Source organism: Nocardia sp. NPDC052001 (genome assembly GCF_040680615.1).
Lineage (GTDB): Bacteria > Actinomycetota > Actinomycetes > Mycobacteriales > Mycobacteriaceae > Nocardia.
The window spans coordinates 115,344-230,686 of the sequence record NZ_JBFAXC010000002.1 but is presented as its reverse complement, the minus strand read 5'-3'; the positions used below and the strand labels follow the sequence as shown (position 1 = coordinate 230,686).

Annotated in this window: 96 protein-coding genes, 1 tRNA gene, 1 pseudogene and 2 riboswitches (2 of these 100 cut by a window edge); of the genes and pseudogenes, 35 read left to right on the top strand and 63 right to left on the bottom strand. The window is 66.7% G+C overall.

Annotated elements, in window-relative coordinates; genetic code table 11:
* Together AB0L82_RS09400 and AB0L82_RS09395 are read right to left on the bottom strand one after the other, a co-directional pair.
* Nucleotides 1-531 carry the 5' portion of a GNAT family N-acetyltransferase gene (locus AB0L82_RS09400; protein WP_364633232.1) on the bottom strand. The gene continues 105 nt to the left of window position 1, outside the view, so only the first 531 of its 636 coding nucleotides appear in the window; its start codon is at nucleotides 529-531; its stop codon lies beyond the left edge, outside the window.
* A gap of 30 nt (nucleotides 532-561) precedes the next feature.
* The gene (locus AB0L82_RS09395; protein WP_364633230.1) at nucleotides 562-2,067 is read right to left on the bottom strand and encodes a cytochrome P450; all 1,506 of its coding nucleotides are present in this window, start codon (nucleotides 2,065-2,067) and stop codon (nucleotides 562-564) included.
* A gap of 178 nt (nucleotides 2,068-2,245) precedes the next feature.
* Here AB0L82_RS09395 and AB0L82_RS09390 point away from each other — a divergent pair, with 178 nt between their 5' ends.
* Both AB0L82_RS09390 and AB0L82_RS09385 read left to right on the top strand, forming a co-directional pair.
* Nucleotides 2,246-2,614, top strand: a complete 369-nt coding sequence (locus tag AB0L82_RS09390; RefSeq protein WP_364633228.1) for an SH3 domain-containing protein — start codon at nucleotides 2,246-2,248, stop codon at nucleotides 2,612-2,614.
* A 167-nt stretch (nucleotides 2,615-2,781) separates the two neighbouring features.
* Complete coding sequence (locus AB0L82_RS09385; RefSeq protein ID WP_364633226.1) at nucleotides 2,782-4,953, top strand: MMPL family transporter; 2,172 nt, start codon at nucleotides 2,782-2,784, stop codon at nucleotides 4,951-4,953.
* Here AB0L82_RS09385 and AB0L82_RS09380 read toward each other — a convergent pair.
* From AB0L82_RS09380 to AB0L82_RS09370, 3 genes are read right to left on the bottom strand one after another with little or no spacing between them, the layout of a single operon-like run.
* Nucleotides 4,929-6,899 (bottom strand): acetoacetate--CoA ligase, encoded by a 1,971-nt coding sequence (locus AB0L82_RS09380; RefSeq protein ID WP_364633224.1) that lies wholly within the window; start codon nucleotides 6,897-6,899, stop codon nucleotides 4,929-4,931. The two genes, AB0L82_RS09385 and AB0L82_RS09380, sit on opposite strands and share 25 nt — an antisense overlap.
* Nucleotides 6,896-7,645 (bottom strand): 3-hydroxybutyrate dehydrogenase, encoded by a 750-nt coding sequence (locus AB0L82_RS09375; RefSeq protein ID WP_364633222.1) that lies wholly within the window; start codon nucleotides 7,643-7,645, stop codon nucleotides 6,896-6,898. The genes AB0L82_RS09380 and AB0L82_RS09375 overlap by 4 nt, the downstream gene beginning before the upstream one ends.
* Entirely contained in the window at nucleotides 7,642-9,012 is a 1,371-nt protein-coding gene (locus AB0L82_RS09370; protein WP_364633220.1) for an MFS transporter, read from the bottom strand. The genes AB0L82_RS09375 and AB0L82_RS09370 overlap by 4 nt, the downstream gene beginning before the upstream one ends.
* A 138-nt stretch (nucleotides 9,013-9,150) precedes the next feature.
* Between AB0L82_RS09370 and AB0L82_RS09365 the strand changes: the two genes are divergently transcribed.
* Nucleotides 9,151-10,128, top strand: coding sequence for a LysR family transcriptional regulator (locus tag AB0L82_RS09365; protein ID WP_364633219.1), 978 nt, complete (start codon nucleotides 9,151-9,153; stop codon nucleotides 10,126-10,128).
* On the opposite strand, the gene AB0L82_RS09360 is transcribed toward AB0L82_RS09365, so the two are convergent.
* Nucleotides 10,125-11,204 (bottom strand): Gfo/Idh/MocA family oxidoreductase, encoded by a 1,080-nt coding sequence (locus AB0L82_RS09360; protein ID WP_364633217.1) that lies wholly within the window; start codon nucleotides 11,202-11,204, stop codon nucleotides 10,125-10,127. The genes AB0L82_RS09365 and AB0L82_RS09360 overlap by 4 nt on opposite strands.
* Before the next feature lie 115 nt (nucleotides 11,205-11,319).
* On the opposite strand from AB0L82_RS09360, the gene AB0L82_RS09355 reads away from it, so the two are divergent.
* Nucleotides 11,320-11,907, top strand: a complete 588-nt coding sequence (locus tag AB0L82_RS09355) for a TetR/AcrR family transcriptional regulator (protein ID WP_364633215.1) — start codon at nucleotides 11,320-11,322, stop codon at nucleotides 11,905-11,907.
* A gap of 58 nt (nucleotides 11,908-11,965) precedes the next feature.
* On the opposite strand, the gene AB0L82_RS09350 is transcribed toward AB0L82_RS09355, so the two are convergent.
* The 5 genes from AB0L82_RS09350 to AB0L82_RS09330 all read right to left on the bottom strand — a co-directional run bounded on the left by AB0L82_RS09350 (nucleotide 11,966) and on the right by AB0L82_RS09330 (nucleotide 17,669).
* Nucleotides 11,966-13,027 (bottom strand): hypothetical protein, encoded by a 1,062-nt coding sequence (locus AB0L82_RS09350; protein WP_364633214.1) that lies wholly within the window; start codon nucleotides 13,025-13,027, stop codon nucleotides 11,966-11,968.
* A gap of 124 nt (nucleotides 13,028-13,151) precedes the next feature.
* Nucleotides 13,152-14,021 carry a hypothetical protein gene (locus AB0L82_RS09345; RefSeq protein WP_364633212.1) on the bottom strand — a complete coding sequence of 290 codons (870 nt, stop codon included), beginning with the start codon at nucleotides 14,019-14,021 and terminating at the stop codon, nucleotides 13,152-13,154.
* Nucleotides 14,018-15,049: a hypothetical protein gene (locus tag AB0L82_RS09340; RefSeq protein WP_364633210.1), complete on the bottom strand. Its 1,032-nt coding sequence runs from the start codon at nucleotides 15,047-15,049 to the stop codon at nucleotides 14,018-14,020. Before AB0L82_RS09340 ends, AB0L82_RS09345 begins: the two co-directional genes overlap by 4 nt.
* Entirely contained in the window at nucleotides 15,046-16,038 is a 993-nt protein-coding gene (locus AB0L82_RS09335; protein ID WP_364633208.1) for a hypothetical protein, read from the bottom strand. Before AB0L82_RS09335 ends, AB0L82_RS09340 begins: the two co-directional genes overlap by 4 nt.
* Nucleotides 16,039-16,184: 146 nt before the next feature.
* A complete protein-coding gene (locus AB0L82_RS09330) occupies nucleotides 16,185-17,669 on the bottom strand; it encodes a DUF4419 domain-containing protein (RefSeq protein ID WP_364633207.1) in 1,485 nt (494 codons plus the stop codon).
* Nucleotides 17,670-17,780: 111 nt separating this feature from the next.
* Here AB0L82_RS09330 and AB0L82_RS09325 point away from each other — a divergent pair, with 111 nt between their 5' ends.
* Nucleotides 17,781-17,999 (top strand): CsbD family protein, encoded by a 219-nt coding sequence (locus AB0L82_RS09325; RefSeq protein ID WP_364633205.1) that lies wholly within the window; start codon nucleotides 17,781-17,783, stop codon nucleotides 17,997-17,999.
* A gap of 14 nt (nucleotides 18,000-18,013) precedes the next feature.
* Nucleotides 18,014-18,493: a universal stress protein gene (locus AB0L82_RS09320; protein WP_364633203.1), complete on the top strand. Its 480-nt coding sequence runs from the start codon at nucleotides 18,014-18,016 to the stop codon at nucleotides 18,491-18,493.
* A gap of 29 nt (nucleotides 18,494-18,522) precedes the next feature.
* Here AB0L82_RS09320 and AB0L82_RS09315 read toward each other — a convergent pair whose 3' ends face one another.
* Both AB0L82_RS09315 and AB0L82_RS09310 read right to left on the bottom strand, forming a co-directional pair.
* Complete coding sequence (locus AB0L82_RS09315) at nucleotides 18,523-19,479, bottom strand: alpha/beta hydrolase (RefSeq protein ID WP_364633201.1); 957 nt, start codon at nucleotides 19,477-19,479, stop codon at nucleotides 18,523-18,525.
* Between the two features lie 125 nt (nucleotides 19,480-19,604).
* The gene (locus tag AB0L82_RS09310; RefSeq protein ID WP_364633199.1) at nucleotides 19,605-21,626 is read right to left on the bottom strand and encodes a TerD family protein; all 2,022 of its coding nucleotides are present in this window, start codon (nucleotides 21,624-21,626) and stop codon (nucleotides 19,605-19,607) included.
* A 244-nt stretch (nucleotides 21,627-21,870) separates the two neighbouring features.
* Between AB0L82_RS09310 and AB0L82_RS09305 the strand changes: the two genes are divergently transcribed.
* Nucleotides 21,871-23,331: a protein kinase gene (locus AB0L82_RS09305; RefSeq protein ID WP_364633197.1), complete on the top strand. Its 1,461-nt coding sequence runs from the start codon at nucleotides 21,871-21,873 to the stop codon at nucleotides 23,329-23,331.
* Nucleotides 23,332-23,422: 91 nt separating this feature from the next.
* On the opposite strand, the gene AB0L82_RS09300 is transcribed toward AB0L82_RS09305, so the two are convergent.
* A complete protein-coding gene (locus AB0L82_RS09300; protein WP_364633196.1) occupies nucleotides 23,423-23,959 on the bottom strand; it encodes a hypothetical protein in 537 nt (178 codons plus the stop codon).
* Nucleotides 23,960-24,116: 157 nt separating this feature from the next.
* Nucleotides 24,117-25,646 carry a hypothetical protein gene (locus tag AB0L82_RS09295; RefSeq protein ID WP_364633194.1) on the bottom strand — a complete coding sequence of 510 codons (1,530 nt, stop codon included), beginning with the start codon at nucleotides 25,644-25,646 and terminating at the stop codon, nucleotides 24,117-24,119.
* Nucleotides 25,647-25,868: 222 nt separating this feature from the next.
* On the opposite strand from AB0L82_RS09295, the gene AB0L82_RS09290 reads away from it, so the two are divergent.
* Nucleotides 25,869-26,762, top strand: coding sequence for a PaaX family transcriptional regulator C-terminal domain-containing protein (locus AB0L82_RS09290; protein WP_364633192.1), 894 nt, complete (start codon nucleotides 25,869-25,871; stop codon nucleotides 26,760-26,762).
* On the opposite strand, the gene AB0L82_RS09285 is transcribed toward AB0L82_RS09290, so the two are convergent.
* Complete coding sequence (locus AB0L82_RS09285) at nucleotides 26,751-27,185, bottom strand: hypothetical protein (RefSeq protein WP_364633190.1); 435 nt, start codon at nucleotides 27,183-27,185, stop codon at nucleotides 26,751-26,753. The two genes, AB0L82_RS09290 and AB0L82_RS09285, sit on opposite strands and share 12 nt — an antisense overlap.
* Nucleotides 27,186-27,261: 76 nt before the next feature.
* Between AB0L82_RS09285 and AB0L82_RS09280 the strand changes: the two genes are divergently transcribed.
* The 3 genes from AB0L82_RS09280 (at nucleotide 27,262) to AB0L82_RS09270 (ending at nucleotide 30,243) form a co-directional block, all read left to right on the top strand.
* Nucleotides 27,262-28,488: a saccharopine dehydrogenase NADP-binding domain-containing protein gene (locus AB0L82_RS09280; RefSeq protein ID WP_364635938.1), complete on the top strand. Its 1,227-nt coding sequence runs from the start codon at nucleotides 27,262-27,264 to the stop codon at nucleotides 28,486-28,488.
* Nucleotides 28,489-28,502: 14 nt separating this feature from the next.
* A complete protein-coding gene (locus tag AB0L82_RS09275) occupies nucleotides 28,503-28,751 on the top strand; it encodes a hypothetical protein (protein ID WP_364633188.1) in 249 nt (82 codons plus the stop codon).
* A gap of 187 nt (nucleotides 28,752-28,938) precedes the next feature.
* Nucleotides 28,939-30,243 carry a family 1 glycosylhydrolase gene (locus AB0L82_RS09270; protein WP_364633186.1) on the top strand — a complete coding sequence of 435 codons (1,305 nt, stop codon included), beginning with the start codon at nucleotides 28,939-28,941 and terminating at the stop codon, nucleotides 30,241-30,243.
* A 24-nt stretch (nucleotides 30,244-30,267) separates the two neighbouring features.
* Here the strand turns inward: AB0L82_RS09270 and AB0L82_RS09265 are convergent, their stop codons facing one another.
* The gene (locus tag AB0L82_RS09265) at nucleotides 30,268-30,861 is read right to left on the bottom strand and encodes a TetR/AcrR family transcriptional regulator (protein ID WP_364633184.1); all 594 of its coding nucleotides are present in this window, start codon (nucleotides 30,859-30,861) and stop codon (nucleotides 30,268-30,270) included.
* A 45-nt stretch (nucleotides 30,862-30,906) separates the two neighbouring features.
* Here AB0L82_RS09265 and AB0L82_RS09260 point away from each other — a divergent pair, with 45 nt between their 5' ends.
* From AB0L82_RS09260 to AB0L82_RS09250, 3 genes are all read left to right on the top strand, one after another.
* Entirely contained in the window at nucleotides 30,907-31,248 is a 342-nt protein-coding gene (locus AB0L82_RS09260; protein ID WP_364633182.1) for a cytoplasmic protein, read from the top strand.
* A 65-nt stretch (nucleotides 31,249-31,313) separates the two neighbouring features.
* Nucleotides 31,314-31,775, top strand: a complete 462-nt coding sequence (locus tag AB0L82_RS09255; RefSeq protein WP_364633180.1) for an SRPBCC family protein — start codon at nucleotides 31,314-31,316, stop codon at nucleotides 31,773-31,775.
* Between the two features lie 133 nt (nucleotides 31,776-31,908).
* Nucleotides 31,909-33,129: a serine hydrolase domain-containing protein gene (locus AB0L82_RS09250; protein ID WP_364633178.1), complete on the top strand. Its 1,221-nt coding sequence runs from the start codon at nucleotides 31,909-31,911 to the stop codon at nucleotides 33,127-33,129.
* Nucleotides 33,130-33,202: 73 nt separating this feature from the next.
* Here AB0L82_RS09250 and AB0L82_RS09245 read toward each other — a convergent pair whose 3' ends face one another.
* On the bottom strand, nucleotides 33,203-34,174 hold the full coding sequence (locus AB0L82_RS09245; RefSeq protein ID WP_364633176.1) for a hypothetical protein: 972 nt from the start codon (nucleotides 34,172-34,174) through the stop codon (nucleotides 33,203-33,205).
* 288 nt (nucleotides 34,175-34,462) lie between these two features.
* On the opposite strand from AB0L82_RS09245, the gene AB0L82_RS09240 reads away from it, so the two are divergent.
* Nucleotides 34,463-36,052 (top strand): FUSC family protein, encoded by a 1,590-nt coding sequence (locus tag AB0L82_RS09240; protein ID WP_364633174.1) that lies wholly within the window; start codon nucleotides 34,463-34,465, stop codon nucleotides 36,050-36,052.
* Here the strand turns inward: AB0L82_RS09240 and AB0L82_RS09235 are convergent.
* From AB0L82_RS09235 to AB0L82_RS09180, 12 genes are read right to left on the bottom strand one after another with little or no spacing between them, the layout of a single operon-like run.
* Entirely contained in the window at nucleotides 35,987-36,862 is an 876-nt protein-coding gene (locus tag AB0L82_RS09235) for a hypothetical protein (RefSeq protein WP_364633172.1), read from the bottom strand. The genes AB0L82_RS09240 and AB0L82_RS09235 overlap by 66 nt on opposite strands.
* Nucleotides 36,859-37,479 (bottom strand): hypothetical protein, encoded by a 621-nt coding sequence (locus AB0L82_RS09230; protein ID WP_364633170.1) that lies wholly within the window; start codon nucleotides 37,477-37,479, stop codon nucleotides 36,859-36,861. The genes AB0L82_RS09235 and AB0L82_RS09230 overlap by 4 nt, the downstream gene beginning before the upstream one ends.
* Nucleotides 37,479-40,172 carry a phosphoenolpyruvate synthase gene (locus tag AB0L82_RS09225; protein ID WP_364633168.1) on the bottom strand — a complete coding sequence of 898 codons (2,694 nt, stop codon included), beginning with the start codon at nucleotides 40,170-40,172 and terminating at the stop codon, nucleotides 37,479-37,481. The genes AB0L82_RS09230 and AB0L82_RS09225 overlap by 1 nt, the downstream gene beginning before the upstream one ends.
* Nucleotides 40,172-42,652, bottom strand: a complete 2,481-nt coding sequence (locus tag AB0L82_RS09220) for an FtsX-like permease family protein (RefSeq protein ID WP_364633166.1) — start codon at nucleotides 42,650-42,652, stop codon at nucleotides 40,172-40,174. The genes AB0L82_RS09225 and AB0L82_RS09220 overlap by 1 nt, the downstream gene beginning before the upstream one ends.
* Nucleotides 42,652-43,341, bottom strand: a complete 690-nt coding sequence (locus tag AB0L82_RS09215; RefSeq protein WP_364633164.1) for an ABC transporter ATP-binding protein — start codon at nucleotides 43,339-43,341, stop codon at nucleotides 42,652-42,654. Before AB0L82_RS09215 ends, AB0L82_RS09220 begins: the two co-directional genes overlap by 1 nt.
* Nucleotides 43,329-44,423: an SDR family oxidoreductase gene (locus AB0L82_RS09210; protein ID WP_364633162.1), complete on the bottom strand. Its 1,095-nt coding sequence runs from the start codon at nucleotides 44,421-44,423 to the stop codon at nucleotides 43,329-43,331. Before AB0L82_RS09210 ends, AB0L82_RS09215 begins: the two co-directional genes overlap by 13 nt.
* Nucleotides 44,416-44,691 carry an acyl carrier protein gene (locus AB0L82_RS09205; protein ID WP_364635935.1) on the bottom strand — a complete coding sequence of 92 codons (276 nt, stop codon included), beginning with the start codon at nucleotides 44,689-44,691 and terminating at the stop codon, nucleotides 44,416-44,418. The genes AB0L82_RS09210 and AB0L82_RS09205 overlap by 8 nt, the downstream gene beginning before the upstream one ends.
* A gap of 2 nt (nucleotides 44,692-44,693) precedes the next feature.
* Nucleotides 44,694-48,224, bottom strand: a complete 3,531-nt coding sequence (locus tag AB0L82_RS09200) for an AMP-binding protein (protein WP_364633161.1) — start codon at nucleotides 48,222-48,224, stop codon at nucleotides 44,694-44,696.
* 6 nt (nucleotides 48,225-48,230) lie between these two features.
* Entirely contained in the window at nucleotides 48,231-51,245 is a 3,015-nt protein-coding gene (locus tag AB0L82_RS09195) for an amino acid adenylation domain-containing protein (protein WP_364633160.1), read from the bottom strand.
* Complete coding sequence (locus AB0L82_RS09190; RefSeq protein ID WP_364633158.1) at nucleotides 51,242-54,145, bottom strand: beta-ketoacyl synthase N-terminal-like domain-containing protein; 2,904 nt, start codon at nucleotides 54,143-54,145, stop codon at nucleotides 51,242-51,244. Before AB0L82_RS09190 ends, AB0L82_RS09195 begins: the two co-directional genes overlap by 4 nt.
* Before the next feature lie 9 nt (nucleotides 54,146-54,154).
* On the bottom strand, nucleotides 54,155-55,123 hold the full coding sequence (locus AB0L82_RS09185; RefSeq protein WP_364633157.1) for a hypothetical protein: 969 nt from the start codon (nucleotides 55,121-55,123) through the stop codon (nucleotides 54,155-54,157).
* The gene (locus tag AB0L82_RS09180; protein ID WP_364633155.1) at nucleotides 55,120-57,519 is read right to left on the bottom strand and encodes a hypothetical protein; all 2,400 of its coding nucleotides are present in this window, start codon (nucleotides 57,517-57,519) and stop codon (nucleotides 55,120-55,122) included. The genes AB0L82_RS09185 and AB0L82_RS09180 overlap by 4 nt, the downstream gene beginning before the upstream one ends.
* 423 nt (nucleotides 57,520-57,942) lie before the next feature.
* Here AB0L82_RS09180 and AB0L82_RS09175 point away from each other — a divergent pair, with 423 nt between their 5' ends.
* On the top strand, nucleotides 57,943-59,205 hold the full coding sequence (locus AB0L82_RS09175) for a helix-turn-helix domain-containing protein (protein WP_364633153.1): 1,263 nt from the start codon (nucleotides 57,943-57,945) through the stop codon (nucleotides 59,203-59,205).
* Between the two features lie 154 nt (nucleotides 59,206-59,359).
* Complete coding sequence (locus AB0L82_RS09170) at nucleotides 59,360-59,896, top strand: LLM class flavin-dependent oxidoreductase (protein ID WP_364633151.1); 537 nt, start codon at nucleotides 59,360-59,362, stop codon at nucleotides 59,894-59,896.
* Between the two features lie 22 nt (nucleotides 59,897-59,918).
* Here AB0L82_RS09170 and AB0L82_RS09165 read toward each other — a convergent pair whose 3' ends face one another.
* On the bottom strand, nucleotides 59,919-61,202 hold the full coding sequence (locus AB0L82_RS09165; protein ID WP_364635932.1) for a lipase family protein: 1,284 nt from the start codon (nucleotides 61,200-61,202) through the stop codon (nucleotides 59,919-59,921).
* A 265-nt stretch (nucleotides 61,203-61,467) separates the two neighbouring features.
* On the opposite strand from AB0L82_RS09165, the gene AB0L82_RS09160 reads away from it, so the two are divergent.
* The 5 genes from AB0L82_RS09160 to AB0L82_RS09140 all read left to right on the top strand — a co-directional run bounded on the left by AB0L82_RS09160 (nucleotide 61,468) and on the right by AB0L82_RS09140 (nucleotide 66,192).
* A complete protein-coding gene (locus tag AB0L82_RS09160) occupies nucleotides 61,468-62,400 on the top strand; it encodes a TauD/TfdA family dioxygenase (RefSeq protein WP_364633149.1) in 933 nt (310 codons plus the stop codon).
* A 144-nt stretch (nucleotides 62,401-62,544) separates the two neighbouring features.
* Nucleotides 62,545-63,189 (top strand): ABC transporter permease, encoded by a 645-nt coding sequence (locus tag AB0L82_RS09155; RefSeq protein WP_364633148.1) that lies wholly within the window; start codon nucleotides 62,545-62,547, stop codon nucleotides 63,187-63,189.
* Nucleotides 63,186-64,490 (top strand): ATP-binding cassette domain-containing protein, encoded by a 1,305-nt coding sequence (locus AB0L82_RS09150; RefSeq protein WP_364633146.1) that lies wholly within the window; start codon nucleotides 63,186-63,188, stop codon nucleotides 64,488-64,490. The genes AB0L82_RS09155 and AB0L82_RS09150 overlap by 4 nt, the downstream gene beginning before the upstream one ends.
* Complete coding sequence (locus tag AB0L82_RS09145) at nucleotides 64,487-65,224, top strand: ABC transporter permease (RefSeq protein ID WP_364633144.1); 738 nt, start codon at nucleotides 64,487-64,489, stop codon at nucleotides 65,222-65,224. Before AB0L82_RS09150 ends, AB0L82_RS09145 begins: the two co-directional genes overlap by 4 nt.
* Nucleotides 65,221-66,192, top strand: coding sequence for a glycine betaine ABC transporter substrate-binding protein (locus tag AB0L82_RS09140; protein WP_364633142.1), 972 nt, complete (start codon nucleotides 65,221-65,223; stop codon nucleotides 66,190-66,192). Before AB0L82_RS09145 ends, AB0L82_RS09140 begins: the two co-directional genes overlap by 4 nt.
* Nucleotides 66,193-66,198: 6 nt before the next feature.
* On the opposite strand, the gene AB0L82_RS09135 is transcribed toward AB0L82_RS09140, so the two are convergent.
* Complete coding sequence (locus AB0L82_RS09135; RefSeq protein WP_364633140.1) at nucleotides 66,199-66,483, bottom strand: hypothetical protein; 285 nt, start codon at nucleotides 66,481-66,483, stop codon at nucleotides 66,199-66,201.
* Between the two features lie 133 nt (nucleotides 66,484-66,616).
* Between AB0L82_RS09135 and AB0L82_RS09130 the strand changes: the two genes are divergently transcribed.
* The 3 genes from AB0L82_RS09130 to atzF are packed head-to-tail and all read left to right on the top strand — an operon-like array spanning nucleotide 66,617 to nucleotide 72,672.
* Nucleotides 66,617-67,330 carry a GntR family transcriptional regulator gene (locus tag AB0L82_RS09130; protein WP_364633139.1) on the top strand — a complete coding sequence of 238 codons (714 nt, stop codon included), beginning with the start codon at nucleotides 66,617-66,619 and terminating at the stop codon, nucleotides 67,328-67,330.
* Between the two features lie 3 nt (nucleotides 67,331-67,333).
* Nucleotides 67,334-70,951: an urea carboxylase gene (gene uca, locus AB0L82_RS09125; protein WP_364633137.1), complete on the top strand. Its 3,618-nt coding sequence runs from the start codon at nucleotides 67,334-67,336 to the stop codon at nucleotides 70,949-70,951.
* Complete coding sequence (gene atzF, locus AB0L82_RS09120; RefSeq protein ID WP_364633135.1) at nucleotides 70,948-72,672, top strand: allophanate hydrolase; 1,725 nt, start codon at nucleotides 70,948-70,950, stop codon at nucleotides 72,670-72,672. Before uca ends, atzF begins: the two co-directional genes overlap by 4 nt.
* A gap of 29 nt (nucleotides 72,673-72,701) precedes the next feature.
* Here atzF and AB0L82_RS09115 read toward each other — a convergent pair.
* The 5 genes and pseudogenes from AB0L82_RS09115 to AB0L82_RS09095 form a co-directional block, all read right to left on the bottom strand.
* Nucleotides 72,702-72,944, bottom strand: a pseudogene (locus AB0L82_RS09115) (serine hydroxymethyltransferase); the annotation flags it as partial.
* Nucleotides 72,906-73,061: riboswitch (cobalamin riboswitch) on the bottom strand. (Overlaps the previous pseudogene by 39 nt.)
* A 25-nt stretch (nucleotides 73,062-73,086) precedes the next feature.
* Complete coding sequence (locus tag AB0L82_RS09110) at nucleotides 73,087-73,848, bottom strand: ABC transporter ATP-binding protein (RefSeq protein WP_364633133.1); 762 nt, start codon at nucleotides 73,846-73,848, stop codon at nucleotides 73,087-73,089.
* Entirely contained in the window at nucleotides 73,845-74,867 is a 1,023-nt protein-coding gene (locus AB0L82_RS09105) for an iron chelate uptake ABC transporter family permease subunit (protein WP_364633131.1), read from the bottom strand. Before AB0L82_RS09105 ends, AB0L82_RS09110 begins: the two co-directional genes overlap by 4 nt.
* On the bottom strand, nucleotides 74,864-75,916 hold the full coding sequence (locus AB0L82_RS09100; RefSeq protein WP_364633129.1) for an ABC transporter substrate-binding protein: 1,053 nt from the start codon (nucleotides 75,914-75,916) through the stop codon (nucleotides 74,864-74,866). Before AB0L82_RS09100 ends, AB0L82_RS09105 begins: the two co-directional genes overlap by 4 nt.
* Nucleotides 75,917-76,005: 89 nt before the next feature.
* Entirely contained in the window at nucleotides 76,006-76,953 is a 948-nt protein-coding gene (locus tag AB0L82_RS09095) for a methylenetetrahydrofolate reductase (RefSeq protein WP_364633127.1), read from the bottom strand.
* Nucleotides 76,954-77,089: 136 nt separating this feature from the next.
* Nucleotides 77,090-77,326: riboswitch (cobalamin riboswitch) on the bottom strand.
* Nucleotides 77,327-77,493: 167 nt separating this feature from the next.
* Between AB0L82_RS09095 and AB0L82_RS09090 the strand changes: the two genes are divergently transcribed.
* The gene (locus tag AB0L82_RS09090) at nucleotides 77,494-78,117 is read left to right on the top strand and encodes a carbonic anhydrase (RefSeq protein ID WP_364633125.1); all 624 of its coding nucleotides are present in this window, start codon (nucleotides 77,494-77,496) and stop codon (nucleotides 78,115-78,117) included.
* A gap of 5 nt (nucleotides 78,118-78,122) precedes the next feature.
* Here the strand turns inward: AB0L82_RS09090 and AB0L82_RS09085 are convergent, their stop codons facing one another.
* The 11 genes from AB0L82_RS09085 to AB0L82_RS09035 all read right to left on the bottom strand — a co-directional run bounded on the left by AB0L82_RS09085 (nucleotide 78,123) and on the right by AB0L82_RS09035 (nucleotide 88,000).
* Entirely contained in the window at nucleotides 78,123-78,887 is a 765-nt protein-coding gene (locus AB0L82_RS09085) for a hypothetical protein (RefSeq protein ID WP_364633124.1), read from the bottom strand.
* Nucleotides 78,888-79,185: 298 nt separating this feature from the next.
* On the bottom strand, nucleotides 79,186-79,413 hold the full coding sequence (locus AB0L82_RS09080; protein WP_364633122.1) for an acyl carrier protein: 228 nt from the start codon (nucleotides 79,411-79,413) through the stop codon (nucleotides 79,186-79,188).
* 125 nt (nucleotides 79,414-79,538) lie between these two features.
* On the bottom strand, nucleotides 79,539-80,129 hold the full coding sequence (locus AB0L82_RS09075; protein WP_364633121.1) for a hypothetical protein: 591 nt from the start codon (nucleotides 80,127-80,129) through the stop codon (nucleotides 79,539-79,541).
* A 23-nt stretch (nucleotides 80,130-80,152) separates the two neighbouring features.
* Entirely contained in the window at nucleotides 80,153-81,112 is a 960-nt protein-coding gene (locus AB0L82_RS09070) for an MlaD family protein (protein WP_364633119.1), read from the bottom strand.
* A complete protein-coding gene (locus AB0L82_RS09065; protein WP_364633117.1) occupies nucleotides 81,109-82,188 on the bottom strand; it encodes an MlaD family protein in 1,080 nt (359 codons plus the stop codon). Before AB0L82_RS09065 ends, AB0L82_RS09070 begins: the two co-directional genes overlap by 4 nt.
* Nucleotides 82,185-83,288: an MlaD family protein gene (locus AB0L82_RS09060; RefSeq protein WP_364633116.1), complete on the bottom strand. Its 1,104-nt coding sequence runs from the start codon at nucleotides 83,286-83,288 to the stop codon at nucleotides 82,185-82,187. Before AB0L82_RS09060 ends, AB0L82_RS09065 begins: the two co-directional genes overlap by 4 nt.
* Nucleotides 83,288-84,331: an MlaD family protein gene (locus AB0L82_RS09055; protein WP_364633114.1), complete on the bottom strand. Its 1,044-nt coding sequence runs from the start codon at nucleotides 84,329-84,331 to the stop codon at nucleotides 83,288-83,290. Before AB0L82_RS09055 ends, AB0L82_RS09060 begins: the two co-directional genes overlap by 1 nt.
* Nucleotides 84,319-85,326 (bottom strand): MCE family protein, encoded by a 1,008-nt coding sequence (locus AB0L82_RS09050; protein ID WP_364633112.1) that lies wholly within the window; start codon nucleotides 85,324-85,326, stop codon nucleotides 84,319-84,321. The genes AB0L82_RS09055 and AB0L82_RS09050 overlap by 13 nt, the downstream gene beginning before the upstream one ends.
* Complete coding sequence (locus AB0L82_RS09045) at nucleotides 85,323-86,369, bottom strand: MlaD family protein (protein ID WP_364633110.1); 1,047 nt, start codon at nucleotides 86,367-86,369, stop codon at nucleotides 85,323-85,325. Before AB0L82_RS09045 ends, AB0L82_RS09050 begins: the two co-directional genes overlap by 4 nt.
* 3 nt (nucleotides 86,370-86,372) lie before the next feature.
* Nucleotides 86,373-87,239: an ABC transporter permease gene (locus AB0L82_RS09040; RefSeq protein ID WP_364633108.1), complete on the bottom strand. Its 867-nt coding sequence runs from the start codon at nucleotides 87,237-87,239 to the stop codon at nucleotides 86,373-86,375.
* Complete coding sequence (locus AB0L82_RS09035; RefSeq protein WP_364635929.1) at nucleotides 87,239-88,000, bottom strand: ABC transporter permease; 762 nt, start codon at nucleotides 87,998-88,000, stop codon at nucleotides 87,239-87,241. The genes AB0L82_RS09040 and AB0L82_RS09035 overlap by 1 nt, the downstream gene beginning before the upstream one ends.
* 358 nt (nucleotides 88,001-88,358) lie before the next feature.
* Here AB0L82_RS09035 and AB0L82_RS09030 point away from each other — a divergent pair, with 358 nt between their 5' ends.
* Nucleotides 88,359-89,699 carry a lipase family protein gene (locus AB0L82_RS09030; protein ID WP_364633106.1) on the top strand — a complete coding sequence of 447 codons (1,341 nt, stop codon included), beginning with the start codon at nucleotides 88,359-88,361 and terminating at the stop codon, nucleotides 89,697-89,699.
* Nucleotides 89,700-89,742: 43 nt separating this feature from the next.
* Here the strand turns inward: AB0L82_RS09030 and AB0L82_RS09025 are convergent, their stop codons facing one another.
* The gene (locus AB0L82_RS09025; protein WP_364633104.1) at nucleotides 89,743-91,014 is read right to left on the bottom strand and encodes a helix-turn-helix domain-containing protein; all 1,272 of its coding nucleotides are present in this window, start codon (nucleotides 91,012-91,014) and stop codon (nucleotides 89,743-89,745) included.
* Between the two features lie 250 nt (nucleotides 91,015-91,264).
* Here AB0L82_RS09025 and AB0L82_RS09020 point away from each other — a divergent pair, with 250 nt between their 5' ends.
* On the top strand, nucleotides 91,265-91,930 hold the full coding sequence (locus tag AB0L82_RS09020) for a helix-turn-helix domain-containing protein (protein WP_364633102.1): 666 nt from the start codon (nucleotides 91,265-91,267) through the stop codon (nucleotides 91,928-91,930).
* Nucleotides 91,931-91,999: 69 nt separating this feature from the next.
* Here AB0L82_RS09020 and AB0L82_RS09015 read toward each other — a convergent pair whose 3' ends face one another.
* The 4 genes from AB0L82_RS09015 to AB0L82_RS09000 all read right to left on the bottom strand — a co-directional run bounded on the left by AB0L82_RS09015 (nucleotide 92,000) and on the right by AB0L82_RS09000 (nucleotide 94,499).
* Nucleotides 92,000-92,719: a hypothetical protein gene (locus tag AB0L82_RS09015; RefSeq protein ID WP_364633101.1), complete on the bottom strand. Its 720-nt coding sequence runs from the start codon at nucleotides 92,717-92,719 to the stop codon at nucleotides 92,000-92,002.
* 133 nt (nucleotides 92,720-92,852) lie between these two features.
* Nucleotides 92,853-93,275 carry a helix-turn-helix domain-containing protein gene (locus AB0L82_RS09010; RefSeq protein WP_364635926.1) on the bottom strand — a complete coding sequence of 141 codons (423 nt, stop codon included), beginning with the start codon at nucleotides 93,273-93,275 and terminating at the stop codon, nucleotides 92,853-92,855.
* A 127-nt stretch (nucleotides 93,276-93,402) separates the two neighbouring features.
* A complete protein-coding gene (locus tag AB0L82_RS09005; protein WP_364633100.1) occupies nucleotides 93,403-94,116 on the bottom strand; it encodes a hypothetical protein in 714 nt (237 codons plus the stop codon).
* Entirely contained in the window at nucleotides 94,113-94,499 is a 387-nt protein-coding gene (locus AB0L82_RS09000) for a hypothetical protein (protein WP_364633098.1), read from the bottom strand. The genes AB0L82_RS09005 and AB0L82_RS09000 overlap by 4 nt, the downstream gene beginning before the upstream one ends.
* A 677-nt stretch (nucleotides 94,500-95,176) precedes the next feature.
* On the opposite strand from AB0L82_RS09000, the gene AB0L82_RS08995 reads away from it, so the two are divergent.
* Nucleotides 95,177-95,797 (top strand): hypothetical protein, encoded by a 621-nt coding sequence (locus AB0L82_RS08995; protein WP_364633096.1) that lies wholly within the window; start codon nucleotides 95,177-95,179, stop codon nucleotides 95,795-95,797.
* A 163-nt stretch (nucleotides 95,798-95,960) separates the two neighbouring features.
* Nucleotides 95,961-96,449: a MarR family transcriptional regulator gene (locus AB0L82_RS08990; RefSeq protein ID WP_364633094.1), complete on the top strand. Its 489-nt coding sequence runs from the start codon at nucleotides 95,961-95,963 to the stop codon at nucleotides 96,447-96,449.
* A gap of 12 nt (nucleotides 96,450-96,461) precedes the next feature.
* On the opposite strand, the gene AB0L82_RS08985 is transcribed toward AB0L82_RS08990, so the two are convergent.
* A complete protein-coding gene (locus AB0L82_RS08985) occupies nucleotides 96,462-97,625 on the bottom strand; it encodes a hypothetical protein (protein WP_364633092.1) in 1,164 nt (387 codons plus the stop codon).
* A gap of 133 nt (nucleotides 97,626-97,758) precedes the next feature.
* Between AB0L82_RS08985 and AB0L82_RS08980 the strand changes: the two genes are divergently transcribed.
* Nucleotides 97,759-99,120 carry an FAD-dependent oxidoreductase gene (locus tag AB0L82_RS08980; RefSeq protein WP_364633090.1) on the top strand — a complete coding sequence of 454 codons (1,362 nt, stop codon included), beginning with the start codon at nucleotides 97,759-97,761 and terminating at the stop codon, nucleotides 99,118-99,120.
* 6 nt (nucleotides 99,121-99,126) lie between these two features.
* Here AB0L82_RS08980 and AB0L82_RS08975 read toward each other — a convergent pair whose 3' ends face one another.
* From AB0L82_RS08975 to AB0L82_RS08955, 5 genes are read right to left on the bottom strand one after another with little or no spacing between them, the layout of a single operon-like run.
* Nucleotides 99,127-99,297 (bottom strand): hypothetical protein, encoded by a 171-nt coding sequence (locus tag AB0L82_RS08975; protein ID WP_364633088.1) that lies wholly within the window; start codon nucleotides 99,295-99,297, stop codon nucleotides 99,127-99,129.
* Nucleotides 99,294-101,285 (bottom strand): AMP-binding protein, encoded by a 1,992-nt coding sequence (locus AB0L82_RS08970; protein ID WP_364633086.1) that lies wholly within the window; start codon nucleotides 101,283-101,285, stop codon nucleotides 99,294-99,296. Before AB0L82_RS08970 ends, AB0L82_RS08975 begins: the two co-directional genes overlap by 4 nt.
* 27 nt (nucleotides 101,286-101,312) lie before the next feature.
* Nucleotides 101,313-102,629 carry an FAD-dependent oxidoreductase gene (locus tag AB0L82_RS08965; RefSeq protein ID WP_364633084.1) on the bottom strand — a complete coding sequence of 439 codons (1,317 nt, stop codon included), beginning with the start codon at nucleotides 102,627-102,629 and terminating at the stop codon, nucleotides 101,313-101,315.
* Between the two features lie 21 nt (nucleotides 102,630-102,650).
* Nucleotides 102,651-103,616, bottom strand: coding sequence for an AfsA-related hotdog domain-containing protein (locus AB0L82_RS08960; RefSeq protein ID WP_364633083.1), 966 nt, complete (start codon nucleotides 103,614-103,616; stop codon nucleotides 102,651-102,653).
* Nucleotides 103,613-107,017, bottom strand: coding sequence for a beta-ketoacyl synthase N-terminal-like domain-containing protein (locus tag AB0L82_RS08955; RefSeq protein ID WP_364633081.1), 3,405 nt, complete (start codon nucleotides 107,015-107,017; stop codon nucleotides 103,613-103,615). Before AB0L82_RS08955 ends, AB0L82_RS08960 begins: the two co-directional genes overlap by 4 nt.
* A 301-nt stretch (nucleotides 107,018-107,318) precedes the next feature.
* Here AB0L82_RS08955 and AB0L82_RS08950 point away from each other — a divergent pair, with 301 nt between their 5' ends.
* A complete protein-coding gene (locus AB0L82_RS08950; protein ID WP_364633079.1) occupies nucleotides 107,319-108,899 on the top strand; it encodes a long-chain-fatty-acid--CoA ligase in 1,581 nt (526 codons plus the stop codon).
* Nucleotides 108,900-109,144: 245 nt separating this feature from the next.
* Nucleotides 109,145-109,954, top strand: coding sequence for an AfsR/SARP family transcriptional regulator (locus AB0L82_RS08945; RefSeq protein ID WP_364633077.1), 810 nt, complete (start codon nucleotides 109,145-109,147; stop codon nucleotides 109,952-109,954).
* Here AB0L82_RS08945 and AB0L82_RS08940 read toward each other — a convergent pair.
* Complete coding sequence (locus tag AB0L82_RS08940) at nucleotides 109,913-111,493, bottom strand: succinic semialdehyde dehydrogenase (RefSeq protein ID WP_364633075.1); 1,581 nt, start codon at nucleotides 111,491-111,493, stop codon at nucleotides 109,913-109,915. The two genes, AB0L82_RS08945 and AB0L82_RS08940, sit on opposite strands and share 42 nt — an antisense overlap.
* 210 nt (nucleotides 111,494-111,703) lie before the next feature.
* On the opposite strand from AB0L82_RS08940, the gene AB0L82_RS08935 reads away from it, so the two are divergent.
* On the top strand, nucleotides 111,704-112,552 hold the full coding sequence (locus AB0L82_RS08935; RefSeq protein WP_364633074.1) for an SDR family oxidoreductase: 849 nt from the start codon (nucleotides 111,704-111,706) through the stop codon (nucleotides 112,550-112,552).
* Nucleotides 112,539-113,780, top strand: coding sequence for a class I SAM-dependent methyltransferase (locus tag AB0L82_RS08930; protein WP_364633072.1), 1,242 nt, complete (start codon nucleotides 112,539-112,541; stop codon nucleotides 113,778-113,780). Before AB0L82_RS08935 ends, AB0L82_RS08930 begins: the two co-directional genes overlap by 14 nt.
* Nucleotides 113,781-113,784: 4 nt before the next feature.
* Here AB0L82_RS08930 and AB0L82_RS08925 read toward each other — a convergent pair whose 3' ends face one another.
* The 3 genes from AB0L82_RS08925 to AB0L82_RS08915 form a co-directional block, all read right to left on the bottom strand.
* Nucleotides 113,785-114,426 (bottom strand): TMEM175 family protein, encoded by a 642-nt coding sequence (locus tag AB0L82_RS08925; protein ID WP_364633071.1) that lies wholly within the window; start codon nucleotides 114,424-114,426, stop codon nucleotides 113,785-113,787.
* Nucleotides 114,427-114,722: 296 nt separating this feature from the next.
* A tRNA-Pro gene (locus tag AB0L82_RS08920) sits at nucleotides 114,723-114,796 on the bottom strand.
* A gap of 133 nt (nucleotides 114,797-114,929) precedes the next feature.
* Nucleotides 114,930-115,343: the final stretch of a GAF domain-containing sensor histidine kinase gene (locus tag AB0L82_RS08915; protein ID WP_364633070.1), read on the bottom strand. The gene runs 1,203 nt beyond the window's last position; only the last 414 of its 1,617 coding nucleotides appear in the window; its start codon lies off the right edge, out of view — the gene reads right to left on this strand; its stop codon occupies nucleotides 114,930-114,932.

Sequence of the window (115,343 nt, the reverse complement as noted above, 5' to 3'; positions counted from 1 at the left end):
GTAGAAGCCGACATTCTCGTCCTTGCACAGGCCCAGCAGCGGGACCGCGGCCTGTTCCACCTCGGTCAGGCAGAACAGCGAAAGCGCCTTGCCCACACCGGTGTTCTGGAACCACGGGTCCACCCCGAGCGTGACGCCGAAGTAATGCGGCAGTCCCGGAGCGATTTTCGCGATGGTGGCGTCCATGGACAGCACGCGCGGGCCGTCGGAACCCATGGCCCACACGAACTCCGGGATCGAGGCCAGATAGCGCAGCGCGCCGAAATGGTAGTTCGCCGGCTGCCACAGCATCGCGCCGACGATCCGGCCGTCCACGGTGGCCACGTGCGCACCGCCCGCGGGCAGGTACTGGTGCCGGATCATGGCGCGAGTCAGGCGCGGCTGGGATTTGGCGCGCTTGGCCGGATTGGGGAACATGTACTCCCCGAACGGATCATCGACGCTGAAGGCCCGGTCCAGCACCGCGGTCATGGCGGGGATATCCCGCTTGGTCGCGGGGCGAATGGCGATGTGCTGCAATGTTTTCGGCAAGTAGTACACCTTCGGGAGAGCGGCGGGCGGTCAATCGCGCGGGACGGCCCGCATCATGAGCGGGTGTTCCGGTGCGCCGATGAAGGACATCTGGCGGCGAATCGGACCGTCGACGGCCAGGTCGAGATCGAAGCGCTGGGCAATGGTGGCCAGCGCGAGCACCACCTCCATGGTGGCGAAACCCTGTGCCATGCAGATTCTTTTGCCCGCGCTGAAGGCGAGCGAGGCCTGCCGGTGTTCGGCGGTCATATTCTCCGGCAGATAGCGAGTCGGATCGAACTCACTCGGCCGGTCCCAGACGCGCTCGTTGTAGTGCACGCCGTGCAGGCTCACCACCACGGTGGTTCCGGCCTTCACGTGATAGCCCGCGAGCACGTCATCGTGTTTGGCGACCCGGGTGAGGCCGATGACCGGCGGATAGATGCGCATGGCCTCGAGGAAGATGGCCCGGCACCACACCAGTTTGTCGACATCGTCGGCGGTCGGGGTGCGACCGGCCAGCACGCTGTCCAGCTCCTCGTGCAGTTTCGCCCGCACCTGCGGATGTTCGGCCAGCAGCTTCCACATCCAGGTCAGTGCGGTCGCGGAGGTTTCCATGCCCGCGCCGATGAAAGTCATGAGCTCGTCATGGATTTCGGCATCGCTGTAGCCGTAGCCGGTTTCCGGATCGCGCGATTCCATCAGCAGGGCCAGGAGATTGTCCTTGCGGGCGATGCGGCCGCTGCGATGATCGGCGATCAGGGAGTCGACGGCCTTCTCGATACCGCGCAGCTCGAGCATGATGTGCGGGGCGGACATCCACGTCAGTGCGCGCATGGCGCGAATGGGCAGCCGCGAACCCGCTTGCCGCTCAGGGGTTTCGGTGTGCCGGACCACCCAGGTCGAGAGTTTGCGCAGTGGGCGGCTCACGCCCGAGGCGAAGCCGACGCCGAAGAATTTCAGCAGGTTGGTGAGGTTGATCTGGGAGATCGGCCCGGACAGATCGGTGCCGAACATGGTGCGCGCCACCACATCCAGCATGAGTCGGTTCATCTCCGCACCGATATCGACCGGCCGACCAGCTGCCCCTGCGCTGGCGATGCACTCGAGGGTGTCGCGCGCGGCATCGGTCATCGGACCGGCGAACTGATCGATGGCGCTGCGCGCGAAGATGGGCCGCACCACGCGCTGATTGCGCTGGTAGCGCTGCTCATCCATATCGGTGACCAGACCCTGGCCGAAAGTCACCGCCATCATGTCGTATTCGGCGCTCTTGGCATAGTTGTCCTGATGCGCGACCAGAATGTGCCGGGCCAGTTCCGGACTGCGCACCACCACATATTTCAGCAGTGGCATGCGCGCCACGAGAATATCGTCCTGACCCGGTAATTCGGCGGCGATGTAATGCACGACGGTGCGGTCCCGCCAGCGCGGTATCAGCGCCGCGGCCAACCGCCACGACCGCCCCCACGACACTTCGGTCCGATGCCACCGAAAAGGCGCAGGCAGCCATTTCGGCGGATAAAGCTCGGTGCCGCCCCGGGTAGATGACGTCATTCGCCACCTCTCCACGCTCGAAAGTTCAACTCCCCGAATGGGTTCGGTCGGACACTACCGAACAGTAGCGACCCCCGCAGTGCCCCTGAGCTGGCGTTTAGAAAAGGTTTAGACGATGACCCTAGGTTCTCCTCCACCAAGCAACTGCTCGCTTGGCGTTGCGACGAAAGGCATTTCAATGAAAGCGCGAGTTTTTCTGGCGGCTGCGGTCACCCTCGGCTCGACCGGCGTATCGGTTCTCATCGGTGCCCCCGCCGCCAATGCGCAGCAGGCCTGTGGCTGGAGCGTGAACACGGGAACCCAGGTGCCGTCCAACGCGACCATGGACGGCCCCTACAACAGTTACAACCTCTACTCCGGAAACTCCTCGAGCTGCGCCAAAACCGGAGCCACCGTATTGGAGGGGTCGGCGGTCCGGGTCTACTGCCACGAAAACAACAATGCCGGAAACTCCTGGCTCTACGTCTCGCCCTACGGGAGCATTCGGGGATGGGTTTCCCGCGCGAACGTAAGTTCCTATTGGCCATCCGTTCCCAACTGTTCCTAGCCTGACCCATGGCTCCGGCTGGTCCACGAACCCCGGAGTGAATCGGTATTGCGGGAAAGAGGCGAAATGGGGAGTTCGGGCATTGCTCGGGCTCCCCTTCTTGCTAGTGTCGATCTTGCTTTGTGATGTCCCGGGCGCTGGGTTCGACCTCGGAGAAAAGGACCATCATGGCGCGATATCTCTATGCTCTGGGCCGGTTCGCCGCACGTCGGCGGTGGTGGGTGCTGGGGATCTGGATCGTTCTGCTGGCGGCCACCGTGACGGTGTCGATCACTTCGGGCGGCAAGCTCAATAACGATTTCACGGTGCCAGGTACCGAATCGCAGGACGTTGTCACCGTGCTCAACGAGAAGTTGCCCGCGCAGGGCGGGGCGTCGACGCAGGTGGTGTTCGCGACGCACGGGAGTGCGAAGGTGACCGATCCCGATGTCATGGCGGCGATCGCCGGTACCGTCACCGCGTTCAAGGGCGTTCCGCAGGTCGCGGAGGTGATCGATCCGTACCAGGCGAAAACCATTGCGCCCGACGGGCAGGTGGCATTGAGCGGCGTGCAATACACCGCACAGGCCGGGCAGGTGGAGGAAAGCACGCTCGACGCGCTGCGGGCCGCGGCGCGCACGGCCGAACAGGCCGGGGTCGAGGTCGAATACGGCGGTGCGGTTTATCCCGGGCTGCAAATGACCATTCCCGAGAGCCCGGAGATCTTCGGCCTGCTCGCGGCGTTCCTCATTCTGCTGATCACCTTCGGTGCGCTGGTGGCGGCCGGACTGCCCATTGTGACCGCGCTGATCGGCGTCGCCATCGGGGTCACCGGTATCACCGCACTGGCCGCACTGGTCGATGTGCCGACGGTGGCGACCTCACTGGCGCTCATGCTCGGATTGTCCTGCGGTATCGATTACGCATTGTTCATCCTGTCCCGGCATCGCAATAATCTGATGCAGCGCATGCCGATCGAGGAATCCATCGGCGTCGCGCTCGGAACTGCGGGCAGCGCAGTCGTTTTCGCGGCTGTGACGGTGATCGTGGCACTGTGCGGGCTGGCGGTCGTCGGCATTCCCTTCCTGACCGTCATGGGCCTGACCGCCGCCGGGGCGGTGCTGATCGCCATGCTGGTGGCGCTCACCCTGTTGCCCGCACTGCTCGGATTCGCCGGGCACACCGTCACCCGATTCCTGCCCACTCCACTGCGTCCCGGCCATAACGAGAAGGTCGCCCGCACCGCCGCGATCGCGCCCAGGTACACCGGCGGCCACGCGTGGGGCCGGTTCGTCACCCGCTTCCGGGTGCCGCTGCTCATCGGTGGCGTCGTCCTGCTCGGCGTCGCGGCCATGCCGGTGGCGACCATGGAATTCGGCCTGCCCAGCGGCGGTTCACTGCCCACCTCGAGTACCGCGCGCCGCGCCTACGATCTCATCAGCCATTCCTTCGGCCCCGGCTACAACGGCCCGCTCATCGCGGTCATCGACACCTCGCACGCGACGCCCGATGCGGTGCAGACGATTGCCATGGGCATCCAGGGCGAACTGGATGTCGCCACCGTCGTGCCCGCCGCGCAGGCCAACGACACGGTGCTGTTGCAGATCATTCCGGGCAGCGGGCCGAACGATTCGGAGACCGCGTCACTGGTGCAGGCGATTCGCGATCACCGCGAATCCATCGAGGGCAGTACCGGTGCGACCTTCCTGATCGGCGGTGCGACCGCCGCCAATATCGACACCTCACAGCGGCTCGGTGACGCGCTGCCGCTCTTCCTGGCGGTGGTGGTCGGCTTGGCGATGGTCCTGCTGACGCTGGCCTTCCGCACCATTTTGGTGCCGATCACCTCGATCATCGGATTCGTCGGATCGGTGTTCGCCGCCTTGGGGATTCAGGTCGCGGTCTTCCAATGGGGCTGGGGCGCGGACCTGCTCGGCGTGGTGCCGGGCGAGACACTGAGCTTTCTGCCGATCATCGTGCTGGCCATTATCTTCGGGCTCTCCAGCGACTATCAGATCTTCGTGGTCTCGCGCATCAAGGAGGAGCACACCGGCACCGGTGACGCCCGCCTGGCGGTGGAGAACGGGATAGCCCTGTCCGCCCGCGTGGTCACCGCCGCCGCGCTCATCATGTTCGGAGTGTTCGCGGCATTCATCACCGTGGACAACCCGATTCTCAAACCGCTCGCGTTCACGCTGGCGATCGGTGTGCTGCTGGACGCGTTCGTCGTGCGGCTGACATTGATTCCGGCGGTCATGGCGGTGATCGGCAATCGAATCTGGTACCACCCCAAGTGGTTCGACCGGTATGTGCCCGACTTCGATGTCGAGGGGAATCAGCTCGTCACAACGGGGCGCTGAGCGGCGTACCAGGACAGCAGTTCCGGGTCGTCGACGGCGCTGGGGTCCACGACCTTCGCCGAATCACGGCCCTGGAGTATCCGTTTGAGCGGGACCTCCAGTTTCTTGCCGGTGCGGGTGTGTGGAATACCCGGGGCACGGTGGATTTCATCGGGTACGTGTCGCGGCGAGAGCCGGGTGCCGATGGTGGCGGTGATGCGCTGCCGCAGTTCGGAAGTCAGCTCCAGATCGTCACGCAGCACCACGAACAAGGGCATCCAATAGCCGCCGTCCGCCAGTTCGATACCGAGCACCAGGGATTCCAGCACCTCCGGGAGCGCTTCGACCGCCTGATAGATCTCGGCGCTGCCCATTCGGATGCCATTGCGGTTCAACGTGGAATCGGAGCGGCCGTGCACGGTGACGCTGCCGTGCGAGTTGACGGTGATCCAGTCACCGTGCCGCCAGACACCGGGGTAGGTGTCGAAATAGGCGTCCCGGTAGCGGGAGCCGTCCGGGTCGTTCCAGAAGCGCAGCGGCATGGACGGCATGGGGGCGGTGATGACGAGTTCACCGACCTCGCCATGGATTCCGGTCCCGGATTCGTCCCAAGCTTGCAGGGCCACACCCAGATACGGCGCGGAGAGTTCACCCGGCCAGACCGGGACGGTCGGTACGCCGCCCATGAAGGCGGAGACGATATCGGTGCCGCCGCTGATGGATGAGACCGGGATATCGCCGATGTGATCGCGCAGCCATAGCGAGGAGGCGGCGGGCAGAGCCGCGCCCGTGACGCCGATCTGGCGCAGAGTGCTCAGATCATGCGCGCGTGCGGGATCCACACCCGCTTTCTCGCAGGACAGGACGTATCCGGGGCTCGTCCCCAGCACTGTGGTCCCGGTGCGAGCGGCCAAGTCCCACAGGGCATCCGGCGACCCGTAGGCGGGACTGCCGTCGTAGCAGACGATGGTCGCACCGGTCAGCAGTCCGGCGACCTGGAAGTTCCACATCATCCAGCTGGGGCTGGTGTACCAGAAGAAGGTGTCGTCCGGTCCGATATCCGATTGCAGGGCAACCGCTTTGAGATGCTCGAGCAGCACGCCGCCGTGGCCGTGCACGATTCCCTTCGGCTTACCGGTGGTGCCCGAGGAATACAGCACCCAGAGGGGGTGCGCGAAATCGACGGGAACGGTGTCGATGTCCGTCGCAGACCAGCCTTCGACGGCCGGATCGACGGTGGCGTCGTTCCAGTCGTACGCGCCCTCGAGACCATGACCGAACCGGTTGAGCAGGACCGTCCCCCGCAGACTGGGCAGACCCGCACGGAGAGTGACGATCTCGGCGCGCTTGTCATGCGCTCTGCCGCCGTAGCGGTAGCCGTCGGCGGTGATCAGCACCGTCGGTTCGAGTTGGCCCAACCGGTCCAGAGCGGCCCGGGCGGTGTAGTCCTGGCCGCAGGCGCTCCAGACGGCTCCCAGGCTCGCGGTGGCGAGGAAGGCGATCACGGCCTCGGGGATATTGGGCAGATAACCCGCCACCCGATCGCCGGGCCGGACGCCCAGATCACGCAGTGTTCGCGCCAGAACAGCTGTGCGGGATAGCATTTCCGCCCACGACACTTCCCGATCCGGGGTGTCTTCGCTGAGCGCGATAATGGCGGGCCGATCGGTGCGCGCCTGGCGGAGCACCTGATCGACATAGTTCAGCCGCGTGCCCGGAAACCATTCCGCTGCCGGCATCCTCGATTCGGTGAGAACCGGTCCGGGACGATCCCCGAGGTCGAAGTAGTCCCACAGCGCGCCCCAGAAACCGGGGATATCGTCCACGGACCACTGCCACAGCGCGCGGTAGTCCGCGGCCGAGACGCCGCGCTCCCCCACGAATCTCGTGAAGTCGGTAATCCGCGCGCCAGCAATTGTTTCCGCGTTCGGTACCCACTGCGGCCGCGCCTGCTCCTCCACTGTCATCGCGCGCTCCACCCGCCGTCCATGGTGTAGGTCGCCCCGGTCACCATGCGGGCGGCATCGGAGGCGAGCCAGCCGACCAGCGCCGCCACCTCATCCGGCTCCACCAGTCGCTTGATGGCGTTCTCGGTCAACATGATCCGCTCCACCACCTCCTGTTCGGCGATACCGTGTGCGACCGCCTGATCGGCGATCTGGGCATCCACCAACGGGGTTCGCACATAGCCGGGGCTGACGCAATTGCTGGTGACCCCGTGCGGTCCGCCTTCCAGCGCGGTCACCTTGGACAGACCCTCCAGCGCGTGCTTGGCGGTGACGTACGCCGACTTGTAAGCCGAGGCCCGGATGCCGTGCACCGAGGAGATATTCACGATCCGGCCGAATCCGCGCTCGTACATATGCGGCAGTGCCGCGCGCACCAGCAGGAACGGCGCTTCGACCATGAGCGCCAGCATCATTCGGAACTGCTCGGGCGGGAATTCGGTGATCGGGTGGATGCGCTGCACCCCGGCGTTGTTCACCAGGATGTCCACCTCGAGGCGCAATTCCTCGAGCGCGGTGACATCGAGCAGATCCACCTCCCAGGCGTGACCGCCGATCTCCGCGGCGACCTGTTTCGCGCCCGGGCCGTCGATATCGGCGACGATGACCGTCGCCCCCTGTCCGGCAAGCTCTTTGGCGCAGGCCGCGCCGATCCCGCTCGCACCGCCCGTGACCAGGGCGGTGCGGCCGAGTAGATCGCCTGTCATGCGGGCACCTTCCGATTGCTCTGCGCGGCCAGGCTTTCCGCGTCCGCGAGGTCGATGGCGGCCAGATCCGCGCCATTGGTCTCGCGGGCGAAGAGCACCGCGATGACGGTGACGGCGGCCGCACCGGCGAGATACCAGGCGATCGGCGTCGAGGACTTATAGGTATTGAGCAGTCGTACCGCGATGATCGGCGCGAGCGATCCGGCGACGATCGAGGTCACCTGATAACCCAGGGAGACACCGGAATACCGCATCCGGGTGGGGAACATCTCGGCCATGATGGCGGGCTGCGCGGCGTACATGAAGGCGTGGAAGACCAGGCCGATGATGATCGCGGACAGGATCACGAAGTTGTGCTTGCTGTCCATCATGGGGAAGGCGAAGAAGCCCCAGGTGCTCGCCGCGAGCGCGCCGATCAGGTAGATCGGGCGGCGGCCGAAACGGTCGCTGAGTCGTCCCGCGAGCGGGATCACCGCGAAATGTACTGCGTGCGCGGCCAATAGCCACCACAGGATGACCTTCGTGTTGGCCCCGACGTGCACCTTCAGATAGGTGATGCTGAACGTGACCACGAGGTAGTACAGGATGTTCTCGCCGAAACGCAGGCCCATGGCCGTGAAAACCCCACGCGGATAACGCTTGAGCACCTCGACGGCGCTGAACGAAGCCGCCTTCTCCTGTTCGGCCACCTGCTGGGCAGCCAGGAAGATGGGCGCGTCGGTGATCTTGGTGCGCACGTAGTAGCCGATCAGCACCACCACCGCGGACAGCCAGAACGCCACTCGCCAGCCCCAGGACAGGAACGAGGCATCGGACAGGCTCGAGGTCAGGATCAGCAGTACGACCGTCGCGAGCATATTGCCGACCGGCACCGCCGCCTGCGGCCAGGACGCCCAGAACGCGCGGCTCTTGCTCGGACTGTGTTCCGCGACAAGCAGAACCGCGCCGCCCCACTCACCGCCGACCGCGAAGCCCTGCAGGAAGCGCAGCACCACCAGCAGCGCCGGGGCCAGATAGCCGACCTGCGCGTAGGTGGGCAGACAGCCCATCAGGAAGGTCGTCGCGCCCACCAGCAGCAGGCTCAACTGCAGCAGTTTCTTGCGGCCGTACTTATCGCCGAAGTGCCCGAACACGATTCCGCCGAGCGGGCGCGCCGCGAAGCCCACCGCGTAGGTGACGAACGCCGCCAGAATCGCGTCCAGATCGCTGGTGCCCTTGGCGAAGAACACCTTGTTGAAGACCAGCGTCGCCGCCGTGCCGTAGAGGAAGAATTCGTACCACTCGACGACGGTGCCCGCCATCGAGGCGGCCACCACCCGCCGGAGCCCCGCCAGCGCTGTGCGCGGCTCCGTATCCCGGACGCTCATCGTGCAACTCCTTCACGATCGGGCCGCATCCCCTCATCTGTGACGCGGCCCACAAACCAATCGAGTACTGAGTATTCGTGCACACGCGACCGGGCGGCAATGGCCAACTTCGCAACCGGTATCTGCGAAAATGCACATATGAGCGTGACCCCCGCCACTGCCCGGCCCAATCCGGATGACCTGCTGGTGCTGCTGGCGGTGGGCCGCACCGGCCGCTACGTTTCGGCGGCCGATGAGCTGGGGCTGAACCACACCACCATCTCGCGGCGCATCGCCGCACTCGAACACGCGCTCGGCGGCCGCGTCCTGATGCGCGGCGCGAGCGGATGGGAATTGACCGAACTGGGCCGAGAAGCCTTGGCGGCGGCCGAGACCGTGGAAGCCGCGGTTCGCTCACTGGCCTCGGGCGCGGGCGGCGCGCGCGTTCTCGAAGGCGTGGTCCGCATGTCCGCCACCGATGGCTTCAGCGCCTACCTGGCCGCCCCCGCCATCGCCCGCGTACAGCGTGACCACCCCAAGGTGACGGTCGAGATCATCACCGCCACCCGCCGCGCATCCCTGCAACGCTCCAGCCTCGATATCGAAGTCGTCGTCGGCAAACCCCAGGTGCGCCGCGCCGAGGCCATCCCCCTGGGCGACTACACCCTCGCCCTCTACGCCTCCGAGTCCTACCTCGCCACCCACGACTCCCCCGCCTCGGTCGCGGACCTGTCCCGCCACCCTCTCGTCTACTTCATCGACTCCATGCTCCAGGTCGACGACCTCGACCTGGCCCCCATGCTCTTCGCCCCCACCATGCGCGAATCCATTTCCTCCACCAACGTTTTCGTCCACGTCGAAGCCACCCGAGCCGCCGCGGGCATCGGCCTGCTCCCCTGCTTCATGGCCGACCGCCACCCCGACCTCGTCCGAGTCCTCCCCGACGAGGTGGCCGTCCGCCTCACCTACTGGCTCGTCACCCGAGCCGAAACCCTCCGCCGCCCCGAGGTGGCCGCCATCGTCCGCGCCCTGCGCACCCAGGTCCTCGCCGACCGCGAAGCGCTGCTTGGCGGACATCCTGATCTTCGGGAGGGCAATGGGTCGGCGCGTTTCGCCTGGCGGGCCGAGGGCGGCTAGGCGAGGGACCGGGCGGTTCCGGAGGCCGCGGAGTGCTCGATCGCGGCGAGTAGCCGGTGGTGGCGCAGGGCGGTGTCGAAGTTCGGATATGGTTGCCGCTCTTCGGCTATGGCCAGGGCGACCTCTCGGTAGAGGGCTGCGATATTGGCCGGTGGTCCGGACTCGATGGCCGGCGGAACGGTGCGATAGGTGTCCGGGATGGCCATGCGTTCGTCTCCGATGCGGATATCCCAGTCGCCCCAGTGAATGAAGCTGCCGGGATCGGCGGGGGTGGCGGTCAAAGTCGCTTCGCTGCCTACGAGTTCGAGGCGGAATCCACCCTGGGCATTGCCGTTGCCGCCGTGCACGGCGATGGAGGTGGTGCCGCCGTTCGCCAGGAGTCCGTGCAGCAGAACGTGACTGGGCGTGCTGTTGGGTGCCGTGCGTTGCGTTCCGGTGATCAGCACATGGTCATGGGTACGCGGTAGCCGCGCGGAGACCTCGGTCAGTGGACCCGCGACTCGTTCGAGTGCGGCCAGGAAATGACCGGCCATGATGGTCAGGATGGTGGTGCCCTGCGCCGGATCGAGAGCGAATTCCAGGTCCGGCCAGATGCGATTGCCGCCGAAAGGCGCTCCCGCAGCGGTCAATACGACCGATTCGAGTGCACCGATGCGGTCGGCGGCCACCAGGTCCGCGACGAAACGGGCGCTCGGGGAGTGATGACCCTGGAGGACGACGGCGTGGATGACACCGGCTTCGGTTGCGGCCGCGGTCAACTCGGCCGCTTCCTCGGCATCGACGCCCAGCGGCCATTCGGACACAACGTGTTTCCCCGCATCGAGTGCCGCGCGGATCACGGCGGCATGGCCGGCGGCCTTCACCGACACCACGACCAGATCGACCTCCGGGTGCGTGACGAGTTCACCCGCATTCGAAAAAGCGTGCCGCACAGCGTGAGCGGCCGCGACCTTGTCCGCGCTGGCCTGTTTGGTGGTCGCGACCGCCGTCACCTCGAACTCCTCGAGCGCCGCCAGCGCGGGCAGGTGGGAACTGTCCGCCCAGCCGCTGGCCCCGACCACTCCGACTCGAATCATCTACGCCACTCCCTAGTTGTGTACCTTTTGGTATGAAACTAGGTGGCGCGGCGCTCGCGCACAAGGGATAATGTACCGATAGGTAAGAAACCGCACGGAGACCATGGAGGACGGTATGCCCGGTGGACGACCGCGCGCCTTCGATCCGGACACCGCACTTGATCAGGCGTTGGATGTGTTCTGGCGCAACGGCTTCGAAGGCACATCGATGGCCGAGCTGACCGCCGCCATGGGCATCAACAAGCCGAGCCTGTACGCCGCCTTCGGCAATAAAGAAGAGCTGTTCACCAAGGCCCTCGCCCGCTACCTCGACGGCCCGGGCGCGTACGCCACTGCCGCACTGGACGCGGATACCGGGCGCGATGTGGTGGAGCGACTGATCCACGGAGCCGTCGAACTGACCGCGGGCGCGGCCACGCCGCCGGGCTGCCTGTGCGTCAAGACCGTTCAAGCCACCGGACCCGACGCGCACGCGGCGCACCGGGATGCGGTCGCGGTGCGCAAAGCCGGGGAAGCCGCACTGCGCAGGCGGCTCGAACAGGCAACCGACCTACCCGCCCGGCACGACCCGGCTACCCTCGCCGCCCTGATCCACACCATCTCCGACGGCATCGCGGTCCAGGCCGCCGCCGGGCGCTCGCGCGCCGAACTGCGCAGCATCGCCGACTCGGCGCTCCATGGCATCCTGGACCACCGCGCCTGAATCTACCTGCACCGGTCCATGATTCAGCGTCGGCGCGTCAAGCCCGCGCGGCGGTGGGTCACTCCTCCGGGCCGAGTTCGACGACGGTACCGGGGTGGGCGAGGGAGGCGACGGTAATGCGGCCGCCCTTGGCCTGGTCGATGAGCTGACCCTGCCAGGCGACGAGGCAGGAGGCGGCTTCGCTGTTGTAGGCGCGGTCCAGGATCGGGGCCAGGGTTCGGGCGAGGTCACCCTCGGCAGCGATGAGCTGGGCGCGGTAGGGGCCGTAGTAGGGCAGGATCGCCTGTAGCACAACCGCTTCCACGGCCTGCACCTGCGCGATGACGGGATCGATCAGCGGCTGGTTCCGGGTGATGATCGGTGCGATCTCCGCCAGGACCGGCCCTGCCAGGCGAAGGATCGGCTGGTAGACCGAGCCCAGGGCGAAAGCCTCAGAGGAGAACGGGCCCGCCAACGGCGCGAGGCCGATAAGGGAGGCGAGACCGCCCTGCTGCTTCGGTGCGGGCCAGCCGATCGGGCAGGCGGGCTGGGAGTCGACCGGCGCGACGGCGAACGGGTTATCCGCGGCGAGGGGCACCGAACCGTTCGGAGAAGTACCGGGACTCAATGGCACCGACGCGTTAGGAGCGGTACCCGGGCTCAACGGTACCGACGCGTTGGGGGAAGCGCCGGGGCTCAACGGAACTGCCGCGTTCGGGGTGCCGCCCTGCCCCAGCGGCACAGTGGCACTCGGGGAACCGCCCTGGCCGAGAGGCACGGCGGCGCTCGGCCCCGCACCCGGAGCTCCACCCTGGCCGATCGGCACGGCCGCGCCGGGAGCGCCACCTGTACCCAGGGGCACAGCGCCATTCGGGGCGACACCGGCGGGAGCGATTCCGGCGGCATCGGGGGCGGCCGCCGGAGCACCGGCCAGCGGCGCGGGTGCCACCTCCACCTTGCCCGGAGCCGTCGAAGTGGTGGCAGCCTGCTGCTGCGGCGCGGCCACCGCGGCGGGGGCCGGATCATTGTCCCGAACAATCAAAGTCGTTGCGGCAGCGGCACTACCGACCACGGTGAGCGCCGCGATCGCGCGGATGGCGGCGACCACGGCCGGACGCCTGGTCTTTTCGGCGGAGGTCATCGACCCGTACTCCCTGTGCTAGTGGTGGGGCCACCCGGCGCGACACCGGGCGTACTCGTGGTGTGGGCGCTCGGCGTCGCACCGGATGTGCTTGTCGGGGGGACGCCCGGGGCGATAGTGGAACTCATCGCGGGGCATTCGATGCGCCGGGCGCGCTCGTGGCGGGGGTGCCGGATGCGGCGGCCGGGGCGTTCGGAGCCGGGGCGGCACCGGGTTCGAAGGTGCCCTGCAGGTGCCAGACGCCGGTGAAGCCGTTGAAGGGGCCGCCTACGATGAGGCTGGTCCATTGGAGAGTGAAGGCTCGGGTTTTGGGGTCGTAGGTGCCCGTGGCCGACGGGCCTTGGGCGGCACTGGAACTGGGGCGGTCGAACCAGCGCTGGGCTACCCAGTCCCAGGCGCGCTGGACCTGCTCCGCGCCTGCCACCTGCGGCCCCTGCTTCTCCGGGGGTTTGGGTGCGCCCTGGTTGAATTCCTGATCGTTCCAGGAGGCGGCCCAGGCGGACAGGTCGGCGGTGAGCTTGCCGTTGTCGTTGGTCACGGTCGGCGGGGGGACGCGGCGCTGGGTTTGCGGATCGAGGGCGTTGGTGGAGATGCCGAATTCGACGGCGAAGAACTTCGTCGGCTTGGTGATCGACGCCGAGAGCGAATTGCCTTGGGCGAAACCGGGTTCGGGCTCGCTCTGGTAGCCGCCGACCTGGAGGCCGCCCGCGGTGCCCGGTTCCAGCAGGGTGGTGGAACCGCCCTGGGCGGGGGAATCGCCATTGGGCATGTACGGGCCGTTCTCGGGCGTACCGCCCGGCTGCACCATGCGGAACCAGGTGCCGGTCACCGACTCGCCGTTCACCGCACCGGCGGTGAAGCGCAGCAGACCGGTGAGCTGTTCCGGCGCGCCGGCGGGCTGCGCGGAATCGTCACTGCCGCAACCCGTTACCAGCATCGCGGTCACCGCGAGCAGGCCCGCGAACGCGCGGGTGGTTGTTCCGAACAGCCTCATGCCGAGGCACCTCCTGTGGGATCGGCGCGGCGGGAACCGGTCCCGCGCAGCCTCGCCGCGGCGAGGCCGAGCGCGAGCACTCCGGGAATCACGAATCCCCAGCCGAGCGCACGGAATGCCGTGACACCGAGCGGTTTGGTCGAATCATTCAGCGCGACAACGGCATCGAAATTCTCGACATTGTCGTTCAGCACACCGACCAACCCGGCGAACCGGGCCGTCATCGGCTGCCAGCGCGCCTCCAACTCCTTGACACCGGTCAGATCGGCTTCCGGATGCGCGGCACGCACCGCGCCGACATAGCGGCTGTTCAGCTCACCGTCGGCCGCCACGAGCGTGACGAAATAGCCCTGAACCGTGCGCACTTCGGCATGGGTGAGGATCGGCCGGAAGTCATTGATCAAGGGCTGTGCCGCCGGTGCGGCCTGAAATAGCCCACCGGTCAACGGCACCACCAGGAGACCGAGCCCGGCCAGTGCCGCCACCGCATTCCAGAACACACCCCGCCGACCGTCGCGCACAGCCCGCAAACCGAACCCGCCCGCGGCGATCAACAGCACACCGGGCAGTGCGAGCAGCCACGGCAGCACCCCGAAAGGCGTTGTATCGGAAAGCTTTCCGTAGTTGTCACGGTTGGCGTCGATTCGGTCGACCATGCCCGAAATATCGGCCCGGATCCCCGGATAGTCCCGGACGAACTTGTCCACCCGCTCGAAACTCCCCGGCTGTGCGCCATTGGCTTGCAGCGCAATCACATTCGCTCGCGCCCGATCCAGCACGCCGAGATCATCCCGATAGTTCTGGATGCTCGCCGCGGTGATCTGCGGCCGGAGCGCGTCGATCATGGCCTCGCCCTTGATCGCTCGCGGGAACATGCCGGTGACCAGCGGAGCCGCCACCAGCAGCACCCCGAGCACGATCAGCGCGATGAACGGCCAGCGTGCCGCCACCCGCTCGGGCGCTCGCTCGATATGCGAGACGTAATCGGAGTACGCGGGCAGGCCGGACACGGGCGGTGCCGTCGTCATCCTCGGTCACGAACCCGCGCGACGCGGCCCGCACCGAAGAACGCGCCGACACCGACGACGGCGGCCACGACGAGCGCCGGAATCAGCCAGGTGTTGCGCTTGTCCTGCTTGATCTGCACAGACTGGGCGACCGGCGCGGGATCTGCCTGCGCGGTGGGGTGATCGGTCGCCGGTGCGGTCGTCGCCACCGGTGCGACCGGCTCGGCGACGGGGGCGACCGGAGCCGGAGCGGCGGGCGCGGGAGCCGATGCGGCCGGTGCCGCGGGAGCCGCCGGTGCGGCGATCGGAGCCGCCGCCGGAGCTGCCTGCGGCAGACTGCCGCGATACTGCCCGGCCAAATGCCACAGTCCGGTGAAGTTATTGAACGGGCCCCCGACAATCTGACTCGTCCATTCGATGACGAAATTGCCTGCGCCGTCAATACTTCCACTGATCGAACTGGTCTTGCCGGGCAATCCGCCGCCCGGCTTCGGCGATCCCTGATTGAACACCTGGTTGTTCCAGGTGACACCGAGACTGCTCAAATCACCGGACAAACGGCCGCCATCGCTGAATATCTGCGGAAGTGAAGTACCCGAACCCGTTTGCGGGTCAGTCGGATTGGTGGCGGTCGCGAAATCGACGCCGTAGAACCGCACCGGCGTGGTCACCCGCCCCGACTGCGCATTACCCGCACCGTCGAACGCGGCCGCGGGCTGCGGCTGATACGTGCCGCTCACCAGTCCGCCATCGGTGCCCGCCGACAGCGGGGTCACCGTCTGATCGCTGCATCGGGAATCGCTGTTCTGCAGGTAGGGGCCGCTCGCATCACCGGTGGGCAGGATCATCCGGAAGAAGCTTCCGGTCACCACCCCGTTCGCGCACACGCCCGGCGACAGGGCGAGCAAACCGTTGAGCGGCACCGGCTCGGCGTGCGCGGCGGGCGCGGCCAGCGCGGTGAGCCCGGCGACGGCCAGTCCGGCGGCGACGCGATACGAATTCCGACCCATAACGTATTCCCTCGATTGATTCGGTGCTGATCAACTCCAAGATTTCGGACAGCACACATATGGCAACTCGAGGGCGGGGCAAAGTAACCCCTTAGGGTCATCCTGAACGGAATCCGGTAAATCCCGCGTTTAATACTGAAGCGAGCTCACAGCAGGTCGGCGAGCGTTCCGGTTTCCAAGTGCGCGATATCACCGCCGGAATCCAGCGCGGCATTCAGCAGCAGCGCGAGTGATGTGCCGTACACCGGGATATCGGCGAGCTGATCGGCCAGCCGATATCCGGACCCGTCCGGCTCGGCCTCCAGACGGCACGCCAGCCAATATGTGCTGTCGTTCGCATAGTCATTGATCGCGCAGATGCTGCGTCCGTCATCGAGTTCGATGACGGACGCGATCAAGCCCCACGCGGTGGGCAGCGAGGCGTACCGCTTCGCATCGATGGGCGTCAATCGCCACTTGCCGCCGAACAGCGAGGCCGAACCGATCCGGCGGTACACCGCCACCAGATCGGGGCAGATGTCATACAGTCGCCCGGGCCCGGGCTCGGAGGTCTCATATTCCTGGACGATTCGATCGATCACATCGTCGATCTCGATGGTCGCCGGGGTAAGTTGCCACCCGGCGATCGGTCGCAGTGTGCCGTCGTCGTGCTGGGTACAGCCGATGAGACCCGCGTGCAATGCCAGCATCCGGTTCTCACCGGTGATGCGATCGTTGATATCGACGATGACTTTGGACAGTCTCGCCGGAATCTCCGAGCTGCGCACCCCGGGACCGAAGTAGCGGCCGCCCCGGCCGGGGATATCGCGGGGCTCACCAATCGGTAAGTCCAGCAACGTGTTCGGACGCTCAGGCATGCCACCTGCCATCAGATACGGATACAGTCGGGCGATCCAGCCCGTGATCACTCGTCCACCGTAGGCGTCGGCTGGACTGTAGATCCGCTGCCAGAACACGGTGTCGATATCACCGGACGCGGCCCGGACGAAGTGGTCGGCGATCGGTTCCAGCGAACGCGCCCAATTCCCCAGTCCGAACGCGCCGAGCTGACCCACCCGAGCCCGGATCGCGCGCCAGTCTGCGACGGTTCCGGTCAGCGTGATCGACGGGATACCGCAGACGTGCGTCATCCAGACCGCGTAGTAGGGCGAATACGCCTCCAGCAGTACGACCCGCCCGGCGATCCGATCGGTCTCTGTCGAAGTGGTGAAATCACATTCGAACAGGTCCGTGTGATCGGTCTCGGCCGCCAGCAGTTTGCTCCAGGACTCGACGGCGGCCCGCCACGCATCGGCGGTATCGGGAAGCATGCCGTCCAGCGTCACCCCTAGTCGTTTGCGACCGGCATGACGGACCAGCAGCGGCCGCAGTTCGTCCGCGTGCAGCCGAATTTGCTGTGCGATTCCCTGCGCAATGGTCAGCCACACCGCATCCGGGGACAGCACAAGGGGCCGATGGTCGGCGAAGGCCCGGCCGACCGCGCCAAGCAGCGGATGCACCCCGTTCGGTTCGACCATCGGCAGCTCCGGGTCGCCGCCGAGCACCAGCGCTTCGGGGAACAACTCCCGCAGCGGCCGGGTCGGCAGGGCCTCGGCGGCGGGGGTCACGTCATCGACCGGGAATGTCAGCACGGCGTGATGTTAGTTCGAGACAGTCACCGCGCCAACCGATTTCACGGTGGCGGATTCGATCGCGCGGTACCGGGTAGTTCCCGAGTACAGACCTCTACGAAGGATCGAAAAATGAGTGGTGGCAACAAGTTCAAGAATAAGATCGACAAGTTGACCGGGCGCGCACGGCAGCTCGCCGGTGACGCCCTGGGCGATCGCCGCATGTCCGGGCGGGGACGCCGCGAGCAGATACAGGCCGATCTGCGTGACGCCGGGGAGAAGGTCAAGGATGCGGTGCGCTCCGGTCGCGGACGGCGCGGGCGGCGCAGCCGCACCCAGACCCAATGGTGAATTAGGCTGGCGAGGTGGCCGAGCCGACGACTCCCGACGAGCGGGACGGATCCCGCTTCGAACTGGGCACCGACGGCCCACTGGTGATTGCCGTGGGTGTGGACGGGTCCGAATCCTCCTGGCGCGCCGCCGCCTACGCCGCCGGACTCGCACGACGCCAGCACGCGCTGCTCGCGGTCATCTACGTGCAACCGTGGATGACCATGGTCGCGGGTATGGGCACCGACGTCCAGTCCATCACCGCCGATATCGCCGATCAGCTCGTCACCGAGATCCGCGAATCCATCGAGCGCGTCAAGGACATCTACACCATCCGGTGGAAATTCCTCACCCGCCGCGGTGACGCCTTCACCGAATTATCCAAGGCCGCAGACGAACTCGGCGCGGACGCGGTCGTGGTCGGCGCTTCCCAGCAGGCCGGTCACCGACTGATCGGCTCGGTGGCGATGCGGCTGGTGAAATCCGGCCGCTGGCCCGTCACGGTCGTCCCGTAGCGAGTCACGCGGGTACGGGGCGACTCCGGCTATGCGACCAGCGCCAGGCTGCGGTATGCGGTCCGTTCGGTCCCAGCGGCCCTGGTCATCAGGCGGGCGATCGCGGCCGAGACGAGTTCGGGCTGTTCCAGGATTACCGAGTGACCCGCCCCCTCGACCAGTGCCAGGTCCGCGTAGTCGACGGCGGCGGCCATGGCGATCGAATGCGACGGCGGGGTCATCAGGTCGGCGGAGCCGCACAGGATCAGGGTCGGGATATGCGACAGCGCCGGGAGCGCGTCGGTGCGGTCGTAGTCGAGGAACGCGCTCAGGAACGCGGCCATGGCCACGATCGAAGTCTGGTTGTGCATGGCGTTCACCAGGCTGCGGATGCGCGGGCTGACCTTGCGATCACCGAACTCCGCCATCGTGATGAGCGGCGCGAAAACCTTGCACGCCAGCGACTTCGCATGCCGCGTCAGACCCGGAGCCCAACGGACCGCGGCTTGGAAGGTCGCGACCACCGGATGCCGGATCAACCGGCCGAACCCCGCCTCCGCGATCCCGCTCGCCCCCGTGGCGATCAGCGCGACCCCGGCGATGCGGTTCCCGATCTCCTGCGGCCGCTGACTGATATAGGTCAGCACGGTCATCCCACCCATGGAATGACCGACCAGCACCACCGGCCCGGCGGGCGCGACGGCATCGATCACCGCACCCAGATCGTGGCCGAGCTGCGCGAGCGTATAACTGTTGCGAGGCGCGTTGCCCGAATCCCCGTGCCCGCGATGGTCGTAGCAGACCACCCGAGCCCCCGGATACTCCCGCACCAGCTCATCCCGCACCTCATTCCAGGACTCGGCGCGCATGCAGTGCCCATGCAGGAATACAACGGTGAGCTCGGCCGCCCGCGGCCCATACTCCCGAACCGCCAGCGCCACCCCATCCGCGGTGATGACCGTGACCCGGCGCTCGGCCGAACTGCCAATCGCTTCCAGTCCCGACATCGATCTCTCCGCTTCCTCGGTGGTCCCCCAACTCTCCACCGACAACACCCCCGAAAGCAGAGCCCCGAGAGCTGCCCCCACTCCCCCGAGGTGGACGAGATCAACACCCAGGGTGGTGCCGCGCGTCAGCCGTCCGGATCGGTGATCGGACCCGCCTGCGCCGACTCGGACTGTTTCGGAGCGGCCGGGACCCAGCCGCGCAGCGGCTGCACCACCGTCCCGTAGAAGGCGTCGGTCGCCGAGGTCACGCTGGTGATGAAGCTCGCCGCCGTACCGGATCGCCGATTCCCCATCGCGAAGACCTGCTCCAGGGTGAAGGACACGATCGCACCCGCACGGTCCGCCGTCAGCGCCTTCGGATTCGTCCGCAAGGTTTCGAGCAGCTCGCACGCCTCGTTGCCGGGTTCGGAGAACACCGCCTCGACCTGGACGCTGCCTGGCGCTCCCTGAAGCTGCTTGAGCAGCCAGGACAGTCGGCGAGCCGAGGTGCCCTCATCGGGGGCGTCGAGTGTGGTGCGACAGCGCACCCTATTGGTTCGCAAGTCCGCCGCCACCAGCAGATCACCCGCGGTATCCGGAATCTGCAGCACGGCCTCGAAGATTCCCTCGGCCGCCAGCCGTTCGGCCACAGCCGCCTTGCGGGCCGCCGGATCGGACCGGAATCGCCGGGGCAGTACATGTTTCACGGTCGCTCCGAGTTCGGCCGTCAGCCGCAGCGCGAGGTGCCGGGACAGGGATACCCAGGTTTCGGCGACCGCCAGGGCCTTCTGATCGCCGGCCCGCAGGGTCCCCGCGCCGACCGCGTCCCGGACCGCGACCCAGTGCCTGCCCATATCGACGAATTCCGTTGCACCGGAACGCGGATGATCGAGATAGCGAAGGAACTCACCCAATAGCCAGACCTGCAGATCGTCCTCGATACCGCCGTGCGACAACAGCATTCGCGCCTCGTGCGCCACTTCGGCCCACGACAGATGACGCAGCGCGACCTTGGCCAGCTTGCGGCGGTCGACCTCGACGGGAAGCTCTCCGGGACCGGCCGGAATATCATTCGACAGGCTCACCACGACGTCGTACTTCTTCTTACGCGCCACATCGAGGTAGCTCTCCAGCTGATCGCGTTTGAGCTTGCCATTACCGGTCTTGACCTCGAGCAATCCCGTCCACACCCGACTGCCGCGCACCACCTTGAGCACCGCGTCCGGAATCACCACCGCGTCACCACGCTCGTACTGCACCTCGATATAGCCCTCGAAAGCGCCGGCGGGCGCGCCCATGCGCGCGCAGAGCGCCCGCGCGAAGGGTCGCACGGCCTGCATGGTGGCGATCAGCGCCGAGGTGGCGCGCCGCTCCTGTTCCTCACCGGCACCGACTCCGATCACGGAGAACAGTCGGGCCGGTTGCCAGGTATCGCTCTCGGCGAGTTTGAATTCGATCGGCTTGGTCTTCCTCGCCACCTGTTTGGTGGTGCGGACACCTCGGGCCGATCGCGCGGGACGGGTCGGCGACGGGTCGGGCGCGGCCACCTCCGGCGCGGCCTCGACAACGGAACTCTTCTGCATCGCAGCCGATTCCGGCTCGCTCACCTGTTCGGGCACCGCATCGCCTTCGGCGTCGTCATCGATGGTGACACCGAAATCCGTTGCCAGACCCGCCAACCCGGAGTCCCACCCCTGACCGACCGCACGCACCTTCCACACCCCCGCGCGCCGGTACACCTCCCCGAAAAGCACGGCCGATTCCGTCGTCGCATCGGCGGTCACGTACTCGGCCAGGGACTGCCCCGCTCCATCCACCACACAGAACGCGACCTTGCCCAACTGACCGAATGTTCCGGTCCCGACACTCCCCGCGAGGGCGACCACGTGCACTTCGGCCGGAACGGCGGCCAGATCGATGGTGATACGCGTCTGCGCACCCTCCTCGGTCGCACTCGTGCCCAGGAATCGCACCGAGCCATCGGTCGACTCGGGCTGGTTGTAGAACACGAAATCGCTGTCGGACAGCACCTTCCGGTCCTCGCCCAACAGCAGCGCGGAAGCGTCAACCGCCACCTCCGCCTCCGCCCACCCGATGACGATGTCAACCCGCTCGACATCATCGGATAGTGCCAGATTCTGACCCTTGGACAGTATCGGAGACGTCATAGCCTCCCCCTTCCGTGATTCGGCACGCACTCATCAGAGACGCCGCCGGGAATTCGGCGGCAACACCTCCGCTGTTACATACAACCGCGTGTCAACGCGAATGTTGGGCGAATGCGGAGTACGGACCGGTTGGAATTCCAAAAGTCGTTGCCGGACAACGAATATCCTGAATATCTCCCCCGACCGGATTACGATTTCATCGAAGTCTGAGGTAGCGCTTTCGCGCCGGTCATGTGGAGTTCTGGTGAATGAGACCACCTTCGGTAATTACCGGCTGCGCAAGCTACTCGGTGAGGGCGGAATGGGCCGCGTATACGAAGCGTATGACACGATAACCGACCGAACAGTCGCCTTGAAGGTGTTGTCATCGCGCGTTGCCGCCGATCCTTTGTTCCGTGAACGATTTCGGCGTGAATCGCACGCGGCGGCCGGATTGACCGAACCGCATGTGATTCCGATTCATCACTACGGGGAGATCGACGGACGACTGTATCTCGATATGCGCCTGGTCGACGGCGTCACCGTGGAGCGCCTACTCGCCGATAGCGGGCCGACGACCCCGGGCCTCGCCGTCGCCATCATCGAACAGGTCGCGTCGGCACTGAACGCGGCGCACGCGAACAACCTGATCCACCGCGATGTCATACCGTCGAACATGCTGGTGTGCGCGGATAATTTCGTCTACCTCATCGATTTCGGGCTTGCCCGCGCGGGGACCGACAGCGGTTTGACCACGAGCGGTTCCGCCATCGGCACCTTCACCTATATGTCCCCCGAACGACTCACCGAGGGGGTGGTCGATGCTCGCGCCGACGTGTACGCCCTGACCTGCGTGCTGCACGAGTGCCTCACCGGGAGTCAGCCATACCCGGGCACCAGTGTGGAACAGCAGATCACCGCACACCTCGTCACACCACCACCGCGACCCAGCCGCATTCGTCCCGGCGTGCCCGGTGGATTCGACGAGGTGATCGCCCGCGGAATGGCTAAGAAGCCCGAGCACAGATTCTCGAGTGCGGGTCAACTGGCGGCCGCGGCTCGCGCCGTTCTCACACAGCCGGATTCGACACCACAGCCTATCGTCTATCCACCGCGGGCGCATTCGCCCGCACCGGTCGATCGCAGGCCACTGCCCCTTCCGGCACCGCGCTTTCCGGTCGGCTCGCAGGATCGATCTCCGATCCTTCCGGGTTCACACGAACTCCGCACCGCCCCAACGAAATCCGGTGCCAGAATCGCAATAGCGGTTGGCGTCGTGGCACTGGCCGCGACCATCGCCGCAGTCGCGGTGGTCGCCGTCAGGCTGCGGAATGATGAGCCGAGCGCGGCGGGTGTCCCGAAATCGATTGCGAGCTCGGCGCAATCGACGACCACCAGTGTTCACCGAACGACACCCTCGGCGGTCTACAGCGGCCCGGCATCGACCGTGACAACATTGCCTCCCACCTCGGAAGGCACGCTCCATTCGATCGAAGGCACCCAATCGACGAGCATCGAGTTCGTCAATTCCCGCTCCGGCCCGGTCATCGTCTACTGGCTCGACTATTCAGGAAAGCGGGTCCGATACCAGACGCTCGCCGCGGGCGGCAGTTACGTCCAGCAGACCTACGTCACGCACCCCTGGGTCGTCTGCACAACCGCCGATGTGGCCATCACCCTCTTCATGCCGGGCACCGAGCCGAGCCGCGCAATCATCTCCGGCTGACCACCGCACAACCGTGCTCCGGACCCCACTCCTGCGGAGCCGTGGTCGGCCCGATGGCACACGAGGGTGGAAACGCCCCAGGTCGATGCGATCAGACGATGCGCGCACCCAGGACCTGATAGCTGCCCGCGTGGTAGCCGCCCACGATGCAGCCGGTGACCGAGGCGGGACTGACTTCCGGTGGGCTGGTCACCACGTCCAGGGTGCGGCCCGTGCCCAGGCCGCCCACCACCTTGAGGTGGTTGGTCGCCTGCTGGCCGAGTGTCCATTCCCAGGTGCCGATGACGTGGCTGTTCTGGCCGTTGTCCCACAGCACGATCAGATCGGCGCGGCCACCGCGACTGCCGTAACAGGTGGCGGCCGGTTCGAAGGTGGTGCCGATGATGGTGCCCACGCTGATATCGGTGGGAGCGCCGTGGCAGGCCAGTAGGTGGCCGCCGATATTGCTGCCGACGGGGGCCTGATTGCTGCCGGTGAAACCCGGGCCGTTCGCCTGCCATTCGATCGCCCCGGCGCTGCAGCCACCCTCGTCGAGTTGATCGGCCGAGGCGGTTCCGGCGGTGAGAGCGGCGGCGATAGCGAAGCCGGCCGCCACGCTCGCGAAGAGCGCACTACGGAATGTCGACATGTTCTGCACCTCTCTCGAGATCATCGTTGATCGAGCTGAAGCGGCAATACATCGTCGGGTTCGAGGTTAGGACAGCGAACGACCCCGCCGGAACATAATCGGCCAAATCGGTTAAATCGACCATCGCCCCAATAAGGAATATGAGTGATTCACTTCCTCATCGGCGCGACATGACCGCGCCGAGCGGATTGATGACCAATTGCGAGCGCGTGGCTTGGACGGTGACCTCATAGATATCGCTACCGCCCAACCGCGTCTCGATGAAATGACGCAGATCCGCGTTATCGGGATGCAGGGGGTCGGCGGGACGCAGATCAAGCGCGCCTTCCAGACCGCGCGGATTGTCGTCGAGGCCGGAACCGCGTGGGAGCAGGCGGAGTTCGTCCACCGTGTACAGGGCGATGTCGTAGGCGCGACCGTTGGGTGAGGTGAGGGTGGCGGGGTGTTTCGTTTGCGCCCAATCGAATTGGTCCAGGCGCAAGTTCCAGCCGTCGGGCAACACGCCTTGGAAGGTGAGATCGCTCGGCGCGACGAGGGTGTCGGCCGACCGGTCCCGGGGTGAGTTGGCGATCGGGATGCCGCGCAGTTCCTGATCGGTCGGGGTGAAGTCCCAGGCGGGGGCGACCAGATCCTTGTGCCAGTAGCCGGTGCGGCCGTTATCGCGACCCTCGACGCGCAATTCCCGATTCTCCATCGCCGGACCGCTGTCATGAATGGACAGGCAGGCGGTGATCTCGCCCGGAATCTTGGGCTGTCGCAACCAGTCCTGCGCGGGCAGCGAGATCGCGGCGTATTGCGGATCGACGCGTTCGAGCAATTGATCGGGGGCCGAGGGCTTCTGGCCCTGCGGCTGCCAGGTGTACCGCCCCGGAATGTGATTCGCGCCCGCCAGATCCAAATCGTATTTGCGCGTGTACATATCGCCGTACCGATTCATCACGAAAGTCACCGAACCCGAAGTGGTCAATGCCTCGGAAATGAACCGGCCGTCCTCCGGTCCGCCGATCTCATAACTCAGATCGGCGGGCAGCCAGGGATCCTGATAGGTGATGCGCGCGCCGTCCTGCGAGAGCGCGACCAATTGCACCAGGCCCGCGGTCGTCGGATGGGTGTAGCCCTCGGCATCGGTGAAACTCGCCGACATGCGATGGCTGATCGCCCAGCGGCTCGACGCGATCGGACCACCGCCGGTGCCCGGAATCCGCTCGCCCGGCCACAACCAGATCGGCCCGCCGTAGGAATAGGTCCAATTCCACAGCAGCGGACCGGAAAGCAGATTGTCCATGGAGTAGATCCAGCCGTTCGCGTCCGCCGCGACCAGCATGTTGTTGTTCACCGAGACCGCGACGATCCCGCCGTCGAGACAGCCGGGCGTCGGGATCCTGCGCCACGGCGAATTCGACTCGCGCGGGCGGGTGTACAGCGAACCATCGCGCAGCACCACATCGACGAAACTGTTGAATCCCTGGGTGTTATCGCGGAAGTCGACGCTCGGCGGGAACGCCAGATCGGCCGGGGCCACGGGCAGATCGTCGAACTCCGACAATCCCCTGATGCTCGGCAGCGGCAGGAACAAACCCGGTAGCGGAGGCAGAATTTGCAGGGTGCCGATCGCGGGCACACATCCGAGCGGGCGAGAATCCGAATCCGCGGCGGCCACACCCGTGCCCGGTCCGATGACCGCCACGCACACCGCCGCAATGAGGGCCGATGTCCCTCGCGCACAACGCCCCGTCATGAAAATCAGTCGCCTCCGCTCCGCAATTCTTCGCCCGGCCGGGTTGAATCTCCGGCACTGTAACCCGCCGAAGTCGCCGCGTACGCGCACTCGCCGCACGCGTCTATCGGAATTCGCCCGAACGTATGATGTTCGAACGCAGTGACCAGAACCGCCGGAAAGGGATGCGCGATGCCGGACAGCGATGCCGTCGAGATCCCGACCCGCACACTGGTGGAGAGCATGATCCGGCAGGACTCCACCATCGACGCCGGTGAGCTGTACGCCGTCGCGAACACCCTCGGCATGACCGATCAGCAGGTCCGGCTGTGCATCAAACGGCTCGTCGCCGAGGGACAGTTCACCCATGAGGGCCGGGGCCGCAAGGCTGTGCTTTACGCGACCGATCGCACCCGCGGCGCGCTCGAACCCGATATCGAATTCCTGCGCTATATGTATCGGCAGGATCGCGGTGTCGAGCCCTGGGACGGACATTGGCGACTGGCGGCGTTCGGGATTCCCGAAACCGCACGGCAAGCGCGAGATGCCATGCGCGACACCATTGTCCGGCTCGGCGGCGCGCCCATTCAAGGCGGACTGTATGTGAGCGCCAATCCCTGGGAGGACCGGATCGCCGCCGCCGCGGCCGAACTCGGCGTCACCGAACATCTCACCCTGCTCAGCACGACCGATCTGCTGATCGGCGGCACCCGCACCCCGCGGGCGCTGGCCGAGAGGCTCTGGCCTCTGGATCGACTCGCCGCCGGGCATCGTCGCCTGCTCGAGGTCGCGCAGCGGGTACTGCGCGCACTGCGGGCGACCACACCGCCCACGCCGACCCAACGGCTCACGCTGCAAATCGAATTGGGGACCGAGTTCACCCGCGCCCTGGACCCCGATCCATTGCTGCCGCCGGAACTGCTGCCCCGGGGTTGGGTCGGCGCACAGGCGCGCGCGGCGGTCGCGGCCTGCTGGGCGGAGCTGGCGCGCACCGAAACACCCAATGCCACAAGGGTTTTCCAGTGGTACTACGACGTCACCGCCGAAGTGCTGCGGGAACAGCCCGCTCGGGCGTCAACCCGGTAGCGACCGCGGCAGCCGGTACAGCGCTATCGCGCCCAGGACCGCCGAGATGACGGTCAGCGTGAACCACAGCCACCGCCAGGTCGGCGGCAGCGGGATCAATACCAGCGTCACGATCGGGTAGATCAGCGCGGCTCGGCGCAGGCGGCGCTCGTTCACCACTTGCCGCTGCAATCGCATATCGGCGCGCATGGGCGATCGCGCGTGCCCGACGCGTCCCACGATCACGCTCCAGGTGTGCAGTGTGATCACGCAGGAAGCCAGCAGGAATGCCAGTCCCAGCAGCTGAGTCCACTCCGGCGGGTGCGGTACACCCGGATGGGTGAACGGCAGCGTGACCAATGCCAGCAGCTGCGAAGCAGCCGCCTCCAGCGCCCGGTGCCGTGTCATCGGATCCAGTCGCCGCAGGTCAATCACCCGAACCACCGATGCACCTGGCACAATTCGCTTCACGTGATCTATCATCTCACAAACGATCGTATTTGAAATGATAGGCAATGCGATGAAGGTACTGGCCCTGGGAGGTCCAGGCGCGATGGGAGCGGTGGCGGTGCGCACCGCCGCGCGACTCCCCGGCATCGAGGAAATCGTCGTGGCGGATCGCGATCTCGACGCGGCGCGCCGGCTTGCCGCCGAACTATGCACCGGGACCCGCGCGGTCCGCGCGCAACGGGTCGACGTGACCGACTCGGCCGCCCTGCACGGGGCGCTCCGAGACGCGGACGTCGTACTCAATACCGTCGGCCCCTACTACCGATTCGGGCTGCCCGTACTGCGCGCCGCCATCGCCACCGGCACGCATTACCTCGATCTGTGCGATGACTGGGAACCCACGCTGCGAATGCTCGAACTCGACCCCGCCGCAAGGGAAGCCGGGGTCTGCGCCGTGATCGGGATGGGCGCGAGTCCGGGGGTGAGCAATCTGCTCGCGATAGCCGCCGCGAGCGCACTCGACACCGTGGCGGACATCTACACCGCCTGGCCGGTCGATGTGCCGCGCGGCAGCACCGGGGAGCTGCCGCTGGACGATGGCGCACATCCACCCGCCGCACTCATGCATTGGATGGAGCAGATCAGCGGCACCATTACCGTTGTCCGCCAAGGCCGTACGACTCGCGAGCCGCCGATGCGCCCCGTCCGCCTCGAGTTGCCCGGCGATCGGCGCGGCACCGGTTACACCGTCGGCCATCCCGAACCGGTGACGCTGCACCGCACGCTCCGGCCCGGCGGCGAGGCCGCGAATCTGATGATCGTCACCCCGGGTACCGCGGCATTCCTGGACATCCTCCGCCGCGATATCGATCGCGGCAAGCTGACCAACGAGACCGCCGCGGCACAATTGCTGAAACCCGGTCTGCTACGCGGCATCAGGTCGCTGTCAACCGCGGGGCGATTCCAGTCCCCCGGCACTCTGCCGCCGTTCTTCGCCGCGGCGCACGGGCGCAAGGACGACCGGCCGCACACCACCCTGGCATATCTCGCGGGCGAGTCCGCCGCCGACACACCACTGTTCATCGACGATATGAGCCGCGCGACGGGAATCCCATTGGCGCTGGGCCTATCCCAGCTCATCGACGGCGGCCACCGCCGCCCCGGCGTCCATCCCCCGGAATCCGCGATCGATCCGGACCGCTTCTTCGGTGACCTCCGCCCGCACCTCGGGCTGCCCGGCGAGGGCCCCGCCCTGATCGTCGAACACCATTCCCCCGCCGTCATACCGGCGCATTGATTCAGGAGTTCCCGATGTCCCATCCAGCCCACGGCCGCACCACCGCATTTATTACCGGAATCATCACCGCCGCAACGCTTCTCGTATCGCCGATCGCGACCGCCGCACCGAGCGACCGGCTTCCGGCCCCACCCCGGCCCACCACCGGATCCCAGCCGCCACAGGGCACCCCCACCAACCCGCACACCTGGCGGCGTGTGCCGCGCGCCAACGGGGACGGCTGGGTGGTGTGCCGACCGCGCGCCGTGCGCTGCGGGTCGTGAACCACGGCGGATCACGCACGAGCGGACAGGTCATACGGTGACCGACAGGCACCTATGGCGCATATCAGCCAGGGGCTGCTGCATGGTAGCCATAAGGTGAGATCCGGTCGGTATGTTCCGCGCGGGTGAATCGTCAATCTGATCGGTCCGCCCCGAAACATGCTTTCCGGCAGGTACTCTCGTTGCAATGGGACATCGTGCACTGTTCTCGCTGGCATGCATCGTTCTGGCCGCCTCATGCGCGATAGTCGCACCCGGCACCGCCACGGCGGATTCGGGGCTACCGCAGGTCGGCGGCAATTTCATGTGGGGTGTGTCCAGTTCCGGATTCCAGAGCGAAGGGTCTGCGCCGGACAGTAATTGGAGTCGGTATGCCAACTCCGGGCGCGCGCAGGGCTATGGCAATTCGGTCGATTTCCTGCATCGTTACGGTGAGGATATTCAGCACGCGGCCGATCTCGGTGTCGGTGTCTACCGAGTTAGCGTGGAATGGGCTCGGGTGCAGCCAAATCCGGGCGAATGGGATTTTTCCTTCTATGACGCCATGATCGCGCGCATCCGCTCGGCCGGTATGCGGCCCATGATCACCCTGGACCACTGGGTGTTTCCGGGCTGGGCGGTCGATCGCGGCGGCTGGCGCAATCCCGGCATGGTCGACGACTGGCTGACCAATGCCCGCGCCGTGGTGGATCGGTACGCGGGGTCGGATCCGCTGTGGGTCACCTTCAACGAACCGCTCGCCTATGTCGGCCAGGAACAGCGCATCGGCGATATCGGCACGCTCGATGTCACCCCCATGATCGATCGCATGGTCGCCGCGCACCGCGCCATCTACGACCACATCCACGCGCGCCAGCCCGGTGCGATGGTCACCAGTAATCTCGCCGCCAACGATCTCGGTGCGGCACAGGCCGACGCGTCCTTCATCGACCGGATCGCCGACAAGCTCGACTACATCGGCATCGACTACTACTACGGCGGATCGCTGTCCAAACCGCCGAATGTGGTCGCGAGCCTGCTCAATCAGCCCTCCGGTCTCATTCTCGAACCCGAGGGCATCTACTACACGCTGCGCCGATACGCCCAGAAGTTCCCGGGCCGCCCGCTGTATATCGTCGAGAACGGGATGCCCTCGGACAACGGGTCGGCCACCACAGACGGTATGACCCGCTCCGACAACCTCCGCGACACCGTCTACTGGGTCCAGCGCGCCAAGGCCGACGGTATGAACGTCATCGGCTACAACTACTGGAGCATCACCGACAATTACGAATGGGGCAGCTACGCACCGCGTTTCGGGCTCTATACCGTCGATGTCACCACCGATCCGAGCCTGACCCGCCGTCCCACCGATGCGGTGAACGCGTACCGCGATATAGCCAATTCCGGTGGCGTTCCGAACGGCTATCTCCCCACCCGGGCTCCGGCGCTGTGTTCACTACAGGATCTCCCCTCGAGCTGCTTCGCCCCCGTCACGGTCCCGGGTCGCTGACCCGCGGCGGTTCGTAATCGCCGATCAGCGAACGGGATCCGCCGCAGCGAGCAGCGCTTGCGCTGTGTCACACAGGGTTTCGATGGCCGCATCCCTGGTGAGACCCGCGACGTCGACGAGCCAGATGAATGATTCGATGCCGGTGGCCGAGCGAATCGCGATGGCCAGACGGTGAATATCGACCTCCGGGCGCGAGTCCCGCAGCGGGGTCAGCGCATCCTCGATCCAGCCGATGGCCCGGCCACGCCGCAGCGGGGAGGATTCGGCCGCGCCCGGCTCCAGCGAAAGCCGCAGGGAGGCGCGTAATTCCGGCTCCCATTCCAGATTGATCCGGCCGCATTCGCGCATCACCAGTTCGAGTCGGGCGCGGACATCGCCGGGGGCCGGATCGGGCAGCAGCGACGTCTGCTCGATCTCCGGCCGCACCGCCGCGAGCAGGGTTCGCTGATTCGGAAAGTACCGATAGGCCGTGGTCCGGGAGATATCCGCGGCCTGGGCGGCATCCTCGACGGTCGGGATGAGCCCCTGCGCCAGCAGCGCCCGGGTCGCCGTGATCAAGGCTGTGCGCGTGCGAGCCTTCTGCCCGCGGCGACCGGATTCCTCATATGGCACTGACATGCCCATCATGGTACTTTAGTCCCATATACTTTCCGGAGGCCGCTCATGAGCACCGATCCCGTCCTCGTCAGCCCGGAGTTGTACCGGGTCATCTTCGAAAATGACCGCGTCCGCGTCCTGGAATACCGCGATAAACCCGGCGACCGCACCCGCCCGCACAACCACCCCGACAGCGTGATGTACCCGCTGGCCTCCTTCCGCCGACGCATCACCTCGGGCGGACGCCAGGTCGAGGTCGAACTCACAGCGGGTCAGGTGCGCTGGGTCGGCGCGCAGGAACACGAGGGCGAGAACATCGGCGATACCGACAGCCACGCCCTGTTCATCGAACTCAAGGAACCCGCACCGGGACCGGCCGCCCCCACCCTGGGCCCCAGCGCGCCGTAGGGCCCGAATGCGCTTCGCGTCGCCGCCGATTCATGTATCCCGGCGACACACGTAGGCTCTGGCTCATGCATGACTCAGTCACCGTCCATATGTCGGCCGCACCGGAACCGATCTGGGATCTGATCAGCGATGTCACCAATGTGGGCCGGTTCAGCCCGGAGACCTTCGGGGCGGAGTGGATCGGGCGGGCGACGGGACCTGCTGTCGGAGCGAAGTTCCGGGGGCACGTGAATCGGAATGGGTGGGGGCTCAAGTACTCCACGGTGTGCCGGGTCATCGCGTGTGAACCGGGCCGTGAATTCGCCTTCACCGTGCTCGGTCCGGGCGGTATGGAAATCAATACGTGGCGCTACCAACTCGAACCGACGGACTCGGGCACCTCGGTCACCGAATCCTTCCAACTGCACAACTCACCGCCGATCCGGCTGTACTGGCTGCTCGCGGGCTGGACGCGCGGCAAGACGAATGTCGAGGGGATGCGCGAAACCCTCGAACGCATCAAGGCCTACGTGGAAACCCCGCGCTAGCGGCGGACGGACGCTGATTCCTGGGACAGAACCATTCGGTGCGGGCGCTCTTTCGCTTACAGTTGGTTAGCAAGATGCTTGCAGTTGTTAGCACTGGCTTTGCTGTGAGCGGGACAGACAAAGGAGTCTGACGATGCCGGGTGCACTATCAGCGACCACGTCCATGGTGATCGATGATCGATTCACGGGGGTGGCGGCGAGGTTCTTCCGTATGTTCCGGCGGCGGGGGCAGGGCGGTGGGGCGCTGTCGGTTTACCTGCACGGGGAACCGGTGGTGGATGTGTGGGCGGGGTGGGCCGCGCCGGATCGGCGGTGGCGGGGCGACACCATCGCGCTGTCGTATTCGACCGGTAAGGGTGTCGCGGCGACCGTGGCCAATCGGTTGATCGAGAGTGGCGTACTGGCGTTGGATGCGCCGGTTGCGACCTATTGGCCGGAGTTCGCGGCGAATGGCAAGGGCGACATCACAATCCAGGACGTGCTCAGCCATCGGGCGGGATTGCAGCGGATTCGGGGACTGCTGCCGGACGCGCATGAGCTGCTCGATCACGATCGCGTCGCCGCGGCCATCGCCGCCTCCGCACCGGATCCCATGCGGCTGCGGGCTTCGGGCTATCACGCCATCACCTTCGGCACCCTGATCGCCGAAATCGCGCAGCGCGCCACCGGGCGGGACTTCCGCGATGTGCTGCGCACCGAACTGGCGGAACCGCTGGGCGACAACGACTTCTGGTTCGGTGTGCCCGAACACCAACGCGATCGGGTCGCCACGCTGGGGCCGCGACTCGGCATCGCCCGCATTCCGATGGACACCCTGATCGCGCCCTTCGCCGCTGTGCGCCAGGTGCGTTCGGCGCGCGGCGCGGTCTATGACGGCTGGGCCGATATGACCACGGGCCCACTGCCGTACGACGCCATGATGCCGGGCTGGAACGGCACCTTCACCGCCCGCGCGCTCGGCAAGATGTACGGCGCGCTCGCGAATGACGGTCAGCTCGGACATCGGCGGCTATTGAATCCGGAGACCGCCGCTGCCATCGCCCGGATGCCCGCCAACAGCCGCTACGACTATGTGCTCGGCGCCGCACCGCAATTCGCGCGCGGCTACCATCGCGCCATCGTCGGCACCAAGCTCACCCGCCGCGCCTTCGGCCACTTCGGCCTCGGCGGTTCCGGCGGTATCGCCATTCCCACGCTCGGGCTTTCGATCGGCTTCGTCACCAACCACCTCGGCAGCATCCCGACCTCGGTGGCCGATACCCGGCTGCCCTTCCTGGCGGCCTCGGCACAGCGCGCGGCAATGGCAGCGGCCGAAACCATCCCGGCAGCGGATCGGTACGCGGAAGCCGGTTAGACACCAGCGAATTGGAGCCGGGTGCGGTCGCGGTGCCCGCCCCGGCAAAAGCCGCGCCACACAGCGGGTTTCGCTAGCTCACGTCGATCACGTCGTCGGCGGGGCGGCGCGGGGTGAGTGGGAGGGGTGCCGCGCCCGCGGCCGCCCACCCCACTCGCACCATGGCCTGCGGGTATGCGGCGTCCTGGAGCACCTCGGTGCGGATGGCGGCGGCCAGGTCCGGCATGGCGAGTGGCTCGGATTGCAGGCAGCTGGACAGGGTCAGGCTGGAGGCCGTGAGCAGCAGGGCGCTGGCGGCCTCGCCCGCGCGCAGATGTGCCCGGCGGTCATCGGCCGGGGTGCAGATCACCAGCCATTCCGAACTATCGGCCTCGGTGTCGATATCGCTGAGCTCCGGACTCGCGAACGTGCGCAGCATGATCTCGTCCGCGGTACGCGCGGGCGGCGCGCTGGCGGCGGGAACGCCGTCCGGTGAGCCGTGCCTGCCGCTCCAGCGCGCCATCTCCAATTGATAGCGCGGGTCCAGCGCATGCCGGTCGGCGGCGCGATGACTGGCCTGCGCCAGGGCCCCGCGCAGTGATGCGGGCACCTGCCGGGCGGCGGCCCCGAAGTGCGGCGCGACCGCGGACATGCGGCGCAGATGCGACTGGGTGACCAGGCGCGGGCCGAAGCGGCGGCGGTCGGACTGCCGGTGCACGATCGCGGCGGCGAGCTCGATTTCGCCCTGTTCGGGCGGGTGCGGGGTGACCGTGACGGCGGCCAGATGATTCGGATCGGCCGCATCGGGCAGATACCGCACCCGGGAGCGCCAACCCAGTACCGCGAGCGCCACACGCAGATGATGCAGTGCCGCACCGCAACTCATCACCAGACCACGCGAGTCCGGATCGGCGGCGGGCAGATGGCGTTCCGGATCGGCGAACAGATTGATGACATCGTCGTCGAGACGCCAGCGCCACGGCTGGGTGTTGTGAATCGACGGCGCTCGGGCGGCCATTCCGACGGCCGTCTCGAATGCCTGCGCCAAGGCACTCCGGTCGATCATGCGCCCGTACCTTCGGACGCCACTACGCTCTGGTCGATCATCCGCCTTCACTTTCCGAAATCACCGGCACGCACGACACCGGCGGGCCGCTCCAGCGAACGGCGATCGTGACCTCCATGCTGCCCTATCGCGGTGGCCAGTTGCCCGCGGCCATGACCCGAAGAGGCTGATTCAGCGCGCAAAATACCGGCGTGACCCGGCTATCTTAGAGTTCGGTTAGGATGCCCTACATGACCAGCGTAACGCTGCGTCGGCTTCCGCTACCGACGCCCGTGCTTGTATGGGACGGTGAGCCCCGACCGTGATTTGCCAGGAGAACGCCCGCCATCCGTAGTCCCCGATAGCAAGCTGCTGCTGCGGTTTGCTCCGGGTGGCTGGCGCTGGGACGCCGGGCTCCGCACGGCATTGGCGTTCGGTCTGCCCGCAGCGCTGCTGGTGGCATCCGGTCGTGCGGACTGGGCACTGTTCGTCTGCTTCGGCGCGTTCGCGGTGATGTACGGCGAGGGCCGGGCGTATCGCGTTCGATGGCAGGTGATTTCGATCGCGGGCGCGGCCCTGCTCGCCTGCGTCGGGCTGGGTATCGCGGTCGGTGCGACCACGCCGAGCACCGGCGCTGCGGCCTGGCTGGTGGATGTGGCGGTGCTGCCGGTCCTGGCGGTGCTCGGGGTGTACCTGATCGACGCCGCCCGGTTGGGGCCGCCCGGGGTGATGTTCTTCCTGGTGGCCTGTTCGGGTGCGCTCGCGGCGACCCGTTCCGGGGTGGGAGCGGATGGGATCATGATCGCGACCGCGCTCGGCGTCGCGGGCGCGCTGCTGGTATCGATGGCCGGGCGGCTGATCGCACCGCATCAGCCGGAACGGATCGCGGTGGCCCTGGCGGTGCGAGCGGTGGACGATTACGCGGCCGCACGCGATCAGGGCACGGCGACCGCCGCCCAGCGGCATCGCGCGGCGGAAGCGCTGTGGAATGCGTGGGGAACGGTCTACGACGCCGGACTTTCCGAGGACACCGAAGGCGCGACGCTACAACTGCTTTCGGCGCATCGGCGCTTGGGGACCACCGATCCGGAGGCGGACGCGCAGGGAATTCCCCTGGCACGCCCCACAATCCGGTATCGACTACTGCGCTCGCTGAACTGGGACTCACACGCGGCGGTCACCTCGGTACGCGTGGCCTGCGCCGTCGTCGTGGCGGGCGTACTCGGCGGACTCAGCGGCTCGGACCACCCGCACTGGGCGATCCTGACCGCCCTCATCATCCTGCAGGCCGGACCGGATCGGGTGCACGGCCGAGTTCGCGCGATCCACCGCCTGGTAGGCACCGCCGCCGGACTCCTGGTCTTCGCGGCCCTGATCCAGTTGTCCCCCAACGGTTTCGCTCTCGTCCTGGTGCTCGCCGTACTCCAATTCGGCGTAGAACTCTTCATCACCCGCAACTATTCGGTAGCCGCGATCTTCTTCACCCCGGTCGCCCTGCTGGCCGGCGGTGCGGGCGCGAACGGCCAGGCGGTGGGAGCGGTCATGCGAGATCGCCTGGTGGAGACCGCGATCGGCGTCATCATCGCCCTGCTAGCCCTGCGCTTCGTCATCCCCCGCGCGCACCGCCGCACCTTCACCTGGACCGAACACCGCGTCCGCACCGGCACCGCCGTCCTGCGCGAACGCCTGCACGAGGCTGCCGCCGACGCACCCCCCATCCTGGAACTACGCCGCGACCTGCAATTCGACCTGATCGGCGCGATGCGCGCAGGAATAGACTCCACCCATAACGATCCGCACTGGGCCCAACAGGTCTGGCCCCCGCACGCCGAACTACTGCACTCGGGCTACGACCTGCTCGCCGCCTGCCGCGCGGTCCCGCCGGGCGCCAAGATGTAGTGCCCGCCCGGCGATCTCGTCGAGACTGTCCGCATCGGTGTTCTCGATACGGTGAATCACCATTTCCGGGAACAGGATTCGGAGTTCGTCGAGGGTGCGCAGGTAGTTGGCGCGCAGCGCGGTCAGGTGGGCGGGGCTTTCGTGGGTTTCGATGGTGCCGCGGGCGGCGCAGCGGCGGGCGGCTTGATCGGGCGGGGTGTCCAGCCAGAGGATGGTGTCGGGGAGGGTGGTGCGGTAGGCGGTGGAGAAGCGTTCCAGTGCGGTGGCGGTGCGGTGGGACAGGATGGTGACGATGTCGTCGAGGGTGGTCTCCAGGTCGGCACCGAGGTGGACGCGGGCGGATTCGGTTCGCTGCCAGTCTTTTACGGCCGGTGCCGCACCCGGTTGCAGTTGATCGGCGAGGGCCAGCACATCGGCCAGGCGGGATGGGTCGCCGCGTTCGCCCTGGGCGATGCGGGCGTAGAGCGGGGCGTAGACGAGGGTTTCGATGAGTGGGTGGCGTTCGCACACCAGCACATTCGGGTCGAAGGTGGTGCCAAAGAAGTCTTCGACCGGGCCGTAGAGCGTCATGCGGAGGTACAGGGCGGCGGCCTTGACGGCCGGATAGCCGACCGTGTCGGCAGCAACGCTCACGGCTTTGAGCTGGCGGGACAGCTCGTGCAGCGGGCCGTTCGGCGTGTGGTGGAAGTCGGGGCAGCTCAAGGCGATCCAGCGTTCATCGGGTGGGGCCAGGTGACGCAGCCGGGCGATGAATTCGGATTTGCCGCTGCCGTCGATGCCCACCACGGCTATGCGATGGGGTGCGGTCACAGCGCCGCGCCGATCGGGATGGCGGCGGCGATGGTGGCGGTGAGGGTGTTCGGATCGGCGGTGCCGTCGAGTTCTCGCCAGCCGAGTTCGCGGGAAAGGCCGTCCAGCACAGTCTGACTGTGCTGCTGGAACCTCAGGAAGGTGTCCGCATCGCCGTATCCGCTTTCGTAATCGCTGCGTTCGAGCTTGCGAGACAGCGCGGTCCGCGGGGATACCTTCAGGTAGCAGGTCAGATCGGGTTCGGGGAAGCCGGAGGCGTAGGCACGCAGCGCGGTGGCGTCGCCGCCGTGCGCGACCTCGGTGGCGAAGTACTTGTACCAGTACGCATTCAGCAGGATCACCTCCGGTTCCGTATCGCCCGCGAGCTCCACGGCGACCTGGACGGCATGGAACAGGAAGAGGGCGCGTGAGAGCGGGCGCAGCACACGCAGATAGTCGAAGACCTCGTCGCGGTCACGGAAGGGCAGTCGCGATGCGATGGCGGGAGCGTCGAGGGCATCCCAGATCCCGGCTTCCGCGACGCGAATTCCCCTGTCTCGCAATACCGCTGAGACTGCCGCGACCTGGGTGCTCTTCCCCGAAGCGTCACCGCCCGCGATGCACACCACGGTGGGCATCAGCTCTCCCCCGCCCAGTCGAGGCGCTGCACCACGCCGGACCCACCGTCGAGGCGCACGCGTTCGCCATCGCGCACGATCGACATCAGCCCCGGTACCCCGACCACCGCCGGAATGCCGAGTTCGCGCGCCAGCACGGCCGAATGCGACAGTGTGCTGCCGCGTTCGATCAGCAGACCCTTGACGCTGGGGAACAACGGCCCCCAGCCGGGATCGGTGCGGCGGGTGGTCAGGATCTTGCCGGTGACGTCGAGATCGTCCTCGGGACTCATGACGATCTGCACGTCGCCCTCGACAATGCCCGGCCAGCAACCGGTTCCGCGCAACGTCGCCGAATCGGCAACGGCCGCATCGGGAACGGCGGTATCGACGGCCAGCGAGGGCGGGCCGGTCGTCTCGAACTGGTTCGGCGGTTCCACCAGTTCGTAGCGGGCGAACTCGGCGATGCGGTTGCGGGCGAGCGCCCCCAGATCCGAGGTCATGGACCTACCCTCGGCGAATGCCTGGATTTCCTCCATGGTCAGGTAGAAGACATGCCCCGGCGCATCCAATTGCCCTGCTGCGGCGAGCAATTCACCGATGCGCAGGTAGACCGACCGGCCGACGCCGATGATCCGGGTCCGGGTGAGCCGGACCCGTTCGCGGTCGCGCACCGCGCGCCGGGCCTTGCGCAGCACAGTGATCAGGCGGGTGCGGCGCGCGGCGGGCAGGGTATCGAGCACCTCGCGCTCGAACACCTCCTGTCGCGCGCGATGGGTGCGTTCGAGTTCGTCCGCGTCGATCCCGTTGTCGTTCACATAGTTTCGCAGCACCGTGACGATGAAGGACGGATCCTGGCGCAGCGAAACGGTTTCCAGCTTCTGCTCGCCCATGCACCGGTCGCCGTACAGCTCGATGTAGTCGTCGAGCACCCGCCGCACGGCGGGTGAAGCCTCCCGCACCGCGTCGTAGCCGGTGCGCGGATCGCCGGTGAACACCGCCTCCCGCAGCGCCGCGTCCGTGCGAATCCGCCCGGCCAATCGCATGAGAATCACGGTGGGCTGGAGTGATTCGACCGCCTCCTCCGAAGCGAGCAGTCTGGCGACCACCTCCTCGGGCACCGGCGTCCCGTCCTTGGCCAGCAGCCGCCGCGCCCGTCCGGCCTGATTGCTCAGATACAGATCGTTGATCATCTGCACCGACCAGCGCCCGAACAGCCGCAAACCCTGATCGGCCAGCTCGAGCAGTTCCCGCAGATCGGTGGCGGTGGCCTGGGCGCGCCGAATCCGATCGACCTCCGCGCCGACCTCCTGCTGGAATCGATCGACCAGCGCACCGCGATTGGCCATGCGCCAGCCCAGCACCGCGACCACGGGCAGCAGCTGGGGCAGGCGCAGAAGTCGCTCGCGCAGACCGGGATGGATGCCCTCGATGAAGTCGACCGGGTTCTCGACGCCGATCATGCGCTCGACGTCTTCCTTGTTCCGCCGGAAGTACGGGGCCAAACTCAGTACCCGGTACCAGTTCTCGATGTTGTAGTACACCCGGCCCGAGACCAGTCCGACCATATTGCGCAGCACCTGATCGTGCGCGGCGATGACCGGTTCGCGCACGCCGATCATGCGCAGCGTCTCGGTGAAGATCACCTCGTACACCCGCGCCGCCCAGGAGAAGGTGAGCGGTGAGGTGACGCCGTTGAAGCTCTCCTGGATATTGCTGTTGTCCCACACCGCACGCCAGGTTCCGAGCGCGGCCGGATCGGCGGCCGTGGCGGCCGCGGTGATCGGACGGGTTTGCAGCACAACGATTTCGCCGCCCCGCACGGTCCATTCGATGTCCTGCGGTCCGCCGAGCGCGGTCGCTATGCGCACGCCTTCGCGCACCAGCAGCGAGGTCTGCTCGGGAGTAAGGCAGCGGCGGGTGCGGCGATCGCCGTCGATCGGTTGTTCGCGCACGCCGCCCGCGGCATCGCGGATGTACTCGACGTCCTTGTCCGCGATCCGCGTGGTGAGCTCGGATCCACTGTGGGACAGCACGAATTCGTCGGTGGCGCAGGCCCCGCTCACAATCCCCTCGCCGAGCCCCCAGCAGGCGCTGATCAGCGCCTCGTCCATGCGGCCGGTGATCGGGTTGCCGGTGAACATGACCCCGGATACCTCACCATCGGCCATGTCCTGCAGGATCACCGCCACTTCGGGCGCGGCGGGCTCGGAGTCGCCGCGATAGTGCAGCGCCCGCGCGCTGAAAGCCGATGCCCAGCACCGCCGAATGGCGTCCAGCACCTGTTCGGCCTCGGTGCGGAACAGGTAGCTCTCGAAGATCCCCGCGTACGAGCGGTCCGCACCGTCTTCGCCGACCGCCGAACTGCGGACCGCGATCGGTCCTCTGCCGCGCATGAATTCCGTTACAGCATCGGTTAATTCGGCGTCGACGGGAGATTCGACAATCGCCTCGCGCAGCACGGTCGCTGCCGCGGCGCGCTCGGCATCGGTGGTCGCGGCCGCGACCCCGCGGTACAGCTCCGGCAACCGTCCCGATCGCAGGTGCGCGTCGAACGCCTCGATGGTCACCACCGACCATTCCGGAACGCGCGCACCGGTTCCGAGCAGCCGGGCCAGCCCGATCGCCTTGCCGCCCACCAGCTTCCCATCCGCTTCGGTGACGGTGTCACCGGCGTGCAATAGCGCTGCTGCGTTCTCTGACAGCACGGTCATCAGTCGGCTCCGATCGCTTCGATAATGTTCATCCGTGCCACCCGCCACGCCGGTATGAGGCTGCCGACGAGGCAGATCACCAGCGCGCCGACGGCGAGCGTGAATGCCGCCGGGACGGGCACGAATTCGACGTCCACATTCCAGGCGCGCGCGGAGGCCAGATCCGCGATGACCTGTTCCACCGATCCGAACAGCAGCCCCAGCACGCCGCCGGTGATGCCGATCGCTCCGGCTTCGGCGAGCACGATGGCCAGGGCGAGCCGCCGGCTCGATCCGATGGCCCGCAGCACCCCGAGCTCTCGCCGCCGTTCCAGCACCGAGAGCAGCAGCGTATTGATCAGCGCCACAGCGGAGATGATCACCACGATGATCCAGATCAGGTGATTGAGCCGAGTGGCCTGGTTCAGCGAATCCCCGAAACCCTGGACCGCCGCCGCACCCGTATAGGCCAGGGTCCCGGCGGGCAGTACGCCCTGTACCTCGGTCAGCAGCCGATCCGGATCGATGCCGGGCGCGGCGTGCAGTTCGAGCGTGGAGGCCCCCTGGCGGGCGAACCACTCACGCATGTTCGGGAGCGCCATGCCGATCGCGCCATTGAGCCCGGAGAAGAACGGCACCGTGGCGAGCACGGTGATCGCACGCTCCCCGGTGGCGGTCGGCATCGAGACCGATTCCCCCACTTCGACTTTCAGCGCATCGGACAGATCACTGGACATGATCACGCCCTGACCGTCCAGTACCGCTTGCCGCACCTTCGAGTCCACGGCCGCCAGTAGTGGGCTGGCAGCGCCGGGTGCGAGCCCGAACGCCATGGCCCGTTTACCGCCGAGCGCGACGTACCCGGCCTGGCCCTCGACGACCTGTGCCACATCGGGCAGCGCCCGCAATCGCTCCGGCAGGTCCGTCGCCAGCAATGGTCCGGTGGGGAACGTCCCCGCCTGGGTCGTCGACACCCAGACATCCGCACCGCGCAGCGCCGCGAACGAATCCTTGGTCGAGTCAACGGCATTGGTATTGCCCGCGCTGATCGCGAAGGTGGCGGCCACCGCGACGCTGACGGTCATCAGCGTCGCCCAGGCGCGCTTCGGGGAGCGCCGAATGGCCTCGGCCGCGAGCTCACCGGCACTGCCGAACCGGCTCGCCACCCAGGCGGCGGCGCGCACGATCGGCACGCCGAGCGCGAAGCCGAGCAGTACCTCGGCGGTGAACATGGTGGTGATTCCGGCGTTCGCGGCGATACCGGGCTGCCGGGTCGCCACGAACGCGCCGATACCGATCACCACCGCCGCCACCCCGGCCGCTATCCGCAGCCGGGGCCGCACCACATCGGCGACCGAGACGCCCACGGGGGCAAGCGCTTCCACCGGCGAGACCCGGTACACCTGCCGCGCGGCCAGACCGGCAGCGCCGACGCAGACCAGCACCGCGACGATGACCGCCAGCGGAATCGCCCATACCGGCATGATGAATTCGATGCGCGCGCTCACGGCTTGCAGGAACAGATCCGGTAGCCGCTCGATGGCGTAACGGCCCAGCAGCACACCGAGTCCCGCACCGAGCAGAGCGCCCAGGGCGGACAGGACGGCGGTCTCCAGCAGGAGATCACCGACCAGGGTGAGCCGCCGCCCGCCGAGCGAGCGCAGCATGGAGATCACCGGTCGGCGCTGTGCGATGGCCATACCCATCGCGGTGTAGATGAGGAATCCGGCGACCAGGAACGCCATACCCGCCGCCGCGACCGCGGTGAAGCGAATGAGCATGACACCATTGCTGGATTTGCTTGCCTCGGCGGAGGATTCGGTCACCACGGCGCGGCCGGCCACGGCCTTGCTCACCCCCGGCCGCAGCGCGTCCGCACCGCCGTCGCCGATGATCAGCACCGAATCCAGCACCCCGGATTTACCGGCCGCCCGCTGCGCCAGCGCCAGCGGTGCGAGCAGATAGCGCCCGCCGTTGAACCGGGCCGCCTCCGGGCTGTCCAGCACGCCGGCCACCGTGACCTCACCACCGCGCAGCGCGATCCGTTCGCCCACGGCGAATCCAGTGTCCGGACCCACCAGCACGCCGTCCTTGACGCTCGTCAATGCCGCGGCGTGCCCGGTCAGTTCGTTCTTTATCGGACTGTCGAGCGCGGCGGCGGTGGCATCGGTGCCCAGTAGCAGCACGGTGCCGCGCGCGGTGCTCACCGCGGTGCGAACCACCGGAACCGCCGCCGTCACACCCGCGACCCGGCCCACCTCATCGCGGACCGCCGCCGGGAAACCACTGTCCGAGGCCCCGGAGACCTCGAGGACGGCATTGCCGCCGAGCCCGGCCGCCACCCGATCGATGGATTGATCGATGGAGCCGATGATGCACAGCACGGTTACCAGCAGCGCCGTCGAGACCGCCACCACCGCGATGGACGCCAGCGCCCGCCCCCGGTGCACGAGCAGATCGCGAATACTGAGGAACCGCAGTCGATCCCAGGCGGAGAGCATCAGGCGGCACTCTTCTCGTCGCTGCTGACGCCGCCGTCGCGCAGGGTGATGACCCGGTCGGTGGCCGCGGCCGCGACCATATCGTGGGTGACCGTGATGACCGCGCGCCGCCGTTCGGTGTCGTGCGCGATCGAGGCCAGCAGCTCCATGAGCTGCGCACCGGTCTTGGAGTCGAGGTTGCCGCTGGGCTCATCGGCCAGGATCAGCGGCGCGTCCAGCATGAGCGCACGGGCCACGGCGACACGCTGCATCTGACCGCCGGACAGTTCGGCGGGCCGATGGTTGGCGCGGTTGGCCAGATCCACCAGGGCGAGCAGTTCGAGAGCGCGCGGTTTGGCCTTGCGCAGCGTGCCGCCGTCCAGCAGCAGCGGCAGTGCGACGTTCTCCCAGGCGCTCATGGTGGGCAGCAGATTGAAGAACTGGAAGATGAAACCCACGGTGCGGCGGCGGAATTCGGCGAGACCGTCATCGCCGAGCGCACCCAGGGCGCGGCCCTCGAATTCCACCGTGCCCGAATCAGGGGTGTCCAGGGCCCCGAGAATATGCAGCAGGGTGCTCTTCCCGGCCCCCGACGGGCCGACGATGGCACTGAACGTGCCCGCCTCGAAACTCAGGTTGAGCGTGGACAGCGCCCGCACCTGCTGTTCACCGATGGTGTACGACTTGGATACGTCTTTCAGCTCCAGCACTGGAGCACCTCCTCGATACTCGCCAATGGCGTTCCCAGATAGCCCGTTTCGAGGCAGTGGTCCAGCAGCACCCGCAGATAGTCCGGTCCGGTGTCCGGTGGGCGCGCGCCGAGCAGTTCGGTCGCGGCGGCGGTGCCGAAGTCGCGGCGGCTGTCGAAATAGTTGGTGTACTGCGCGCCGATACGCAGGTAGTACTCGCGTTCGACGGCATCGAGGTCCGCCGGATCGAAGGTGGACGCGGGTACGAAGCGCGCCACCTCGAAGGAGGGGTATTCGGCGAAGATCTCGGACATGGCCCGCAGCGAGGTGGCATTCGCGCCCACCGCGTGACAGGTCTTGCCCTGCGCCTGATCGAATCGCGTTGCGGCGGCGACGATCACATCGGCCACGTAGTCGATGGGCGCGAAGGTCAGGGTCGCGTCGTAGCGGCCGGGCAGGGTGCGCAGTTTCCCCTCCACGATCAGTTTGACCACGGTGTAGAGGTTCTTGTAATCGCGGATCGCCCCGGACCCGGTCAGCCCGGTCACGATGCCGGGGCGCACGACCGTCCAGCGCAGGCCGGGAAGGTTCCGAATATGGTGTTCGGCAAGATATTTGCTGCGTTCGTAGCCATTGCCGAAGGATTCGGATCCGGGAGCGAAGTCCTCCTCGATGAACCCTTCGCGGCGACCGCACACATACGCCGTGCTCACGTACACCAGCGGGATGTCCCAGGACAGCGCCAGTTCGGCCGCATGCCGGGTGCCGCCCACATTGAGTTCGGCGTAATCCCGTTCGGGGGCATCGAAATCGGTGGTGGCGGCCGAATGCACCAGGGTGCCGACCTGCTCGCGCAACAGGGCGAGCGCGTCCGCGGAGAGCCCGAAACCGGGCTTGCGGACATCGCCCGTCACATACGCGACTTCGGTTGCGCCACCGGTGAACTCGACCGCGTCGACCCGGGTGCCGCGACTGTCCACGATTTGCGGTGTGCGATGGGTGAGCACCACGACCGGAATCCCGCGCGTCCGCAGCCGCGCCACCACGTCCGCCCCGACCAGCCCGCTCGCACCGGTGACCAGTACCGCTTTCAATTCACTCACGTGCGGCCCCCGCGGTGCCGAGGGTGGTGGCGACCAGGGTGATCACATCGCCGACCCGCAGCACGTTCGTCAGCTGTTCGGGTGCGTAGCGCGGCAGGCCGAAGCCGCGTTCCAGCGCGACCGTGAGTTCCATCAGGCGAATCGAGTCGAAGCCGAGATCCTCGATCAGCCGCTGTTCATCGCGGACCGCGCTGGGCGGCTCGGGGGCCATATGCGCGATCAGGGTGCGGGTGCGTGCGGCGATGGTCGCCGCGTCGATCGGAATCACGGTCAACGGTTCACTTCTCCTTCACTGGCCCGATGACGCTGATGCGGCTGGGCGCCACCGGACGCCAGCAGGTCCTGCACCTCGTCGATCGGAAGTTCGGTGTTCAGATAGGCGGCCAGGCGCAGCCAGTCGTAGGTGATGGTCAGGGTGCGCCGCCATTGCTCATGCGAATCGAAGGCGGCCGGGAAGGTGAGATCGGCTACGCCCCTGGCGATATCGACCAGGGCGTCCACCGTCGCGAGTCCGGTGTATTCGGTGCCGGATTCGATCAGTTCGGTGAAGCGCACCGCCTGTGCCGCGCGCACCCGCGCGATCAACTCGGCCCGGTCCGCGCTCTGCGGGAGCAGTCGATCGAGCGTGGCGACCGCGGCTATATCGGGCGGTAGTGGCGCACATCCATTGGTGGACAGCAGCATTCGCACCACACCGCGCACCAGGCGCTCGGTCGCGGCCTCGGCGACCCGGCCCTGCCGCTGTTCCAGCGCACCCACCAGATCTTCGCGGGCGTTCTCGATGATCACGTTCGACCACACCAGCGCCGAGGCGCATTCGGTGAATCTGGCCGCGGGCAGCGGGGACAGTGTGACGGACCGATCCGCGTCCCGTGCGCCGCCGCCCAGCCCGACCAGTACGGGTGCGGTGGTGGGCGGAGGTGTGTACGCGCCGATCACCTTGACCATGGCCACGGCGGGCCGTAGCGCACCCGCGTCCCGCCAGCTCAGGCCGACCAGGCCGAGCCGGGTGAACTCGGCGAGATCGGCGTGCGCGGACGCGCCAGCACCGGCGGTCACATCGGCCAGCGAGCGGCCGAATACCACCGAGCGCCAGGCTTTCGCCGCGCTGTCCGAGAGTACGAAGACCTCACGATCGGCGCGGAGTACGTGAATGCGGCCGTCGATCGGCCACGAGGTGATGCCGCCGATCCGGTTCAGCCGCACCATCTTCGGATCGTTCGGGACGGCCGGGTGACCCAGGGTCACCACGAATTCCAGGACCTCCTCCAGCACACCCGGTCCGGTCACGTCCTCGGTGAGCCGGTGCAGCAGCGAGTAATACCGCTGCGCCACTTCGCCTTCACCGATGCGATCGAGCTGCGGGCCGATCCACTTCGATTCGATATAGGTCTCCCCGCGATTGGCGGCCCAGCCCTTGATCGCGTCGAGCAGACCGTCGCGCGCCCAGCCGGTCGCCTCCGGCCACGCCTCGAGTGCCGCCATGGCCACGGCCTGGCGCAGTGATTGCTGTCCCCGGGCGAACCACCACGCGCTCATGAGCGCGGCGAAATCGGCGTAGGGGTACTGCTTCCGGATCTCCTCGACATCCACCGCGCCGGACCGCACCACGGTGGCGCGCAGGAATCGCTGACAGCGATTGAGCACGTCCTGGTTGAGTTCGATCAGGGCGGTCGAATCGGAATCATCTTGGGGCAGCGCGTTTCTCGCGTAAGCGAGCTGACTTTCCAGCTGCGCTCGCGATCGGGTGCGGATCTCCACCCGGCGACCGCCGAGGAACAGCACGGTCGGCATCTCCGGCGCGGGGTCCGCACCCGGTACGGCCACCAGGAAATCGATATCGGAGCCGGTATTGCCGAAACCCTCCGCGATCGAACCCTCCAGCAGGACGGTCGAATCGGCGGGAATGTCCACCACCGCCACCGCCGCGGTCAGCAGATCCTCGATCTCACCGTCGGAAAGCAGCGCCTGCGCCGGGCGGCGCGGTCCGGCCGCGGTCACCTCGGAGCCGCGCAGCGCACCGTGCACGGTGACGTCGTCGCCGAGTTCGCCACCGCGATACAGCTCCCACATGAGCCTGCGCCGGGGTTTACCGCTCGAGGTACGGCGAATCAGACCGGCTCGGCCGGTCACGATGGTCAGCTGCTGTGCGGGGCCGAGATCACCGCGCAGCACCTTGCGCGCCACCTCGATCCAGTCGCCCGGCCGGGCCTCGGCGAACAGCACGATGCCCTGATCCGCGCCGGTGCCCTGCATGGCGACGGCCGCGAATCTGTGCTTGGCCATGCCTGTTTCGTGTGCGACGCGATGGTCGACGTCCTCCATGAACACCGGTTTGCCGCGCACCTTGATGCTCGCGCCCATGCGGCCCAGCACGTACAACTGGCCGTCACGCAGGAATCCGGCATCGCCGGAATGGACCGCACCGTCGATGAAGCGCGTCGCGCCTTCACGATCGAGCTCACCCGGGATCGGCTGATAGCCCTGGGCCACCGACGGTCCGGCGATCACCACCTCGCCGAGTACTCCCTCCGGGAGCGGCGCACCCTCGGTATCGACGATCGTGATGGTGGATTCGGCTGTGGAGCAGCCCAATCCGACCACCCACCCCGCCCCGGGCAGTGCGCCGCCATCCACGACCGCGGTCGCCGGCACCCGCACGGCCGCACCGAAGCGCAGCGTCGAGCTGTCCACCTGTAGCGCGGTGGGCACTCGATCCGCCACGGAAATCGTTGCCATGAGCGTGGATTCAGCCAGCCCGTAAGCCGGGCGCAGGCTCTCCGGGCGATACCCGGTATCCGCGAGCAGGGTCGTGAAGGCGTGCACATCGGCGATATCGATCGGCTCCGCACCGGTGATGAGCGACCGGAGCCCGGACAGATCCAGGCCCTCGAGTTCGGCGGGTTGCACCCGTTTGGCGGTGTAGCCCATACCGAATGACGGCGATACCGAATGGTGCGCGCCCGCGAGAGCACGCAACCAGCGGCCCGGATCGCGGACGAACTGATCCGGTCGCATCAATCGCAGCTCGCCCTGCTTGGCGACGCTGGCCAGCAGTCCGCCGATCAGGCCCATATCGTGATAGAGCGGCAGCCAGGACACCGTGATGTCACCGGTCCGCCAGTCCACGGCCGAGGTGATGAACGAGGTGTTCGCGCCCAGGTTCCGCCAACTGATCCGCACACCGCGGGGCGAGCCGAGTGAGCCGGAGGTGAACTGCACGAGTGCGAAATCATCAGCCGGTACGGGTGCCCGCTCGAAGGGTTCGCCGTCGCCGTCCGGAATGCCCTGCAGGACCAGCACTTCGGTCACAGCGTCCAGCGCATCGGCCGCGCCGTCCGGCAGGTCGGCCGCGCCCGCCATCGCATCAGTCGAGCCCGTCAGAACTGCTGTGGCGCGCTTGCTGGTTTCGGCGATATCGCCCGAGGTCAGCACGATGCGCGGGCGCGCCTGTGTGAGGATGCCGCGCAGGTGCGCCACGTACTCCTCGCCGCCGCCGAATACCGGCGGCGGCACCAGGCTCAGCGTCGCACCGCAGGCCCACACCGCGTACATCGAGGCGATGCAGTCGAAGCCGGTGGGCAGCACCACGCACACACCGTCGCCGGGGCGCACCCCGCGTTCGCGCAGCAGCGCGGCGATACGCCATGCGGCCGTGCGCAATTCGGGGTAGGTGCGGCGCTGCCAGCCGTCGGCCTCATCGGCGAGGTCGATTCCGGTGTCCGGGTTCGGATCGAGCAGCCAGCCGCACATCAGCGTGAATTCGGCGCAGTCCGTCGCGGTCGTCGAGAGTTCCGTCATTGCCGATCACACCTTCTCGACCAGGAAGCCGGTGAGCGACTCCGGCGTGCAGTATTCGAACAGGTCAACCACGTGGATATCGGTTACGCCCAGCCGGGCGCGCAGGCGTTCGCCGACCTGGATCACCATCGCCGAGGTGCCGCCCGCGTCGAAGAAGCGGGTGGAGCCGTCGAATTCGGCTCCGTCGAGCACATCGGCCCAGATGGCGTCGACCACCTCGCGGATATCGGCGCGGCCGGCCGTACCGTCGAGGGTGATCTCTTGCGCGACAGCTGTTTCCGCTTCGTACAGGCGAGCCAGCGCGGCCGCGTCCACTTTCGAGTTCGCGGTCATGGGCATCGCGGTCGGCGTCAGATAGCGATCCGGTTCGAGATAGCGCGGGAGTGCGGCGCGGACATCGCGACGCAGCTCGTCGATCGTTCCCGTGCCCGGCGCGAGCACGACGAAACAGACTAGTTCGGCGGTCAGGCCCGCGCCGAAGACCGTGGCGTACACCGCCTCCACCCGCCCCGTAGCGGCGACCGCGTGCTCGATCTCGCCGAGCTCACACCGATGCCCGCGAATCTTGACCTGCCGGTCGATGCGGCCGGTGATAACGAATTGCCCCGCGTCATCGAGATATCCGCGATCGCCGGACAGATAGGACGGCACACCGTCGACCTCCACGATGCGCGCGGCGGTCAGATCATCGCGGCCCAGATAGCCCCGCATCAATCCCGGACCGTTCACCACCAGTTGGCCGGGGACGCCGCGTGGCAGCACGCGCAGCAGATCATCCACCACCGCCATGCCCACATCGGCGAACGGTCTGCCGATCACCGATTCGGCCGGGAACTCCGCCGGATCGGCGGGTACCGCGAAAGCGGTGTGATAGACGGTGGTTTCGGTGATGCCGTAGCTGTTCACGACCCGCACATCGGGGCGTGCGGCGACGAAGGCCGCCACCGAGGAGTATTCGAGGCGCTCCGCGCACAGGATCACGTATTCGAGCGCGCGGGCAGCGCCCAGACGGCCGGACACCATGGTGAATGCCGAGGGAGTCTGGGAGAGCACCGCGATCTCATGGTCGGCGATGTACTCGGCCAGCCGGTGCGGATCGCGTCTCACCGCATCGGCCGGAATGCAGACGGTGCCGCCGCTCAGCAGTGCGCCGAAGGTCTCGGCGAAGGACACGTCGAAGGCCACCGAATGGAACAGCAGCCAGCGCCGGCTCGGGCCGGTCGGAATGGCCCGGCGCAGGCCGTCGAAGAAACGCATCAGCGAAGCATGTTCGACCTGAACGCCTTTCGGGGTTCCGGTGGTGCCCGAGGTGAACAGCAGATAGGCGAGATCGGTGGTTCCGGCGGGATCGGGGAGCGGGGTCGCCGCGGTGAATTCCAGCGGCAGCCGCACCTCGCGTGCGCCCTCCACCGGGTCCGGGACGTCCACGAGTACGGTCAGGCCGCCACAGCCCGTGACGACCTGCGCGTAGCGTCCCGGACCCGAGGCCGGATCGATCGGCACATAGATCTTGTTCGCCTTGAAGACGCCGAGCAGGGTCGCGACCTGGCGCGCGGAGGCACCCAGGCGGACGCCGATTCGATTCTCGGGCAAGGTGTTCACGATCCAGCTCGCGATATCGTCCGACAGGCGATCCAGCTCGCGGTAGGTGAGCCGGGTCGAATCGTCGATCACGGCAACAGCATCGGGGGTGCTCGCGGCAGCGGCCCGATACGCCTCGACCAGGGTCTGTTCGGGGAACTGTGTCTCCGGCAGCACCTCGGCGGCGGACTCCGCTGTCGCCCAGCGCAATTCGGTCAATCGGACATCGGCCGCCGGCACGCCGTGCCGCAGTACCCGCGTGTACAACTCGCCGATATCGCAGTGCGGCAGATGATCGGCGCGTTCGATGATCAGGGTCGCCGAATCGGTGCCGACCTCGATATTCATCGACAGCGGGTACTGGATGAACCGCCGGTCGACATGTACCGGCACACCGACCTCATCGTCGATCACCACCGCCAGCGGACGCGGATAGACGGTGAAACTGACCGAAGGCTGCACGGCGTCAACGGAATCCGAGGCGATCAGCCGGCGGGAGAAGTCCGCGAAGGCGAACTGTTCGAACTCGATGAGGTGCGCGAGCTGCCGGTCCGCGGCGCGGCACAGGTCCGCGAAGGTCGCCTCGCCGCTCAGATCGAACCGGACGGGCAACGCGTTGACCCGCACACCGCGTGTGGCCTGCGCGGCCGCACTCGCACGGCGATTGGACATCGGTACCGACACCACGACCGAGTCCAGCCCGGACAGGCATCCGACGGTCAGCGCGTACGTGCTCAGCAGGACCGAATACCGGCGCACGCCAAGCTTTTTCGCGAGCGTTCCGGCGGCGCGATAATCGGCGCCCGGAAGGGTATGGCGCAGGATCTGCCCCGCGACCCGCCCCCGGGCGTCCCGGCGATCCCAGCCGTCGATGCCGAGGTTGTCGATACCGGCGAACTCACCGGCGTAGTAGCGCTGCGCGGCAGCGGGATCGGCTCCATAGGGTTCCACGGTGTCCACCGGGGAACTCGTACTCGGGCTGATATAGCCGGGGTCCGCGTACCGGGCCGCGAAATCGCCGATCAGATTGTAGAAACCGAATCCGTCGCAGAGCACGTGCGCACCGGCGAACAGGAAATAGGATTCCTCGCCGACCACCGCCACCTCGGCGTGGTACAGCGGGGCATCCGACAGCTCGAATGCCGAGTCCGCGAGCGCCTGTACGCGATCGCGCACCGCCTCGATATCGGAATACGCACGCACCGAACAGGATTGCCGAATGGTCGTCGCCGTCACGATGATCTCGCCGCTCGCGTCGAGTTCGAAGATCTCGTTGAAACTGTCATTGCCGTGCAGCACCGCCTCGACCGCGGCGGCGAAGCGCACCGGATCGGCTCCGGCGGGCAGTCTGGACAGCAGGGACCAGTTCGATGCCGGATCATCGGGACGCACCTTGGCCGCCAGCACGAAACGGCGCTGACTGGGGGTCGCATATCTCACGAAGCTGTCGCCTCCTCGCGGTCGACGGAATGCACCGAACGCAGGGTTTGCGCGAAAACCTTTGCGACGACCGCCACATGGGCCGGATCGGTGAACAGGGTGTAGTGATCGCCCGGCACGTCGATGATTCGGACGGTGCCGCGCGTATGCCGCTGCCAGGACATGGTCGCGCCGAGGTCGATACCCAGTGCTCGCGCGCGCGGCGCGCTCAGCGGCTGGCGCGCCCGCAGGACGGTGATCGGCGCGGCGATCCGGCCCACGGGCCGATACCGGTCCAGCGCACGGGTATTGGCCAGCCAGACCTCCCGGAAGGAATCGAGCACCACCGCTCCGCCGCGATCGGTATCCGCCCCCGGCCGGTACCCGGGCAGCGCCGCGGTAGCCGTCCGCAACCGCCCCTCGACCTCCGTCGCGAGCTGATCGGAATTCACCCGCAGCCCCCCGAACGCGTCGGGCGCGAACGAATCGAACATGATCACGTGCCGAGCGCTGACCCCCGCGCCCTCCTGCAACTGCCGCGCGATCTCGAACGCGACATTCCCTCCGAACGAATACCCGCCCAGCACAAGCCGATCATCGATGGCCCCGGCCCGGCACAGATCCTCCACGCAGGCCGCCGCGATCTCCTCGATGGATCCCCCGGCCGGATGCGGCGCGCGGAACGCCGCCAGACCGATCTCCGGAACCATCCGGGACAGCGCCGCATAGCAGTAGTTTGTGCCCCCGGCGGGCGGGAAGAGATGAATCATCGGCTCCCCGGACCCGAACGCCAGCAACCCATCCCGTGTCCCGGCGGCAGCGATGGCCTGCCCGGCCAGCGCCCGCCCCAGCTCACCCACCGTGGTGATGCCGTCCAGCGCCCCGAAATCGACCGCGAACGGAATCCGATCGGTCACCTTGCCGACAATCGCCACCAGCGCGATCGACTCCCCGCCCGCGGCGAAGAAATCGGTCCCCTCATCGATTCCGGCGCCGAGCTCCTCCCCCGCGAGCCGCAAGAACAACTCCCGCACATCGGCTTCCACCCCGCCGGGCACGGCAACGCTCGCCGCCCGGCCGGATACGGTCACGACCTGCTCCGACTCGGGCGCGGCATCAGCGCGGCTCGATGTGGTGGTGTCGGCTAATCCGCCGGGCGCGCCGCCGGTAGCCGCCCCAGCCGACGCTTCCGCGTCGTTCTCCGAATTCGGCGACACTCGCGCAGGGTCATCCAGCCGAAGCGGCAGCCCATGGAAGGTCTCCGCCAAAGGGGCGGGCGGCAACCAGATTCGGTGTGCCCGCCCGTGCGCACCCGGATCTCCGGCGACCACCTTTGCCTGTCGCGTCACCGGGGTGCTGCCGGTGTTCGAGATCCCGTCGGGGTCACGGTCGGCCGGACCGCTCGGCTCGCGGGTGGCCGTGTCCTCGTGGAGCCGGTCGACGAGTTCGGTGACCGAGTCGATGTGGGTTGTCCAGGTGGCCTCCGGGTGGCGGGTACGCGCGTCGAGGGTCGCGGCGATATCTGCCGGGTCCAGGTCGACGTGATCGCGCAGGTACGCGGCCAGGCGCGCGCGGTAACCGCGCAGGGCCGCTTCCGAGCGCGCGGACAGCGTGATTCGGACTCCACGATCGCCGCCCGCACGCGATACGCCGGGCCGGGGTGCGCGTTCCAGGATGACGTGCGCGTTGGTGCCACCCATGCCGAACGAACTGACCCCCGCGTAACGCAGATCCGGGCTCGGCACCGATTCGGTGGCGATCGTGAAGATCGAATCGTCCAGCGGGATGGCCGGATTGGGCGCGCGGTAGCCGGGTTGCGGGAAGATGCGACCCGAGTCCAGCGTCAGGATGGTTTTGAGCAGGCCGATCATGCCCGCTGCCGCATCGAGGTGGCCCAGGTTGGCCTTGGCGGACCCGAGGTGGCAGGGCGCGGTGCGGCCGCCGGTATCGGCGTATGCCCTGGTGAGGGCCCGGAATTCGATGGGGTCACCGAGTTGGGTGCCGGTGCCGTGCGCTTCGAGGTAGCCGATGTCGTCGGGTGAGACGGCGGCACGGCGCAGGGCGGCGGTCAGCACGTCGACCTGTCCGGAGACCGCGGGTGCGCTGAAGGCCATGCGCTGTGCGCCGTCATTGTTGATCGCGCTGCCCGCGACCACCGCGAGGATCGGATCACCCTGTGCCAGCGCGTCTTCCAGGCGGCGCAGGACGACCACTCCCCCGCCGCTGCCGCGGACGGTGCCGTCGGACTCGGCGTCGAAGGGCCGGGATGATCCGGTCGGCGACATGATGCCGCCGGTCTCGTAGATATAGCCGTGCGGCTGCGGGAAACTCAGCGATGCCGCGCCCACCACCGCGATGTCCGCATCACCGAAAGCCAGTCCCGCACAAGCCTGATGGAGTGCGACCAAGGAGCTCGAACAGGCGCTCTGAATGGTGAGCGCGGGACCGGTGAAACCGAACCGGTACGCCAGTCGCGCGGCCGCGAAATCGCGATCATTGCCGATCAGCGATTGGTAGTCCACGCGTGCGGTACTGACCCGATCCACCCGGCCACGAAGGTAGGAGGATTCGGAAACCGTTACGTACGAGCCGATTCGGGCGTCACCGGTGGCGATGCCACCGGACTCCAGCGCCTGATGCGTCAGCGTGAGCAGTAACCGCTGCTGCGGATCGGTCCAGCGCGCCTCGGCGGCGCTCATGCGGAAGAATTCGCGATCGAAGTCCTCGGCCCCGGGCAGCGGTGATGCCACCCCGACATAGTTGGCGTGCCCGATGTCCTCGGCATTCAGCCCGGACGCCAGGGCCCGCTCCCGTGATACCGACTCGAAATGGGTTGCCCCACGGTCGAGTTCGGCGCGGAACAGATCGATATCGGTCGCCCCCGGAACCTTGATCGCCGCCCCGATGATGGCGAACTTCATATGCGCCTCCTATCCGGTGGTGAGAATCGCGACGGCGAAGACGATCTGCCCGATCAGCCACACACTGGCCGACGCCTCGGACACGTTCTTGGCTCCGACCCGAGTCGGCTTGCGCCAGAACAGCAGTGCGGCGGCCACCGGCAGCAGCGCGGTGACGCCCAGGGCGGCGTACGCCCAGCCCGCGCCCCGGTCGATCACGGCCAAGGTGGCGAATTCCAGGACCGTCACACCCAGCGCCAGGCCCGCCAGTACCACCACGGTCCCGGTCAGCCCGAGCGAACGCGTCCAGGAGGACGCCGATTTGGTGTAGTCGACCACCGTCTCGCGGGTGTCCTCCGGGGTGCGTGATTTGCGCGCGATCTCGAGCAGCAGCGCCGCCACCGACCACAGCGCCACCAGCCACCACACCTTCGCGGGCACCCATTGCGCACCCGCGCCCATCTGCGCGGCCCAGACCGCGCCCACACCCCAGAACGGAATGACCGATAGCGCGAGCAGCACCCGCCGCGCCTCCAGCCATTCCCCGATCCACGCCCACTTCACCTGGACGAACTGCACCAGGTTGTTGGAGACGAAAATGCCGAGCAGCCAGAGCGATACCGGCCCGAAGCCGCGATCGACGTAGAACGTGCCGCCCAGCACCACCAGCAGACTGATGACGCCGATGATCTTGAGATGCGTGAAGGTCACCAGCCCGCGCTGCAATACCCGCTCGGGATAGTGGGCGTTGTCGTGCGCCGCGTCCTTGTGATCGTCGATGGTCCGCACCATCAGCGTGTAGGCCACGAACGCCGCGAAGCCCACGAACAGGTCCACCGTGAACCCGGCGGTCTTACCGGTGATGACCTGGCCGAACAGGAAGGCCACCAGGAACATCGGGAACTGCCCGAGCACCTGCCAGGCCGGGAATCGTTCATTGGAGTACGCCAGCAGCCGCAGGGCGAACGGGGACTGTTTGGTCGCGGTCAGAGTGCTCACGCGTGGAATTCCTGTCCGGTCGATCGAGATGCCAAATCCGCTTCGATGTCGTCCAGCCGCCGCACCGTCGCGGTCACCCGCTCGATATAGCGCAGTCCGTGCACCGTGTGCACCAGCAGATACAGCGAGAGACGGCGAATGGTGAAGTCCGCCAGGGCGAGTCGGTAGCCATGCCGCCACACCACCGGATCGATATCCACGCCCGCCGCCTCCGCCACGGCGCGGCGATGGAATTCGAGGTGGGCGTCGACCGTCTCGACCTCCACGTCCGGGGTGAGCACATAGGCGAGCAGTTCGACCAGATCACGCTGTGGCAGATGGATACTCGCCAATTCCCAGTCGTAGGCGACCAGTGTGTCCGCAGCGCCGCTGGGCGAGCGCCGCAGCGCGATATTGCGGGAGTTGAAGTCGTTGTGCACCAGGGTGCGCGGCATCGCCTCGAGCTGCTGCCACCAGTCCCCGATGGTGTCGATGCGCTCCAGCGTCCGATCCAGCCACGGCCCCCGCATGAGCTCCGGATACTCCGCGCGGTGATGGCTGAACAGTCCGCGCCACAGTTCGGCCATGCCCGCGAGCCGGGGTGCGTCGGTGGGCGGGCCGAGCCAGGGCAGTTCCAGCAGTTCGTCGACACGGCCGTACCAGTGGCCGTGGATATCGGCGATACCCCGCAGCGCGGTCTGGATGTGCGTCTCGGTCCACCGTTCGGGGGTATCCGCGGAATCCTTCAGAATCACGTTGTCGCCCAGGCGTTCCAGGATCAGCAGGAACGCTTCGCGGTCGGGGGCTTCGTAGATGCCGTAGCAGTGCGGCATGATGCGCGCCAGCGGTCCCGGATTCCGGTACAGCTCCAGCTCGCGCATATGGGTACCGAGGAATCCGCCCGCGTCACCGGCCCGTGCCCAGGCTTCCGAGAGCGGGCCGCCCGCCAGCGAGACCAGTCGATGCGCCGCCAGCACCACTTCACCGTCGAGGGGTTTGGCCTTGACCATCACCTCGAGCGGATTCGGATCATCGAGGAAGTGCACATCCACCGGCAGTACACCGACCAGCTTCTGCATGCTCACCCGCTGGGTGAGCTCACTGATAACGCTTGCGGCGGTGGAGTTTCCGATGACCTTCACGGTTTCCACCGCGCGTTCCCGGGTGGTCAGCACCGAATCGAAGAATTCGGGGGTCAGATCGGGTTCGGTGAACCAGTTGACCGGCCGATTGCGGCCGAGTCGCTCGTGCGCGGTCGCGAACTGCCCGCCGATGACCGCCGAGAGCGTCGAAAGATCCAGTGCCAGTGCGTATCCGGCGATGACCTCGGCGAGTCTGCGGGCCGTGCCGGTGCCGCCGCAGCCCATCATCTCGAGATAATCGGACTGCTGCGGCAGTTGGGTGCCGCCGCCCACGGTGCCGATGGCGAGCGCGGGCAGCAGCAGCGACGCGTAGATGCCGTCCCCGTCCGCTTCGATGCCGAGCAGACCGGAACCGGATTCGTGGACGCAGGCGATGTCCTGTCCGGTGGCGGCGAAGATCGCCGCGATCGCGTTGGCCACGTTGATATTCGGCGATAGCGCACCGCTCAGGGCCGAACCCTGGACGCCGATATTGAAGGCGCGGACCATATCGGCCTGATCGACCTTGAACACGCGTCGCAGGACATCGCCGCTCACCCGGCATTCCGCGGTGACGCGCATACCGCGGCCATTGGCCAGCGAGCGCTGGGCGATCTTCTTATCGCCCCCGGCATTGCCCTCGATGCAGTAGGACCGGATGGTGATCTCGGGATCGTCGCGCAGTCGCGCGTCGATCCACTGGCAGGCGTGCCAGGTGCAGGCGGTGGTCATATTCTGACCCGAGGCGTCCCCGGTCTCGTATTCGAAGAGCATGTCGACGCTGCGCCCAACCTGCAACGGCCGCAGGCCGACCAGTCGCGCGTGCTGGGACACCGTGGCGATCTGCTCCGCCAATTCCGCGTGATGCTCCTGCACCCAGCGGCCGAAGCGTTGTGCGGCAACGACATCGTCCAGGTCGAAGCGTGGTGAGCGCACCATGCGCTGGCCGAGCACCCGGGTGTGCACACCACCCGATTCCGATACCGCGCGAGCGCCACGCGTGGCCGAGGCCACCAGCGCGCCCTCGGTGGTGGCGAACGGCGCGGCGATCCAGCCGTGCGCGTATTCGCCCTCGAACAGCAGCGGACCCGCCAACCCGACCGGGATCTCGACGCTGCCGATCAGGTTCTCCACATTCCCGACCAGCCGAGTCGGGTTGAGCTGGAAGCGATCCAGCGAAGACAGTTCGCTGCCGGTCAGCTCCCGAATCCAGGAGAGCCGGTGCCGGCGCGCGATCTCACTCTCGTGCCCGCGGTCCGGTATACGGGGAATTCCGATCGCAGATTCACTGATCAACACACGTCCTCACTCTGTTTCGCCGCAGCGGAATTTCTCATCGCCCGGCGGCGCACAAATCCCAACGGTCCGTTCCACGACAATGTGATGTCCCGCGACGCTCGAATCGTTCGAGTCGTCCGCCCCGCCCCTGCTCGATTACGGAATACTCACCACGCTGCGAGCCGGCGGTCATCTGGACCGAACACCAACTCTGCCAGAGGGTTACCGGCGAGTCATTGCATGAATCGACGAAATTGCGCGGCGCGCGTTCGTCTCTCGTGACAAAGCACCGTCGCGACCCCGATTCGGCTGTGACGCAACATCACTGAGACTGGACTAGGCTCCCTGTGACAGCCCCCAGTTTTGTTGGACGCACGCGTCCAAGTTTCATAGTAGGCTGGAATCTCAGCAAACCGAAGCCGATGAAGCCTTCAGGGTGCGGTGCGCGGCGAACGCACGGAACATACGGATTCGGAATACGGGGAGATCAGCGAATTGGCACACTACTCACCGCTCGCGGACGACTTCGCGCGATCGGACATCGACCATCGAATAGCCTCGGACGCACCGATTCTGGCCCGTCTCGCGCGAATATCGCACACCACCCACGGTGTCGACGCACACACCCGGGAATCCATTCGGCTGCTGACCGCGGCGATACTCGAATACATCGATCGAATCCCGGACCACGGCACCGCCGATCCGGCCGAACTGCTGGCACCGGTGGTCGAGCACCATCTCGACGAGCGGTCCGCCGGACGGCCGCTGCTGGCGGGCTTCCTGCGCGCCACCGACCACCTCTGGCGGCATGCGACCGCGGCCGCACGACCGGAGGATCACGCCGATGTGATCGCCTTCTCGCATCTGCTGCTGCGACTTTCGGGCCAGGTCATGTCCGCGATCACCGAGAAGCACGTGCACCTGGAACAGGCCGGGCACGACCGGGAACGGGAACTGCGCAGGGCGCTGTGCTCGGCCCTGGTACAGGGCGCGCCGTCCGAGGACCTCGCTGCTCGCGCCGGTATCACCGCGGACCACTACGATCTGCTGGCCCTGCACCTCGCCACGCCCGAGGGTGCGATTCCGGCCACCGATATGCTGACCACCCGCCGGCGCATACGCATCGTCCGGCGCGCCCTGGACGAACTGACGGGCGGCCCGGCGCTCGAAACCTTCGACGGTCAGAGCGGTTTCGCGCTGCTGCCCGGTGACACCGCCACACCCGATCAGCGCCGCCTGCTCGCGCGGAGCCTGACCGAACAGCTCGGTGTCAGCGCGATTGTCGCCGAATGTACCGGGGTGCAACGTGATTCGATGCCCCGCAAGGCCCGGCAGACCGCCGAGGTCGCCGAACTCGCCCGGCATCTGCACCGCCCGGCGGGCAGCTACCGGCTCGAGGATCTGTTGCTCGAATATCAGCTGACCCGGCCCGGGGATGCCCGCGATCAACTGGCCGAACGCATTCTGCCGCTGCTGGATCAACCGCATCTGGTCGAGGCCATGGAGGCACATGTCCGATTCGGCGCGGATCGGCAGAAGGCGGCCGCGTCCGTGCATATCCACCCGAACACCTACAGCTATCGGCTGCGCCGCATCGCCGAGGTCACCGGTATCGATCCGGCCGATCCGCACGGATCACGCCTCATCGCGGCGGCGCTGACGGTGCACCACATCCAATCCTCGCGACAGACCGACCCGCAGTGACCGCCCCCGCGAGCCATACGGCTCGCGGGACCGAACCCCGTGCGGGGCAACGCACACCCCTCGCCAATATGTGACACTGATTGGTGTCACAATGGTGCAGCGGGACCGCCGGGTGCGATGGCGGACCGCGGTAGCCCGGAATGGAGGTGGGCAGGTGAAGCTGGGCATCGCGCTGTCGATGACGGCACACGCGGCGACCCCGGTCGAAGCCGCGCGCATATTGGAGCAGCGCGGCTTCGAATCCTTGTTCGTGCCTGATGATTTGGATACCCATACCCCGGATGAGCCGTTCGCGGCGCTGGCCAGGGCGGCCGCGGCGACCGAACGATTGATCGTCGGGACGGTGATGACCCGGCGGGTGCGGCGCGATCCCGTTCAGCTCGCCGAACAGCTCGACGCCCTGGACCGGGTATGCGGTGGCCGCATGGCGCTCGGGCGCGGACCCGGCTGGATGCGCATCGGCGACGGCCTGCAACCTCGGGACCACGCCGACCACATTGCCCGATTGCGTTATCGCGCTGCCGAACTCGGCCGCGACCGGGTCCACATCACCTTCTATCAATTCGGCCTGCCCACCCCCGAGATCCTCGATCAATGCGACGATTTAGGCATCGACCGGCACGTCTCGAACCTCGGGGCGCTCCCCCTCGGACTACTGGAGCGGACACTGGACGAACTGGCTCGAATCTGAACCCCGGCACCCGAATACGGGATCAGCTACCCGGAAAGCCCGGCGGCAGTGGCTGGAAGTCCGCCTTGAACTTCGGACCCGGCGGCAGGCCACGCAGTACGGCGGTGATCCACGCGACGGCGGGGGCCCAGCCGGTGACGGCGTTCGCGCCGTGCTCGGGAATCGGGACGGTGTAGAAGCGCAGATCCGCGCCGCGCTCCCAATAGGAGTTCACGGTCGGGATGACGGTCGAGGGCGGAATGACCTCATCCCACATACCGTGCCACCACAGGATCGGAGTATCGGGGATGTGTTTGCCGAGGCTGTTGTCCTGCAGGATCTGCACGATCTCCGGTGAGTTCTCCAGCGACTTGCCCGGCCGGTAGTAGGCGCTGATCGGCCGGTACATGCCCTCCAGCAGAATGGTTGGCAGACAACGACTCTGGAAGTCCGCGGCCAGCTGCTGGCCTTCGGGGGTGAGCAGTTCCTCGGGGCGGAACGCATCGGGATATTCGCGCGCGAAGCTGGTGAGACCGAGCCACATGGTGAAATTGCCGATCCCCGCGACACCGGTCTGCTGCGTGGTCGCGTACTTCGCGACATCGACCAGGTTGCCGGGCGTACCACCGATCGCGGTGCCGAGCAGTCGCACATCCGGGGCGTAGGTGGCCCGAAGTTCCGCCGCGCGAATGGAACCCGAGCCGCCGCCGGAGTAGCCGTACAGCGCGATACCGGAGTCCGCGAGCCCGAGTGCGTCGTCATTCTTCATGGCGCGCAGGCTGTCCAGCACCATCTTGCCCTCGGCGTAGGTGTTGAACGTGCTGAACTTGCCGTCGAAATCCGGCACATTGATCGCGAAACCCTGTGCCAGCCAGCCGATCGCGAGCGCGGACTCCTTCATGGTGCCGACCTGCAGCGTGTACGACGGATTGCAGGAGGAGTTGGTCGAGTCGATGGCCTCCTGGAACGAGACCACCGGCCGCGCACTCCCCTGCCACGGCACCCCGGGCACGATGACGGTCGTCGCGGTCACGATCGGATTGTCGTGAACATCGTTGGAGCGGAACAACAATTGCCTGGTGTAAACCGGGAACGGAATGCCGAGGAAGCGGGTCTGCACCTCCCGCGAGCGCACGATCTGTCCGGGTGCGTAGGAGGCGATATCGGCCGGATCGTCATACCAGGGATCCTCGGACGGGACCGGCACCGGCAGCATGTCGTAGAGCTGCGGTTCGGTGGGCAATTGCGGTAGCTGATTCTGATCCAGCGGCATCGGCGGATATCCGGGATCGGCCGTCGCGGCCTGCGCCCCACTCGCCACCACCATCGTCGACATCGCCGCCACGGCCAGCCGTCTCAACCCGGGCTTACCCACTCGATCCTCCAAGCATCATCGCTTCTATAACGCCGGTCACACCGCACCGCCGGAGTGACCCAGACGATAGTCGGCAGCGCCAGTGTTGCACACCCGTGTCCAACTTTGAAGACCCGGTCCGTGTGCGAGATTCGATCTGCCTGACCCAAAGGGTGTTCACCGTGGTCACGACGTGGTTTCCTGCGCTGATCGATCGGTTCGAGCGAAAGGCCCCGCCATGTCCGTGCACAACTCAGTCGAGCCCGGATCCGCGCCGCGGGTGGTCAAGCTCGGCACGAATATCGGCGCGCGCATCGAGGGGGTGCGGCTCGGCGGGGACCTGGACGCGCGGACCGTCGCGGCGATTCGGGCCGCGCTGCAGAAGCACAAGGTGATCTTCTTCCAGGGTCAGCATCAGCTCACCGAGGACGGGCAGTACGAATTCGCGGAATTGCTCGGCAGCCCGACCACCCCGCATCCGACGCTGACCTCGGCGGGAGCCAAGAGTCTGGCGATCGATTCGCGGCACGGCCGTTCGAATGTCTGGCACACCGATGTCACCTTCGTCGATCGGGTGCCGCAGGCCTCGATTCTGCGGGCGGTCACCCTGCCCAGCTACGGCGGTTCGACCACCTGGGCCTCCACCGTCGCCGCGTACGAGGCGCTGCCGCAACCGCTCAGGGTGCTGGCCGAAAGCCTGCGCGCCCGGCACACCAATCTGTACGACTACGCGGGTGAGGGCCGTTCGACCGAGGAGAACTCCGCGGCCTATCGGCGCGAATTCGAGTCCGAGTACTTCGAGACCGAACACCCCGTGGTCGAAGTACATCCCGAGACCGGTGAGCGCGCGCTACTGCTCGGCTGCTTCGTGAAGGAACTCGTCGGGCTGACCGGAAATGAGTCCAAGGCCCTGTTTCAACTCTTCCAGAACCGGATAACCCGGCTGGAGAACACGACCCGTTGGAACTGGTCGCTGGGTGATGTGGCCATCTGGGACAACCGCGCCACCCAGCACTACGCGATCGACGACTACGACGGCAGCGAGCACCGCAAGCTGACCCGCATCACCCTCGCGGGTGCGGTCCCGGTCGGCGTGGACGGCCGGTCCAGCACCGTGATCTCCGGTGACGCCGGGTACTACTCGACGGCCGCGACACCGCGCGCGGCCTGAAAGGCACAACGACATAACGGCGATTCGCCTACCGCGCGCCGCCCGCAGCCGGTGGGCACGATCGACTACCGTCTAACGGCTCACGCGTCCGGTGAATACGCAGACAGGTAACCGACCCGGCCCCCGGCCGACGAGGGGAATCCCGTGCATTTGTGGAGCTATATCCGAGGACGTGGCGAGACGCTGGCCTTCCTCACCTATCAGCATGCGTCCCTTGCCTTTCAGACGGTGCTGGTCGGGACGATCATCGCCGTCGTGATCGCGATCGCGGTATATAGGCTGCCGCTGCTCTCGGCGCTGACGCTGACCTCGAGCCGGGTGGCGCTGACGATTCCGTCGCTCGCGCTGCTGGCGCTGCTGCTGGTGCCGTTCGGACTCGGCGTGGTGCCGTCGTTCATCATGCTGGCGTTCTTCGCGACCCTGCCGGTGATCGGCAACGCCATCGTGGGCTTGCGGTCGGTGCCGGAATCGGTGATCGAATCCGCGCGCGGTATCGGGCTCTCGCGCAGGCGGATCCTGTTCACCGTCGAATTGCCGATCGCGTGGCCGGTGATCCTCACCGGTATCCGGATCTCCACGCAGATGGTGGTCGGCGTCGCCGCCATCGTGGCGTACGTGCTCGGCCCGGGTCTCGGCTCGCTCATCTTCAACGGCCTGTCCCGGCTCGGCGGCGCCAACGCACTCGAAATGGCGCTGACCGGAACCATTCTCATCGTCGTGATCGCGTTGGTGTTCGACGCGCTCCTCGTCCTGCTCGGACGGCTCACCATCGCAAAGGGACTCTCATGACCGAGGCAGTGACCCGGCCGCCCGTTCCGGCCGAACGAAATGTGACCGGCGCGTCCATCGTGCTGGACGGTGTGGTGAAACGCTATCGGGGACAGGAGAAGCCGGCGGTCGAGCGGCTGGACCTGGAGATCGAGGCCGGGCATATCGTCGCGTTCGTGGGACCGTCGGGCTGCGGTAAGACCACCACCCTGAAGATGATCAACCGGTTGATCGAACCGTCCGACGGGCGGATTCTCATCGACGGGCGCGATGTCACCAAGGAGGATCCGGATAAGCTGCGGCAGTCCATCGGCTATGTCATCCAGTCCGGTGGCCTGTTCCCGCACTGGTCGGTGGCCAAGAACGTGGGAGCGATTCCGCGCGTGCTGGGCTGGGACAAGAAGCGGATCGCCGAGCGCACCGAATATCTGCTCGATCTGGTCGGGCTCGATCCGGCCACTTTCGCGGACCGGCTGCCCCAGGATATGTCCGGCGGACAGCAGCAGCGCGTCGGCGTCGCACGGGCGCTGGCCGCCGATCCGCCGGTGCTGCTCATGGACGAACCGTTCGGCGCGGTCGATCCGATCACCCGAGTTCGCTTGCAGGACAGTCTGATCGCCATTCAGCACGAGCTCGGCAAGACCATCGTGATCGTGACGCACGATTTCGAGGAGGCCACCAAGCTCGGGGACAAGGTGCTGATCCTGTCCGAGGGCGGGCATATCGAGCAGTACGCGACACCCGAGGAGATTCTCACCGATCCCGCCACGCCGTTCGTCGAGGAGTTCATCGGATCGGGTGCGAAGCTGGCATACCTGACCGTCTCGCGGGTGCGAGATGTGGAGTACGACAAGGTGATTACGGCGCGCATCGGTGAGCCGTCCGGAGAGGTGATCGCGCGCGCGAAAGCCGCCGGGCACGATTGGATCGTGGTGGTCGACCGGTCCGGGCGACCGCGCGCATGGCCCACCCTCACCGAAGTCGCCAGCAAACCCGAGGTGTCGGACTTCCTGGATCGCCGATTGCCCGTGGTGGCGCGCTCCTCCACGCTCAACGACGCGTTGGATGCCATGCTCGCGACCAGTCAGGGGGCCACGCTGGTCACCGACGGCCGGGGCGCGGTGGTCGGCTCGCTCAATATCGGAGCCGTGACGGACTTGATCCGCACCAAACTCGCGGAGGGACATCCCGAGGAAGAGGATCTGTCCTACGAAACCCATGTCGACGGAACCGAATACGCGCCGACACCGGTGATCGCCGCCGATGACGAACCGGATTCCATCGCGGCGACCGCGACCGCGGACTCGGATGGGCAGTCATGAATCGATTGCGCCGCACACCGATCGACGTCTGGTTCGAACCGATCATCATTCTCGCCATCGGGATCGGATACCTGCTCTGGTACCGGTCCACCACCTTCACCGCGACCGAGAAGGCGTCACTGGGCTGGGCCAATCTGCAGACCACGATTCTGGCGCATATCAAGCTGACCGTGGTGGCCACGCTCATCGTGGTCGTGGTGGCGATACCGCTCGGAATCGCGCTCACCCGACCGGCTTTGAAGCGTTTCGAGCCGATCGTGGTCAATATCGCCAATATCGGCCAGGCTGCTCCGGCGGTCGGGCTGCTGGTGCTGTTCACCTTCTGGCTCGGCACCGGATTCCGCACCGCCGTCATCGGTCTCGTGGTCTACGCCATCCTGCCGATCCTGCAGAACACCATTATCGGTCTGCGACAGGTGGATCAGCGCACCATCGAGGCGTCCCGCGGTATCGGCTTCACGGCCGCGCGCACCCTGGTGCAGGTCGAATTACCGCTCGCGGTGCCGGTGATCCTCAATGGCGTGCGCACCGCGCTGGTGATCCTGGTCGGCACCGCGACGCTGAGCACCTTCATCGGCGCGACCAGTCTGGGCACGCTGATCACCACCGGTGTCACGCTGTTCCTGCCCAAACTGCTCATCTCCGGTGCGATCCTGGTCGGCCTGCTGGCACTGATCATCGATTGGCTCGGCAGACTGGTCGAACTGGCCGCGACTCCGCGAGGCATCTCATGAGGGCGATACGGGCCGGATCGATTGCGCTGCTAGTGGTTTCACTGCTCGCCGGATGTGGCCTGGTGAGCTCGTCCGGCACCTTCCACGCCGCGAAACTGGTGAACGGCGAGCAGCCGCTGGACGGCGCGAAACTGGTGGTGACCTCCAAGAGCTTCACCGAGGGCGTGCTGCTCGGCAAGATCACCGCGACCTATCTGGCCGCGGCCGGAGCCGATGTCACCGATCTGACCGGTGCGCCCGGTTCGGCCTCCTCGCGGCAGGCGCAGCTCAACGGCGACGCCGATATCCTCTGGGAGTACACCGGTACCGGCTGGGTCAACTACCACAATGAGACCGAGACGATCGTCGACCCGCATGAGCTCTGGCAGCGCGTGCACGATATCGAGCGCCGGGACAATGATCTGGAATGGCTGCCGCCGTCGAACTTCAACGACACCTACGCTTTCGCCGCCTCCGGTCCGACCGCGCAACGCCTGAAGGTGAAGTCCCTCTCCGATGTGGCCGCACTGCCGGTCACCGATCGCACCTTCTGTGTCGATGACGAATTCTTCAGCCGCTCGGACGGTTTCATCCCCATGCTCGCGAAATACGGTATCCCCTATAACGATCCGAACGGGGTCCCGTCCGGCAACGTCACCCGCATGGACGCGGGCGTGGTCTACCCGGCCACGGCCAAGAGCGCACCCTGCAACTTCGGCATGGTCTACACCACCGACGGCCGCGTGAAGAACCTGAATCTCACTGTCCTGGAGGACGATAAGAAGTTCTTCCTGCCCTACAGCGGCACCGCCGTGGTGCGCGGCGCGATCATCGATAAGTATCCGGAGCTGCGCACGCTGCTCGGCACCATCTCCGAACGCCTCACCGACCAGCTGATGCAGGACCTCAACGGCCGGGTCGACATCGACGGCGAGGACCCGTCCGATGTCGCCTACGACTGGCTGAAGAGCGAAAAGCTGGTCACATAGCGGGAATCAGAGCCGCGGCCGTCGATCCGCCCGGTGGGACAACCGCTCGGTGAACGTCTCCGCCCAGGCCGCGGCCTCGGTGCCCTCATCGGCGGCGGCCTTGCGTCGCCGTGCCTTCACATGCCCAAGCCGCTCCGCGCGCTTGCCGCCCCCGGGCTGCGCCTGCAACGCGAGAATCCGCACACACCAGGAGACATACGCCTCCACCCCCATTCCCGCCGCCTCCGCGGCGGCGACCAGCGCGCGCCAGTCGTCCTCCCCCACCGTCACCGAAATATCTCTACTGGCCATACCACTCCACGCTAACCCCTCGACTCCCTCGATTCTCGCCGAATGCCGCCGCACGACGCCCGTGAGGGCTTGCTAACCCAGTCGTTACGCACCGTAGCTGCGCGGAAACGCCTGCTACATAGCGTATACAGGCATGTCGACACCATTGCGGACGCGCGCCAACGGGGCCAGCGGACACCTGCGCGACACCGTGTACGCCACGCTGCGCGACGAACTCATGAACGGTCAAATCAAGTTCAGTCAGCGGCTGACCGAACCGAAAGTCTCGGCCCGGTTCGGGATTTCGCGAACACCGGCGCGTGAGGCGCTGGCCATGCTGTGCTCGGACGGACTGCTGCACCGGGAGGAGATCGGGTTCAGCCCGGTGCGGCCCAGCATTCCCAAGGTGCGCGATCTCTATGAGCTGCGAATCGCGCTGGAGCTGAGCGGAATTCAGCGCGCCATCGACAATGCCGATATCCGGCACGATCATGAGCTGCTGCGGCTCGAACGGGAGCACTGGCTGGCTCTGCGGGCCGATCCACCCGCGCAGGAGCCGGGATTCGTGGTCGTGGACGAGGGCTTCCATATCGCATTGCTGACCGCGTCCGGCAACGGTGAGCTGGTGCGCGCCCTGATCGCGGTCAATGCCCGCATCCGGCACGTCCGCATGTACGACTTCATGGTCAACAACCGGGTCGAGGTGACCATCGCCGAACACCTCGCGATTCTGGACGCCGTTCTCGCCGAGGATCTTCCGCTCGCCTACGACCTACTGCACCGGCATATCGGTGAATCCCTCGACGTCGTGGTCGAGCGGGTCACCCGCGCCATCGTCGCCATGTCCATGGCCATTGAACAGGAGTAATCGGTGAGTTCGAGTTTCGACACCGTACTGATCGCCAATCGCGGTGAGATCGCCTGTCGCATCCTGCGCAGCGCCCGCGACCTGGGGCTCAAGACGGTCGCGGTGTACTCCGACGCGGACCTCGGGGCCGCGCACGTCCGCATGGCCGATGCGGCCGTACGGCTCGGACCGGGTCCGGCCGCACAGTCCTATCTGCGCGCCGACGCTGTCATCGAGGCGGCATTGGCCTCCGGCGCGGGGGCGATTCACCCGGGCTACGGATTCCTGTCCGAGAACGCGGAATTCGCCACCGATGTGGCGGCGGCCGGACTGGTCTTCGTGGGCCCGACGCCGGAACAGTTGCGGGTATTCGGTGATAAGCACACCGCCCGCGAGGCGGCCCGCGCGGTGGGCGTACCGCTGGTGCCGGGCAGCGGCATTCTGGAATCGGTCGATCACGCGGTCTCCGAGGCGGATCGCGTCGGCTATCCGGTGATGGTGAAGGCGGTCGGCGGGGGCGGCGGCATCGGTATGCAGGCGTGTTTCGACGCTGACGAAGTCCGGGCGGCCTTCGCGCGGGTACAGCGGCTCGCGGTGGCGAACTTCTCCTCCGCCGGGGTGTTCCTGGAGCGATTCATCAGGCGCGCAAGGCATATCGAGGTGCAGGTCTTCGGCGACGGTAAGGGCCGGGTGGTCAGTCTGGGCACCCGCGACTGCTCACTTCAGCGCCGCAATCAGAAGGTGATCGAGGAAGCGCCCGCCCCGGGGCTGCCCGAAGAGCTCACCGAACAATTGCTCGCGACCTCCCGCGCTCTGGCGAGCTCGGTGCACTATCGGTCGGCGGGCACCGTCGAATTCGTGTACGACACCGAACGCCGCGAAGCCTCATTCCTGGAGATGAATACCCGTCTCCAGGTGGAACATCCGGTCACCGAGGCGATCACCGGCGTCGATCTGGTGGACTGGATGCTGCGCTTGGCCGGTGGTGAGGACACCGTGCTCGACGGTGTGCCGGACGCCGGACCCGCGCTCGGGGGCTGGGCGGTGGAGGCGCGCGTCTACGCCGAAGATCCTGGGCACGACTACCGCCCGAGCGCCGGATTGGTCACCGCCACACGGTTTCCCGCCGACGCTCGGGTCGACACCTGGATCGGGACCGGCACCGAGGTCAGCGCGTTCTACGATCCGCTGCTGGCCAAGGTCATCACGCACGGCGCGAACCGCGAGGCGGCGTTCGGGAAGCTGAGCGCGGCGCTCGCGGACACCGGCGTCTACGGTGTGCAGACCAACCTGCCGCAGTTGCGGGCCGCCGCGGTCGCGCCGGTGGTGCGCGCGGCCGATCACAGCACCGGCACCCTGGCCGAACTGTCGTGGTCCAGCCGCCGGGTGGATGTGCTGCGGGCGGGCACCATGACCACGGTGCAGGACCATCCCGGCCGAATCGGACTGTGGGAGGTGGGAATTCCGCCATCCGGACCGATGGACGATCTGTCCTTCACCCTGGCCAATACCGCCGTGGGCAATCCCACCGGCGCACCGGGTCTGGAATGCACCTTGCAGGGACCGCGACTGCGGTTCTCCGGTGCGGCGCTGATCTGTGTCACCGGAGCGCCGACCCTGGTGACCGTGGACGGTGAACCCGCGCCCATGTGGGAACCGGTCGCCATCGCCGCCGGATCGGTGCTCGATGTCGGCGCACCCTCGGACGCGGGACTGCGCACCTACCTGGCCATTCGGGGCGGGATCGACGCGCCGCTGTACCACGGCAGCGCCTCGACGTTCACGCTCGGCGGCTTCGGCGGCGTCACCGGTAAGGCTGTCGCCGACGGCGATGTGCTGGGAATCGCTGCCGGGCAAGCGGATACGACAAATGTACCGGGACCGGTGCCTCTCGAGCAGCGGCCGCTGTTCACGCACGACTGGCAACTGGCCGTGGGTGAGGGGCCGCAAACCGCGCCCGCCTACTTCACCGATGCCGATATGACGCAGTTCTACGAGCGTTCCTGGCGGGTCGGCAGCCATGCCAATCGCACGGGCATTCGGCTCGAGGGACCGCGCCCGCAATGGTCGCGCACCGATGGCGGTGACGCCGGACTGCATCCGTCGAACCTGCACGACAATCCGTACAGCGTTGGCGCGCTCAATGTTTCGGGCGATACCCCGATTCTGCTCGGCCCCGACGGTCCCAGCCTGGGCGGCTTCGCCTGCCCGCTGACCGTGGTGTCCGCGCACCGCTGGAAGCTGGGCCAGGTGCGGCCCGGCGACACCATCGCGTTCCTGCCCGTCACCGATGACACCGCCACCGAACTGCGCGCCTCGACCACCGCGCGCGCCACCGGTGTGCTCACCGATTCCGGTGCGGCACTGCGTGATCGCGGCATACTCGGCGGAGTCGACGCCGACGCCGATCGTCCGGCGGTGCGCTATCTGCGCGGCGGCGATGACAATATCCTGGTCGAATACGGCGAGATGGTGCTGGATCTCGGCCTGCGCATGCGGGTGCACGCGCTGGCACAGGCCCTGGCGGCCGCCGCCCCGCCCGGCATCATCGATGTCACGCCCGGGGTGCGGTCACTGCACATCCACTTCGATCCCGCTGCCCTGCCGCAGTATCGGCTGCTCGGACTGCTCGCCGAACTCGAGGAGCAACTGCCCGCGACCGGCGATCTGGTCGTGCCGAGCCGCACGATTCGGCTGCCGCTGTCGTTCGACGATCCGTCCATCGCCGAGGCGATCGACCGCTACCGCAGCGGAATTCGCGATACCGCGCCCTGGCTGCCGTCCAATGTCGAATTCATTCGCCGGATCAACGGCCTGGACAGCGTGGATGAGGTCCGCCGCACCGTATTCGATGCCGAATACCTGGTGCTCGGACTCGGCGATGTGTATCTCGGTGCGCCCCTGGCGGTTCCATTGGATCCGCGGCATCGGCTGGTCACCACCAAATACAATCCGGCGCGCACCTGGACACCGTCGGACGCGGTGGGCATCGGCGGTAAGTACCTGTGTGTGTACGGTATGGAATCCCCCGGCGGCTATCAGCTGATCGGGCGCACCATCCCGATCTGGTCCAGCTATCGACAGCACGCGCCGTTCGAGGATGGCACACCGTGGCTGTTCCGCTTCTTCGACCGCATCGTCTGGGAGCCGGTCAGCCCCGAACAGCTCCTCGACCATCGCGCGGCCGCCCGGTCCGGACGCTTCGACGCCGAGGTCACCGAGGGCGTCTTCGCGCTCGCCGAGCACCGGAAGATGCTGCGCGACAATGCCGCCGATATCGCCGAATTCGAGACCCGGCAGAGTGCGGCGTTCGAGGCCGAGAAACGCGCCTGGCACGCCGCCGGTGAGTTCGACCGCACCGTGGCCGCACCGCCACCGGTCGAGGACCGCGGCGATCAGCTCGCCGATCTGCCGCCCGATGCCACCGTGGTCACCGCGCCCATGGTCGGCAATGTCTGGCGCGTCGATATCGAACCCGGCGCGCGCTTGCGCGCCGGTGACCCCGTGGCAGTCCTCGAGGCGATGAAACTCGAACTGCCCGTGCCCAGTCCGGCCACCGGCACCGTGCTGCGGGTGCTCGTCGCCCCCGGTGCCACGGTGGAACCCGGAACCCCACTAGCCGTGATCGGAGTGACCGAATGACCACACCCCAGACCGCGCCCGCCACCCCCGTGCCGACCGCACGCGTCGCGGCGGCCTACGCGCGCATCGCCGCGGCCGATCGGCCCGAAGTGTGGATCACCCTGCGCGAGTTCGACGATGTGCACGCCGAGGCGGCCGCGATCGAACAGCGCCTCGCGGACGGCGCGACGCTGCCGCTGGCCGGATTGCTCGTCGCGGTCAAGGACAATGTGGACGTCGCGGGACTACCGACCACCGCGGGCTGTCCCGAATACGCCTACTCCCCCGCCGAAACCGCTTCCGCCATAGCGCGTTTGGTCGCGGCCGGGGCGATCGTGCTCGGCAAGACCAATCTCGATCAGTTCGCCACCGGCTTGGTCGGGACGCGCAGTCCCCACGGCGCGGTCCGCAACGCACTGCACCCCGAGCTGATCTCGGGCGGTTCCAGTTCCGGATCGGCGGTCGCGGTCGCGCTCGGCATCGCCGATATCGGAATCGGCACGGACACAGCCGGTTCCGGCCGAGTACCAGCCGCATTCCACGACCTCGTCGGCATCAAGGCGACGCTCGGGATCATCCCGGCGCACGGGGTGGTGCCGGCCTGCGCGGACTACGACGCCGTCACCGTCTTCGCCGCCACCCTCGACCTCGCCACCCGCGCGGCGGCCGTCATGGCGGGCGCGGAGGGCCGTGATCCCCGCAGCCGAAGTTGGCCCGCCGATGTGCGATTCGCGGCACCCCAGGTGCCGCGGCTGGCCGTCCCCGTGCCCGCCAACCTCGATGCGCTCAGCCCGGAGTATCGGGACGCCTTCGACAGGTCGGTATGCGCCGCGCTCGAAGCCGGATGCAAGATCGAGGCGGTCGATATCGCGCCGCTGCTGGAGGCCGCACTGCTGCTCTACGACGGCTCGATCGTCGCGGAGCGCTACGCGGCCGTCGGCGCGTTCCTCGATACCGCCCCGGCCGGAGCCGATCCCACCGTGGCGGCGATCATTTCGGCCGCCGCCGCGACCACCGGACCCGGCTTCGCCGCCGATCTGGACACCCTCGCCCGGGCTCGCGCCTTCGCGGCGGAACTGCTCGAACCGTTCGACGCCCTGCTCTTGCCGACGACCACCGAGCATCCGAGTCTCGCGGCGGTGCAGGCCGATCCGATCGGAATCAACCGGCGGCTCGGCACATTCACCAACTTCTGCAATCTGGTGGACCTGGCCGCGGTGGCGATTCCCGGGGCCGCGACCGCCACCGGATATCCGTTCGGGGTGATGATCGTCGTCCCCGCCTTCGCCGACCAGGTCGCGGTCGATATCGCGGCCCGGCTCCAAAATGCCGATACCGCACCGCTTCTGGTCGATCGCGGCATCGACCTCGCCGTCTTCGGGGCGCATCTGCGCGATCAGCCACTGCACTGGCAACTCGAGGAACTCGGGGCGCGTTTCGCCGGAGCCATTCGCACCACCGATGCGTACCGGCTCACGGCCATGGCAACCACGCCACCGAAACCCGGACTGGTGCGCACCGAACCCGGTGCGGGCGCGCCGATTCCGGGCGAACTGTACCGGCTGTCCGAGGCCGCGCTGGGCCGATTCCTGGCCGCCCTGCCCGCACCGATGGCGCTCACCGCGATCGAACTGGAGGACGGCCGCGGCGTCATAGGTTTCACCGCGACCCATGACGCCACCGCAACCGCCGCCGACATCACCGAATACGGTGGCTGGCGAGCGTATTTGAGCGCTCGCTAACGCACCGTCCCGCCGAGCGACGGGCCGGATCAGAACAGTCGCCAGTCCTCCAGCCCGTCGTAGAGCGGTACCGCGCGCGCCAGTTTCGTGACCCGGTCGCGCAGCGCCTCGATATCGGAGCCACCCGCCAGGGCGGTGGCGATGATATCGGCGACCTCGGTGAACTCGGCATCGCCGAACCCGCGGGTGGCCAATGCGGCGGTGCCGATGCGCAGACCCGAGGTGACCATGGGCGGTCGCGGATCGAAGGGAACGGCATTGCGGTTCACCGTGTTCGGCCGCCCTACCGGCCGTCGCTTCCCGGGCTGTCGGTCGCCCAGTGCGTATGACGGCGTTCGTTCCTACTCACCGCTGCGGGACAGTCCCGGATTCCCACCGGGTTCCCTCTTCGCCCACGCCCGGGGCGCGCTCCGGTCAGTCGCGCAGGAATCGCACCGAAGTATCGCCCGCGCCGGTGTTTTCGACCCGGCAGCGCACCCGGTAGACCTCGGCGATGAGTTCCTCGGTCAGCACCTGCGCCGGAGCGCCGGTCGCCACCACGCGGCCGTGTTGCAGCACCACCAGTACATCGCAGAACATGGCGGCCAGATTCAGGTCGTGCAGGGCCAGGATCGCGGTCACCGGCAGGGCGCGGACCAGGGTGAGGATCTCGAGCTGATGCGCGATATCGAGATGATTGGTGGGCTCGTCGAGCAGGAGTTCGCGGGGTTCCTGCGCCAGCGCGCTCGCGATCAGCGTGCGCTGGCGCTCACCTCCGGAGAGCGTGTGCCAGCGCTGAGTCGCCTTGTCCGCCAATCCCGCCGCCGTGAGCGCGGCGTCGATGGCCGCGGTATCCGCCCCCGGATCGCCGCCGAACCAGCCGCGATGCGGAATCCGGCCGAGCCGCACCACATCGTGCACGGTGAGATCGAGATCGGTATCGGCGTGCTGGCCGACCACTGCGATCCGGCGCGCGAGCTGTCCGCGCGGAAGATCGTGCAGGGCGGTGTCATCGAGGCGGACGCTCCCGGAATCGGCGCGGTCCAGGCCCGACATGAGCCGCAGCAGTGAGGATTTGCCGGAACCGTTGGGGCCCAGCAGCCCCACGGTGGTCCCCGGTTCCGGATCGAGGGTGACGCCGTCCAGCACCAGGCGGCCCGAGCGGGTCCAGCAGACCTCGAGTGCGCGCAGGGTCATATCAGCTGCCTGCGCCGCCGGGCCAGCAGCACCGCGAAGGCAGGCACCCCGAGCAGTGCGGTGACCACACCTACCGGAATCTCCCTGGCGCCGAACATACTTCGAGCGAAGGTATCGGCCCACACCATGAAGACCGCGCCGATCAGGACCGTCACCGGCAGCAGCCGGGAATGACCGGGACCGACCAGGAAACGGGCGAAATGCGGTAGCACCAGACCCACGAAACCGATCGCCCCGGCCGCGCTCACCAGTGCGGCGGTGACCAACGCGGTGACCAGCAGCAGCACCACCCGGGTGCGGCCCACGGCGACGCCGAGCGCGGCGGCGGCATCCGGGCCGAAGGCGAACGCGTCCAAAGCCGGTGCGTACCAAAGACAGATGAGACCGCCGATCCCGAACACCGTGGCCGCCAACGCCACATCGGTCCAGGTCGCGCCCGCCAGCGAACCCAGCAGCCAGAACAGCACGCCGCGCGTCTGTTCGGCATTGGCCGAGGACAACACGATCAGCGAGGTCAGCGCCGAAAACAGTTGGGTGCAGGCCACACCCGCGAGCACCACCCGATCCGGGGTGCCGCCCGCACCGTAGGCCAGCGCCAGCATGAGTGCGAAGGACAGCACCGCGCCCAGGAACGCACCGCCGGACAGCGTCAGCACCCCGGCTCCGACTCCGAGCACCGCCACCAGCACCGCACCGGTGGAGGCGCCGGAGGACACACCCAGGACGAATGGATCGGCGAGCGGATTGCGCAGCAGCGATTGCAGAATCGCGCCGCAGAGCGCGAGCCCTGCCCCGCACAGCGCCGCCAGCAGGGCGCGCGGCAGCCGCAATTGCCAGACGATGCCGTCGGCCAGGCGACCGGCCGAGGAGGTGCCGATGCCGAGGTGCTGACCGATGATGCCGTAGACCTCGCGCAGCGACACATTCGCGGGCCCGATGGATACCGTCACGGCGATCGAAACGACCAGCAGCGCAGCCGAACCCAGGCAGATCGCGGTGGCGCGGCGGGCCGGTGTCAACGCGCCGTGGCCAGACCGGTCGCCAGCTTCTCGATGGCGTCGATCTCGCGGATGCCCGGATCCAGTTCGGAGCCGGTCATCACCACGTAGTGCTTACCCTGCACCGCGCGCATTCGATTGGTGGCCGGATTCGATTCCAGGAAGCTGATTTTCGTGGTCAGCGCATCACCCTCGATGCGTTTGCGGCTCAGGTCCGCGAGCACCAGCACATCCGGATCGCTCGCCACGACCGCTTCCCAATTGATCTCGGGCCAGTCCTCACGCTGATCGACGAAGACATTGCGCGCGCCGACCTCTTTGGCGTAAAGCCCCGGGGCGGAACAGCATCCGGCCATATAGGGGGTTTTGACGCCGGAGAACCAGAAGGCGACGGTCGGCGTGGAACCCTGCTGCCCGCCCGTCGCGGCCCGCAAGCGGCCGCGCAGCTGATCGACCAGTTGCGCGCCTCGATCCTGGACGTCGAAGATCCGAGCCAGTTCGGTGATCTCCTGGAACAGCGTATCGATGCCCAGTGGCGCTGTGCGGGTGACGGTTTCGCCGTCCACCTTCGCGCCGGTGCAGACCGCGGGCGACTGATAGGTCGGGATGCCGAGCTGTGCGAACCGGGAGCGCTCGGCCACTACGGCCGGGGTGAAGGTGTGCGCGCTGGCCGAGGTCACCAGATCGGGTTCCTTGGCCAGCACCGCCTCGAACGACGGATCGTTATCGGCCAGGCGGGGCACCTTGGCGTTATCGGCCGCCAGCGCCGGGAGCACCGGATCGAACCAGGTCGAGGTGCCGACCATGCGATCGGCCAGGCCCAGCGACAGCAGGATCTCGGTGGAGGCCTGGTACAGCGCCGCCGCGCGGGTGGGCGCTTTGTCGAAGGTGACCTTGACGCCGCAGTTTTCGAGGGTGAACGGATAGCCGGTGCGCCCCGGGCGGTCCTGAGCGCTCGCGTCCCCGGCCGTCGCCGTATCCGAGGAGGTGCCGCAGGCGGTGATACCGGCAACTAGACAGCCAACTGTTCCGAACACAGCCAGAAGCCGCATCGATCGCGTCGTCTTCATGAAATGCACCGTACCAATCGGAATCTTATGGAATCCCCGGCGCGGTATGCGGCCGGAGCGAATGTTCAGCGACCGAATCGGTTTCGCGGTCATGCGCTGAGCGGCGCGGCGGTGACGTCGTAGCCGAGGTTGTTCAGCACCTCGCGGGTCGCCTTGGCGAAGTTGAGCGTGATGAAGTGCAGGCAGGGCACGCCCTCGTCGATGAGCCGCTGCGCGATCTCGGTGGCGATCTCGATGCCCGCCGCGCGCACGGCGGCCCGATCCTCCTCGGGGCCGTTGCCCGCCGCACGGCGCAGCCGCTCGGCGATCCCGGCCGGAAGCGCCCGCCCGCTGAGCTCCTCCGCGCGGGCGACCGTGCGCATCGAGGTGATCGGCATCAGTTCGGGGATAATGGGTTTCGCGCCCTGCACCGGATCGAAGGCGGCCATGCGATCCCGCAGCCGCAGATAGTGCTCCGGATCGAAGAACATCTGGGTGATCGAATAGTCCGCTCCGGCACGGAGTTTCGCGGCCAGATAGGCGGAATCGGTCTCCAGGTCCGGGGAGCGGTGATGCCCCTGCGGGAACGAGGCGACCCCGACGTGGAAATCGCCGAGCTCGCGCACCAGCCGGACCAATTCCTCGGCGTACTCCAGCCCGTCCGGATGTTTGCGCCATTCGCCCAGCGGGTCGCCGGGCGGATCTCCGCGCAGCACAAGGATATTGCGGATGCCGCAGTCGGCGTAGGAGCCGACCAGCGCCCGCAGTTCGGCGACGCTGTGCCCCACCGCGGTCAGGTGCGCGACCGGAAGCAAGGTGGTCTCCTGCGCCAGTTGGCCGGTGATGCGGGCGGTGCGGTCCTTGGTGGAGCCGCCGGCCCCGTAGGTCATCGATACGAACGCCGGGTGCATGCGCTCGAATTCGCGTGCCGCGCGCCACAATCGGGCTTCACCGGCGGCGTCGCGGGGCGGATTGAACTCCACCGAGAACGGCACCCGCGACCCGGAATGGGCGCGCAGACTTCGCACGACGGTAGAGGTGTTGTCAGCGTTCGACATCGAGGAGCTCCATGATCAACGGCCGATACGCCGTCGCCCCATCGGGAGCGCACGCTGACGGAGCCCGCGGGGTGATTCGTCCCCGCACCGATCCTCGGCGTACCGCCCAATCCACGAGGCGACGACCGCCGGATACGGTGTATCCGGCGCAACGGGCAGGTCTTCGGACTCGTGGGCGCCGGCCCGCACCGGGCCGACCCCGGCACACACGACCGGGGCGCTACCTATCGGCCGTCGCTTCCCGGGCTCGCGCCCAGTGCCTTCACGACCGTCGTTCCCACTCACCGCTGCGGGACAGTCCCGGATTCCCACCGGGTTCCCTCTCACCCGGCTCGCGCGTGCGCGATGCCGAGCTCGACGCCTTCGAGTGGATCAGGGGCTCCTCAATACCCTCTCCGGCGAACCAGCTGCGATGACGAACTCTAGCGAAGTCCGGCGGCGTCTCCAACCGGCGGGTTGCGACCACACCAACCGCCGGGTTGCGATCACCCCGTGAACCTCACATCGCGTCCAGTCTGTTTCATGGGCAATATGGGAGCTATGCCTTATTCGAACCCGATCAGTGCCTGGAAGTCCCTCCGCGAAGGAAATGAGCGTTTCGTCAACGGTGAACTGCAGCACCCCAGCCAGGGAGCGGCGGATCGCGCCAAGCTCGCGGGCGGGCAGCACCCCTCGGCGATCCTGTTCGGCTGCGGTGACTCCCGCGTCGCCGCGGAGATCATCTTCGACCGCGGCCTCGGCGATATGTTCGTGGTCCGGACCGCGGGCCACGTGGTGGACAGCTCGGTGCTCGGTTCCATCGAATACGGCACCGAGGTGCTCAATGTGCCGCTGATCGTCGTCCTGGGTCACGACAGCTGCGGCGCGGTGCGTGCCACCATCGACGCGCTCGACAATGGCGAGGTGCCCGGCGGATTCATCCGCAGCGTGGTGGAGCGGGTCACCCCGTCCATCCTGCTCGGCCGCCGCGAGGGCCTGACCACCGTCGACGAACTCGAGGGCCGCCACGTCGAGGAGACCGCGCGCCAGCTCATGCAGCGCTCGACCGCCATCTCCCAGCGCGTCATGGCGGGCGACCTCGCCATCGCGTGCGTCACCTACAACCTCGCCGACGGCCAGGCGAAACTGAACAGCGTCTTCGGCAATATCGGCGAACACGCCTGATCGGACTACTGATTCGGTCGCCCCGCGACGGCGTTGTAGAGGCCGTCGCGCAGGCGATCGAACCATTGCTCATCGGCTTCGCGCCGCTCGGCTTTGCGCGCCTTCGCCGATCCGGCCTCGTATCGCCAACGCGCCCACGGTGATTGCGGGCGGGCCAGGCGAATCGCGCCGATCAGTCCCAGTATCGGTATGAACAGCGCGAACAGGCCGGTCCAGGCTTTGCCCTTGGCCATGGTCACCAGGGCGAGCGAGCCGTGCAGCAGCACCACCCCGACGACCACCTGCCAGCCGCGGAAGTTATCGGTGATCCCCAGCGGTGTCGCGCCGAGCAGCATGAGCGCGCACACCGCGATTCCGATGACGACCGCGTCCACCGATACCCGGCCCTGTTCGGACCAGTAGACGTCCTTCAGATCCAGGATTAACGCGAACTCGTCGAGCACCAGCGCGGTGCCGACCCCGAATAATCCGGCGAACAGCTCCGGCCACGGCGAATGCTCGCCGATCGGGCTGAATACCCCGAATCCGGCCGCGATCATGAACACCACCCCGAACACCATGTGGTGAATATGCTTCCCGCCCGGGGTGATATTGCCCGGCCACCACGACACACCGGCGCGAATCATGCGCACGCTGATCCGGATGAACACGAACGTGATCACGAACATCAGCAGCAGCATCGCCAGCGGCAATTTGCCCGGCAGCACGATCATCCGATCAAACCAGCCGTCCGAAGCGGCTAGCGGTACACCCGCGGGAACGCGTCTCACGCGACCTCCAGGATCAGGCATTTCGCTCGCATTCGAAGCCAACGATAGCGATCTTGGCAGCCGAGAACCGGCATTCGGGACGGAGTGCGCCGAAGTGGTTCGGTGATGCCGCCGGGCAGGGGGACGATTCCGGCGGCATCAGCGTGAGCGGTGAGGACGCCCTCGGTTGCAGCGAGGGCCACCACTCAGGAGGCGGGTATACACCCGGGTTCCGGACCGATTCGAGACTATGGGCGGAAACCCCTACCGCGCTTGATGATTGCTGACCACGGAATGACGGCAGGGTGAATAGTGGTCGCTAGCGACGCGGACGACCACCACTCGCATCGCAGAACCTGCGTTCCATGGCTTCCCAGACCTCGCGCAACGTGCCGGTCCGCGGAATCCCATCGGGGGTGACGCAGATCCCGAAGGTCTTCTCCCGTTCGGCGATCAGCTCCAGCGAGTGCATGGAATCGAGACCGCAGTCGAGGTACGTCCCATCCGAATCCCGCTGCGCCGCAGTCGAGGTACTACCGGATGTCATGCCGTCGCCCGGCGCGGAACCGCGTCTGCCGAACCACCTTCGATTGCCAACTGCCCCCGGGGAATTCGGCATGGACGAGCTTCTCGGTCACGGTGGATTCCTCCTGGATCACTGCGATGATTTCGTCACTTGCGCGGGAGCGCGCCGTCCATGCCGCCGACATCGGAGATCTTCCAGCCCGAATTCGTATCGATGGTGACGCTGTAGGTGACGGTGGTGAGGCCGCCGTCCGGGGCCTGGGCACTGGTGGAATTCACGTTCACGAAGACATTCACCTTGTAGATGCCGCCGGAATCCGAGGCGACCTTCGCCGCGATCGGGGTCGCGGTCGAGGTCCACTTCAGCGGGACCAGGATCTCCTGCAATTTGGGTGCGGTGGCATCGAATTTGTTCGCCAGGGTGGGCGTGGTGTTCGCCTTCAATTTGGCGAACCAGGAGTTCACGTCCCTGTAGTCGATGGTGGCCGCGCCGACCGCGTAATCGGTGGCCACCTGTTCGGCGTGCTGATTCGCGGCCGTGGCGGTGGTGTTGTCGCTCAGCTCACCGCGCGCGGAAATCCACAGTGCCGCGAACACTCCGGCGGTGATCACCAGCGCCGCCACGACGACGGCCGTGATCATGGTCGACAGCGAGACCGCGATGGTCCGCCCGGTCCCGGCCGCGGCGGGCTCGGCGGTGGTCTTCTCCTCGATGTTCTCGTCGATCAGGGTCGCCATCTGAACTCACACTCCATGTCTGATTACTTGACGTTGATCCGCAGCCGCAGCGCACCGTCATCGCCGACCGAGGCGAGCGCCTGTGCGAGCAGACTGCTGATATCGACCTGCGGAATGGTCGAAATACCGGTCCGGACAAGGGGTTGCAGCACCGGAAGCAGGGCTTGCAGATCCGGTCCGACGGTGCGGACCCATTCGGCCAGCTGCTGCAGGAACGGTGCGAGACCATTGCCCTCGGCATACATCCGCGGACCCGGTGCGATCTTGACCAGATCCCCGAACGCCGCCGCGATCCTATCGACGCCGACCCCGAAATCCACCCACTGCGGATTGCCCGCCGAGATCGCCGGGGCGGCCCAATCCATATCTCCCGCAAGCGATTGCAGATTGGTGATGACCGCGCCCAACTGCGGCGAGCGGCTGATCATGCTGGCCGCCAGCAGATCGCTCGCACGCGCCAGCCCGGGCACCGTGGATTCGGTTCCGGTCAGCGCCCGGTCGAGCGTCTCGATGAGCGGCTTGATGGATTCCGGATCGAGTTGATTCAGGAATTTCACCACCAATTGCGCGACTTCCGGAATCGAGGTGGGCATGCGAATCTTCTCGGTCGCCACGGTCTGCCCCGACCGCAGATAGGGTCCCGCGCCGGTGGCGGGCACGAATTCGATATAGGGCTCACCGATCGCGGACAGATTCTCGATGACCACGCGCGAGTCGACCGGAATCCTGTAGGTGTCATCGATGCGGAAATTCACCTCGACGCCCGCCGCGGTGGTGTCCACCGAGGTCACATCGCCGACGCGAACTCCGCTGAGCAGCACCGGCGATCGCACCCCGATACTGCCGGAATTGGTCAGCACCATGCGCGCGGTGGTGTAGTCCACGAAGGTGTCGAGCCGCACCACCCCGTACGCCAGATAGATCGCGCCCAGAATCGACACGACCGCGATGGACAGCAGCGATACCGCTCCCCCGGCCTTCATCGCACCGCGCCGATCATGCGCAGGGTATCGACGATCCGGTCCACCTGATCGCTCTTGGCGACGGTATCCGGCCCGCTCACCGTCGCGCCGGTGATATTCACCTTCGGCCCGCGCTCGACGAACGGAATGATCTTGTCGCGCAGCAGGGCGACCAGCTTGTTCAGATTGGACGGCGCGCTCAGATCCAGTGGCCTGCCCGTGAATGCCAGCGGCAGAAAGGCTTTGGCGGCCGCATCGGCGGAATCGACCAGCGGGGCCGCCCAAATCAGCGCGTGCCCGACCGCGCCGAGCTGGCCCAGTACACCCACTACCCCGACTACCGAGGACACCGCCGCGGAGGTCTGCGTGACGCCGTAATCGGTGAGCAGTTCCTTGATGGCCGGCGCATCGGCCGCCACCGTGCTCGCATCGGCCCCGATGCCGTTCAGGAACGAATCCACCTGTGCGAGATTGTTTCCCAGATCGACGTAATCGGCGTGCAGCACATCGGCGATGCGCGCGGTCTCCTTCGGATCCGCGGGCAGCACCCCGTTGAGCTTGTTCACCGCATCCTGCATCCGGCCGATGGCACCGCCCTGAATGAAGGTCGCCAGGCCCGCCATGGTGTCCTCCAGCTGCACCGGCGGTTTGGTCTGGGTGAGCGGAATCGTGCCGCCCGCCGGGATTTTCGCGCCGACTCCGTTCGGCGGGGTGGTCAGCGCGATGTGGATATCGCCGAGCACGGTGTTCTGGCGCAGTTCACCGATGGTGGACACCGGCAGCTGCACCGAGTCCAGGATGTCGACATCGACGATGACATAGCCGCCCTTGGCGGGAGCCGCGGCCGGATCGACCACACGCACATCGGCCACCGTGCCCACCCGCACCCCGTTGGCCATCACCTTCGCGCGCGCCGGAAGGTTCAGCGCGCTGGTGAATTCCATCTGGATGCGATGGGTCGGACCCGATACCTCCGCACCCGGCACCGGTACCGAGGCCGGATCGAATCCGCAGCCGCCGGAGGCGGCCAGCACCGCCGCGGCGAGTGGCACCGCCATCAGGAATCGCAGCGGGACAGCGTAATTCGACCGTTTCATGAGGCACCGACGATTCCGAGGATCAATTGCGGGAGTTGGATATCGGCCAGTCCGTTGGCGGCGCCGGCGCAGCGGCCCGGGGCCACCGCGTTGATCGCCGCGCAGACCGCCTCGGCATCGGGCCTGGCCACCGCGACGCGCGGCGGGGCGTAATCGAGGCCGATCGCACCGGTCTGCGGATCGACCGCGCGGGCGAACGCACCGGTGATGGTGGGGATCATGCGGATGATCTGCTCCAGCGTCCCGACATTCGCCCCGATCATCCGCACCAGCGGCACCGCGGAATCGAGCAGCTTCAGCACGGGATCGCCCGCCAGCGTGGTGATGTCATTGAGCAGCGGCAGGGCGCGCTGGAAGCCCTCGATGACCTCGACGACCTGATTGAACAGTTCATTGTTGACCTGGTCGAGCACCCCGCCGAATCGCGTCAGCATGGATTTGATGTCGCCCCAGTGCGCGGCGACGCTGTCCGACAGCGTCGCCAGCGCGTCGATGACCGAACCGAGCCTGCCTATGGCCGCGTCGGGGGCGTTCAGCGCGGTGCCCAATTTGGTGATGATCTGATTGATCTGATCGCCGGTGCCCGCGGTGGCGCTGTTCAGCGCCTTCAATCCGGTGCCGAGCACATCCTGCCGCGCCGGGTCCGACCCCAGCGTCCGGTTGGACAGCGTGGCCATCGCGTCGAGCATTTCGGTCATGCTCTTGGGCGTCAGGGTCTTCGAGATGCACGTCCCCGATTCCCAACGCGCACCGGACTTTCCGGGGCTGATCAGAGCCAGGTCGCGATCGGCGACCAGGGTGTTGGACAGCGTCGTCGCGGCGGTGTCGGCCGCCAGCGGATATCGCGCGTCCACCTCGAAGTCCACCCGGACCCGCGCGCCGCCGGGCTGTAGTTTGGTCACCTGCCCGACCGGCACCCCGCGCATGGTCACCCGATTGCCGGTGTACAGGCCGATGGTGTCCGGCATATCGGCGCAGTAGCTGTTCATCTTCTCCGCCGGATCGAGTGCGACGAAATACGCGGCGAAGGCGACAACGACCACCGCGACGACACCGGAGATCGTCATGAATCCGCGCGAGCCGAGCATGCGATACAGCATCAGCACGCCTTTCCCGCGACCGGAATGCACAACTGCGGGGCGGTTACCACGGCCGCGGACTGGTCCACGCTGATACCGCCGTCGGGCAGGACCAGCTGACCGAGCCGTTTACCGAGGTCCTGTACAGAATCGATGAGCGAGCCCAATGTCCCGCCGAGCCTTTCCAATTCGGGTACGGCCGCGAGGAGCTGGGTGAGCACCGGTTGCAGACTGGACTGCCAGGCCGGTTGCAGTGCGGCAATGCGATCGACGATGCGGACCAGGGTCTTGACCGTCTCGCGCACCTCGACCCGGTAATTGGTCAGGGTCGTCTCGAGCAGGTTGGTCGTGCGAATGAACTGTCCCAGCACCGATTTCGCGGTGGTGATCGCACCGATGTACTCATCGGCGACGGCCAGCGCGCTGGAGACGTCCGCGTTCTGCTTGTTCAGGATGTCGACCAGACTCTCGACGCCGCCGAGCATTTGGCGCAGTGCGTCCGGATTGGCCGTGATCGACTGTTGCAGGGCCGCGAAGTTCTTGCGCCAGGCATCACCGTCCAGCTTGCTCACCGGTTCGGTGGCGTCCTGGAAGGCTCGAATCAGGTTGTAGGGCAGTCGAACCCGATCGGCCGGGATATGCCCGGAACCGAGCGGACGCGAACCGGCGGGAAACAGCGCGACATAGTGGCCACCGGCCAGGGTGAGCATGCGGATATCCAGGGTCGTCTCATTGCCGACGAACACATCGGTGTCGACGGTGAAATTCATCAGCACCCGATCGGGCCGCAGATCCAGGGATTTGACGGTGCCCACCGGGATACCGGCCAGGCGCACATCGTCACCGGGCTTCACCGATTGCGCCTCGTCCAGTTCGGCGGTGAAAGTGTGCTTGCCCAACGGCATTACGTAGGTCGCACCGGCCACGCCGCCCGCGATGAGCACCACGACGGTGGCGATGACCCCGTAGCGCAGCTCGCGCCTGCGCGTTGCCTGTTCGGTGCGCGACCGCTGTTCGAACATCACGCGCAATCGTTGCCGCCACGTCGGTTTCACTGTTTGCATACGGCGACCTTCTGACCGGCGATCAGCACCGAGAGCACCTGCGGCACTTCGGCATTGCCCCGCGAGCAGGACAGGTCCACCGCGGATCCGGTCCGCGGGACCAGCGCGTCGAGCGATTGCAGTAGTCCGGGGAGGCGGCCGAGTACATCGACCGCGTCCTGCGGATTCGGGAACAGGGTGCGGATGAGTCCGTCGATATCCGGGTTCACCTTCGGTGTCAGGCCGAGCCGATCCAGCAGACTGTCCACCGGATTCAGCAGCGGCGGGGCGGTCAGCGCGAAATCGACCAGGCCGTCGATATTGGTCTGCAATGAGCCGAAGACATCGGAGATGCTGCGCAGCAGGGTGACCAGATGCGGTGACTGCCCGCCGATCTGATCGGAGATGTGCGCGAGATTGCCCATCAACGTGGAGATCACGCTCTGCCGATTGGTCACATACGAACTCAGCTTGCCGATCGAATCGAGCGCGGAGCCCACCCGGGTGCCGTCGCCCTCGATCACCGCGAGCATATTCTCGGCGAATTGATTGAGCGCGTCCGGCGACAGCGTCGCGAGCACCGGCTGTAAACCGTTGAACAGCGCGGTGATATCGAACGACGGTATGGTCCGATCGGTGCCGATGGCGGCCCCGGCGGCGAGCCGGGTAGTCGGCGTGGGCGGCTGCTGGACGTCGATATAGCGCTGTCCGGTCAGATTCTGATAGCGGATCGCCAGTTTGCCGGTGTCGTACAGCGGGTGCGAGGTCAGCACCGAGATCCGCACCTCGGCCAGATTCCCGTCCAGCGCAATGCTGTTCACCTTGCCGACCTGCACGCCGTACATGCGCACGTCATCACCGGTCTTGAGACCATTGGCATCGGTGAAGAGCACGGCGTGCGTTTCGGTCGCACCGTCGACCGGGCGCTTGATCGCCGAAATCACCACGCCGAAAACCACGATCATGGCCACGGCGAATGCCAGGGTGCGCCAGGCCGCGCCCGCCACGGATTTCATCGGCCCGCTCCCGCCGGAGCGGACAGGCCCAGCAGCGGCACGGCCAGCGCGGGCACACCGCGCAGATCCACCGACAGATCCAGCAACGGGCCGTTCGGGGTATCCGGCATGGCGGTGCGCAACCGGTCCAGCAGTGCGCTCACGTCCTCACCGGAACGCGTTGGCGCGGGCACCATTTGGGCCAGCGCCCGCAGCAGCGGGATGAGCATATCGGTGTATCCGGAGAGCTGATCGCGCGCGGCGTCGCCGATCGCGCGAATCGCCGGAAGCACATCCTCGACCACCACGTTCACCCCCGAATCGAAGAGCTGACGGTCCGTGCGCAGCACCGGAATGGAGTAAATCCGTTGCAGCAGTCGCACCGTCGCGTCGACGAAGCCCGCACCGCTGTCCAGCGTCGCGCCGAAATTGCCGAGCACGGTCGAGATCGGCATCGTCTGCTTATCGGCGACGGTCCCGGCGGTCACGACCATGGCCTGCAAAAGCGGGGTGAAGGCGTCCAGATCGGTGGTCATCCGGCTGAGCATGGCCGCCACCTGCGGGGTCAGCACACTGTCACCGACCTGGGACAGGGTGCGCAACAGTGATCCCATCGTCGCGTCGTACACATCCTTCGCGCGCGGCCCGGTCAGATCGATGAGGGCGTCATCGCGCAGCGGCGCGCCGCCGGTGCCGCGTTTCAATTCGAGTTCGCTGATGCCGAACAGGTTCGCGGGCGCATAGTCCAGGCGCAGGCTGTCATCGATACCGAAGAGCCGAGAGCGATCCAGCCGCAATGCGATTCGCTGGGTGCCGCCGTCACCCGGTTCGATGGTCGAGACCGTGCCCACCCGCACCCCGTCGAGCCGCACCTCGGTGCCCGCCTCGATACCGTCGCCGATCTGCTCGGTCAGCAGCGAGACGCGCAACCGGGAGTCCGCGCGCACCCCGGCGACCACCGTCGTGATGAGCGCGGCGGTGACCACAACGGCGAGCGCTATCGCGCCCATCCTCAGCGACCGCTTCTCGTCCATGGCCACGCCGGGTAATCCGTATGCAGGCATCCCCTACCCCGTAAAGCTGATCGGTGAGTTGAAACCCCACAGCACGATGCTCAGCACCATGTCGGCGGCGATCACCGCGACGAAACTGGCGCGCACCGCATGCCCGGACGCGATGCCTACCCCTTCGGGTCCACCGGTGGCGAAAAAGCCCTTGTAGCTGTGGATCAGGATCACCAGGACGCTGAACACCATCACCTTGATCACCGCCGCGATCACGTCGAAGCCGCTCACGAACTGGAAGAAATAGTGGTCGTACACCCCGGCGGCCTGTCCGTGCAGCACGGTGATGAGCACCCGGCACGAGGCATAGCTCAGGATCAACGCCATCAGGAAGGTCGGCACGATCGCGATGGCACCCGCGACCACGCGGGTGGTGACCACGAAGGGAATCGAGCGCAGGCCCAGCGCCTCGATGGCGTCGATCTCCTCCGAGATGCGCATGGAGCCGATTTCCGCGGTCATGCGGCAACCCGCCTGTGCCGCAAAGCCGATGGCGGCGGCGATGGGGGCCATCTCGCGGGTGGTGGCGAAGGCGGACACCACACCGGTGATCGGGCCCATACCGATCATGTCCAGCGTCACGAACGATTCGATGCCGACAGACGCGCCCATGGCGAGGCCGAGAATGATCAGCATCGGCACGGTGCCGCCGCCCACGATGAGCGAACCGCGACCCCAGGTCATATCGGTGATGGTGCGAATGGTCTGGGCGCGATAGTGGGTGAGCGCCAAGGGAATCGCGCGCAGCACCTCCCAGGCGAAGCCGAGCGCGAAACCCGAGGTGCGCACCGGATCCAGCAGCCGATGCCGGCGCTGATAGCCGCGATAGGCCCAGCCCAGGCCCTTCGGCGTGAACGACGACGCCGTCATTACGCGATCCTGGTCGGCAGGAACATCGAAACCACCTGTGTCATAGCGAGATTCACCAGCACGATCGACACCACCGAGACCACGACGGCGGCATTGACGCCGTCCGCGACCCCGCGCGGACCGCCCCTGGCCTCGAGTCCGCGCTGACACGCGATGACCACCACCAGGAAACCGAAGATGATCGATTTGGCCAGGGAGACCCAGACATCGGCGACCGTCGCGAACGAACCGAAGGTCGCCCAGTAGCTGCCGGGTGTCACGCCCAGACTCGCGATGGCCATCACATAGCCGGTCAGAATGCCGACGAAGATGATCAGGATATTGAGCAGCGGGGCGACGATGACCATGGCGACCATGCGCGGAATCACCAGGCGGTGAATGGGATCGATGCCCATGGTCTTCAGTGCCTCGATCTCCTCGCGAATGGTGCGCGCCCCGAGATCCGCGGCAATGGCCGACGCGCCCGCTCCGCCCAGCAGGAAGCCGGTCGCCATCGGCGCGCCCTGTTTGATGACGCCGAGACCGCCACCCGCGCCGAGCATGGAATCCGCGCCGAGCTGATGGATGAGATTGCCGACCTGCACCGAGACGATGACGCCGAACGGAATCGCCATGAGAATCGCGGGAATGGTGGTGACCGTGAGCAATGCCCAGCATTGCAGAATCATTTCGCGCCATTGGAATTTGCGGCGGGTGATGTCGGTGGCGGTGCCGATAATCGACTCCACGCCGATCTGCACGGATCGGCCGAATGTTCGCATGCTCGCGATCACCGTGGCGGAGAAATTCTCCTTCACGATATTCAGCGCAGGGACCACCGAAATCAAAATACCGCCTGTCATTGCGCGTGCCGGATACACAGACACGTCACCCACCCCGGACCGTCATCTGTTGTTTACAACCTGCTTCGATCGACTGCCAAGTCTCGCCGACGTGCGACCGGCGGTCACTGCACGCCGCGAAGAAGATCACGGGGATCTTTTGTCTCACAAGACAAAATGGATCCGCGGAGTGTTTCCGTGGTATCGAATCTGACACGATGGAATCGGACTGCCGGTCCCGAATACAGCTATGTCGCGCTACCGACGCCGAGCGTTTCATTTTCAACGGAGGTTCACCATGGGCATCACCGATGATGTCGTCACACGCGGAAGCACACCGCTACTCCCCTCCGCCGACCCGTTCTATGCACCGCCCGATGATTTCGCGAATTCGGCACCGGGCACCGTATTACGCACTCGCACAGTCGAAATCGCGCAGTTCGGCATTGTCCGCCAGCAAGTCACCGCATGGCAGCTGCTGTACCGCAGCAACGATCTGAACGGTGCGCCGGAAACGGCGGTCACGACCGTATTCCTGCCGCACGGAGCCGATCCCGCCGAACCGCGGCCGCTGCTGGCCTTCCAATGTGCCATCGACGCGGTCAGCGAACACTGCTTCCCGTCCTACGCGCTGCGCCGCGGCGCACATGCGCTCGGATCACTGTCACAGCTCGAATGGCTGGTCGTGGCAAACGCGCTCGCGCGCGGCTGGGCCGTGAGCATGGCGGACCACGAGGGCATGCGCGGTGCGTTCGGCGCACCGCGGGAACCCGGTTACCGGGTACTCGACGGAATTCGCGCCACGCTGGGTTTCGACCGATTGCGACTGCCGGAGCAGACCCCCGTGGTGCTGTGGGGCTATTCCGGCGGCGGTATGGCCAGTTCGTGGGCGGCGGAGATGGCTCCGATCTACAGTCCGGAATTGAATATCGCCGGGGCCGCGCTCGGTTCGCCGGTGGGCGATTTCCGTGCCGCGGTAACGAGATTGAACGGCGGCTGGTTCGCCGGACTCGCGCTGATGGTGATCGCCGGACTGGTTCCGCTGTATCCGGCACTGGGCGCGGTGGTCGCCGAACAGACCACGCCCGAGGGGCTGCGCCACCTCGATCGGGCGGCGAAGATGAATCCGTTCGGGATCGTCACGCGGTACGCCCGGCACAGCGTCGACAAATATCTGCGCACCGATACGCTGGCGAACCTGCTCCAGCGACCCGCCATGCAGGAGATGCTCGACGATGTGCGGCTCGGAATGCACACTCCCGCTTGCCCTTTGCTCGTGGTGCAGGCCGTGCACGATCAGATCATCCACGTCGACGACGTCGACGGTCAGGTCGGGCGATATCTGGCGGGCGGCGCGCGGGTCACCTATCTGCGCGACCGGCTGAGCGAACACGGCTCACTGATGCCGTTGTCCACACCGCTGGTGCTCGATTGGCTGGCCGCACGGATAGCGGGGACTCCCGTCGCGGAATCCAGCACCAGAACCGTGTGGTCCGTGGTTGGTCTGGCTCCCGGGCTCCGGGGAGTGCTCATGCTTGCCGCCACCGCACTGCGCGTATTGTTCGGCCGGCCGCTGCGGGTCCACGCATCCCGAAACACGTTGCGCGGCAGTAATGTCAGCGGAGATAGAGCAGCCTGATAGGACGGGGCCGCGAAATTCCGCGCGGCCCCGCGAAGATCGGCTAGCTCGTCCCGGGAGCTTCGGCACAGATCCGGGATTTGGCCCTGTCGATGCGATGGATGATCATCGCGGCGGCATGCAAGCGAAAACCATTCGGCTGCAACGGATCCACCCCGGTCAATTCCGCAACACGGCGCAGTCGATAGCTGAATGTATTCGGGTGGATGAACATCTTGTCGGCCGCCGTCTTACGGTCCGCTCCGCCGTACTGGACATGCATCTCCAGGGTTTCGAGCAAATGGGGGTGCTCGCGCAGCGGGATGAGAAGTGCCGCAATCCTTTCCCGGGCCGGACCGGGCCGGGTGATCTGCTGCTCCAGCAGGAAGTCGTCCGGCCGATAGAGCCCGGACGGGCGGCCGAGCAGTTGTGCGATTTCGGCGACCTGTCGACAGGTGTCACCGGAGGCGGGAATTTCGGCGCGCACGATATCGCGGCATACCGCCGCATGGGTATCGATGTGGAACTGCCGTTCCAGGGTGGCGATCAACTGCTCGATCGCATCACCCGATCGATCGACGTCCACGGTTTCCGCCGCCAACAGGACGACACCGGAGATTCCGTCGAACGTATTGAGCACCGGCCCGCCGGCGAAATGGTCGAATGCCTGCTGCGCCAGCCGCAATCGATGCCGAGCTCCCAGCATCGCACCCGGGCCCGAAATACCCTCCTCCGATCGAATCTGCAGTGCCACAACGTCATAGCGATCCACCAGGGTGATATCCGCGCGAATCGCGAGCTCCTCGGCGGGATCGCCCTTGAGCAGCGCCGCGCACAATGCCCGCCGCGCGAGCGGATCCCCCGAATACGCCGATTGCTCACTGTCGATGTAGGTTTCGGCCAGTACCGCGCTGACCTCACCGATGAACGCGAACAGATGCTCGGTGAAGGCGGCCAGATCCGCCGCATCCGACGGCTCGGTGGACTCGGCGATCAGACTCCACAGATGCCCCGCACCGCTGTGCAGCGCCGACATCAGCAGCGAGAGCCCGATCCGATTGCCGGGGGCATGCCGTTCGGCCACGGGCATCACGATGCGGGCGATCTCCTCCCGGGAGATCGTGCGCGACTCCTCGAGTGCGCGCAGATAGCCCGAACAGCACGCGTAGATCGCGGGCCGGACGTCATCGGCGAAATAGCCCTCCGCGGCGGAGACCTGTATCGGCATCGCGCTCACACAGACATCCCGCACTTCGAGCGCGATCTCCGGAATGCGCGGCGCCAGTCTGGCGATCAGGGGCGCGTGGGCCGCCAGCCGCAGTGGAGCGATCGTCATCATCAACCACCCGGGAGTGTCATGCGCCCGTGGGCACGGGGTGCTGCATCCACGCCATTCCCCAGGTCAGTTGCATAGTTTCGTACTCCTCGCCTGGATCGACCCACCCCGGTCCAGCGGTCGGACCGCCTGTAGAAAACAGTAGAGTACCTCACTCTTTTCCGCCAAGCGTGTGTGCGAGTTCATCCCGGTCGGCGGCCACGCCGCCACATGCGGCGATCCGGACCGCGGGCGTTGCTATCGTGGCCGGGTGAACGAGCCCGCCGCAGTCGAGCGACTTCCGCGCGGCCCGCACCGGCTCACCCGCGCCGAAGTGGCCGATTCGCAATTGGCGCGCCTGTACGTCGCCATCATCGACGCGGTCGCCGAGCACGGCTACAACGCGGTCAGCGTCGCGGATCTGGTGGCGCGCGCCAAGATCTCCCGCCGCACCTTCTACGAACTCTTCGACTCGAAGGAAGCCTGCTTCGCCGCGGCCTTCGAGGTACTCGTCGACATCGCCACCACCCGGCTCGACTCCGCCATCGCGGCTGCGGGACAGCTCGATTGGCGGCAACTGGTGCGCGCCTCCCTCGCCGCCTACCTCCGCATTCTCGCCGACGACCCGGCCGCCGCCCGCGCCCTGCACATCGAAGCCCTCATCGCCGGACCGGCTTTCACCGTCTACCGCCGCCGCCTGATGTCGGTCTTCGCCGGGCGCATGCGTGCCGCCCGCGATCTCGCCGCCGCCCAGGGCGAGGTAACCGGTCAGCTTCCCGAGGCGGTCATCGAACTCCTCATGGGCGGAATCGACGACCGCATCCGCGATTGCCTGCAAACCGCCGGAGCCGCAGCGCTTCCCGATCTCGAACCCACACTGTCCTACGCCGCTCTCACCCTGCTGAGCAGTAGCCCGGAAACCCGCGAGCACACATAGGAATTCGCCAGGCGAGAATTGCCGCAAATCCTCGGCAAATCACGCCTGGCGAATTGTCTTCCGGCGGAGCTATTTCGCGGGCGCCGGGGTGAAGGGTTCGTTGATCGTGGTGAAGTACTGCACGGCGGCGGCGATGGCGACGGGCGCGGTCACCAGGATCATGCCCGCGATCGCGCCGAGGGCGCCCATGGCCGCGGCGCCCGCCAGGCAGCCGACCACCGCACCGGGCAGGAAGAAGAACAGGCCGCCGATGATGCCGGTGGCCAGCGACGCACCGGTGCCGACCGCGAGACCGCCGAGGGCGCAACCGACTGCGCCGCCGCCGATTCCGCCGACCAGGGTGCCGATGGTCGCGCCGACGCTGATGGTGTCCTTCATGCGATTCCACGCGGCCTGTTCCCGGTCATACGGGGTCTTCCACGGCGCGGATTCCTCGAAAGGCAATGCGACAGGGCGGTATTGCGCGTGCTGGAGGTCGAACAGCGGGGTGAGGGTGGCGGTGTTATCGCGAATCGCGGCGGCGATCGGGAAGACGAAATCGTCCACGCGGAAGGACAATTCGGTGCCCGCGACGACCGCGCCGCCGGGCGCCTTGATCTCGAATCGGCCGTCCTCGACATCGAGCGATCCGATATCGGTGGAGATGACCGCGGAACCCTCGGTGGCGGACGCGGTGTAGTGGATGGCCTCCGCCGCATCGGAGATCGGATCGGCGTGCGCCGCCGCCGTCGTAATCACCGAAACCGCCGATACCAGTGCGGCAACCGCGGCCAGTCTGGTCTTGATCAATGCCCTACCTCTTACTTCAGCCTGCAGATTAAGAACCAATCGCCGGGTTAGCTATTGATAAGCAAACTGTAAGTTTGCAATCAGCAGCATGCAACGGATGCAGACTTTGAAGTGACTCGATACACAGCGCAAATCACCGGATTAAACTGGAATACACCTGACGTTCATGCATATACCGCATAACCGGCAAATCGGTCAGGCGTCTGCCAGTTTCCGGTGGGATATTCGGGTCGACCGAGCAGGGCCATGGCCGCCTGGTGCAGCAGCGGGGCGAGTTCGGGCAGGTCCGCCGCGCCACGGCGGGCTCGCTCGCGAGAAAAGTCAGGTATTCCCGCAGCGAGGGGAACAGCACCTCGCGCAATCGCAGGTTCTCGGCGTTCTCGATCGCCGAATCCAATTTCGTCTCGACGATCTCCATCGCGAGCTCGAAGCCCGCGGCGAAACAGTCATCCCGATTGTCGAACATCTCGTAGAACGTGCGGCGCGAAACATGCGCCCGCTCAACGATATCGGCCACCGTCATGGGCTTGTAGCCGCGCGCGGCCACCGCCTCGATGGCCGCCCAGCACAGCCGGTGCCGCTACGAGGCCGACACATCCTCCCGGGTGAGGCGATGCGGCCCCCGCGGCAACCGCGACAGCGCGACCGTCTCCTTACTGCTCATCGGATCAGGATAGGCCCGATCAGATCGGCCGGAAGCCCGCGCCCACGCCACCCGCGGTGTCGATCTCGGCGAGGATCGGGGCAATCGGCTGGAAATAGGCGGGCGCGTGCACCGGGACGGCCGCCACCACGCAGGGCACGTTGAACCCGATACCGCCCAGCGAGGTCAAACGGCCCAGGTTCATGCCCACGAGCCGATCCCCGATGGTCACCGGTCCGCCGGAATCACCCGGCTGCGAACAGGACTGATTGACCTCGCGACCCGCGACCGTCCCCCAGACCACACCGCAGTCGAAACCGCTGGAGCGACCGTTGGAACACACCGTGATCCCCGGGCCGGGTGTATCGCCGACCCCGGCGATCGTGGTGCCGCCGACGGTGCGCACCGGGGTGACCTTCGACGCGTCGAATTCGATTACGGCGTAATCCAATCCGGCCCCGCCATCGGATGCGGCGACCGTGCCGACGGCACCGGCGGCGGGCATCTCCTCCGCGCCGACCGGCGTCCCGGCCGATGCGCAGTGACCGGCGGTCAACCCGACGAGCCGCCCGGCGCCATCGGTTCCGACGGCAGTGAGCGAGCACATCGCATGCCCGCCGAGCACGATGCCCGAGCCTCCGCCGAGCGCCACCGGATCGGCAGCGGCATCGGCATTGGCATTGGCGGCGGCCGCAGTCGTCGCGGCCGCCGCGATCACCAACGCGCTCAATTGTTTGATCCGCACCCCGGTCACCAATCCTGGACGATGGTCAGAATCGCGCCCGGATCGGCCGGGTCGGCCGGATTGCTCAGAAACACCCCCGCCGATCCCCCGGGATGCGCCGCCGCCTCACCCAGGATCGCGGCATTGCTGGCATAGGTGCTGCCGTCCGGATTGGCCAGTGTCGAGCCCGGTGCCATGGATACCCGGGTGGCCGCGGGCGAGATCACGCCATCGGCCATATCCGGTAGCGGACTGTTCGCGAGTGCGGCTGTCTCACCGGGGGTCAGCCACACCCCGGCAAATCCCGCTTCGGGGATCACTATCGGTTCCGCCGCGGCGGCCGTACCGGCGGTGGTCACAGCTGCGATCGCGGCTGCCACGCCCGCGACGCCTACCAAGAGTGTGGTTCGCATGGTGTGCTCACTTCCCTCGAATGGATCCGGAGCAAATCCTTCAGCGCTGCATGTTCCGGACTGGAGCCCAAGGAGAGCATTGAGAGCTACTTGTGAGCAATCGGTCACGACTCGTCGTTATCGGCAGTTCATCGATCCCGAGCCAACGCTCCCCCGCTCACGGCGACGCGGACGCATACGGAAGAAACATTGGTGACCCGCACCACATTCGAGCCGTTATATTCGAAACGGGCGGCGTCGAATTGGATGGAAATCCGGCAGGGCCGTATCGAACCTGAAACGAAATTGCATTTGCATGGGCGTGACGTTGCCGATATCTCCGACGGATGCGATGCCGCCATTAGAGGCGAGCGGCGGCGGCCGATTCACGACCATCTGAGACACGACCGACCCATCCGGAAGAGCTCGGTAAAAATCACCTCTGAACTGGTCATACATGAGCACCAACCGAGCGGACCAGACGAATCTATGCCGAAGACTTTGTGAAATTAACTTTCCAGAGTGAATATTTAATAGCAGATAAGTACATACCGATCCGCCCCCGAGGGGTCCATCGATACCAAACCGTTATTTCCGATTTCAGCCGCCTCCAGATGAGAACAGGTTACATTTTAGATCCCTTACGGTGCGACTCGGATTCCCGGTCACACCGATGCTTCGCGTATTTGGAGATAGTCATGAGATCAATCGCATCCGCGCTGCTTCGTGCCGGTGTCGTAACTCCGATGGCCCTTGCCACCGTCTTCTGTTTGGCGGCTCCCGCGAATGCGGCGTCGGTCAGCTTGAACTGGAGTTGTCAGGGCACGATCTTCGGTATCGGCCAGACCTCGAGCATGAGCACCTCGGTCGACGGCACCGCACCCGCCACGGCGGCCTCCGGGTCCGCGGTGGCCATCACCCTCACCCCCGGCGTCTCCTCGGTGCCCAGTTCGGCCTCCGGATTCAGCGTGACGAATATCAGCAATCTCAAGATGACCTTCCCGACCCCGGCGAATTCCACGCTGGTCTCGGCCACCGCATCGGGCGGCACCGTGGCGGGCACGGTCAGCACTTCGGGCGGGAATGTCGTGCTCACCGTGCCGGGTCCGATCGCGGGCGGCACCAGCTTCACTCCGCCGGCGGTGACCATCAATGTCACGGCGGGCACCCCCGGAACGCCGATCACCAGCAAGTACGCGGGAACCAGTTATGCCAACCCGGGTATGACGATGACGACCAAGGTGGCGTTCGTCGGCAATGTCGCGACCGCGTGCTACCCGAACCCGTCGCCGACGCTGACCAGCACCGCCGTCAGCTGATCCGTTCCGGGTGAAAATATGCCGGGACTGGGCTGTTGAAGCCAGCCCAGTCCCGGCATTGGTGCAGACTATCGTATCGGCCATCGCGTCGCAGGCGTGGCCGGTGAGTTCCGTTGAGAGGTTTCATGTTTCAAGTGTTCGAGGTTGGGAGCCCGTGCGTCCGATGTCAACCGAACCAGATCGGATCGCCGTAGAGCTCAGAAGAGCTCTCGAGTTCTATCACGGAACACTCGAAGACCTGTCCCGCGAACTGATCAGATTGCTGGGCGTGAACGAAACAGACCGGCGCGCACTGGAAATCGTCCTGCTCGGCGATGGCAAATCCACCACGCCCGGCATGCTCGCCGAACGCCTGGGCCTGACCGCCGCGGGCGCCACCATAATGCTCAACCGTCTGGAGAAGCAGGGCTATATCGCCCGCTCCCTGCACCCCACCGACCGCCGTCGCGTCATCGTGGTGGCCACGGATCTGGCCGCCCGCCGCGTGCACGAACTCATCTCCTCGCTGGTCGACGAGGGCTACAAGATGATGCTCAACTGGTACGACCCCGCCGAATTGGAAATGATCGCGACCTTCCTCAATCGAGCGGGCGAGTTGCAGCGCATCCATCGTCAGCGTTTGCGCGATATCGACCCGTATCCGCGCAACTGAATTCGCGGCGCGTCAATTCCCGTGCAGCCAGCGGTCTTTCAGCATCAGATGGTTATCCCACCAGGCCTGTACCAGTGCGGGATCCGAACCGGCGGGCGGCGGCGGGGATTCGCCGGGGAAGAGCCAGTTCGCATCCGGCGCACCGACCGTACCGGGCGCGGTGGTCGTGACCGGCGGAATATCCGAGGTGGTCGGATCGACGGTGGTGGTCGGGGCGGGATCGGTGGTGGTGCGCACCGGACGGGTGTGTTTCGGGGGTGCGGTGGCGATCGGCGCGGGGAGATCGGTGGCGGTATCCGCATCCGGCGACGGGATCGAGGTGATCGGTTCCGGCACAGGCGTTTCCGTCGTGGTCGGCAGGGCGGTACCGGAGCCGGCGGGCGTCATATGCACCTGGGCCACCGGCGTGGAATGCTCACGAATCTGTACGAACGCGACACCGGCGGCGGCGAGGGTGGCCGCGACCGCGGCGGCTCCGAGCAGGACCCGGCCCGCCCGTCGATTCCCTTCGGGGACATCGGCATCCAGTTCCCGCGACTGCTCCGCCGCGACCAGCGCGGCACCGCGGGCCACCGCGTTCGCGGCATCGGGAGCGAGGGTCACCGGCGTCGCGAACCCGAGCCGCACCGCATCGGCCAAGGCCGCGTCGGCGGCCACCGAACCGCAGATCAGGATGGCGTCGGGCCGTAGCCCGCTGGCATCGGAGATCGGGCGAATGCGATCGATCGCCTCCTGCGTACCGTGCGCGTCGACGACACCGATGGGCCACGAGTCCGCGGCCAGAATCCGCGAGCGCCCGGGACCCACCAGCACGAACGCGCTGTGATGGTCCAGCAGTTCGAGCACCATCAGATTTCCGGTCCCGGCTGTCTCGCGCGCCAGCGCCAGCAGTGCGGCCTTGATCGAGACATGGGAGGCCCGTTGCCATTTCCCTCCCGCGAGCGCCGAGACGGTGGCGCGCCGCTCGGTGGCCGTCCGATAGACGACCGCCACATCGTCGATGTCCGGTTCGTCCCGTACCAGCGCGTCCAGCACCTCGAGGGTGACGGCCTCCGCCGATTCCCCCAGCACCGGACGCTCCAGCGCGGGTGAATCCCGCTGCCTGCCCGCCGAATCCGACAGCAGCACCCCGCGCACCACCGACCGCTCCGCTGAAATCCCGCCGAAAACCCGCATCCGATCAACCTCTGTTCGAAAAGCACTTCTTCAGCGGTTCGTCATGCTCGGTCACGAGGATTGGTCGAAAGTCCAATTTTTCCCATCCGCGTTCCGGGCAGACGGGGGCGCAATACGTTGTTATCGTGAACCGGTGGAGCCATCGAAGATCGTTATCATCGGCGGTGGTTTCGCTGGTGTGGAATGCGCCCGGTACCTCGAACGCCATCTGAAGCCTGAGGAAGCGTTCATCCAGCTCATCACCCCCGTCGCCGGGTTGCTCTATCTTCCGCTGCTGCCGCAGGTCGCCTCGGGTGTGCTCAATCCGCGATCGGTATCGGTCTCGCTGCGAAGGGTGTTGCGCCGCACCGAGGTTGTGCCGGGCACCGCCATCGGCGTGGAGCCCGCGACCCGGCAGGTCATCGTGCAGCGGCCCACGGGCGGGGAATTCGCGCTCGGCTACGACCATCTCGTCCTGGTGCCCGGCAGCATCACCCGGGTGCTCGACGTCCCGGGACTTGATCAGCACGGGTTCGGCATGAAAACCCTCGCCGAGGCCATGCACCTGCGCGATCACGTACTGCGGCAACTGGATATCGCCGCGGTGCGTGGTGAGGAGGATGAGGACCGGGAGCGGCTCAACTTCGTCACCATCGGCGCGGGCTACGCGGGCACCGAGACCACCGCGGTGCTCAACAAGGTCACCCAGGCCGCGGCACGCCGCTATTTCCCGCGGCTGAACCCGGATATGGTGCGCTGGCATCTGGTCACCCACGGTGATCGCATCATGCCCGAACTCGGTGAACGACTCGGCCGGGAGACCAAACGCATTCTCGCCGAACGCGGAATCGAATTGATCTCCGGCGCGTCCGCGCAGCAGGTCACCGCGAACGGCGTCACCCTCACCAATGGCCGTCACATTCGCACCCGCACCCTGGTGTGGACCGCGGGTGTCGCGCCCAGTCCGCTGGCCGGACATCTGGGGGCGGCCACCGAGAAGGGCCGGATCGTCGCCGCACCCGATCTCACCGTGCCGGGCCTCAATGGCGTGTGGGCGTGCGGTGACGCGGCCGCGGTCCCCAATCTGACCGAAGACGACCGCAAATCCTGCGCACCCACCGCGCAGCACGCGATCCGCCAGGGCCGGCACCTCGCGAAGAACCTGCTGGCGACCCTGCGCGGCGGCACCGTCGAACCGTACCGGCATCCCGATCTCGGCATGGTGGTCGACCTGGGCGGCCGGGACGCCGTGGCCCGCCCGCTCAAGATCGGATTGCGCGGTATCCCGGCACAATTCGCCGCCCGCGGCTATCACCTGATGGCGCTGCGCACGGTCGTCGCCCGCGCCCGGGTCGCCTTCGACTGGACCGTGCACGGCCTCAGCGGTGACGACTTCCTCCGCATCGGCTACGGCGACTACGCCGCCCACACCATCGGCGGCTTCGAACAGACCAGCTGCTATCTGCCCGCCGCCGAGGTGCCGGTGGTGCTGAAGGCGATCACCGATATCGACTGACCGCGCTCAGCGCTGTCGCGGCCAGACCCCGGCCGCATCGACCTCGAGACTGTCGGACAGCGCGACCCGGTTCTGAGCTTTGTTGTGCGGCAACGGTTCCGTCAGCGCCATACCGCCCAGGGACGCGAAATACGGCAGCAGGCGCAGGAGGCGGGCCGTCCAGCGGCGGCGGATCATTGCATGCCCTCCGCCGATATCCGGGTGAATCGCCGCATCGCGGTGGACACGTGGCGGGCGACGCCCTCGATGGTGGGGTGATCCCACATGACGACGGTGGCGATCGGGAAGCGCAGCCAGTCGGCGAGATCGGTGGCGATCTCGACGGCTTCGGCGGAGTTCAGGCCGAATTCCGCGAAGGGGGCGCGGATGTCGATCTCATCGGGGTTCAGATCGAATCGGGTGGACAGCCGCGCCTTGAGCCAGGCTTCGATATCGGCGTGGTTCAGGCCGTCCGTGGCCGGATCCGCCAGCCACCACTCGTGTACGACGTCGAATTCGTTCGACAGCAACATCTTTCGAGTCTCATTGCGGCGGATCTTGCCGCTCGATGTCTTCGGTATCAGGCCGGGGCGAATCAGCACGATGGCGTAGAGCGGCAGCGCGTGCTCGGTGGCGATAGCGCGCCGGATGGCGGCGACCGCGGCGGCGAGATCACCGGTCCAGTCGGGGCGCACCTCCTGCACGATGACGAGGTGATCGCCCTCGTTCTCGGCGCGGGTGCCGATATCGACGGCCGCGACGCAGCCCGGGCGCAGCGCCGGATGACTTTCCTCGGCACTGCGCTCGAGATCCTGCGGATAGGTGTTCTGGCCGCGAATGATGATGACGTCCTTGCTCCGGCCGGTGACGAAAAGCTGTCCGTCATAGCCGAATCCGAGGTCGCCGGTGCGCAGGAACGGTCCGCTGCCATCGGACAGGGTGGCCCCGAAGGTCTCCACGCTGTCCACCGGCCGATCCCAATAACCGAGGCCGACACTGCCGCCCGCGACCCAGATCTCCCCCACCCGCCCGGTATCGCATTCGGCCCCGGACCCCTCGTCCACAACGATGACATGCTGTCCCTCGACGGGCCGGCCCGCGCTCACCAGCGCCAGTCCATTGCACTGCTCCCGGGACGGCACGGCCAGCCCGCCGCCGAGCGATCGCGCATCGAACCGTTCGATCTGCGGTGGATCGCTCACCGCACCGGTGGTCAGCACCAGCCCTTCGGCGAGGCCGTACAGGTTCAGATGGGCCGAACTGCGGAAGCCCGCCGACGCGAAGACCTTGTCGAAGCGGTCCAGGGTGGCCGCGCGCACCGGTTCGGCGGCATTGATCGCCACCTGCCAGCAGCTCAGGTCGAGCTGTTCGACCTCCTGTCGCGTGGTGCGGCGGGCACACAGGTCGTAGGCGAAATTCGGTCCCGCGGTGGCCTGCACCCGGTACCGCGATATCGCCTCGACCCAGCGCGCGGGCCTGCGCAGGAAGTCCAGCGGCGACATCATGATGATCGGATTGCGACCGTATACCGGCTGCAGCAGACCGAAGAACAGCCCGAGGTCGTGATACTGCGGCAGCCAGCTCAGGATCGGCGCGCCCGGTTCGACGAGCCGGGCGAACACCGAACCGCAGTGCAGCAGATTGCCGTGCGTGACCATGACGCCCTTGGGCGCGGACGTCGAGCCCGAGGTGTATTGCAGGAAAGCCACACTGTCCGTGGTCAATTCGGGCGGCAGCCACGCCGCCGCCCGCTCGTCCGGCACATCCTCGGTGACGATCCACGTCAGCGGTGCGAGCGCGGGTTCGACGGTTACGAAGGTGTCGAGGCGGGCGTGCACATTCGCATCGGTGAGCGCGACCGCGATGCCCGCGTCCTCGATGATGGCGCGCAGCTGCGATACCGAACGATTGAGTTCGGGCGGATAGGCGGGCACCGCGAGCACACCCGCGTACAGGCAGGCGAAAAACGCCACCGCGTAATCGATTCCGGCGGGATAGACCAGCAGCACCCGACTGCCCGCGAGCCCGCGCGCCTGCAATTCCGCCGCGATCGCCCGGGCGCGCAGATCCAATTGTGCCCAGCTCACACGCGATTCGCTGGATTCACCGTCGATCAGATACGTGTACAGCGTCTCGTCGCCATGGACCCGCGCGCCCGAGCGCACCAGGTCGATGTAGGAAATCATGGTCTCTCACTTCGATTCGGCGCCGGATCACCCGTGGCGCGACAGGCTCTTCGCGGCTTCCTGGCCGGAACGGAAGCACGCCTCCAGCGGCGCTCCCTTGACGTAGTCACCGGCGAGTTCGAGACCGTGCACCCGGCTCACCTCGGTGCGGACCTTCGACAGGAAATCGCCGTAGAACGGCAGATACGCGCAGTACGCGGCATCCCAGATATGCGTCACCGCGTGCACCCGGTTCAGTGCACCCTCGATCTTCAGCAGGCCCTTGATGAGTTCCTCGGCCTCGTCGAGCCAGGATGCGAGCCCCTCCTCGGTCGGCATGGGCCGCGCCGCCCGCCCGCTGAAGGTGTACCGGACGATATTGAGATCGTTGACGCCGTAGACGCCCGCATTGCTGCACCGGCCGCCGTCGAGGGCGATGGCGCGCACCACCTGATCGAAAACGGGGCGATCGTATTCGACGACCGCGACCGCGGCGGGGAAGTATCTGACCTCGGCCAGCAGTTCGCTCAGATCGGGCAGGTTGGATTTCACGATATCGGCGGCGGCGTAGGCGGGCGCGGCGAGCACGACCCCGTCGTACGGAAGCACCTGCGGCGCTTTGCCATTACCCGCGAGCTGGACCCCGGTCACCCGCCCGTCCTCGATGACCAGCGATTCGACCGTCGAATTCGGACGCACCGTAACCAATTTCGCGAACTCGGTGAGCGCGGGCTGGATACCGTCGGTCAACTGGTCGAAGGTGCTGGCCAGGCTCAGGTTCACATTGAAGTTGCCCAGGTACATCTCATCGGGTTCGGCGCCGTTGAGCCGCACTGTCAACGGCCGGAACATATTGTTCACCAGCGATGCGCCGAAATACGCGGTGAGCGGCTTGTGATCGCGGCGCGCGCCCACGCGGGAGAAGGTCTCCCCGCCCAGGAACCGGTTGCTCTCATCGCGTTTGATGGTGAACATCAGGAACGCCAGCTTCAGCAGGTCCAGCGGCGCACCGAGTTTGGTGAATTTGCGGATCAGGTCGAACCGGCTGTTCTTGCTGTCGAAGGTGACGAGTTCGCCGTTGATAAGGCGGGAGGTGTTGACGCCGAAATACTCGAACTTGTCCGCGCGCATGGCCGCCAGGAACCCGCGCAGCTCGGTATAGGTGCGGCTGATGTTCTTGCCGCCCATCATGACCGGGCGATCGCCCAGGTGATCCACGCCGAAACGACCGCCCAGCACGGGGTTTCGCTCCAGCAGCTCGACGTGATGACCCGCCAGGTGCAGTTGGTAGGCCGCGGCGATACCGGCTACGCCGCCACCGACCACCGCGAATCGCTTACCGCTGCTGTATGCCGAACTTTCCATTGTGGTGACTCCTCTGTGTGATCAGGCGGTGGCCGGGTACGGCGCGAGTTCGATACGGCACCGGGCGATTCGCGCGCCGAACTGATGCAGCTCGAGTTCGACCGCAGCTCCCCCGGTATCGGGATCGCTGTCCGCCGCGACGGTGAAATCGATCAGCCCACCGAGTTCGGCGAATCCGGTGAAGGTGGTGGCGCAGCCGGTGACGGCGGCGATCGGGGAATCCAGTGCGCCCGCCGCCACCGCCGCCACGATGGCCGCCTGACGGCAGCCTTCGATCAGCAGCGGGCCGGGTACGTGGTCGTAGGGATGGTCGAAGAAGGAGGGGTGCCGTTGATCGACGATCAGCGGTATTCGCTGCTGCTCGCCCGGTATCGGTTGTCCGACAACGACATTGCGCGGGTCACGCCTGCCGACCGACGCCGGTGCGACGGGTTCGACTGTGACGCTGCCGGATTCGCCGTTCATCGGCCGACCGGCCTGCTGTAGCTCGCGAATCTCCCGGTAGGTGTCAGCCGGAAACTGAATCCCACCGCCCCGCAGGGTCAGCGCCCGCACCCCGCCGATGGCGAGCTGGGCCTCGAAGAAGGTGCCCGCCGAATCGCCGAAGGTGCCCGCCAGTCCCGCGCTCGCCCGGACGATGCCCTCCAGCGGCACATTCGAATCATCACGGTAGGCACTCAGGTCCTCGACCTCGAACTCCAATTGCTGCAGGCTGGCGGGGGTTCCGGGCGGGACGTTCAGATATCTGTGCCCCACCACGATCATCGCCTGCCGGATGGCCTCCACCGTGGACAGCGGATCGTGATAGTCCACCAGCCGGTCGAAATACAGCGAGTGGGCGCGCGGAATCTGGATGGCGGCGAGGAATCCGTCGATATCGGCCGGGGCCGTATCGGCGACGAATACCTCACCGAGCGCCCGCCGATGGGCCAGGGCGCACGGCACCGTGCGCTCGAAACTCAGGCCGGTCTCGGTGGTCGGAGTCATCGCGCGACCTCCTGCAATGCGGGCGCGGCGATACCGGTGATCAGCCGGGCCGCACCGCGAATGGTCGCCTGGTCGATCAGGCTGCCCAGCGAGATTGAGGTTCCGGCAACATGATTGAGCCTGCTGCGCAGTTCCAGCAGCGAGAGCGAGGTCAGTCCGACCTCGAACAGGATGCGGTCGGCGTCGAAGTCGGTGTCCTGATCGATCAGGATCTCCCGGATCTGCACCCGCACCACGGTCATGGCGTAGTCGAGCTGTTCGGATTCGGGCAGTGCGGCCAGGGCGTCCCGGAACGCCTGTGCCGGATCGGGTCCGGCTTCGGCATCGGCTCGCTGTTCGATGTACCCGGCGGCGGTCACCTCGGCTCCGATCCAGTAATGGCGATGCTGAAACGCGTAGGTGGGCAAATCGATTGCCACGGCCTCGCGGCCCGCGTACACGGCTGCCCAGTCGAGCGGAGTGCCCGCGGCCCAGGCGGCGGCGGTGGCCCGCAACAGGCTTCGTGCTTCCGGCTGGCCCTTGCGCAGGGTGGCGATCGTGATGCGTCCGCCCTCGGGCAGACATTCCTGGGCCATTCCGGCCAATACCTCGCCCGGACCGACCTCCAGGAACGTCGACACCCCGGCACCGGTGAGGAATTCGATGCCGTCGTGGAAGCGCACGGCCTGCCGGGCCTGGCTCACCCAGTAGTCGGGCGAGCACAGCTGTTCGGCCGTCGCGATTCGACCGGTCACATTGGACACCAACGGAATCGACGATGGACGCGGGTACACCGCGGCCACCACCGCGCGGTATTCATCGAGGATGTCGTCCAGGTGCGGGGAGTGGAAGGCCCGTTCGACCTGGAGTCGTTTGGTGCGCCGCCCGCGTTCGCGCCAGTGCTTGGCCAGGGCGGTCACCGCATCCGCATCGCCCGCGATCACGGTGGCGTTCGGACCGTTGCTCGCCGCGATGGATACGGCGGCTTCCTGCCCCGCGATGGATTCCGAGACCTCGGCGTAGGACGCGCGCACAGACATCATCACCCCCGGTGGCAGCCGCTGCATGAGCCTGCCGCGCGCCGCGACCACCGCCGCGGCGTCGGCGCGGTCGAATACACCGCCGAAGTGCGCGGCGGCCAGCTCGCCGATCGAGTGCCCGAGGACGAAATCCGGTGCCACTCCCCAGGATTGCAGGAGCCGCAGCAGGGCGACCTCGATGGTGAACAGTGCGGGCTGGGTGTATTCGGTGCGGTCCAATAGCTCGGGAGGCGTCCCGGCGGTCCCGAAAATCACCTCGCGTAGCGGGTGCTCCAGATGCGGATCGAATGCGGCGCACAGGTCGTCGAATTCCGCGGCGAACTTCGGGAAGGCTTGGTACAGCTCATATCCCATGCCGAGTACCTGGCTGCCCTGGCCGGGCAGCAGTATCGCGGTCTTGCCCGCCGCCACCGCGCGCCCGGTGATCACCGCGGGTGCGAACGCACCCTCGGCCAGTACCGTGAGCCCATCGATCAGTTCGGCCCGGCTGCCCGCCACCAGGGCCGCCCGATGATCGAATACCGCGCGGGTGGTCGCCGAGGACAGCCCGATATCGGCGATATCGACGCCCGGATCGGCGTCGCAGGCAGCGAGCAATCGGCGCGCCTGACCGCGCAGGGCCTGGCCGGTCTTGCCGGAGAGCACGCACACCGACAGCTCAACGGCTCGATTCGGCTGCGCCGCAACCGATTCGGCCAGATCGGGATCGTATTCCACGATCACATGCGCATTGGTGCCGCTGATGCCGAACGAGGAGATGCCCGCCCGCCGCGGCCGGCCGCGCTCGGGCCACGGCTGTGTCTCGGTGACCAGCCGGATATGCCCGGCCGACCAGTCCACATGCGGTGACGGCTGATCGACGTGCAGGGTCGGCGGCACCGTCCCGTACCGCATCGCCAGCAGCATCTTGATCAACCCGGCCATGCCCGCGGCCGATTGCGTATGCCCGATATTCGATTTGATCGATCCGAGCAACAGCGGCTGCTCGGACGGCCGCCGCCCGTAGGTGGCCAGCAGCGCCTGCGCCTCGATGGGATCGCCGAGCACCGTACCGGTGCCGTGCCCCTCCACCACGTCCACCTCGGCGGCCGTCAACCCCGCATCGGCCAGCGCCTGGCGGATAACCCGTTGCTGGGCGAGGCCGTTCGGCGCGGTCAGGCCGTTCGAGGTGCCGTCCTGATTGATCGCGCTGCCCCGGAGCACCGCGGCGATCGGATGGCCGTTGCGCCGGGCATCCGAAAGCCGTTCCAGCACAACGAGTCCGGCACCCTCGGACCAGGAGGTGCCATCGGCGGCCGCGGCATAGGACTTGCAGCGGGCATCGCGCGCCAGGCCGCGCTGGGCCGAGAAGAACACATAGCCCAGCGGCGACATGGTCACCGTCACCCCGCCCGCCAGCGCCAGCGCGCATTCCCCGGATCGCAGCGAGCGCGCGGCCTGGTGCAGGGCGACCAGTGAGGACGAGCACGCGGTGTCGATCGAGACGGCCGGACCCTGCAGGCCGAGGAAATACGCGATCCGGCCCGAGGCGACGGCGGGCATATTGCCGGTCAGCAGATAGCTTTCCGCCCCGGCCAGCTCCGGCCCGGCGCTCAGCAGGGACCGGTAGCCCATATCGTTGATCCCCAGGAACACCCCGGTACCGCTGCCCCGCAACGACTGCGGATTGATCCGCGCCCGTTCGAACGCCTCCCAGGCGAGTTCGAGCACCAGCCGCTGCTGCGGATCCATCGCCAGCGCCTCACGCGCCGATATCCCGAAGAATCCGGCATCGAATTCGCCTGCGCCGTCGAGGAATCCGCCTTCTCGGACATATGACTTTCCGGGAATACCGGGTTCGGGATCGTATATCGCGTCCACGGGCCAACCGCGATCGGCCGGAAAGTCTTCGATCACATCGCTTTTCGTGGATACCACCCGCCACAGGTCCTCCGGTGCGGCGATACCGCCCGGGAACCGGCACGCCATGCCGACGATCACGATCGGATCATCGTCCCCGTCGACGGACGTCGATGGTTGCTCGGAAGACTCTGCCGCCGTGCCTGTTTCGAGCCAACCGCGCAGATGTTCGGCCAATTGGCCGACCGTCGGGTGGTCGAAGATCACCGCGGCGGGCAGCGCGGTGCCGGTTTCGGCCGCGACCCGGTCCCGCAGTTCCACCGCCGTGCGGGAGTCCAGCCCCAGGTCCTCGAAACGCGTTGCGGGATCGATGTTTTCCGGCGCGAAGTCGCCGAGCACCCGATCCACCTGCCGCCGAATCATGTCCGTGAGCAGCCGATCCTGCTCGTCCAGGTAGCGGCGGCGCAGCTCACCGAGCGCGCCTCCCACCGAATCCCGTGAGCCGGCGGACCCCGGCGCACCGTAAAGATCATCCTGCGACATTCGGCAAACCTCGTATCCTTCGAAACCGGTCATGCTGCGCTACCGTGCGTTATCGACCGACCGGCTTGTTGCCATCACATTGCCTACCTTAGGGTGGCTGATGCGGCGACAGCCCATTGTCCGGTAATTGCCTGGACATAGCCGAAAACATTCGCCAATACCCCTCGGAACGGCATCCCGGACGATTACCGGTCAATTACCGCAGCCCGGCTAAAATCAATCGCGATCCAGAATTGAGGCGCCCGACTGCCTTTAAAGATATCGGGGCTCGATTCATCGTGACGACAGTTTCGAGGTTGTGATGGTTTCGCAGAAAGAAATCGAATCGATCGAGATCCCGGGCAACTTTGCCGATATCATTCGCGAGCGAGCGCGAACGCGGCCGAATGATATCGCCATCGTGTGCGGCGATCGATCGATCGACTTCGCCGCACTGGACCGGAGTTCGGGCCGCGCGTCGAACGCGCTGCGGGCGATGGGTCTGCGCAAGGGCGATCGAATGGCCTACGTGGGCAAGGACTCCGAACACCTCTACGAACTGCTGATCGCCGCGGCCAAGAGCGGCACCGTGCTCATCCCGGTCAACCGGGTGCTGACCGCGACCGAGATCGCGCACATCCTGCGCGATTCCGGCGCCAAACTGCTGTTCGTCGACGACGCGGCCGCCGAGGTGGTGGCCAAGGCGCAGTCCGATGCGGGCACGCAGACCCCGGTGGTGCGCATCGACGGTCCGGGCGGCTTCACCGAATGGCTTGCCGGGCACGACGATTCCGGACCCGAGGCCGAGGTCGGACCGGATGATCCGTTCATCCAGATGTACACCAGCGGCACGACCGGATTGTCCAAGGGCGTGGTGATCGGCCAGCGCAGCATCTACGCCGCGCGCGCCGCGCTGGTCTCGCCCGAGGTGGATTGGTTCGACGTCCGCGAGAACGACTGCCTGCTGGTGGCCATCCCGAGCTTCCATATCGCCGGTCTGGCCTGGGTGGTACAGGGCCTGTTCGCCGGCGTCCCGAGCATTCTCATGCCCGAGTTCGCCCCGGGCCTGGCCATGGAGCTCATCCTCACCAGGCATGTCACCGCGTTCGTCGGGGTGCCGGTGATGTTCGCGCTGGTGCTGGCCGAACCCGCCGCGACCAAAGACGCGTTCGAACATCTGCGGCTGGCGGCCTACGGCGGATCCCCCATCCCCGAGACCCTGCTCGCGGCGTGCATGGAACGCTTCGACTGCGGTTTCGTGCAGTTCTACGGTATGACCGAAACCGGTTCCGTCATAAGCTTTCTGCCGCCCTCGGAACATGTGGTCGGCAATCCGCGACTGCGCTCGGCCGGGTACCCGTGCCCGGGATTCGAGATATCGGTGGTCGACAGCGCGGGCGAACCCGCGCCCCAGGGTGAGATCGGCGAGGTGCTGATTCGCAGCCGGGCCACCATGATCGGCTATTGGAATCAGCCGGACACCACCGCGCGCACGATCGTCGACGGCTGGCTGCGCACCGGCGATGCGGGGTGGCTCGACCCCGAGGGCTATCTGTACCTATGCGATCGGATCAAGGACATGATCATCGTCGGCGGTGAGAACGTCTATCCGGCCGAGGTCGAGAACGTCATCAACGATCACCCCGCGGTGCGCGAGGCCGCCGTGATCGGCGTCCCGGACGATCGCTGGGGCGAGGTGGTGCACGCCTTCGTCGCCGTGCACGCCGGACAGCAGATCACCGGCCGCGAACTGGCCCAATTCCTGCGCGGGAAGATCGCGCAGTTCAAACTGCCGCGGAATTTCGAATTCATCGATTATATTCCGCGGAACGCGACCGGAAAAATTCTGCACCGGCAGCTCCGGGAGAAGTTCTGGGAGGGCCGGGAGCGCGCCATTAATTGATACGTGTAAATAAATTCATGGGCCGCGCGCCGGGGCGAGGACGACTGTTCGTTCTCCCAAGGCGCGCGGCCCCGATATTGGAAGATCTAACAACGATCACGCATCGCGGATCATGCGATGCGAAATATCTTGCGTGACAGAATAAGATCCTGCTTGGGTTACAAGGACGTGGCTCCGACCCGGTTTCAGCCAGGCGTGATTTCGCTTGAAATTTCAGTCGTGGCGCAAGGCGAGAGGCGACGGTTGTGGAATTTCGCATTCTTGGTGAATTGGACGTCCTGGACAGTGGCAGGCAAATCCGGCTGGGTGGCGTCACCCCGCGCGCGGTGCTGGGATACCTGCTGCTGCACAACAATCAAGTCGTACCGGCCAGCCAACTGCGTGACGCGCTGTGGAACTACGATCCGCCGGCGACCTCCCGCAAGATCGTGCAGAACGCGGTCTCCGCGATTCGCAAGGCGCTCACCCCGCGCGATCACGCCGACGGCACCCTACTGCTGACCCAGGAGCCGGGCTATCTGCTGCGGGTCGATCCCGATACCGTCGACCTCTGCCTGTTCCGGCAGCTGGTACAGCGCGGCGATGCCGAACTGCATTCCGGCTCAGCGGAATTCGCGCGCGTGCTGTACCGGCAGGCGATCGGGCTGTGGCGCGGGCAGGCCATGGCGGACCTGGCCGAGAGCGGGATCCGCTGGAGTGAGCTGACCGCCATCGATGACGAGCGGCTCAATGCCTACGAATCCTGTTTCGAAGCCGAACTCGCCAGCGGACGACATCGCGAGATCACGCCCGAGCTCAAGGTGTTGACCGCGGCGGCGCCGATGCGGGAGACATTCTGCAAGCAGTACATGCTCGCGCTGTACCGATCCGGTCGCCAGGTGGACGCGCTGGAGGCATACCAGCGCGCCCGCGGCGCACTCGTCGACCGGCTCGGCATCGAACCCCAGATGGATCTGCAGCGACTGCATCAGCGGATACTGTCGCAGGATCCGGATCTCGAATTCGTCTGCAGCTCAGACCCTTCGGGTCCGTGGCGGCATATCGCGACCCGGTAGCAGGCTGACCAGCTTGGCCAGCGGAATCATCATCCGCTGCCACTGCTCATCGGACAGGAACGGTGGCGTATCCAGATTCTGATATCTGGTGGTCGCCACCGTTTGCGATTCGGTGTACTTGAGCAGTCCCTCGACGCCATTGCGGCGGCCGATACCGGATGCGCCCATACCGCCCATCGGCGCGCCCATACTGCCGAAGGACGGCACGTAGCCCTCGTCCACGTTCACCGAACCGGTGCCGAGCTGCCGGGCGATCTCCTCACCCTGGCGCTTCGACCCCGCCCAGACGCTGCTGTTGAGACCGTACTCGGAATCGTTCGCCCGGGCGATGGCCTCGTCGACCGTGTCGACCGGATAGATCGCGACCAGCGGGCCGAAGGTTTCGCCTCGGGCACAGTCCATTTCGTCGGTGACGCCGGTGAGCACGGTCGGCTCGAAGAACAGCGGACCGAGGTCGGGACGGGCATTGCCCCCGGCGAGCACCGTCGCGCCTTTGGATTTCGCGTCCGCGATGGCCTTGGCGACCCGTTCGAGTTGATCGGCGGAGATCAGACTGCCCATGGTGGTCGAGAAGTCGTATGCGGCACCGAGTTTCATCTGCCGTGTCGCGGCGACGAAGGCAGTGGTGAACCGCTCGGCGATCGCCTGTTCGACGTAGATCCGCTCCACCGACAGGCACAGCTGCCCGGCATTGTCGAAGCAGGCCCGCAGCGCGGCCGCGGCGACCGTGTCCACATCCGCTCCGGCGGTGACGATCATCGGGTTCTTGCCGCCGAGTTCGGCCGAGAAGCCGATCAGGCGACCGGCGCAGCGCTGCGCCAGGATGCGCCCGGTGGCGGTGGAGCCGGTGAACATCAGATAGTCGCAGCTGTCGGCGATTCGGGTGCCGACGACCGGTCCCTCCCCCGGCACCACCGCGAGCAGATCGCGGGGTAGCCCGGCGCGGTACAGCAATTCGGCGTTTGCGAGGAGAGAGAAGGGTGTGCGGCCATCCGGTTTCAGCACCGCCGCATTGCCCGCCAGCAATGCGGGCACCGCATCGCCGATCGAGAGCAGCATCGGGTAATTCCACGGCGAAATGAACCCGACCACGCCTTTGGGCCTATGGTGCACAATGGTTTTGACGAGCATCGGGAACAGCCCGGGTACCCGATACGGCCGCAGTAATCGAGGTGCGACCCGGGCGTAGAACTGGGTGGCCAATGCCAGCCCGAGTACCTCCGCATTGGCGACGGCCCTGGCCTTACCGGACTCGGCCTGCAGCAGATCCATCAGGAATTCTCGGTTGTCGAAGATGAGCGTGCGGTACCGTTCGAACACCGCGGCCCGCTCCCGGGTGCTCCGAGAGGCCCATTCTCGCTGTGCGACACGGGCTTTCGTGAACGCCGCGTCCACGTCGGCGACGGTGCCCACGGGGATGTCGCCGAGCCGGTTGCCCGTGAATACCTCGGTGATCTCCCGGGTCGGCCGGGCGCCCGGTTCGGTGATCGCGGCAAGGTCGCGAAGTCGATCGAAGATATGAGATTCTGGAACGGGCATTGCCGCACTCCTGACGTCGAACTGTGTAACCGATAAAGTATCCCAAATTCGCAGCGCGCCACCATGACCCGGAAACCGCTCGGTAATCGCCGAGAAATTCCGGAACAAATCGGTAGATAATTTCGTCGATTACCGGACGATTCCCGGGCGATGCCCGACATCCATTACGGCACAGTACCTTTGACGTACTCGAGCGGCCGGGAGTCATTTATGGTGAAAAGTGAACCGAATAGCGGCAACTGGGCGGTGATCACCGGCGCGTCGTCGGGAATCGGTGCGGCACTGGCCAGTCAACTGGCCGAGCGCGGCTATGCCACCGTACTGGTGGCGCGCCGGGTGGATCGGTTGGAGGCATTGGCAAGCCGGATACGGAGCGAATACGGCACGAAGGTCGAGGTCATACCCTGCGACCTGGCCGATGCCGCGCATCGCGAACAGTTGTGCACGGATCTGGCCGCGCGAGATGTGGCGGTGCTGTGCAATAACGCCGGATTCGCGGTCTGCGGTGAGGTGGCGCAGACGGACGCACAGGCGCAGCGAGCCATGCTGCTCGTCAATGTCGTTGCCGTGCAGGAGCTTACGACAGCCGTATTGCCCTCGATGCTGGCCCGCCGGGACGGCGCGATCCTGTTCACCGGCTCTATTTCCGGTGTCCAACCGGTGCCGACGGCCGCGGCGTACGCCGCCAGTAAGTCATTCGTGAACAGTTTCGCTGAGGCGCTGCACGTCGAGCTGCACGGCACCGGCGTGACCTGCACGCTGCTATCGCCGGGCCCGGTGCGCACCGAGTTCTATCAGGTCGGCGGCGTTTCCTCCGAACGCGAGCAGTCCTATACCGCGACATCCACCGACCAGGTGGCGCGCGCGGGTCTGACCGCGCTGTTCGCGCGGCGGCGCACCGTGACCCCGGGCCGCACCGCACGACTACAGGCGTGGGGCGGCCGCACCATCCCACGCCCACTGCTCTTCCCCGCGCTGCGGCACCTCGTACTGCCGTGGCTGCGTTCGGGACTCGCCGATTCCGCATACCACCAGGAGCGCAACAATGCCGAACAATAAAGCCCAGCGACTCCTGCGCGCCGCCGAGGCGGTCGCGGGCCGCCCAGTGCGGCTGCGACTTCGACTGTGGGACGACAGCACCGCGGGAGATGACGGGCCCGTGGTCGTATTGCGGGATCCGAAGGCGCTGCGCCGCATACTCTTCCGGCCGAATGATCTCGGAGTCGCGCGCGCGTACATCTCGGGCGATCTCGAAGTCGAGGGCAGTCTGGTCGATTTCATGCGCGAATTCATGCTCGCGGCCGACACCACCTTCGAAGACATCCTCGGGCGTCGCATCCGGCCCCTGGCCGCCAGAGCACTCGCCGCCGCCGACACCACCCAGTGGCTACTGCGCAACGGCCTGCTCGGCCTGCCGGTGCCACCGCCCGCATCCGAGGTGCGTCGCGCCAGTTCGCGTGGGGCCGAGGCGGTCCGGCATCACTACGATCTGAGCGATGAGTTCTACCGGCTGATGCTCGGGCCGACCATGGTGTACTCCTGCGCGGTGTGGAAGAACCCCGCCCAGCCGATCGATCTCGAGGAAGCGCAGATCGCCAAGCTGGACCGGATCTGCCAGCGTCTTGAACTGCAGCCAGGTATGCGGGTGCTCGATATCGGTTGCGGCTGGGGCGCATTGGGTGTGCACGCCGCCAAACACTATGGCGTGGAAGTGGTCGGGGTGACCCTCGCCCGCAATCAGGTAGCCCATGCCCGGCAGCTGGCCGAGCAGTCCGGGGTCAGTGATCGAGCCGAGTTCCGCCTGTGCGATTTCCGGGATGTCACCGACGGTCCGTTCGACGCGGTCTCCAGTATCGAGATGACCTTCCACCTGGATACCCGAGGGCGAATCCAGCACGCCCGAGCCCTGCACGATCTGGTCCGCCCCGGCGGGCGAATCTTCTGCCATGAGATCACCGCGTCGCCCAGAGGCCGCCTCTTCCAGCGCGGGTCCGGCTTCATCACCGCCTATATCTTCCCCGAAATCGATGTCCCGACTCGTGATTCGGCCATCTCCACCCTCGAGTCGGCCGGGTTCGAGATCGCGACCGTGGAGAACCTCCGCACCCACTTCACCGCCAGCCACATCGCCTGGCTGCGCAATATCGAGGAGAACTGGGAGGAGGCGGTCGCCATCGTGGGTGAACAACGTGCCCGCGCCTGGCGGATGTTCGCGGCCACCTCCGTGGTCAGCTGTGATATCGACAATATCGGCATCACCCATACGGTCGCGCACCGTCGACCCTGACGACTCAGGGCTGTACGTCTCGGGCTTTCCGCCATCGCCGTACCGCCGATTCGAGCAGACCCGCGACGATCAGAATCAATAACGCCCACAGGCCGATTCGAGGCACCGTGACAGCGACGAGCAGGGCGATCCCCGTGGCCGCCACCGATATCCAGCGGGTGGCGAGGTCGACGGCTGTCACCGGTTCGCGATCCGCAAGCAGCCCGGCGCGATAGAGCATCAGCTCCTCGATCCGGATGACGACCATGGCGCACAACATCACACCCACGTACAGACCGACGGCCAGACGGTCGCCATGCCGCGCGTAGACGACGAGGACGGTGGCAACCGGCAACGCGACAATGGCGCAGAGCCACAGCATGTTGACGCGCAATAGGCGCGCCGTGTACCCGGTGGCGCGCTCGAATAGGCGGTGGTGATCACGCCACAGCGTGCTGATGACGATGAAACTGACTCCGGCGGCCGTCAGGGCAAAGACATTGTCGGACAAGAACTCCGCGGTCGACGATGAGGCGACCTCGCGCGCGCTGTCGACCAGCGGTAGCACGATCAGGGTGATGGCGATCGCGACCACCGCATCACTGAAGTAGACCAGCCGCTCGAGTCCTCGCTGCGTCCGCTCCGGGCCTGCTTCGCGACCGATCATCGTGTCGACCCTACCCGTCCGTGTTCCGGCAAAATGCTCACATGATCACCGTTGATGCCGTCTAGCTCGGCGGACAGTCGATTCCCGAGGTCGGGGCGACGAGTTCCGACCGCAGCCGTCGAGCGCGTTCGCGTGGATCGGGATACGGGACCTCGACGATGACGATCTCGCCCGCCTGCACGATGCGGTGGGCTTGGATCCGGCCCTGCTTCCGCGGTCCCGCTTTGGTCCCGCGTTCCGAGTGGTGAAGGAAGAAGAAAAGCCCCTCCGACCGAGGTCGGAAGGGCTTTCTTCTGTCGGGCTGACAGGATTTGAACCTGCGACCACTTGACCCCCAGTCAAGTGCGCTACCAAGCTGCGCCACAGCCCGTGGTACTGCTTGCACTCCGCTGCGCTTCGTGCTCGATGAGATTACATCAGGACCCCCCTGTTCCTCCAAATCGGCTGGTGCCGGGCGATTCGGGGTGGGGTGGCGTGACTTTGGGGAGCGTGACCGGGCGGGGTCAGCGGAGGGGGACCGACCAGCGCACTCGGGTGCCGGGGCGCGGGGTGGTGGGGTGGACGGGCGATACGGTCAGGGTGCCGTCGCATTGTTCGGCGCGGTCGGCCATATTGGTCAGGCCGCTGGGGGTGACGTCGTCGGGGATACCACATCCGTTGTCTTCTACGGTGATGGTGAGATCGTCGCCGATGCGCATGTCGACGCTCACCGAATCGGCGCCCGAGTGCCGTACGGCGTTGCTGACCGCTTCCCGCACAACGGCTTCCGCGTGATCGGCGACGACGGGATCGATTACCGAGAGCGGACCGGACACACGCAGGGTGGTGGGAATGCCACCGGCGGCGTTCTGTTGCCCGACGGCGTGGTCGAGGCGCTGGCGCAACCAGGTGCTGCGATCGCCGTGCAGATCGAATAC

What these genes read in the sequence shown, in the direction of transcription:
- AB0L82_RS09395 (WP_364633230.1), bottom strand. Translation starts at nt 2,067, where the DNA reads ATGACGTCATCTACCCGGGGCGGCACCGAGCTTTATCCGCCGAAATGG.
- AB0L82_RS09390 (WP_364633228.1), top strand. Translation starts at nt 2,246, where the DNA reads ATGAAAGCGCGAGTTTTTCTGGCGGCTGCGGTCACCCTCGGCTCGACC.
- AB0L82_RS09385 (WP_364633226.1), top strand. Translation starts at nt 2,782, where the DNA reads ATGGCGCGATATCTCTATGCTCTGGGCCGGTTCGCCGCACGTCGGCGG.
- AB0L82_RS09380 (WP_364633224.1), bottom strand. Translation starts at nt 6,899, where the DNA reads ATGACAGTGGAGGAGCAGGCGCGGCCGCAGTGGGTACCGAACGCGGAA.
- AB0L82_RS09375 (WP_364633222.1), bottom strand. Translation starts at nt 7,645, where the DNA reads ATGACAGGCGATCTACTCGGCCGCACCGCCCTGGTCACGGGCGGTGCG.
- AB0L82_RS09370 (WP_364633220.1), bottom strand. Translation starts at nt 9,012, where the DNA reads ATGAGCGTCCGGGATACGGAGCCGCGCACAGCGCTGGCGGGGCTCCGG.
- AB0L82_RS09365 (WP_364633219.1), top strand. Translation starts at nt 9,151, where the DNA reads ATGAGCGTGACCCCCGCCACTGCCCGGCCCAATCCGGATGACCTGCTG.
- AB0L82_RS09360 (WP_364633217.1), bottom strand. Translation starts at nt 11,204, where the DNA reads ATGATTCGAGTCGGAGTGGTCGGGGCCAGCGGCTGGGCGGACAGTTCC.
- AB0L82_RS09355 (WP_364633215.1), top strand. Translation starts at nt 11,320, where the DNA reads ATGCCCGGTGGACGACCGCGCGCCTTCGATCCGGACACCGCACTTGAT.
- AB0L82_RS09350 (WP_364633214.1), bottom strand. Translation starts at nt 13,027, where the DNA reads ATGACCTCCGCCGAAAAGACCAGGCGTCCGGCCGTGGTCGCCGCCATC.
- AB0L82_RS09345 (WP_364633212.1), bottom strand. Translation starts at nt 14,021, where the DNA reads ATGAGGCTGTTCGGAACAACCACCCGCGCGTTCGCGGGCCTGCTCGCG.
- AB0L82_RS09340 (WP_364633210.1), bottom strand. Translation starts at nt 15,049, where the DNA reads ATGACGACGGCACCGCCCGTGTCCGGCCTGCCCGCGTACTCCGATTAC.
- AB0L82_RS09335 (WP_364633208.1), bottom strand. Translation starts at nt 16,038, where the DNA reads ATGGGTCGGAATTCGTATCGCGTCGCCGCCGGACTGGCCGTCGCCGGG.
- AB0L82_RS09325 (WP_364633205.1), top strand. Translation starts at nt 17,781, where the DNA reads ATGAGTGGTGGCAACAAGTTCAAGAATAAGATCGACAAGTTGACCGGG.
- AB0L82_RS09315 (WP_364633201.1), bottom strand. Translation starts at nt 19,479, where the DNA reads ATGTCGGGACTGGAAGCGATTGGCAGTTCGGCCGAGCGCCGGGTCACG.
- AB0L82_RS09310 (WP_364633199.1), bottom strand. Translation starts at nt 21,626, where the DNA reads ATGACGTCTCCGATACTGTCCAAGGGTCAGAATCTGGCACTATCCGAT.
- AB0L82_RS09300 (WP_364633196.1), bottom strand. Translation starts at nt 23,959, where the DNA reads ATGTCGACATTCCGTAGTGCGCTCTTCGCGAGCGTGGCGGCCGGCTTC.
- AB0L82_RS09290 (WP_364633192.1), top strand. Translation starts at nt 25,869, where the DNA reads ATGCCGGACAGCGATGCCGTCGAGATCCCGACCCGCACACTGGTGGAG.
- AB0L82_RS09280 (WP_364635938.1), top strand. Translation starts at nt 27,262, where the DNA reads ATGAAGGTACTGGCCCTGGGAGGTCCAGGCGCGATGGGAGCGGTGGCG.
- AB0L82_RS09275 (WP_364633188.1), top strand. Translation starts at nt 28,503, where the DNA reads ATGTCCCATCCAGCCCACGGCCGCACCACCGCATTTATTACCGGAATC.
- AB0L82_RS09270 (WP_364633186.1), top strand. Translation starts at nt 28,939, where the DNA reads ATGGGACATCGTGCACTGTTCTCGCTGGCATGCATCGTTCTGGCCGCC.
- AB0L82_RS09265 (WP_364633184.1), bottom strand. Translation starts at nt 30,861, where the DNA reads ATGTCAGTGCCATATGAGGAATCCGGTCGCCGCGGGCAGAAGGCTCGC.
- AB0L82_RS09260 (WP_364633182.1), top strand. Translation starts at nt 30,907, where the DNA reads ATGAGCACCGATCCCGTCCTCGTCAGCCCGGAGTTGTACCGGGTCATC.
- AB0L82_RS09255 (WP_364633180.1), top strand. Translation starts at nt 31,314, where the DNA reads ATGCATGACTCAGTCACCGTCCATATGTCGGCCGCACCGGAACCGATC.
- AB0L82_RS09250 (WP_364633178.1), top strand. Translation starts at nt 31,909, where the DNA reads ATGCCGGGTGCACTATCAGCGACCACGTCCATGGTGATCGATGATCGA.
- AB0L82_RS09245 (WP_364633176.1), bottom strand. Translation starts at nt 34,174, where the DNA reads ATGATCGACCGGAGTGCCTTGGCGCAGGCATTCGAGACGGCCGTCGGA.
- AB0L82_RS09230 (WP_364633170.1), bottom strand. Translation starts at nt 37,479, where the DNA reads ATGCCCACCGTGGTGTGCATCGCGGGCGGTGACGCTTCGGGGAAGAGC.
- AB0L82_RS09225 (WP_364633168.1), bottom strand. Translation starts at nt 40,172, where the DNA reads ATGACCGTGCTGTCAGAGAACGCAGCAGCGCTATTGCACGCCGGTGAC.
- AB0L82_RS09220 (WP_364633166.1), bottom strand. Translation starts at nt 42,652, where the DNA reads ATGCTCTCCGCCTGGGATCGACTGCGGTTCCTCAGTATTCGCGATCTG.
- AB0L82_RS09200 (WP_364633161.1), bottom strand. Translation starts at nt 48,224, where the DNA reads ATGACGGAACTCTCGACGACCGCGACGGACTGCGCCGAATTCACGCTG.
- AB0L82_RS09190 (WP_364633158.1), bottom strand. Translation starts at nt 54,145, where the DNA reads ATGAAGTTCGCCATCATCGGGGCGGCGATCAAGGTTCCGGGGGCGACC.
- AB0L82_RS09165 (WP_364635932.1), bottom strand. Translation starts at nt 61,202, where the DNA reads ATGGTGGTGGCGAGTGGGGCGCAGGCCGCGACGGCCGATCCCGGATAT.
- AB0L82_RS09160 (WP_364633149.1), top strand. Translation starts at nt 61,468, where the DNA reads ATGTCCGTGCACAACTCAGTCGAGCCCGGATCCGCGCCGCGGGTGGTC.
- AB0L82_RS09150 (WP_364633146.1), top strand. Translation starts at nt 63,186, where the DNA reads ATGACCGAGGCAGTGACCCGGCCGCCCGTTCCGGCCGAACGAAATGTG.
- AB0L82_RS09145 (WP_364633144.1), top strand. Translation starts at nt 64,487, where the DNA reads ATGAATCGATTGCGCCGCACACCGATCGACGTCTGGTTCGAACCGATC.
- AB0L82_RS09140 (WP_364633142.1), top strand. Translation starts at nt 65,221, where the DNA reads ATGAGGGCGATACGGGCCGGATCGATTGCGCTGCTAGTGGTTTCACTG.
- AB0L82_RS09135 (WP_364633140.1), bottom strand. Translation starts at nt 66,483, where the DNA reads ATGGCCAGTAGAGATATTTCGGTGACGGTGGGGGAGGACGACTGGCGC.
- AB0L82_RS09130 (WP_364633139.1), top strand. Translation starts at nt 66,617, where the DNA reads ATGTCGACACCATTGCGGACGCGCGCCAACGGGGCCAGCGGACACCTG.
- atzF (WP_364633135.1), top strand. Translation starts at nt 70,948, where the DNA reads ATGACCACACCCCAGACCGCGCCCGCCACCCCCGTGCCGACCGCACGC.
- AB0L82_RS09110 (WP_364633133.1), bottom strand. Translation starts at nt 73,848, where the DNA reads ATGACCCTGCGCGCACTCGAGGTCTGCTGGACCCGCTCGGGCCGCCTG.
- AB0L82_RS09100 (WP_364633129.1), bottom strand. Translation starts at nt 75,916, where the DNA reads ATGAAGACGACGCGATCGATGCGGCTTCTGGCTGTGTTCGGAACAGTT.
- AB0L82_RS09095 (WP_364633127.1), bottom strand. Translation starts at nt 76,953, where the DNA reads ATGTCGAACGCTGACAACACCTCTACCGTCGTGCGAAGTCTGCGCGCC.
- AB0L82_RS09090 (WP_364633125.1), top strand. Translation starts at nt 77,494, where the DNA reads ATGCCTTATTCGAACCCGATCAGTGCCTGGAAGTCCCTCCGCGAAGGA.
- AB0L82_RS09080 (WP_364633122.1), bottom strand. Translation starts at nt 79,413, where the DNA reads ATGACATCCGGTAGTACCTCGACTGCGGCGCAGCGGGATTCGGATGGG.
- AB0L82_RS09075 (WP_364633121.1), bottom strand. Translation starts at nt 80,129, where the DNA reads ATGGCGACCCTGATCGACGAGAACATCGAGGAGAAGACCACCGCCGAG.
- AB0L82_RS09070 (WP_364633119.1), bottom strand. Translation starts at nt 81,112, where the DNA reads ATGAAGGCCGGGGGAGCGGTATCGCTGCTGTCCATCGCGGTCGTGTCG.
- AB0L82_RS09065 (WP_364633117.1), bottom strand. Translation starts at nt 82,188, where the DNA reads ATGAAACGGTCGAATTACGCTGTCCCGCTGCGATTCCTGATGGCGGTG.
- AB0L82_RS09060 (WP_364633116.1), bottom strand. Translation starts at nt 83,288, where the DNA reads ATGCTGTATCGCATGCTCGGCTCGCGCGGATTCATGACGATCTCCGGT.
- AB0L82_RS09055 (WP_364633114.1), bottom strand. Translation starts at nt 84,331, where the DNA reads ATGCAAACAGTGAAACCGACGTGGCGGCAACGATTGCGCGTGATGTTC.
- AB0L82_RS09050 (WP_364633112.1), bottom strand. Translation starts at nt 85,326, where the DNA reads ATGAAATCCGTGGCGGGCGCGGCCTGGCGCACCCTGGCATTCGCCGTG.
- AB0L82_RS09045 (WP_364633110.1), bottom strand. Translation starts at nt 86,369, where the DNA reads ATGCCTGCATACGGATTACCCGGCGTGGCCATGGACGAGAAGCGGTCG.
- AB0L82_RS09040 (WP_364633108.1), bottom strand. Translation starts at nt 87,239, where the DNA reads ATGACGGCGTCGTCGTTCACGCCGAAGGGCCTGGGCTGGGCCTATCGC.
- AB0L82_RS09035 (WP_364635929.1), bottom strand. Translation starts at nt 88,000, where the DNA reads ATGCGAACATTCGGCCGATCCGTGCAGATCGGCGTGGAGTCGATTATC.
- AB0L82_RS09030 (WP_364633106.1), top strand. Translation starts at nt 88,359, where the DNA reads ATGGGCATCACCGATGATGTCGTCACACGCGGAAGCACACCGCTACTC.
- AB0L82_RS09025 (WP_364633104.1), bottom strand. Translation starts at nt 91,014, where the DNA reads ATGACGATCGCTCCACTGCGGCTGGCGGCCCACGCGCCCCTGATCGCC.
- AB0L82_RS09000 (WP_364633098.1), bottom strand. Translation starts at nt 94,499, where the DNA reads ATGCGAACCACACTCTTGGTAGGCGTCGCGGGCGTGGCAGCCGCGATC.
- AB0L82_RS08995 (WP_364633096.1), top strand. Translation starts at nt 95,177, where the DNA reads ATGAGATCAATCGCATCCGCGCTGCTTCGTGCCGGTGTCGTAACTCCG.
- AB0L82_RS08990 (WP_364633094.1), top strand. Translation starts at nt 95,961, where the DNA reads ATGTCAACCGAACCAGATCGGATCGCCGTAGAGCTCAGAAGAGCTCTC.
- AB0L82_RS08985 (WP_364633092.1), bottom strand. Translation starts at nt 97,625, where the DNA reads ATGCGGGTTTTCGGCGGGATTTCAGCGGAGCGGTCGGTGGTGCGCGGG.
- AB0L82_RS08975 (WP_364633088.1), bottom strand. Translation starts at nt 99,297, where the DNA reads ATGATCCGCCGCCGCTGGACGGCCCGCCTCCTGCGCCTGCTGCCGTAT.
- AB0L82_RS08970 (WP_364633086.1), bottom strand. Translation starts at nt 101,285, where the DNA reads ATGATTTCCTACATCGACCTGGTGCGCTCGGGCGCGCGGGTCCATGGC.
- AB0L82_RS08965 (WP_364633084.1), bottom strand. Translation starts at nt 102,629, where the DNA reads ATGGAAAGTTCGGCATACAGCAGCGGTAAGCGATTCGCGGTGGTCGGT.
- AB0L82_RS08960 (WP_364633083.1), bottom strand. Translation starts at nt 103,616, where the DNA reads ATGACTCCGACCACCGAGACCGGCCTGAGTTTCGAGCGCACGGTGCCG.
- AB0L82_RS08955 (WP_364633081.1), bottom strand. Translation starts at nt 107,017, where the DNA reads ATGTCGCAGGATGATCTTTACGGTGCGCCGGGGTCCGCCGGCTCACGG.
- AB0L82_RS08950 (WP_364633079.1), top strand. Translation starts at nt 107,319, where the DNA reads ATGGTTTCGCAGAAAGAAATCGAATCGATCGAGATCCCGGGCAACTTT.
- AB0L82_RS08940 (WP_364633075.1), bottom strand. Translation starts at nt 111,493, where the DNA reads ATGCCCGTTCCAGAATCTCATATCTTCGATCGACTTCGCGACCTTGCC.
- AB0L82_RS08935 (WP_364633074.1), top strand. Translation starts at nt 111,704, where the DNA reads ATGGTGAAAAGTGAACCGAATAGCGGCAACTGGGCGGTGATCACCGGC.
- AB0L82_RS08930 (WP_364633072.1), top strand. Translation starts at nt 112,539, where the DNA reads ATGCCGAACAATAAAGCCCAGCGACTCCTGCGCGCCGCCGAGGCGGTC.
- AB0L82_RS08925 (WP_364633071.1), bottom strand. Translation starts at nt 114,426, where the DNA reads ATGATCGGTCGCGAAGCAGGCCCGGAGCGGACGCAGCGAGGACTCGAG.